The sequence below is a fragment of the Janthinobacterium sp. EB271-G4-3-2 genome (assembly GCF_020858035.1).
GTDB classification, from domain to species: Bacteria; Pseudomonadota; Gammaproteobacteria; order Burkholderiales; family Burkholderiaceae_D; genus Janthinobacterium; species Janthinobacterium aestuarii.
On sequence record NZ_JACYMG010000002.1, the window covers coordinates 508413 to 623755 of the forward strand.

At 62.5% G+C, this 115343-nt stretch carries 103 protein-coding genes, 1 tRNA gene and 1 pseudogene (2 of these 105 cut by a window edge); 39 read left to right on the plus strand and 66 right to left on the minus strand.

Annotation, left to right across the window (positions count from 1 at the left end; genetic code table 11):
- Nucleotides 1–76, minus strand: partial view of a hypothetical protein gene (locus tag IGS55_RS07315; protein ID WP_230515683.1) — the start only. Its footprint begins 227 nt before the window's first position; the window shows 76 of its 303 coding nt (coding positions 1–76); it begins with the start codon at nt 74–76; its stop codon lies off the left edge, out of view.
- A gap of 229 nt (nt 77–305) precedes the next feature.
- Here IGS55_RS07315 and IGS55_RS07320 point away from each other — a divergent pair, with 229 nt between their 5' ends.
- Nucleotides 306–1937, plus strand: coding sequence for an NAD(P)/FAD-dependent oxidoreductase (locus IGS55_RS07320; RefSeq protein WP_230515684.1), 1632 nt, complete (start codon nt 306–308; stop codon nt 1935–1937).
- 76 nt (nt 1938–2013) lie between these two features.
- Here the strand turns inward: IGS55_RS07320 and IGS55_RS07325 are convergent, their stop codons facing one another.
- The 7 genes from IGS55_RS07325 to glnA all read right to left on the minus strand — a co-directional run bounded on the left by IGS55_RS07325 (nt 2014) and on the right by glnA (nt 12453).
- On the minus strand, nt 2014–4830 hold the full coding sequence (locus IGS55_RS07325) for a TonB-dependent receptor plug domain-containing protein (RefSeq protein WP_230515685.1): 2817 nt from the start codon (nt 4828–4830) through the stop codon (nt 2014–2016).
- A gap of 301 nt (nt 4831–5131) precedes the next feature.
- Nucleotides 5132–6505: a GAF domain-containing sensor histidine kinase gene (locus tag IGS55_RS07330; RefSeq protein WP_230515686.1), complete on the minus strand. Its 1374-nt coding sequence runs from the start codon at nt 6503–6505 to the stop codon at nt 5132–5134.
- Between the two features lie 134 nt (nt 6506–6639).
- Nucleotides 6640–7605: a magnesium/cobalt transporter CorA gene (gene corA / locus IGS55_RS07335; protein WP_128140454.1), complete on the minus strand. Its 966-nt coding sequence runs from the start codon at nt 7603–7605 to the stop codon at nt 6640–6642.
- 146 nt (nt 7606–7751) lie between these two features.
- A complete protein-coding gene (gene ntrC, locus IGS55_RS07340) occupies nt 7752–9239 on the minus strand; it encodes a nitrogen regulation protein NR(I) (RefSeq protein ID WP_230515687.1) in 1488 nt (495 codons plus the stop codon).
- A gap of 48 nt (nt 9240–9287) precedes the next feature.
- Nucleotides 9288–10376, minus strand: coding sequence for a nitrogen regulation protein NR(II) (gene glnL, locus IGS55_RS07345; protein WP_034760227.1), 1089 nt, complete (start codon nt 10374–10376; stop codon nt 9288–9290).
- A 5-nt stretch (nt 10377–10381) separates the two neighbouring features.
- Nucleotides 10382–10891, minus strand: a complete 510-nt coding sequence (locus IGS55_RS07350) for a DUF4124 domain-containing protein (RefSeq protein WP_442908147.1) — start codon at nt 10889–10891, stop codon at nt 10382–10384.
- A gap of 146 nt (nt 10892–11037) precedes the next feature.
- Nucleotides 11038–12453, minus strand: coding sequence for a type I glutamate--ammonia ligase (gene glnA, locus IGS55_RS07355; RefSeq protein WP_029496182.1), 1416 nt, complete (start codon nt 12451–12453; stop codon nt 11038–11040).
- A gap of 385 nt (nt 12454–12838) precedes the next feature.
- On the opposite strand from glnA, the gene IGS55_RS07360 reads away from it, so the two are divergent.
- The 3 genes from IGS55_RS07360 to IGS55_RS07370 all read left to right on the plus strand — a co-directional run bounded on the left by IGS55_RS07360 (nt 12839) and on the right by IGS55_RS07370 (nt 14089).
- Complete coding sequence (locus tag IGS55_RS07360; RefSeq protein WP_230515688.1) at nt 12839–13300, plus strand: rhodanese-like domain-containing protein; 462 nt, start codon at nt 12839–12841, stop codon at nt 13298–13300.
- A gap of 157 nt (nt 13301–13457) precedes the next feature.
- Nucleotides 13458–13808 carry a type II toxin-antitoxin system RelE/ParE family toxin gene (locus IGS55_RS07365; RefSeq protein ID WP_230515689.1) on the plus strand — a complete coding sequence of 117 codons (351 nt, stop codon included), beginning with the start codon at nt 13458–13460 and terminating at the stop codon, nt 13806–13808.
- A complete protein-coding gene (locus tag IGS55_RS07370; protein ID WP_230515690.1) occupies nt 13805–14089 on the plus strand; it encodes a helix-turn-helix domain-containing protein in 285 nt (94 codons plus the stop codon). Before IGS55_RS07365 ends, IGS55_RS07370 begins: the two co-directional genes overlap by 4 nt.
- A 13-nt stretch (nt 14090–14102) precedes the next feature.
- Here IGS55_RS07370 and IGS55_RS07375 read toward each other — a convergent pair whose 3' ends face one another.
- The gene (locus tag IGS55_RS07375; RefSeq protein ID WP_230515691.1) at nt 14103–15449 is read right to left on the minus strand and encodes a TAXI family TRAP transporter solute-binding subunit; all 1347 of its coding nucleotides are present in this window, start codon (nt 15447–15449) and stop codon (nt 14103–14105) included.
- Nucleotides 15450–15579: 130 nt separating this feature from the next.
- Here IGS55_RS07375 and IGS55_RS07380 point away from each other — a divergent pair, with 130 nt between their 5' ends.
- Nucleotides 15580–16185 (plus strand): glutathione S-transferase family protein, encoded by a 606-nt coding sequence (locus IGS55_RS07380; protein WP_230515692.1) that lies wholly within the window; start codon nt 15580–15582, stop codon nt 16183–16185.
- 51 nt (nt 16186–16236) lie between these two features.
- On the opposite strand, the gene IGS55_RS07385 is transcribed toward IGS55_RS07380, so the two are convergent.
- The 6 genes from IGS55_RS07385 to IGS55_RS07410 form a co-directional block, all read right to left on the minus strand.
- Nucleotides 16237–19365, minus strand: a complete 3129-nt coding sequence (locus IGS55_RS07385) for a transglycosylase domain-containing protein (protein WP_230515693.1) — start codon at nt 19363–19365, stop codon at nt 16237–16239.
- Between the two features lie 364 nt (nt 19366–19729).
- Entirely contained in the window at nt 19730–20515 is a 786-nt protein-coding gene (locus IGS55_RS07390) for a competence/damage-inducible protein A (protein ID WP_230515694.1), read from the minus strand.
- Between the two features lie 31 nt (nt 20516–20546).
- The gene (locus IGS55_RS07395) at nt 20547–21374 is read right to left on the minus strand and encodes an EI24 domain-containing protein (RefSeq protein ID WP_230515695.1); all 828 of its coding nucleotides are present in this window, start codon (nt 21372–21374) and stop codon (nt 20547–20549) included.
- Nucleotides 21374–22414 (minus strand): sterol desaturase family protein, encoded by a 1041-nt coding sequence (locus IGS55_RS07400; RefSeq protein ID WP_268991802.1) that lies wholly within the window; start codon nt 22412–22414, stop codon nt 21374–21376. Before IGS55_RS07400 ends, IGS55_RS07395 begins: the two co-directional genes overlap by 1 nt.
- Nucleotides 22411–23253, minus strand: a complete 843-nt coding sequence (locus tag IGS55_RS07405) for a polysaccharide deacetylase family protein (protein ID WP_442908148.1) — start codon at nt 23251–23253, stop codon at nt 22411–22413. Before IGS55_RS07405 ends, IGS55_RS07400 begins: the two co-directional genes overlap by 4 nt.
- Nucleotides 23254–23264: 11 nt before the next feature.
- The gene (locus IGS55_RS07410; protein ID WP_058049179.1) at nt 23265–24236 is read right to left on the minus strand and encodes a YVTN family beta-propeller repeat protein; all 972 of its coding nucleotides are present in this window, start codon (nt 24234–24236) and stop codon (nt 23265–23267) included.
- 197 nt (nt 24237–24433) lie between these two features.
- Here IGS55_RS07410 and IGS55_RS07415 point away from each other — a divergent pair, with 197 nt between their 5' ends.
- The 3 genes from IGS55_RS07415 to IGS55_RS07425 all read left to right on the plus strand — a co-directional run bounded on the left by IGS55_RS07415 (nt 24434) and on the right by IGS55_RS07425 (nt 25753).
- The gene (locus IGS55_RS07415; protein ID WP_034760263.1) at nt 24434–24790 is read left to right on the plus strand and encodes an FKBP-type peptidyl-prolyl cis-trans isomerase; all 357 of its coding nucleotides are present in this window, start codon (nt 24434–24436) and stop codon (nt 24788–24790) included.
- A gap of 199 nt (nt 24791–24989) precedes the next feature.
- The gene (locus IGS55_RS07420; RefSeq protein ID WP_034760268.1) at nt 24990–25244 is read left to right on the plus strand and encodes an acyl-CoA-binding protein; all 255 of its coding nucleotides are present in this window, start codon (nt 24990–24992) and stop codon (nt 25242–25244) included.
- Between the two features lie 47 nt (nt 25245–25291).
- Entirely contained in the window at nt 25292–25753 is a 462-nt protein-coding gene (locus IGS55_RS07425; RefSeq protein ID WP_230515696.1) for a GNAT family N-acetyltransferase, read from the plus strand.
- A 91-nt stretch (nt 25754–25844) separates the two neighbouring features.
- Here the strand turns inward: IGS55_RS07425 and proX are convergent, their stop codons facing one another.
- From proX to IGS55_RS07445, 4 genes are all read right to left on the minus strand, one after another.
- Complete coding sequence (proX, locus tag IGS55_RS07430; protein WP_230515697.1) at nt 25845–26903, minus strand: glycine betaine/L-proline ABC transporter substrate-binding protein ProX; 1059 nt, start codon at nt 26901–26903, stop codon at nt 25845–25847.
- Between the two features lie 12 nt (nt 26904–26915).
- Nucleotides 26916–28019 carry a glycine betaine/L-proline ABC transporter permease ProW gene (gene proW, locus IGS55_RS07435; RefSeq protein ID WP_230515698.1) on the minus strand — a complete coding sequence of 368 codons (1104 nt, stop codon included), beginning with the start codon at nt 28017–28019 and terminating at the stop codon, nt 26916–26918.
- Complete coding sequence (gene proV / locus IGS55_RS07440) at nt 28016–29248, minus strand: glycine betaine/L-proline ABC transporter ATP-binding protein ProV (RefSeq protein ID WP_035828675.1); 1233 nt, start codon at nt 29246–29248, stop codon at nt 28016–28018. Before proV ends, proW begins: the two co-directional genes overlap by 4 nt.
- Nucleotides 29249–29831: 583 nt before the next feature.
- Nucleotides 29832–30116, minus strand: a complete 285-nt coding sequence (locus tag IGS55_RS07445; protein ID WP_070303356.1) for a polyhydroxyalkanoic acid system family protein — start codon at nt 30114–30116, stop codon at nt 29832–29834.
- A gap of 200 nt (nt 30117–30316) precedes the next feature.
- Between IGS55_RS07445 and IGS55_RS07450 the strand changes: the two genes are divergently transcribed.
- The 4 genes from IGS55_RS07450 (at nt 30317) to IGS55_RS07465 (ending at nt 34259) form a co-directional block, all read left to right on the plus strand.
- Complete coding sequence (locus IGS55_RS07450; protein ID WP_230515699.1) at nt 30317–31714, plus strand: hypothetical protein; 1398 nt, start codon at nt 30317–30319, stop codon at nt 31712–31714.
- Between the two features lie 96 nt (nt 31715–31810).
- Nucleotides 31811–32098, plus strand: a complete 288-nt coding sequence (locus IGS55_RS07455) for a protealysin inhibitor emfourin (protein WP_230515700.1) — start codon at nt 31811–31813, stop codon at nt 32096–32098.
- A gap of 342 nt (nt 32099–32440) precedes the next feature.
- Nucleotides 32441–32764 carry a ferredoxin FdxA gene (gene fdxA, locus IGS55_RS07460; protein ID WP_010395176.1) on the plus strand — a complete coding sequence of 108 codons (324 nt, stop codon included), beginning with the start codon at nt 32441–32443 and terminating at the stop codon, nt 32762–32764.
- Nucleotides 32765–33038: 274 nt separating this feature from the next.
- Complete coding sequence (locus IGS55_RS07465; protein WP_230515701.1) at nt 33039–34259, plus strand: polyhydroxyalkanoate depolymerase; 1221 nt, start codon at nt 33039–33041, stop codon at nt 34257–34259.
- Between the two features lie 96 nt (nt 34260–34355).
- Here IGS55_RS07465 and IGS55_RS07470 read toward each other — a convergent pair whose 3' ends face one another.
- The gene (locus IGS55_RS07470; protein WP_230515702.1) at nt 34356–35096 is read right to left on the minus strand and encodes a substrate-binding periplasmic protein; all 741 of its coding nucleotides are present in this window, start codon (nt 35094–35096) and stop codon (nt 34356–34358) included.
- Between the two features lie 43 nt (nt 35097–35139).
- Between IGS55_RS07470 and IGS55_RS07475 the strand changes: the two genes are divergently transcribed.
- From IGS55_RS07475 to nth, 3 genes are read left to right on the plus strand one after another with little or no spacing between them, the layout of a single operon-like run.
- Complete coding sequence (locus tag IGS55_RS07475; RefSeq protein WP_230515775.1) at nt 35140–35505, plus strand: hypothetical protein; 366 nt, start codon at nt 35140–35142, stop codon at nt 35503–35505.
- On the plus strand, nt 35459–36190 hold the full coding sequence (gene rsxB, locus IGS55_RS07480; protein WP_230515703.1) for an electron transport complex subunit RsxB: 732 nt from the start codon (nt 35459–35461) through the stop codon (nt 36188–36190). Before IGS55_RS07475 ends, rsxB begins: the two co-directional genes overlap by 47 nt.
- Entirely contained in the window at nt 36187–36834 is a 648-nt protein-coding gene (gene nth / locus IGS55_RS07485; RefSeq protein WP_230515704.1) for an endonuclease III, read from the plus strand. Before rsxB ends, nth begins: the two co-directional genes overlap by 4 nt.
- Before the next feature lie 125 nt (nt 36835–36959).
- Here the strand turns inward: nth and proB are convergent, their stop codons facing one another.
- From proB to rplU, 5 genes are all read right to left on the minus strand, one after another.
- Nucleotides 36960–38078: a glutamate 5-kinase gene (gene proB, locus IGS55_RS07490; RefSeq protein WP_230515705.1), complete on the minus strand. Its 1119-nt coding sequence runs from the start codon at nt 38076–38078 to the stop codon at nt 36960–36962.
- A 27-nt stretch (nt 38079–38105) separates the two neighbouring features.
- On the minus strand, nt 38106–38516 hold the full coding sequence (locus IGS55_RS07495) for a hypothetical protein (RefSeq protein ID WP_230515706.1): 411 nt from the start codon (nt 38514–38516) through the stop codon (nt 38106–38108).
- A 12-nt stretch (nt 38517–38528) separates the two neighbouring features.
- Nucleotides 38529–39638 carry a GTPase ObgE gene (gene obgE / locus IGS55_RS07500; protein ID WP_034754647.1) on the minus strand — a complete coding sequence of 370 codons (1110 nt, stop codon included), beginning with the start codon at nt 39636–39638 and terminating at the stop codon, nt 38529–38531.
- Nucleotides 39639–39751: 113 nt separating this feature from the next.
- The gene (gene rpmA / locus IGS55_RS07505; protein WP_070219281.1) at nt 39752–40024 is read right to left on the minus strand and encodes a 50S ribosomal protein L27; all 273 of its coding nucleotides are present in this window, start codon (nt 40022–40024) and stop codon (nt 39752–39754) included.
- Between the two features lie 40 nt (nt 40025–40064).
- Entirely contained in the window at nt 40065–40376 is a 312-nt protein-coding gene (rplU, locus tag IGS55_RS07510) for a 50S ribosomal protein L21 (RefSeq protein WP_034754730.1), read from the minus strand.
- A 304-nt stretch (nt 40377–40680) separates the two neighbouring features.
- Here rplU and ispB point away from each other — a divergent pair, with 304 nt between their 5' ends.
- Entirely contained in the window at nt 40681–41670 is a 990-nt protein-coding gene (gene ispB / locus IGS55_RS07515) for an octaprenyl diphosphate synthase (RefSeq protein WP_034754644.1), read from the plus strand.
- A gap of 49 nt (nt 41671–41719) precedes the next feature.
- On the opposite strand, the gene arsC is transcribed toward ispB, so the two are convergent.
- Together arsC and IGS55_RS07525 are read right to left on the minus strand one after the other, a co-directional pair.
- The gene (gene arsC, locus IGS55_RS07520) at nt 41720–42142 is read right to left on the minus strand and encodes an arsenate reductase (glutaredoxin) (RefSeq protein ID WP_230515708.1); all 423 of its coding nucleotides are present in this window, start codon (nt 42140–42142) and stop codon (nt 41720–41722) included.
- Entirely contained in the window at nt 42139–42510 is a 372-nt protein-coding gene (locus IGS55_RS07525) for an ArsR/SmtB family transcription factor (protein ID WP_230515709.1), read from the minus strand. The genes arsC and IGS55_RS07525 overlap by 4 nt, the downstream gene beginning before the upstream one ends.
- Nucleotides 42511–42630: 120 nt before the next feature.
- Here IGS55_RS07525 and IGS55_RS07530 point away from each other — a divergent pair, with 120 nt between their 5' ends.
- The 3 genes from IGS55_RS07530 to IGS55_RS07540 all read left to right on the plus strand — a co-directional run bounded on the left by IGS55_RS07530 (nt 42631) and on the right by IGS55_RS07540 (nt 46396).
- On the plus strand, nt 42631–44724 hold the full coding sequence (locus tag IGS55_RS07530; protein WP_230515710.1) for an AsmA family protein: 2094 nt from the start codon (nt 42631–42633) through the stop codon (nt 44722–44724).
- A gap of 72 nt (nt 44725–44796) precedes the next feature.
- Nucleotides 44797–44873: transfer RNA gene (locus IGS55_RS07535), tRNA-Pro, on the plus strand.
- Nucleotides 44874–45001: 128 nt separating this feature from the next.
- Nucleotides 45002–46396 (plus strand): GntP family permease, encoded by a 1395-nt coding sequence (locus IGS55_RS07540; RefSeq protein ID WP_230515711.1) that lies wholly within the window; start codon nt 45002–45004, stop codon nt 46394–46396.
- Nucleotides 46397–46409: 13 nt separating this feature from the next.
- On the opposite strand, the gene IGS55_RS07545 is transcribed toward IGS55_RS07540, so the two are convergent.
- The 4 genes from IGS55_RS07545 to IGS55_RS07560 form a co-directional block, all read right to left on the minus strand.
- Nucleotides 46410–47813, minus strand: a complete 1404-nt coding sequence (locus IGS55_RS07545; RefSeq protein WP_230515712.1) for a sodium:solute symporter family protein — start codon at nt 47811–47813, stop codon at nt 46410–46412.
- A gap of 131 nt (nt 47814–47944) precedes the next feature.
- The gene (pcaD, locus tag IGS55_RS07550) at nt 47945–48748 is read right to left on the minus strand and encodes a 3-oxoadipate enol-lactonase (protein WP_230515713.1); all 804 of its coding nucleotides are present in this window, start codon (nt 48746–48748) and stop codon (nt 47945–47947) included.
- Between the two features lie 11 nt (nt 48749–48759).
- Nucleotides 48760–49050 (minus strand): muconolactone Delta-isomerase, encoded by a 291-nt coding sequence (gene catC / locus IGS55_RS07555; RefSeq protein ID WP_230515714.1) that lies wholly within the window; start codon nt 49048–49050, stop codon nt 48760–48762.
- 8 nt (nt 49051–49058) lie between these two features.
- Entirely contained in the window at nt 49059–50168 is a 1110-nt protein-coding gene (locus tag IGS55_RS07560; protein ID WP_230515715.1) for a muconate/chloromuconate family cycloisomerase, read from the minus strand.
- A gap of 102 nt (nt 50169–50270) precedes the next feature.
- Here IGS55_RS07560 and IGS55_RS07565 point away from each other — a divergent pair, with 102 nt between their 5' ends.
- Entirely contained in the window at nt 50271–51185 is a 915-nt protein-coding gene (locus IGS55_RS07565) for a LysR family transcriptional regulator (protein WP_046685653.1), read from the plus strand.
- Between the two features lie 3 nt (nt 51186–51188).
- Here IGS55_RS07565 and IGS55_RS07570 read toward each other — a convergent pair whose 3' ends face one another.
- Together IGS55_RS07570 and IGS55_RS07575 are read right to left on the minus strand one after the other, a co-directional pair.
- Nucleotides 51189–51581, minus strand: coding sequence for a hypothetical protein (locus IGS55_RS07570; protein WP_230515716.1), 393 nt, complete (start codon nt 51579–51581; stop codon nt 51189–51191).
- 75 nt (nt 51582–51656) lie between these two features.
- Nucleotides 51657–52793 (minus strand): YncE family protein, encoded by a 1137-nt coding sequence (locus IGS55_RS07575; RefSeq protein ID WP_230515717.1) that lies wholly within the window; start codon nt 52791–52793, stop codon nt 51657–51659.
- Here IGS55_RS07575 and IGS55_RS07580 point away from each other — a divergent pair.
- From IGS55_RS07580 to IGS55_RS07590, 3 genes are all read left to right on the plus strand, one after another.
- Complete coding sequence (locus IGS55_RS07580) at nt 52792–52947, plus strand: hypothetical protein (protein ID WP_230515718.1); 156 nt, start codon at nt 52792–52794, stop codon at nt 52945–52947. The genes IGS55_RS07575 and IGS55_RS07580 overlap by 2 nt on opposite strands.
- A gap of 135 nt (nt 52948–53082) precedes the next feature.
- Entirely contained in the window at nt 53083–53385 is a 303-nt protein-coding gene (locus IGS55_RS07585; RefSeq protein ID WP_230515719.1) for a hypothetical protein, read from the plus strand.
- Nucleotides 53382–54779: a hypothetical protein gene (locus IGS55_RS07590; RefSeq protein WP_230515720.1), complete on the plus strand. Its 1398-nt coding sequence runs from the start codon at nt 53382–53384 to the stop codon at nt 54777–54779. Before IGS55_RS07585 ends, IGS55_RS07590 begins: the two co-directional genes overlap by 4 nt.
- Here the strand turns inward: IGS55_RS07590 and IGS55_RS07595 are convergent.
- From IGS55_RS07595 to IGS55_RS07655, 13 genes are all read right to left on the minus strand, one after another.
- Nucleotides 54751–56085, minus strand: a complete 1335-nt coding sequence (locus tag IGS55_RS07595; RefSeq protein WP_230515721.1) for a PepSY-associated TM helix domain-containing protein — start codon at nt 56083–56085, stop codon at nt 54751–54753. The two genes, IGS55_RS07590 and IGS55_RS07595, sit on opposite strands and share 29 nt — an antisense overlap.
- 8 nt (nt 56086–56093) lie before the next feature.
- Nucleotides 56094–58217, minus strand: a complete 2124-nt coding sequence (locus IGS55_RS07600; RefSeq protein WP_230515722.1) for a TonB-dependent receptor family protein — start codon at nt 58215–58217, stop codon at nt 56094–56096.
- A gap of 77 nt (nt 58218–58294) precedes the next feature.
- Nucleotides 58295–58696 carry a DUF2946 domain-containing protein gene (locus IGS55_RS07605; protein WP_230537172.1) on the minus strand — a complete coding sequence of 134 codons (402 nt, stop codon included), beginning with the start codon at nt 58694–58696 and terminating at the stop codon, nt 58295–58297.
- 53 nt (nt 58697–58749) lie between these two features.
- The gene (locus tag IGS55_RS07610; protein ID WP_230515724.1) at nt 58750–59346 is read right to left on the minus strand and encodes a PqiC family protein; all 597 of its coding nucleotides are present in this window, start codon (nt 59344–59346) and stop codon (nt 58750–58752) included.
- A complete protein-coding gene (locus IGS55_RS07615; protein WP_230515725.1) occupies nt 59343–60974 on the minus strand; it encodes a PqiB family protein in 1632 nt (543 codons plus the stop codon). The genes IGS55_RS07610 and IGS55_RS07615 overlap by 4 nt, the downstream gene beginning before the upstream one ends.
- Nucleotides 60967–62259 (minus strand): paraquat-inducible protein A, encoded by a 1293-nt coding sequence (locus tag IGS55_RS07620; RefSeq protein WP_442908149.1) that lies wholly within the window; start codon nt 62257–62259, stop codon nt 60967–60969. Before IGS55_RS07620 ends, IGS55_RS07615 begins: the two co-directional genes overlap by 8 nt.
- Nucleotides 62260–62387: 128 nt before the next feature.
- Entirely contained in the window at nt 62388–63737 is a 1350-nt protein-coding gene (locus IGS55_RS07625; RefSeq protein WP_230515727.1) for an amidase, read from the minus strand.
- Nucleotides 63738–63741: 4 nt separating this feature from the next.
- The gene (locus IGS55_RS07630; RefSeq protein WP_230515728.1) at nt 63742–64419 is read right to left on the minus strand and encodes a DUF2848 domain-containing protein; all 678 of its coding nucleotides are present in this window, start codon (nt 64417–64419) and stop codon (nt 63742–63744) included.
- Nucleotides 64420–64428: 9 nt separating this feature from the next.
- A complete protein-coding gene (locus tag IGS55_RS07635) occupies nt 64429–65757 on the minus strand; it encodes an MFS transporter (protein ID WP_230515729.1) in 1329 nt (442 codons plus the stop codon).
- Nucleotides 65758–65865: 108 nt separating this feature from the next.
- On the minus strand, nt 65866–66537 hold the full coding sequence (locus IGS55_RS07640) for a DUF4286 family protein (RefSeq protein ID WP_230515730.1): 672 nt from the start codon (nt 66535–66537) through the stop codon (nt 65866–65868).
- 168 nt (nt 66538–66705) lie between these two features.
- Nucleotides 66706–67620 carry a LysR family transcriptional regulator gene (locus IGS55_RS07645; protein ID WP_070303404.1) on the minus strand — a complete coding sequence of 305 codons (915 nt, stop codon included), beginning with the start codon at nt 67618–67620 and terminating at the stop codon, nt 66706–66708.
- 56 nt (nt 67621–67676) lie between these two features.
- A complete protein-coding gene (locus IGS55_RS07650; protein ID WP_230515731.1) occupies nt 67677–68912 on the minus strand; it encodes a M20/M25/M40 family metallo-hydrolase in 1236 nt (411 codons plus the stop codon).
- Nucleotides 68909–70141 (minus strand): urate hydroxylase PuuD, encoded by a 1233-nt coding sequence (locus tag IGS55_RS07655; protein WP_230515732.1) that lies wholly within the window; start codon nt 70139–70141, stop codon nt 68909–68911. Before IGS55_RS07655 ends, IGS55_RS07650 begins: the two co-directional genes overlap by 4 nt.
- Nucleotides 70142–70272: 131 nt before the next feature.
- Here IGS55_RS07655 and IGS55_RS07660 point away from each other — a divergent pair, with 131 nt between their 5' ends.
- Entirely contained in the window at nt 70273–71211 is a 939-nt protein-coding gene (locus tag IGS55_RS07660) for a LysR family transcriptional regulator (RefSeq protein ID WP_034754583.1), read from the plus strand.
- Between the two features lie 72 nt (nt 71212–71283).
- Entirely contained in the window at nt 71284–73038 is a 1755-nt protein-coding gene (locus IGS55_RS07665; protein ID WP_230515733.1) for an allantoate amidohydrolase, read from the plus strand.
- A gap of 2 nt (nt 73039–73040) precedes the next feature.
- On the opposite strand, the gene IGS55_RS07670 is transcribed toward IGS55_RS07665, so the two are convergent.
- The 7 genes from IGS55_RS07670 to IGS55_RS07700 form a co-directional block, all read right to left on the minus strand.
- Complete coding sequence (locus IGS55_RS07670; protein WP_230515734.1) at nt 73041–74276, minus strand: Zn-dependent hydrolase; 1236 nt, start codon at nt 74274–74276, stop codon at nt 73041–73043.
- A gap of 10 nt (nt 74277–74286) precedes the next feature.
- The gene (gene hydA / locus IGS55_RS07675; RefSeq protein ID WP_230515735.1) at nt 74287–75678 is read right to left on the minus strand and encodes a dihydropyrimidinase; all 1392 of its coding nucleotides are present in this window, start codon (nt 75676–75678) and stop codon (nt 74287–74289) included.
- 17 nt (nt 75679–75695) lie between these two features.
- The gene (locus tag IGS55_RS07680) at nt 75696–77180 is read right to left on the minus strand and encodes an NCS1 family nucleobase:cation symporter-1 (protein ID WP_230515736.1); all 1485 of its coding nucleotides are present in this window, start codon (nt 77178–77180) and stop codon (nt 75696–75698) included.
- Nucleotides 77181–77302: 122 nt separating this feature from the next.
- Complete coding sequence (preA, locus tag IGS55_RS07685) at nt 77303–78583, minus strand: NAD-dependent dihydropyrimidine dehydrogenase subunit PreA (protein WP_230515737.1); 1281 nt, start codon at nt 78581–78583, stop codon at nt 77303–77305.
- Entirely contained in the window at nt 78583–79950 is a 1368-nt protein-coding gene (locus IGS55_RS07690) for an NAD(P)-dependent oxidoreductase (RefSeq protein ID WP_230515738.1), read from the minus strand. Before IGS55_RS07690 ends, preA begins: the two co-directional genes overlap by 1 nt.
- Before the next feature lie 46 nt (nt 79951–79996).
- Nucleotides 79997–81502: a CoA-acylating methylmalonate-semialdehyde dehydrogenase gene (locus tag IGS55_RS07695; protein WP_230515772.1), complete on the minus strand. Its 1506-nt coding sequence runs from the start codon at nt 81500–81502 to the stop codon at nt 79997–79999.
- A gap of 75 nt (nt 81503–81577) precedes the next feature.
- On the minus strand, nt 81578–82894 hold the full coding sequence (locus IGS55_RS07700; protein ID WP_230515739.1) for an aspartate aminotransferase family protein: 1317 nt from the start codon (nt 82892–82894) through the stop codon (nt 81578–81580).
- A gap of 199 nt (nt 82895–83093) precedes the next feature.
- On the opposite strand from IGS55_RS07700, the gene IGS55_RS07705 reads away from it, so the two are divergent.
- Entirely contained in the window at nt 83094–84551 is a 1458-nt protein-coding gene (locus IGS55_RS07705; RefSeq protein ID WP_230515740.1) for an aminotransferase-like domain-containing protein, read from the plus strand.
- Nucleotides 84552–84561: 10 nt separating this feature from the next.
- Nucleotides 84562–85245 (plus strand): TetR/AcrR family transcriptional regulator, encoded by a 684-nt coding sequence (locus IGS55_RS07710; protein ID WP_230515741.1) that lies wholly within the window; start codon nt 84562–84564, stop codon nt 85243–85245.
- A gap of 27 nt (nt 85246–85272) precedes the next feature.
- On the opposite strand, the gene IGS55_RS07715 is transcribed toward IGS55_RS07710, so the two are convergent.
- Nucleotides 85273–86208, minus strand: a complete 936-nt coding sequence (locus IGS55_RS07715) for a choice-of-anchor A family protein (RefSeq protein ID WP_230515742.1) — start codon at nt 86206–86208, stop codon at nt 85273–85275.
- Between the two features lie 310 nt (nt 86209–86518).
- Here IGS55_RS07715 and IGS55_RS07720 point away from each other — a divergent pair, with 310 nt between their 5' ends.
- The 4 genes from IGS55_RS07720 (at nt 86519) to IGS55_RS07735 (ending at nt 89171) form a co-directional block, all read left to right on the plus strand.
- Entirely contained in the window at nt 86519–87001 is a 483-nt protein-coding gene (locus IGS55_RS07720) for a hypothetical protein (RefSeq protein ID WP_230515743.1), read from the plus strand.
- A 142-nt stretch (nt 87002–87143) separates the two neighbouring features.
- Nucleotides 87144–87413 (plus strand): hypothetical protein, encoded by a 270-nt coding sequence (locus IGS55_RS07725; RefSeq protein WP_034754563.1) that lies wholly within the window; start codon nt 87144–87146, stop codon nt 87411–87413.
- Between the two features lie 160 nt (nt 87414–87573).
- Nucleotides 87574–87996 (plus strand): VOC family protein, encoded by a 423-nt coding sequence (locus IGS55_RS07730; protein ID WP_230515744.1) that lies wholly within the window; start codon nt 87574–87576, stop codon nt 87994–87996.
- A gap of 11 nt (nt 87997–88007) precedes the next feature.
- Nucleotides 88008–89171: a dipeptidase gene (locus tag IGS55_RS07735; protein ID WP_230515745.1), complete on the plus strand. Its 1164-nt coding sequence runs from the start codon at nt 88008–88010 to the stop codon at nt 89169–89171.
- Here IGS55_RS07735 and IGS55_RS07740 read toward each other — a convergent pair.
- The 7 genes from IGS55_RS07740 to xapA form a co-directional block, all read right to left on the minus strand.
- The gene (locus IGS55_RS07740) at nt 89168–90385 is read right to left on the minus strand and encodes a nucleoside deaminase (RefSeq protein ID WP_230515773.1); all 1218 of its coding nucleotides are present in this window, start codon (nt 90383–90385) and stop codon (nt 89168–89170) included. The genes IGS55_RS07735 and IGS55_RS07740 overlap by 4 nt on opposite strands.
- Nucleotides 90386–90389: 4 nt before the next feature.
- Nucleotides 90390–90797, minus strand: coding sequence for a cytidine deaminase (locus IGS55_RS07745; protein ID WP_034754695.1), 408 nt, complete (start codon nt 90795–90797; stop codon nt 90390–90392).
- Between the two features lie 106 nt (nt 90798–90903).
- On the minus strand, nt 90904–92226 hold the full coding sequence (gene deoA / locus IGS55_RS07750; RefSeq protein ID WP_230515746.1) for a thymidine phosphorylase: 1323 nt from the start codon (nt 92224–92226) through the stop codon (nt 90904–90906).
- A gap of 76 nt (nt 92227–92302) precedes the next feature.
- Nucleotides 92303–94684 carry an aldehyde dehydrogenase family protein gene (locus tag IGS55_RS07755; RefSeq protein WP_369123268.1) on the minus strand — a complete coding sequence of 794 codons (2382 nt, stop codon included), beginning with the start codon at nt 94682–94684 and terminating at the stop codon, nt 92303–92305.
- Nucleotides 94685–94696: 12 nt separating this feature from the next.
- Complete coding sequence (deoC, locus tag IGS55_RS07760) at nt 94697–95656, minus strand: deoxyribose-phosphate aldolase (protein WP_230515747.1); 960 nt, start codon at nt 95654–95656, stop codon at nt 94697–94699.
- Nucleotides 95653–96846 carry a phosphopentomutase gene (locus IGS55_RS07765; RefSeq protein ID WP_139090108.1) on the minus strand — a complete coding sequence of 398 codons (1194 nt, stop codon included), beginning with the start codon at nt 96844–96846 and terminating at the stop codon, nt 95653–95655. Before IGS55_RS07765 ends, deoC begins: the two co-directional genes overlap by 4 nt.
- A 120-nt stretch (nt 96847–96966) precedes the next feature.
- Nucleotides 96967–97806, minus strand: coding sequence for a xanthosine phosphorylase (gene xapA, locus IGS55_RS07770; protein WP_070303423.1), 840 nt, complete (start codon nt 97804–97806; stop codon nt 96967–96969).
- Between the two features lie 367 nt (nt 97807–98173).
- On the opposite strand from xapA, the gene IGS55_RS07775 reads away from it, so the two are divergent.
- The 7 genes from IGS55_RS07775 (at nt 98174) to IGS55_RS07805 (ending at nt 106299) form a co-directional block, all read left to right on the plus strand.
- Nucleotides 98174–99331: a PfkB family carbohydrate kinase gene (locus IGS55_RS07775; protein WP_230515748.1), complete on the plus strand. Its 1158-nt coding sequence runs from the start codon at nt 98174–98176 to the stop codon at nt 99329–99331.
- Between the two features lies 1 nt (nt 99332).
- Complete coding sequence (locus IGS55_RS07780; protein ID WP_128140504.1) at nt 99333–100262, plus strand: pseudouridine-5'-phosphate glycosidase; 930 nt, start codon at nt 99333–99335, stop codon at nt 100260–100262.
- A gap of 85 nt (nt 100263–100347) precedes the next feature.
- Entirely contained in the window at nt 100348–101250 is a 903-nt protein-coding gene (locus IGS55_RS07785; protein ID WP_230515749.1) for a LysR family transcriptional regulator, read from the plus strand.
- A gap of 390 nt (nt 101251–101640) precedes the next feature.
- Nucleotides 101641–102636: a BMP family lipoprotein gene (locus tag IGS55_RS07790; protein ID WP_034754523.1), complete on the plus strand. Its 996-nt coding sequence runs from the start codon at nt 101641–101643 to the stop codon at nt 102634–102636.
- 81 nt (nt 102637–102717) lie between these two features.
- Nucleotides 102718–104247: an ABC transporter ATP-binding protein gene (locus tag IGS55_RS07795; RefSeq protein WP_230515750.1), complete on the plus strand. Its 1530-nt coding sequence runs from the start codon at nt 102718–102720 to the stop codon at nt 104245–104247.
- Entirely contained in the window at nt 104244–105323 is a 1080-nt protein-coding gene (locus IGS55_RS07800; protein WP_046685488.1) for an ABC transporter permease, read from the plus strand. The genes IGS55_RS07795 and IGS55_RS07800 overlap by 4 nt, the downstream gene beginning before the upstream one ends.
- Before the next feature lie 4 nt (nt 105324–105327).
- Nucleotides 105328–106299 (plus strand): ABC transporter permease, encoded by a 972-nt coding sequence (locus IGS55_RS07805; protein ID WP_230515751.1) that lies wholly within the window; start codon nt 105328–105330, stop codon nt 106297–106299.
- A gap of 513 nt (nt 106300–106812) precedes the next feature.
- Here the strand turns inward: IGS55_RS07805 and IGS55_RS07810 are convergent.
- A pseudogene (locus IGS55_RS07810) lies at nt 106813–107397 on the minus strand (NUDIX domain-containing protein); the annotation flags it as partial.
- Nucleotides 107398–107472: 75 nt separating this feature from the next.
- Between IGS55_RS07810 and IGS55_RS07815 the strand changes: the two are divergent.
- Nucleotides 107473–108237 carry a DeoR/GlpR family DNA-binding transcription regulator gene (locus IGS55_RS07815; RefSeq protein WP_219330086.1) on the plus strand — a complete coding sequence of 255 codons (765 nt, stop codon included), beginning with the start codon at nt 107473–107475 and terminating at the stop codon, nt 108235–108237.
- A 40-nt stretch (nt 108238–108277) separates the two neighbouring features.
- On the opposite strand, the gene IGS55_RS07820 is transcribed toward IGS55_RS07815, so the two are convergent.
- From IGS55_RS07820 to IGS55_RS07835, 4 genes are all read right to left on the minus strand, one after another.
- Nucleotides 108278–109348, minus strand: coding sequence for a S1/P1 nuclease (locus IGS55_RS07820; protein WP_230515752.1), 1071 nt, complete (start codon nt 109346–109348; stop codon nt 108278–108280).
- Between the two features lie 8 nt (nt 109349–109356).
- Nucleotides 109357–110586, minus strand: a complete 1230-nt coding sequence (locus IGS55_RS07825) for a phospholipase D-like domain-containing protein (protein WP_230515753.1) — start codon at nt 110584–110586, stop codon at nt 109357–109359.
- A gap of 18 nt (nt 110587–110604) precedes the next feature.
- Nucleotides 110605–112302: a bifunctional metallophosphatase/5'-nucleotidase gene (locus tag IGS55_RS07830; protein ID WP_230515754.1), complete on the minus strand. Its 1698-nt coding sequence runs from the start codon at nt 112300–112302 to the stop codon at nt 110605–110607.
- Between the two features lie 113 nt (nt 112303–112415).
- Nucleotides 112416–115343, minus strand: partial view of a TonB-dependent receptor gene (locus tag IGS55_RS07835; RefSeq protein WP_230515755.1) — the 3' portion only. 483 nt of this gene lie beyond the right edge of the window; the window shows 2928 of its 3411 coding nt (coding positions 484–3411); the start codon falls outside the window, past its right edge — the gene reads right to left on this strand; it ends in the stop codon at nt 112416–112418.

Consider the following 115343-nt stretch of genomic DNA (forward strand, 5'->3'; position numbering starts at 1 on the left):
TTTTCTTTACCAGCATGCGTGTGGGGAAAAGTATAGACAAGCCTGTTGTTTCGCCATATTTTGGTGCATGCGCCATGCCTGTGTCCGCGTACGTCGCAGTTGGCTCTTGACGAAAAACGCAACCTCGTGCACATCAACAACAACGGTAGCTGCGTTGCCCGTATCTTGCTCGCCATGCTGCGGGTAAAATACGGCCTGCAGCATGCCAGGCGGTCTGATTGAGTCAGCCGGCGCTGCTATTTTGCGGCAGCTGTGCCGCACGCTACCCCATGGGGCCTAAATAGCCCCCAACCTAGGAATTGACTATGTTACGACTCAACGAAGTAAAACTCCCCCTCGAACACGACGAAGCGGCCCTGCCCGCCGCCATCCTGGCGCGCCTGGGCATCGATGCCGCCGATTTGCTCGGCTTTACCGTCTTCAAGCGCAGCTATGACGCGCGCAAGCGCAGTGCCGTGGTGTTGATTTACTCGCTGCACGTGGACGTCAGGAATGAAGCGGCCGTGCTGGCGCGCCTGGGCCACGATATCCATTTGATGCCCGCGCCCGATACCGACTATAAATTCGTCGCCGGCGGCGAACAGCTGGCCGGCCACAGCAATGAACCGCGCCCCATCGTCATCGGCACGGGCCCGTGCGGCCTGTTCGTGGCGCTGATCCTGGCACAGATGGGCTTGCGCCCCCTCATCCTGGAACGGGGCAAGCAGGTGCGCGAGCGCACGGTCGACACCTTCGGCTTCTGGCGCAAGCGCGAGCTGAACCCGGAGTCGAACGTGCAGTTCGGCGAAGGCGGCGCCGGCACCTTCTCGGACGGCAAGCTGTACAGCCAGATCAAGGATCCCAAGCACTACGGCCGCAAGGTGCTGACGGAATTCGTCAAGGCGGGCGCGCCCGAAGAAATCATGTATGTGAGCAAGCCGCACATCGGCACCTTCCGCCTGGTCAAGATGGTGGAAGAGATGCGCGCGAATATCGAACGGCTGGGCGGCGAATACCGCTTCAGCAGCAAGGTGGTCGATCTCGACATCGAGCCAGGCAGCGATGGCGGCCAGGTGCGCGGCGTGGTGCTGGACAATGGCGAAACCATCGCCAGCAACCACGTCGTGCTGGCCATCGGCCACAGCGCGCGCGACACCTTCGAGATGCTGCACCGCCGCGGCGTGTACATCGAAGCGAAACCGTTCTCGATCGGCTTCCGCGTGGAACACCCGCAATCGCTGATCGACAGCTGCCGCTTCGGCCCCAGCGCCGGCCACCCGATCCTGGGCGCGGCCGACTACAAGCTCGTGCATCACGCCAGCAATGGCCGCTCCGTCTACAGCTTCTGCATGTGCCCGGGCGGCACGGTGGTGGCGGCCGCCTCGGAACCGGGCCGCCTGGTGACAAACGGCATGAGCCAGTACTCGCGCAACGAGCGCAACGCCAACAGCGCCATCGTCGTCGGCATCACGCCAGCCGACTATCCTGGCGACCCGCTGGCCGGCATCGCCCTGCAGCGCGAGCTGGAAGAGCGCGCGTTTGCCTTGGGCGGCGGCAACTACGATGCCCCAGGACAATTGGTCGGCGACTTTGTGGCCGGCCGCGCCTCGACGGAATTTGGCAGCGTAGTGCCGTCGTACAAGCCGGCCGTGCACCTGACCGACCTGGCGCCGTCCTTGCCCGAGTACGCGATCACGGCCCTGCGCGAAGCGTTTCCGGCGTTCAACAAGCAGATCAAGGGCTACTACAAGGCCGACGCCGTGCTGACGGGCGTGGAAACGCGCACCTCGTCACCGATCCGCATCAAACGCCGCGACGACGACTTGCAAAGCCTGAACACGCGGGGGCTGTTCCCCGCCGGCGAAGGCGCCGGCTATGCGGGCGGCATCCTGTCGGCGGCCGTCGACGGCATCAAGGTGGCCGAGGCGGTGGCCCTGTCGATGGCGGCGCGCCGCTAAGCCTCGTCCTCTTCCTACGGCGGGACGGAAAAAAACCGGCACTCAGTGCCGGTTTTTTGATGCCTGCGTACCTTTCTTAAAACTTGTACGAGGCATTCAGGTAGCCCGTACGGCCGCGCGGATCGTAGTAGCGATCGTCATAGCCAAATTGCTGGCCGCGGTTCGCGCCGGCCGTCGATGGCACGAATGGCGGGCTCTTGTCGGTCAGGTTCAGCACGCCGGCGGTGAGGACCCAGCTCTTGCTTGGGGTCCATACCGTTTGCCAGTCGAGGGTCGAATAGAAACCCACCTGCATGCGGATCTTTTCCTGGCCCGTCACGGCGCCCGACGCGTCCAGCACGTCAACCGACGTTTCCTGGTCCTTGTAGCCGGACAGGAAATTGACGGTCAGCGAGTTGGACCAATTGCCCGTTTTCAGGGTGTTCGTCCACTGGCCGCGCGTGCGGAACGTCACCGAACCCAGATCGGCGAAATTGCCCAGCGCCGAATAATACTTGCCATCGCGTTCCAGCTGCACATCCTCGCGCAGCATTTGCGTCGCGTTCAGCTGCGACGTGAACAGGCCGATGCCGGAGCGGTAACGGGCGCTGACATCGATATCGACACCGGTGGCAAACGACTTGCCCAAGTTCTGGTTGTCAGCCAGGAAGGCCAGGTAGGTAGTCCCCGTGCCTACGTCCTTGTTGACGCCCCAGGATTTCGGGAAGTTGGCCGGATTGGCAAATACCAGCTGTTCGGTCAGTTGGCCGAAGGAATCGCGGATCTGCACATGCCACAGGTCGGCGCCCAGGGTGATGGCGCTGATCGGCTCGTAACGGAAGCCGATGGTCGCCTGTTTCGATTTCTCAGGCTGCAATTCGCGGTTGCCGCCGGCCAGCTGGTCGTACTGGCGATTGCCTGGCTGGCATTGCGCATTGAGACGCGTGGCGATCGCCTGCAAAGCTGGCGAGCACGTGTACTTGTCGCTGGTGACGCCATAGCCGCGCTGCAAGGCGTTGACTTGCGGCACTGTCGGCGCATGGAAGCCATTACCGACCGAACCGCGGATCAACAAGGTGGGTGCCGGCGTCCACTTGAAGCTGGCCTTGGCCGTGGTCGCACCACCAAAGTCCGAGAATTCATCGAAACGCAAGGCGGCGCCCAGCTCCAGCTCTTTCAGCACAGGGGCGATGACTTCGCCAAAAATGCCCTTCGACGTACGGCTGGCGCTGTACGGCTGGCTGCTGGCCGCGTCGCCGAAACGCTGGTCGCATTCCAGCCCTGTCGTGCCGCCGCACAAGGTGCCCTTCACGGGGTCAGCCAGTATGCCTTGCGCAAACGGACTTGGCTTGGCGGAGAATTCCTCGCGGTTGATGTTCACCCCCATACCCAGCATCATCGCGCCGCCAGGCAGTCGCCGCAGTTCCGTCGAGCCATTCAGGTTAATCGTCTGCAGGCGCGAAGTGCCGCCGTCCCAGTAACCGGAGTACGCGGCCGACTTGATGGCTTCCTGTGCCGCAGGGGACTGCTTGCCCGGGCCGACGAAAGGATCGAGCAAGCCGCTCGACGTGAGGTTATTGACAGCAATGGCGCCAGGATAGCCGGAAATACTGCCTTTTACGCGGCTTTCGGAGAAGTTATAGGCAGCGTTATAGTCCCAGCCCGCGAGAATGCCGCGCGTGCCGACCACCACACTGGCAAAATCTGCCGTATCTTTCGAGGTACGCTGGCCCATGTCGAACAAGCGGTAGAATGCCGTGCTATCGCCGGTGATACCCGCTGGTACCAAATACTTGTCATGCAGCGGCGTGCCCGCATCGACGGCGATCGCGCCAGGTACGGGAGCGATGCGCGAAGTCTGTTTGGTGCGTGACAGCAATACGTCCGCATACACTTCCTGGCCGGCGATCTTGAAGGTGCCCGACGCCATGAAGTTGTCGCGCTTGCGCTCCGGATAGATTTCCAGGTCTTTGGTGAAGTCATAGCCGCAATAGTCATCGGCCAGGCCGCTGCCATCGTTATACGGTTCGATCACGCGGAACGTCTTTTCCGGGCAGGAACCGTTGGCCTTCTGGTAAGGGCTGATCAGCTGGCCATTGTCATCGGTGGCATTGGCAGGAATCGGGCTGGCCGAAAACTGCTGCTTCTGATAGCGTTTGCCATTGGCCGAGAATTGCACCTTGCCCGTGCTGGCGAACTTGCGGTCGACGGAAGCGAGCTTGTCGCGCTCGTCGTGGCCAAAGGTCAGCACCACGTTGTAGCCATCTTCGTCCAGGTTGCCAAAGCCCTTGGTAGCGCTGATGCGTTTCTCACGCGCACCGTTTTTGGGTGCGGAATAACCGATGGTCACATCACCGATCGTCGTATCGTGCTTGGTAATGAAGTTAACCACCCCGGCGATGGCATCGGCACCGTACAGGGCGGAGGCGCCATCGGTCAGCAATTCCACGCGTTCAATTGCCGAGATAGGGATTGAGTTCAAGTCGAAACCGGCGGCGAAACCCGTCAACGTCTGGCCGCCGAACTGGGCCAGGCGTTTACCGTTCAGCAAGACGAGCGTACGCGTCTCACCCACGTTATGCACGGAGATCCCGGAGAAGCCGAAGGTGCTGCCGCCAACCGAGGAGCTTTCGCTGGTGGCACCCTGGGCGGAAGAGAGCTTCTTGACCAGATCGGTGACCGAGGTGGCGCCCGATGTGCGGATGGCTTCAGCGGTCAGGACGGTGACCGGCAAGGCGCCTTCGGCCGCGATACGTTTGATCGACGAGCCGGTAACTTCGACGCGCTGGATTTGCGCATCGGCGCCCTGCGCATCTTGTGCGATCGCGGACTGCGAAACAACGGACATGGCGGCAACGACACCACCGGCGCAGACGATGCGAACAGCACGAGATATGACGGTTTCTTTAAGCATGGTGAACCCTTTTTCATTTGTACGGTTATATATGACTCCGGATTTGCTACCCGGATTGCACTCGTTCATCTAAAGGAAACGTCTCGCACGGCACCCGGTCAGGCACCGTGAAGTTCGCTGGGACACTTGTACAGAAATGGCACTAGGCGACTAAAAGTCAACTAGACAACTACATAGAATCACGGCAAGAATATGAGTGTCAACAGAACTCAGCATGCGTATGACGTACATACAACATGTGAAAAACGGAGGCGGCTTGGATAGGGCGGCCTCTCCCGGCTAGCCGGGAGGCCGCGCGGTGTCAGCTGGCCAGCGGCAGCCTGATTTGTATATGACAGCCAGGAGTGCAGTCGATGGCGCACACCTGGCCGCCCAGTTGCTGCACGATGGTGTAGACGATGTGCATGCCCAGGCCGGAGCCGCCCTGGCCACGCTTGGTGGTGAAAAACGGTTCAAACATATGTTCGCGCACGGCGGGCGCCAGGCCGATGCCGTCGTCGGAAAAGTCCAGCAGCAGCCAGCGCGCCGCCGCGTCATCGCCGTCCGTCTCGATGCGCGCGCGTATCGTGATGCGGCCCGGGCCACCCTGCGGATAGCCGTGGCGGGCGCTGTTCATCAGCAGGTTCGAGAGGATTTGCGACAGCTTGCCGGCCGCCAGGCGCACCTGGCAATCGGGCGCGATATCGAGTTCCACGCCCAGCGCCGCCTTGCGCAGTTCCGGGCTGTGCGCCGACACCAGGCCGTGCACGTAGTCGTGCAGCGCCAGGTCGGCCACATATTCGCTGACCTGGTCCACGGCCAGCTGCTTGAAATTGCCGATCAGGTCGGCGGCGCGCGCCAGGTTGCGCTCGATCAGGGCCGCCGCGCCTTTCAGGGATTCGGCGATGTCGATCAGTTCGGCGCGGCTGACCTTGGCGCCGCCCAGCAGCTGCACCAGCTGGTCGGCATAGCTGCCCATGCTCGAGGCCGCCGTCAGCGCCACGCCGATCGGTGTGTTGACTTCATGCGAGACACCGGCCACGAGCGAACCGAGGGCCGCCATCTGTTCCTGCTCGATCAGGTTCGCCTGCGCCGCCACCAGCGACTCGGTGCGCACGCGCACGATTTCTTCCAGCTGCCGGGTGCGCTCCTGGTGCTGCAGCTCGGCCGCGCCGCGCGCCGAGAAGATCGACAGCAGCAGCAAGGCCAGCAAGCGCTTGTTTTCATCAATGGGACGCGTGTCGATGGCCGACAGGATGCCCAGGGTCTTGCCATCGGTATCGATCAGCGGCATGCCGACATAGCTTTCCGCATGCATGTCGACCAGGAGGCTATCAAGTGGAAAGCGACGCTGGATATCGCTGCCGTGAAAACACATGCTCTGGCAGGTCACGTCCTGGCAAGGCGTGTGCTGCAGGCTGTATTCGATATTCGGCTGGTAGCCGTCACCGCCCCACAGGGCCAGGGTGCGGATGCCTTCGCTGCCATCGTCCATGCGCACCAGCCGCCCGGCGATCACATAGTGCACGTCGAGCGCTTCGGCCAGGTCCTTGACGAGGATGCGCAGGAAGTCGTCGCCACGGGCGTGCGCCGTCGAGGCGGTGATCGAGCGCAGAGCCGCCTCCGCCAGGGTGCGACGCTGCTCGGGATCGAACAGGGGTTCTTGCGAATTCACATCAAACAACGGAATACTCATGAATGCTCCTGCGCAGCACGGAAAGCGCAGGCACAGCTGCCGGCGCGGCGATCCTCAGCAAAGGCCCGGGTGAACGGACTTGCCGCGATTGTACCCCCGGCTATTGCTTAATAATACAGATACACGGGAATTTTTTATAGCCAGCCGGAGCGCTTGAACAAGTAATACATATAACCGCAGACACAGCTCATCACTGCCACGGCGGCCGGATAGCCATACTGCCAATCCAGTTCCGGCATGAACTTGAAGTTCATGCCCCAGATGCCGGCAAACGCCGTGAACACGGCGAAAATAGCGGCCCAGGCCGCCAACTGCTTGTTCACTTCGCTCTCATCGATGGCCACCATCGACAGATTCACCTGGATGGCCGTGCTGATCGTGTCGCGGATGGTGTCGAGCGTACCGTTGATGCGCGCCAGATGGTCGTGCACGTCGCGGAAATACTCCTGGGTATCGTGGCACAGCGGCGGCACCCTCCCGCCGTGCAGCTTGCCCACCGCTTCCATCAGGGGCGCGACTACATGGCGCAAGACCATGACCTTGCGTTTCAATTGATACAGCCGTTCGATATTGTCGCGCTCGGTGCCACGGTCGAAGATGCGGTCCTCGATCAATTCCAGCTCCGATTCGAGCGCGTCGAGCACGGGAAAGTAACGGTCGACGACGGCGTCCATCAGCGCGTACAGCACGAAGGCCGAACCCTGGCGCAGCAGATGCGGCTCGCGCTCGGCACGCGCACGCACACCAAGGAAACCTTGCGAGCTGTTGCTGCGCGACGAGAGCACGTAATTGGCGCCGACAAAAATGTCGACTTCGCCCAGCACCAGCTCGTTCTCGACCATTTCCACGGTTTTCACAACGGCAAACAGGGAGTCGCCATATTCCTCGATCTTCGGCCGCTGGTGACCGCGCTGCGCATCCTCGACGGCCAGCTCGTGCAGGCAAAACTCGTGCTGCATCTGTTTCAGCTCGTCCGGCGTGGCGTCGAGCAGGGCGACCCAGACGAAGCAATCGGGGCGCTCGACGTAATCGCTGATATCGTCGATCGGCAAGTCGGCCAGTTTTTTGCCATCCTGGTAGGCCACGCAGTTAATCAGCATACAGTTCCACAATGAAAGTTAAGACCGGACGAAACAGTCCGGCAGGCGTCAGCTTACCTTATCGACTGCACTTGTTGTGGGTGTTGTGGCGTGCGAGGAACGCCAGGAGGGGAAGCGGACGGGGCGGAGCCCCGTCCAGACAGGAATCAGTCGTCTTTGGCGCCGTCGATGCCCAGCTCCGAGATCTTGCGGGTGATGGTGTTGCGGCCGATGCCCAGGCGCACGGCGGCATCGTTCTTGCGCCCGTGCGTATGCTTGAGCGCCGTCTTGATCAGGGCCGACTCGAACTGCCGTCCCAGCACGGCCATGACTTCCTGCTGCCCCGCGCCCAGCATGCCGGCCGCCTGCAGCTCCAGCAAGCCGATCCAGCCCGGCGGTGCGCCGTTGGCGGGCGCGGCAGCTTCGAAGACCTGGCCGCCATGCGGGTGGGCAACGGCTGCCGGCGCAGCCTCTCCCGCCGCCGTGGCCACGCCATCGCCCTGCCCCTGCGTCAATTCCAGCGGCAAATCCTTGATTTCCACCGTCTGGCCCGGCGCCATGACGGTGATCCAGTTGCACAGGTTTTCCAGCTGGCGCACATTGCCGGGCAAATCGAGGCCGCTCAAGAACTGCATCGTCGGCTCGCTCATGCGCTTGGCTTCCACGCCCAGCTGGCGCGCGCTTTGCACCAGAAAGTGGCGCACCAGGATGGGGATATCCTCGCGCCGCTCCCGCAAACTGGGCAGGCGCAGGCGGATCACGTTCAGGCGGTGATACAAGTCTTCGCGGAACAGGCCGTCGCGCACGCGCTGCTCAAGGTTCTGGTGCGTGGCCGTAATGACGCGCACGTTCGCCTTCATGGGCTGATGCCCGCCGACGCGATAGAAATGGCCGTCGGAAAGCACGCGCAGCAAACGCGTCTGCAGGTCGAACGGCATGTCGCCGATTTCATCGAGGAACAAAGTGCCGTTCTCGGCCTGCTCGAAGCGGCCCCGGCGCGTCGTCTGCGCGCCCGTGAACGCCCCCCGTTCGTGGCCGAACAGTTCGGACTCGAGCAGATCCTTCGGGATCGCCGCCGTATTGAGGGCAATGAACGGCTGCGCCGCGCGCGGACTGTGCTTGTGCAGCGCGCGCGCCACGAGTTCCTTGCCGGAACCGGATTCGCCCGTGATCAGCACCGTCACGTTCGATTGCGACAGGCGGCCGATGGCGCGGAAGACTTCCTGCATGGCCGGCGCCTGGCCGAGGATTTCCGGCGTTTCCGACGGGCCCGATTCGACGCTCGTCTCGCGCAGGCTCTCTTCGAGCGCGCGGCGGATCAGCTCGACAGCCTTGTCGATGTCGAAAGGCTTGGCCAGGTATTCGAAGGCGCCGCCCTGGAAAGCCGCGACGGCCGAGTCGAGGTCGGAAAAGGCCGTGATGATGATGACTGGCAAGCCGGGAAAGCGCGACTTGACCGTCTGCAGCAATTCCAGGCCGGACGCGCCCGGCATGCGGATATCGGACACGAGCACTTGCGGCGTGTCAAATTCCAGCGCGGCGATGGCGTCGCGCGCATTGGCAAAACTCTTGGTGGCGAGATTTTCCCGCGCCAGGGCTTTTTCCAGCACCCAGCGGATTGATTCGTCGTCGTCAACTATCCAGATTGGCTTCATTAGTGTGTGCGTCCCGCAATGGATTTCATGGGTGGGATACCTCCTCGCTTATGGCAAGGGTAGAACGATCCTGAAATCGGTGTATCCAGGCCGGCTTTCGCACTCGATCACGCCCAGGTGCTGTTGCACGAAGGTTTGCGCCAAGGTCAGCCCCAGCCCGCTGCCGCCTTCCCTGCCCGACACCAGCGGGTAGAAAATCCGGTCGCGGATCTGGGGTGCGATGCCCGGTCCATTGTCAATGATATGCAAGTCTAATGCCAGGTTGTAGCGGACCTTGGCCAGGGTCACCTGGCGCGCCACGCGCGTCTTGAAAATGAGCTCCGCATCGCCTGCCTCGATGCGTTCGGCCAGCGCTTGCGCCGCGTTGTGCGCGATGTTGAGCACGGTCTGTATCAGTTGCTCCTTGTCGCCGCGAAACTCGGGAATCGAGGCATCGTAATCGCGCGAAATGGTCAGACCACTGGGAAATTCGGCCAGGATCAGGCTGCGCACGCGCTCGCACACTTCGTGGATATTCACGTCGCCCACGATATGCGGGCGGCGGTGCGGCGCCAGCAGGCGGTCGACCAGGGTTTGCAGGCGGTCCGCTTCCTTGATGATCACCTGCGTGTATTCGCGCAGTTCGCTCAGGTGCAGGGCCGGCAATTCCAGCTCCAGCAGCTGGGCCGCGCCGCGGATGCCGCCCAGCGGGTTCTTGATTTCATGCGCCAGGTTGCGGATCAGCTCCTTGTTGACCTGGCTCTGGTCGAGGATGCGCTCCTCGCGGTCGAGTTTGAGCTGCTGCACGTTTTCGCGCAGCTCGATCAGCACGCCGTCGCGCGGCGCGTCGAGCGCGCTGATGATGCTGTGCACGCGCAGCGGCTCGCGCCCCAGGCGCTCCAGAGTCAGGTCCTGGCGCAAGTCGGAAAATTTATGTTCGAGCGCCTGCGCGCAAATGCCGGCCAGCTCGTCGGGATTCAAGAACAGCGCCGTCAGCTTTTGCCGCGACAGGGCTTTCAATGAACTTTCCAGCAGGTTTTCCGCCGCCGCGTTGGCATAGCTGATGCGGCCGTCGCCGTCGAGCAGGATCACGGCCGAAGCGAGCAAATCGAGGCCGGCCAGGTGGGCCGGGCGACTGGAATGGTTGTCTAGTGTCATGTGCTTTACCGAATATTCGCGATCTCGCGTTTCAGGGCGTCTATATTTTGCTGCGTGCGGCTGATGTTGTCCTTCAACTGCGCCACTCGTTCCTGGTATTTCGCGTAATTGCGCTCATTGCCCTGGCGCTCGGGCTGGCCGCCGTTGAACTCCAGGCGCTGCGCCGCCAGTTTCTGCTCTTCGCTGCGCAATTCGTCCTGCAGGATCTGGCGCCGGTCCAGGTCGCGCGCGCGCTGCTCGGCGCCATCGACCTTGGGAAACGCGCCGGCGGCGGGCGCCGCCGTGGCCGCCGCCTGCGTGGCGGGCCGCGCAGGCGCGCCGGCCAGCGGCGCCGTCTTGCGTGGCGGCTCCGTCATGGCGCCAGGCAAATCGAGCAGCTGGCAATGCGCGCCAGCCCGCTTGTCCGTGTACGTCTTGTGTCCTTGCGCATCGGCGCATACATACAGCTGCCCGTGCGCCTGTGCTGCCGCGCCCAGCAATCCTGCCATCAGCGCCATTCTGTAATGCTTGGTCAATCTCCACTCCTGTCGGCGCGTGCCGCATCGTTCCTGGGCCGACTATACAACAACGCACTATGGCGCCATAACAAAAAACGCGGGCAAGACCATCGCCTCACCCGCGTTTTTTTATTCACTACCGGCACATTGCCGGCGTGGCGCCATTACAGCGAGTAGTACATATCGAACTCGGCAGGATGCGTGGTCATGCGCATGCGCTGCACGTCCTGCATTTTCAGTTCCAGGTAAGCATCGATCATCGAATCGCTGAATACGCCGCCACGGGTCAGGAACTCGCGGTCCTTGTCCAGTGCGTCCAGGGCTTCTTCCAGCGAAGCGCACACGGTAGGGATCAGTGCGTCTTCTTCCGGCGGCAGATGGTACAGATCTTTCGAGGCGGCTTCGCCCGGATGGATCTTGTTGGCAACGCCGTCCAGGCCAGCCATCAGCAGTGCGGCGAAGCACAGGTACGGGTTCGCCAGTGGATCCGGGAAGCGCGCTTCGACGCGGCGGCCTTTTGGATTGGCCACGTGCGGGATACGGATCGAGGCGGAACGGTTTTTCGCCGAGTACGCCAGTTTCACTGGAGCTTCGTAGCCTGGTACCAGACGCTTGTACGAGTTGGTGCCCGGGTTGGTGATCGCGTTCAGTGCCTTGGCGTGCTTGATGATGCCGCCGATGTAGTACAGGGCGAAATCGGACAGGCCGGCATAGCCGTCGCCAGCGAACAGGTTTTTGCCATCTTTCCATACGGATTGATGCACGTGCATGCCCGAACCGTTGTCGCCAACGATAGGTTTCGGCATGAAGGTGGCGGTCTTGCCATAGCTGTGCGCCACGTTCCACACCACGTATTTCAGGTTTTGCGTCCAGTCGGCGCGCTCGACCAGGGTCGAGAACTTGGTGCCGATTTCATTCTGGCCGGCGCCGGCCACTTCGTGATGATGTACCTCAACCGGGATGCCCAGCGATTCCAGAATCAGGCACATTTCCGAACGCATGTCCTGGAAGCTGTCCACTGGTGGCACCGGGAAATAGCCGCCCTTGACGGTAGGACGGTGGCCGCTGTTGCCGCCTTCGATGTCCTTGCCGGTCGACCACGAACCTTCGTCCGAACCGATCTTGACGAAGCAGCCCGACATGTCGATCTTCCAGCGCACGCTGTCGAAGATGAAGAATTCCGGTTCAGGGCCGAAGTAGGCGGTGTCGCCCATGCCCGACGATTTCAGGTAGGCTTCAGCGCGTTTCGCGATCGAGCGCGGGTCGCGGTCGTAGCCCTTGCCGTCCGACGGTTCGATCACGTCGCACTGCATGAACAGGGTCGTTTCTTCCATGAACGGGTCGATATTGGCCGTGTTTGGATCCGGCAGCAAGATCATGTCGGACGCTTCAATGCCTTTCCAGCCAGCGATCGAAGAACCGTCAAAGGCGTGGCCCGACTCGAATTTGTCCATGTCGAAGTGCGACACGGGAACCGTTACGTGCTGCTCTTTACCACGGGTATCAGCAAAGCGGAAATCAACGAATTTGACTTCGTTTTCTTCTACCATCTTCAAGACTTCTGCGGCTGTCATTGCCATGCGTATCTCCTAAATGAATGTGGGGTGAGCCGACCTTAATGCGTCTGGGCTGATGAAGCGAAGCAAACATTGCGTGCCACCAAAACTCATAAGGATCATAGCAGATTCCATGCCAGCTTCTGGTGGGATGTCGCCGCCCAAGTCAAAACCCGTGCATCCCAGTGAAAGTTTTCCTGTCCGCGATTTTCCTGCTGCGTTTGCGTCAAATCAAGAATGCACTAAGCAAGTGCAAAAAACGAATAACGCACCATTATCGTGCACTTTTCTCCGATTCTTGAAAAATGCTTTGTTATGGTGCATGCGCCGTGCACCGTGGTTTCCCGTTTGCGGGGCGCGGACGGCGCACTATAATCGACCATACCTACCCACTTTCATCGAGGACGCCATGACCACCGCCGCCGACATCCTGACCACCGCCCGCAGCCGGGCCAATGAAGGTACGCCGTATGCCGGCGCCGTCACGCCGCAGGAAGCCTACGAGCTGCTGCAGCGCGATGCGGCCGTCAAGCTCATCGATGTGCGCACGAATGCCGAGCGCGACTGGGTGGGACGGGTCGACATCGCCGATACCCAGCATGGTGCGGTGCAGTGGGCGACCTACCCCGGTGGCGTGCCGAATCCCGACTTCCTCGCGCAACTGGCCGCCCAGGCCAGCAAGGATGAAGTACTGCTGTTCCTGTGCCGCTCCGGCGTGCGCTCGCGCCACGCGGCCAAACTGGCGACCGAACACGGCTACCTGAACTGCTACGACATCCTCGAAGGCTTCGAAGGCGACAAGGACGCCGACGGTCACCGCAAGCAGATCGGCGGCTGGTGCAAGGCGGGGCTGCCGTGGCTGGGCGCCTGACGCTGGCCGCCTGACTATCTGAACCGTGTTTGATCTGGCGGGCCACGCGATGGCCCGCCATCGGCTACAACCATCCATGCGCGCCCGTTTTCTTCCATTGCGGCGCAAATTCTCCTTGAAATAATGTACCTTATATAGTACAACGTAGAGGCGCGTCATGAATGCTTCCGGCTTGCGGCAGATTACCCTGCTGTTCTACGCGAATGGCAATGGCGGCGAACCCGTGCGCGACTGGCTCAAGTCCTTGCCGCTTGAAGAGCGCCATGTGATCGGGCAAGACTTGATGCATGCGCAATGGCGCTGGCCCGTGGGCATGCCCCTGTGCCGGCATCTCGGGCACGGCTTGTCGGAAGTGCGCAGCAGCTTGCCCGGCAACCGCATTGCGCGCGTGCTGATCTGCCATCATGGCGATTGCCTGGTGGCGCTGCACGGCTTTATCAAGAAAACCCGGACGACGCCGGAAGACGACCTGGCGCTGGCCCGCAAACGCTACAAGGAACTGACATGAACGCCACAGCCCCCCATCTCGGCAGCAGCCTCGACGACTTCCTCAAGGAAGAAGGCATCTTTGAGCAAACGCAAACCCGCGCCATCAAGGAAGTGATCGCCTGGCAACTGACGCAGGCGATGCAGGCGCAATCGCTGTCGAAGACGCGCATGGCGGACCTGTTGCAGACGAGCCGCTCGCAGCTCGACCGCCTGCTCGACCCCAGCAGCGACGTGACGCTCTCCACGCTGGAGCGGGCCGCCGCGCTGCTTGGACGCAAGCTGTCGGTCACCCTCGTTTAAGCGACTTAAGCGCTCAGGCCGCCTCGCCTGCCTCGGGATGCTCGCCCATCAGGGTCAATATGCGCTTGCGCACGAAATTGATATGGCTGCGCAAGCCATACAGGCCATCGGCAAACGACAGGGGAATCGAGATCTGGTTGACCATGTCCTCGATCTGGTCCAGCCGCTTCAATTGCTCCGCATACACTTGCGCGCGCTGCTCTGGCGGCACGTCTTCCAGCGCCTGCTCGACCGTGCGCAGCTGGCCATACCAGCGGTACACGCGCGAGCGGATGCGCCATACATACAAGGGCGGCACGACGCGCGACAGGGGCAGGATCAAGGCGCCCAAGGCCACCACCAGCACCCACATACGGTCAAAGAAATTGGCCAGCCAAAAACTCATATAGCGCTGCAGCACGGGCGCGCCATCCTTGTAGAATTTCAGCGCTTCCGGTGCCACGGGAATTTCCGTGTAGCGCGCGGACGGGAACTGCCCCTGCTGCTGGAACCAGCCCGTGCCGCCATGGATGCGGGCCGCCGCCTGCACGAACAGGTCGACGAGGGCCGGATGCAAATCTTCGCGCGCGACCAAAGTGGCCGTTGGCGCGATCAGATGATAATCCTGCGCGGGAATGTTCTGCCCCAGGTCGACTATGCCGCGCGGCAAGACGACATGCGTGAGGAAAGGCAAACGCCGCGTGTACGCCTCCGCCTGCGAAAAATCAAACAGCTTGATGCCCGGCGTTTGCAACAGCATCTGGATCAGCGGCGCTTCCGGGGCCGAGCTGAACACGAGTCCGTCGATGCGCCCTTCCAGCAGCTCCACCGTGGCAGGCGTGTTTTGCAAGTCGCTCACCGTCAGCTCGTTCGCCTCCACGCCATTAACGGACAGCAACTGCCGGAACAGGCCGGGCACGCCCGTGCCTTCCGGTCCCAGGTTGATCTTCATGCCCTTCAATTGCGCCAGCTCCGCCACCGCCTTGTCTTCGCGCATAAAGAGCCAGACAGGTTCCGTAAACAGGCTGCCCAGGGAAATCAGGCCGTGGCGCTCGGCATCCTCGTGCTCCGTCGAGCCGCTTTGCACGAAGGCGATATCGGTCTTGCCGCCATTTAAGCGCTGCAGGTTGTCCTGCGAACCCAGCGACGGCTGCAAGGTCACCTTGATGCCGTGCTTGGCCAGGGTGACCACATATTTTTTGCCGAACTCTTCATACGCGCTATTGTCCTGCCCCGTCGACAGGCTTACCTGGCGCGGCGGCGCCGGGTCGACCAACCAGTAAGCGAGCGCGCAAAACGCGCCGACCAGCAGCAAGGTGGGACCGGCGGTGGCGAGGAAATCGCGCACGGAAAAGCGGCTGAACGCGAGGATTTTGGACATGTGGTGGCGCATAGGTTTCATGGGTGGCTACGATGCCAAGAAAAGCTCAACTATGCAAGGCACTTTCACATGCGCGGCGTGGCCAAATCCGCTACAGTGGCAGATCAACCACCTGCCTCTGGAGCCCCGCATGCTGAAAATTCTTGGAAAAGCCGCCTCGATCAATGTCCGCAAAGTCCTGTGGACGTGCGAGGAACTCGACCTGCCGTACGAGCGCGAAGACTGGGGGAGCGGCTTTCGCAGCACCGACGACCCGGCTTTCCTCGCCTTGAACCCGAACGCCATGGTACCCGTGCTGCTCGATGGCGACCTGGTGCTGTGGGAATCGAACACGATTTGCCGCTACCTGTGCTCCCAGGCGGGCCGCGACGACTTGCTCCCAAGCACGCCCCGCGCCCGCGCGGAAGTGGAAAAATGGATGGACTGGCAAATGGGCGACCTGAACAACAGCTGGCGCTACGCCTTCATGTCGCTGGTACGCCAGAGCCCGACGCACCAGGATGCGGCGCAGCTGGCGGCCGGTATCGCCGGCTGGAACAAGATGATGGGCGTGCTGGAACAGCAGCTGCAGCGCACGGGTGCCTTCGTCTGCGGCGAGCAATTTACCTTGGCCGATATCGTGCTGGGCCTGTCCGTCAAGCGCTGGCTGATGGCTCCCATGCAACGCCCCGGGTATCCGGCCATCGCCGCCTACCATGCGCGCCTGGCGGACAAGACGGCCGTGTTTGCCGGCTAAAAAAAACGCCGGCGCGAACGCCGGCGTTTTGCCACAACCGCCTGCCAGCGGCTAATTCGTACACTGCTTGGCCACGCCTTCGGCCGGCGCAGGCGCTTCGATCAGCGGCATCAGACTCGGCGCCAGGGACACCAGCAGTTGCACGGGCAAGGCGCTTGTGAAATCGTAGTTTTTCGATTCCGGTCCCCGCACATACGCCGTCATGCTGCCGTAGAAGCGCTCGCCGATATTGAACACGAACGTGGCCGAACGGTTCACGTAGCGCGATTCGATCAGGCGGCCGCCGGCGCCATACACGTCGAAACGCTGGTCGCCCGTACCCGTCTTGCCGCCCATCGGGATCGGCACGCCGTCGGCGCCGACAAATGCCGTCTTCGCCCGTTTCGCCGTGCCGTCCGACACCACTTCGCGGATGGCCTTGGCCACCGCTTTCGCCACGTCCGGCGACAGCACTTGCTCCGCTTCCACCTTGCTGCCCCGCTTGACCAAGGTGTCGTAAGGAGTGTTGGCCGCGAAATGCATGGAATCGATGCGCACGCTCGGTTTGCGCACGCCGTCGTTGATGATGATGCCCATCAACTCGGCCAGCGCGGCGGGACGGTCGGCCGACGCGCCCAGAGTGGTCGCATACGACGGCACGAGCGAGTCGAACGGGTAGCCCATCTTCTTCCACTGGCGGTGGATTTCCAGGAACCCTTCCACTTCCAGCAAGTTGGCGATGCGGCGGTCCTGCGCATGCTTGCGGTGCGTATTGAACAGCCATTTATACACTTCCTGGCGTTCCTTCTCGCTGGCCGCCACCATCTGCGACAGGGTGGAACCTTCGTGCTGGCGCAGGTACGCCACCATCCACAGTTCCAGCGGATGCACATTGGCCAGGTAGCCACGGTCGGCCAGCGACCAGTTTTCCATCGCGTACTGCTGGTACATCTTGGCCACGCGCTCGGGCGGCACTTCGTTTTGCGATGGCAGGTTGGCGTTGAGGAAATCGCCGAATTCCGCCACGGTCCCCTTCGGATTGACGGTGCGGAAGATATTGGCCAGGCGCACTGGGGTCGGGCGGATGCTGGCCAGCAGGATCTTTTCCTGCTCGTCAACGCTCTTACCGCGGTACTTCTGGTAGAAGCGGTGCAGGAATTCGCGCCCTTCCTTGTCGGCAAAACGGCTCAGGTACTGGGCCCGGCGCGGATCGTCCGCGTCCGCCAGCAGCGAGGCCGAGGAGTCGGGGCGCGAAAACATGTAGTAGCGGGCCACGTCGCGCATCAGGCGCACGAACACCAGGTTGGTCGACTGGCGCAGCGCCTGCTGCACCGTCATGATGCGGCTGTCGTCGAGCTTGGAGAAGTTGCCGAAATGGTGCAAGCCGCCGCCCGTGAAGAAGCCTTCACCCGGATTGCCCGAATATTTGCGTTCCATGGCGGCCGCCAGCATGGCAGGCAGGTTGCGCGCCTCGCCGAGCGCCAACGGTTTCAGATAGGCAATCGCCCACTGCGACAGCATGTCCTTCGGATCGACGGCGATCTTGCCCAGCTCGGCGGGGCCCATGCCGCTGTAGCGCTGGTGCAGCTGGTCGATGATGTCCATATACGTGACCAGGGTGCGCAGCTTGGCCGTGGAACCCAAGTCCAGCTTGGCGCCCTCGTTGATGTCGAGCGGCTGGTCATAGTTATCGGTCTGCACGCGCAGCAAGTTGGCCTGGTCGCCCTTTTGCAGCAAGGTAAAGCTGTAGACCACATTGGCGGGGTCGCCATTGCCCAGCATGCCCTTGCCCGTCAGGCCGGCCGCTTTCGCCACTTCCGGGTCGCGCAGCTCGCGCAAGACCTTGGTGACGGCGTTTTGCGCCTGCGCGTCAAGCGTGCTGACCACTTTCAGGTCGAGGCGGTCGAGGTTGTACAGGCGCGGATCGCCGAGCATGCCGGCCAGGTGGTTGCGCACGGCATTCGAGGCCTTGCGCGTGACGAACGAGGTCGACGCTTCCGATTGCACGCCCGAGGCCGTCGACGGACGCAGCTTCTCGGCGATGGCCGCATCGCGCAGTTGCGGCGAAATCACGCCCGCTTGCGCCAGCAGGCGCAGATGGCTGTTGGTCAATTCTTCCAGGTCGGCGCCGCCGGCCACCAGGTAATGCGAAGGACGGCGCTGGGCGATCAGCAAACTCAGCGCCTGCTTGTAGGCCAGCGCGCTGCCCGGCTGGTCCATCTTACCCTTGAGCAAAGTTTTCACTTCGGCAAATGGACGGCCATACCAGACCCACATGCCGTCGCCGATGCCGTTGACTTCGCCAAAGCCGCTCTTTGCCGACAGCGGCACGGTGTTCAGGTAATTGACGACGATCCTGCGCCGCGCTTCCATGGTGTTTTCGCCACCCTGGTACGAGCGCAGGCTGGCCGAAATCATCTGCAGCAGCTTGTCCTGCATGGAACTGGTGCGCCCGTCTTCCGAATGCCGGTATTTTTCGATCTGCGTGGCCAGGGTGCTGCCGCCGCCACTGCGGTGGCCGCCGAACAGGTTCAGCGCCTTGTCGAGGACAGCCTTGCTCAGGCGGTCCCATTCCACGGCCGGATTGCGCTCGGGCGTGCCCGGGTCGAGCAACTCGCGGTTTTCAATAAACAGCAGGCTTTGCACGAGCGCGGGCGGCGCTTCGGCAAAACCGTCGAACATGCGCTCGGGATAGCTGGCCGAAAACAGGGGGGCGGCGCGGCAATCGAGGATGGATAGTCCCGCGCGGTTTTTCTCGTGATACGTGGCAAAGATGCCCCGGTCGACCAGTTGCACCATTTTCGGCGACATGCGCGCCTGCGCCGTCACTTCATAATCGCGCGCGTTGAGCTTGGTAATGAAATCAGGCAGGCTGGCATAGCCAAGACGCTCGTCGTAGGGCCCATGCTGCGGATAGCGGATGGCGCCCGCCGGTGCAGGACCAGGCTCGACCTTGAACGCCAGTTGGCGGTCCAGGCGCGTGAAGAATTCCGCCTGCAGGGCCGAGGTGCGCACTTCGCGCATGACGAACCACGCCACGCCGGCGATCAGCGCCAGCACGATGATGGCAAAGATCGGCCAGATGCGCGAACGGCGCTTCTTCGGAGGACTCGCCGGCGGCGGCGCCTCGGCGCCCGTGTCGGGGAGTGGATCAGAAGGGGGCCGCTCTTGCGCGGCCAGATTGACGCCTGTGTCTTTCATGGGATGCTGGGGTAAGGTTGGATTTGGACGGCGCGGGAAATGCGGTAGCGATACCGCTCCGCGCGGGATAAGACGAGGGCCAGCCAGGGCCGGTCACAACAAAGCTTGCTTAACATGATGTCCATACCGGTGAATCAAAAAAACACGCTACTGCACAGGCAGGCGACCCCGCGTTCGACACGCAAGGCCCCTGTTCACCATTCCACCACATCGGCATGAAAACGACTGACGAGCGCACACAAAAATCTTGCTTCATTGAAGATTTTCGCAAAAAAACAACGTCTTGGAACGTACGCTTGCGTACATAGATGCAAAGCGGGCTGAACGCCAGCGAAAAAGCCGCCGGCGCCGGGCTGGCCGCATCTCAGATGGTGGTGTATTCCGCCTGCAAGGTATCGAGCGCGGCGCACATCTGCGCAAAGGCGACCGCGGCCTGCGCGGGCTCGCCCTTGACGCCCAGTTCGATATGCCGGCGCGTCTGCGCATCGCCCACGCTCGGCAGGCTGAACACCTTAATCAGCGGAAACTCCGCTTCCAGGCGCACCATCAGCGGCGTGAGCAAGGATTCGGCCGTTTCATACACGAGCAAGGCGTGTTCCGCATGCGGCACCTGATTGAACAGGTGCGGGTAATGCGTGTCGAGCACCCATTCGATCATGGGCCAGGACATGACGGGAAAGCCGGGCACGAAATAATGCTCGCGCACGGCAAAGCCGGCAATCTTGTTGTACGGATTCGGAATCAGCTCGGCGCCTTCGACAAATTCCGCCATTTTCAAGCGGTGCAGGTTTTCCGGCGAGTTCAAATCGGCCGGCACGCCCGCCTCTTCGCCCATTTCCGTGATCCGTTGCTGGATATTGAGCTTGCCCTGCGGATGCAGCACCAGCGGCAAGCCCAGCGCATCGGCCGCCGCCTGGCGCGTGTGGTCGTCCGGCGTGGCGCCGATGCCGCCAAAGCTGAAGACGATGTCGCCGCTGGCAAAGCTGCGTTTGAGCAAGGCGACCAGGCGGGCCGGCTCGTCGCCCACGTATTCCGCCCAGCTCAGCTGCAATCCCCGCGCCTTGAGCATGCTTACCACTTTCGGGAAATGCTGGTCCGTGCGCTTGCCCGACAGGATTTCGTCGCCGATGATGATCAATCCGATAGCCATGAAGCTTCCTCGTAGAATTCGATAAAAATACTCAAGCGTCCGCCGGCGCCACGTCGGTCATGCCGCGTACGCCCCGCAAACGCGACAGTGCTTCCAGGCAGTAATACTGGAACCACAGACCCGTAAAGATAAAGATCAGCACATACAGCCAGATGGCGAACGCCGCCAGGAAGGGGAAGAACACCACCGACATCACACCGCCCATCCACAGCATGCCAGGCACGGCACCGGCCGCGCCCGATACCATGCCGATGGCCAGCAAGGGCCAGCGCTGCGTGCGCATGATGGCGTGGCGCTCTTCCGCGCTGGCGTAATCGGCCATGGCGTCATACGCCATCACGCGATACGTCAGCCAGCCCCACAGCACGGCTTGCCCCACCAGCGCGGCAGGCGGAAACGCGTACAGGGGCAGCATGATGACCCAGGCGATGATGAACAGCAAGAACGTGGCCAGCGAAGTGGCGACGCTGCCGAGCAGGCTGCCGCCATGCTTCTTGTCCAGTTGCGGAAAGTGCCGCCCGCCCACATGGCGGCCGATGGCCGGCATGGCGAACAGGCCCATGAAGATCAGCGCCGTCAAGATCATCAGCGGCAGCAGCATGAACATGGCGATCAGCGGTACGATCACGGCTTTCAGCATGCCCAGGCCGAAGGTGGACAGCACCTGCCCGCTGGTGCGGAAGAAATCGTATTGCGTAAACAGCGCATGCAGGCTGTCGATCAGCGGCTGCAAGCCCACATACAGCAATCCCCCCCACAGTATCAGCGAGAGGATGAAGGGCGCCACGCTCAGCAGCAATATCCTGCCGTGCAATTGCGACAGCAAGGCGCGGCCATACGAATTCAACACATTACGCATCAACGGCGTCCTTTTCGTTTGATTCTTGCAAATTCCACCATGCGGCGCAGGCCCAGCCATTGCTGCTGCCAGAAGCCGCGGCCATAGTCGCGTCCCGGCCGGCCCATGCCCTTGCTGTCGATACGGGCCAGCTGGTCGCGCACGCCCGTGCGCGCATAGCCGGCCGAGAAATTCGCGGTGCCCAGCAGCATATCCCAAATCGGCAAGACCACGCCGAAGTTGCAGCCGCCCATGCTGCCCTTGCCTTTCGACTCGTGTCCCACGCCGATCGCATGGTGCGTGCGGTGGAAACGGGGCGAAATCAACAGCCGCTCGCCGATGCAGCCGAAGTGTATCCTCACATTCGCATGCTGCAAGCTTTGCAGAATGCGGGAAACCGACACCAGCAGCACGTACTGGCCCGGCGGCACGCCGATGCCGAGCGCCACCAAGGCCATCACCACGTCGCGCAAGAAGTCGTCGAGCAAGTGGTTGCGGTCATCGCTCCACAAGTTCATGTTTTGCTGGCTGTGATGCAGGCTGTGCAAGCCCCACCACCAGCCGAAATGGTGCGAGGCCCGGTGGTAGCAATAGTCGACGAAGTCCAGTATCACAAAATAAATGATAAAACTGAGCAAGGGACTGATGCCGGGCAATAGCGATTCCAGGTTGAATGGATGAATATTATCGAAACGCAAGGCACCCGCCAGCGCATCCATCAGCGGATCGAGCGTGAAAAAGACGACGACAGAAAACAGGCCGATCCGGTGCAGCACGGTGTAGATGAAATCGTTCCAGCGGGCGCGCGGGTCCGTGATCTTTTGCGCGGGAATCAGGGCTTCGAGCGGGCGCAGCACGAGAAACAGCAGCACCAGTTCGCACAGGCCGATCAGCAGCCACTCCGTGCCCTCGAACGCTTCTTCCGTGAATTCACCAAAGCCCAGGTGATACACGAGGGGATTGACCACCGTCTGAAACAGCCAGCCTTGCGCCACGCCAAAGGCGTCGACCACGGTGTCGATCACCGGGGTGACGAAGCCGAGGATATCGGTGGCGATCATGGCTGCCCCTTCTTCTGCGCGTAGGCAGGATGCTCGCGCAGGGTGGCAAAACAGAACCCCTTGTCTTGCAAGCCAGAAATCAAAGCGTCCAGGTTGGCGGGCGCCCACGCATCCTTGCGCGACCAGATGCCCATGTGCGAAATGAAAATGTCGCCGCTGCGCAAGTTCGCCAGCGCTTTTTTCAGCAGCATGGCGTTCGGATATTTGTCGCTGGACAGCTCATCGCCGGAATACCCCGCTGGCGCCCAGCCCGCATGCTGATAGCCGCAGGCGCTGCCGGCCGCCAGGGTGCGCGGCGACGTGTAGCCGCCCGGCGCGCGCCAGAACGGATCGAGCTTGTGGCCGGTCAGTTCCTGGAAGCGCGTATCGACGCGGCGCAATTCCTCGCAGAACTGCTTGTCGGTGAAGGAAGCGAGCTTGCCGCCGTCCTTGCCGAACTGTGGCTTGACCTGGATCAAGCCGTTGGCCAGATCCTTCTTCCAGTACACGTGGTCAAAAGTATGCGTGCCAAATGCATGGCCTTCGGCGACCCTGGCTTTCCAGTACGGCGCCCACGATGGATCAAGTGAATAGTCGCCGCGCGTGGTCTTTTCATTGGCCAGGAAAAACGTGGCTTTGATATGCCGCTTGTTCAGCACGTCGGCAATCAGTTGCGCTTGCGACTGGCTGCCCGTGTCGAAGGTCATGTAGATCGTGCCCTTGCAGGCGGCCGGGGCAGAAGATGCGGCTGGGGCCGTTGCTGCCGGTGCCGGTGCGGCGGCATGCGCCGGGGACAGCATGGCGCTGGCGCACAGCAGCATGGCGGACACGCGGCCCGCAGGAATCAGGTGTTTCATCATCACACCCGCCATCACATGCGCGGCGAGTGGGTGGCGAAATACACGCCATGGGGCGAGCGGCCCACCGGTATCGTCTTGATGACCTTGCGCGTGGTCAGGTCGATCACGGCCACTTTCTTGATCCAGCGCAGGGTCACCCACATGGTCTTGCCATCGGGCGTGATTTCCATGCAGTCCGGGCCACCCGGCACATTGATGGTGCCCACGTTTTCCAGCGTCTTCTGGTCGATGATGTTGATGGTGTTCGACACGCGGTTCGAGACGAACGTCATGCGGTTGTCACCGAGCGCGCGGAAATTATGCGTGCCGGCGCCCGCCTTGATGCGCTTGACGGTCTTTTGCGTGCGCCAGTCGATCACTTCCACGTAATCGCTGCCCATGATACCGACCAGCAAATGCTTGCCATCGGGCGTCATCGTGATGCCGGCCGGCGCGGGGCCGACAGGCATCGTCCATTTGACGGTTTGCGTAGCCAGGTCGATGGCGCTGACCTGGTTGCTGCCCTGCTGCGTGATGAAGGCCATGGTGCTGTCGGCCGTGAACGCCATGTGGCTGGGCAGTTTCGGCAGCGGGATGCGCTTGGCCAGGGTCAGGTTCTTGCCGTCGTAGCGGTACAGGTCGATACGGTCCAGGCGCAGCGAATTCGAAATGAACCACTTCTGGTCCGGCGAAAAGCCGATCTGGTAAGGGTCGAGGATGTTGCTGATGCGGCGCTGGATCTGGCCCGAGACAGGATCGAGGAAAATGAGCTCGTTGCCGACGGAACTGGCGACGATCAGCGACTTGCCATCCGGCGTCTCCATCAGATGGTGCGGTTCCTTGCCGACGGCAAAGGTAGACAGGGGAGCATAGGTTTTTTGGTCCAGCAGTTGCACCGTAGCATCACGGGAATTGAGCACCACCACCACTTCGGCTTGCGCCGTCGATATTGCGGAAACCAGGCACAGCGAGGAAAAAACAAGGCGGCGTAGACTGCGGAACATGGAAGAAATCACTGTTAAATACAAAACACGCATTTTACGTGGAACACTGTATTTATTGTGTGAAATCCCCCCTTAAATACAACCGACAGCCACACATCGGCGTAATTTCTGGTTTTCCCTTGCGCCGGGCCTGGAATGGCGCTTTGCAACTCATTGCTCTACAATCTGAAGCTTTCATCGCCTACACAAGGATTATCATGACCACCACCACTACCGCTTCCGGCCTGCAATACATCGATACCGTCGTTGGCGAAGGCGCTGAAGCGCAAGCCGGCAACAATGTTGTCGTGCATTACACGGGCTGGCTGCAAAACGACGACGGCAGCGCCGGTTCGAAATTTGACTCGAGCAAGGACCGCAACGATCCATTCGAATTCCCGCTGGGCGCAGGCCGCGTCATCCAGGGTTGGGACGAAGGCGTGCAAGGCATGAAAGTGGGCGGCAAGCGCCAGCTGATCATTCCTGCGGCACTGGGCTATGGCGCACGCGGCGCCGGCGGCGTGATTCCACCGAACGCCACCCTGATTTTCGACGTCGAACTGCTGGGCGTATAAGAAGCTGAAGGCTGCGCTGCAACGACCGCGCCAGACGCCGCCCCTGTTCACTCAGCGGCGGCGTTTTTGTTTTGAGTGTGTCCTCTAATGCACGGCGCGCTTTTTTCACTATGATGTCAGACACTGCAGCACGCACGGTGGCCACTCCGCCGGGCCTGCCGCACTTTTCCAGCGATTCCATCAGCACACAGGAGCCATCATGAGTTTACAAGAGCAATTCGAACAAGCGCAGCTCGATTCCAAGACCCTGTCCGAGCGTCCGGACAATATGACCTTGTTGAAAATCTACGCCTTGTTCAAGCAAGCGTCGAGCGGCGACGCCACGGGCGAGCGTCCCGGCATGACCGACTTCGTCAACCGCGCCAAGTTCGACGCCTGGGCGGCCCTGGCCGGCACCTCGAAGGAAGATGCGCAGCAACAATACATCGACCTGATCGAAGACTTGAAGGACTGATCATCCCCCTGCCCCGGCACAGCCCGGGGCAATGTTATTATTTCCGCATGACACCATCACCGATTTCCCTGGCCCATGCCGCCGACCTGCCCCGTTTGTTCGACGTCTGGCACCTGTCCGTACGCGCCACCCACGATTTCCTCGCCGACAGCGATATCGCCTTCCTGATGCCCTTCGTGCGCGATGAGCTGGCCAGGGTGACGGCCGAACGCCTGCTGCACGTGCTGCGCACCGATGACGGCGTCGCCTATGCCTTCCTGTGCGTCGAGCACGCCAAGATCGAGATGCTGTTCGTACATCCCGACCAGCGCGGCAGCGGCGCCGGCCGCGCGCTCGTGCGTTACGCCATCGCGCCCCTGGGCGCCACGGCCGTCGATGTCAACGAACACAACACGCAAGCGCATGGCTTTTACCGCCACCTGGGCTTTATCGGGAAAAGCCGTTCCGAACGCGACCCGTTCGGCAAGCCTTTCCCCATTTTGCACCTGAAACTGGCCGAAAACGGCTAAAAACTCACCAAAAACCACCAAAACAGGCCGTTAACGCAAAAGTGGCTACCAAAATGGTAGCCACTCTTTCATGTTGAAACGGCGCTAGAACTTACTTTTTCGCCGCCGCCAGCGCTTGCGCGATCCAGCCGTCAAACTTTTGCTGGTGGAACTTGATCCAGCCAGCCGTATGGCGCGCGATATCGGCTTGCGTGTTTTCGCCGCGGCGCATGCGCTCGTTCTGAGCATTGATGTCGGCCACGGGTAGTTGCATCACTTCGAACAGCTTGGCTGCGGCCGGGTTTTTCTCGGCCCAGGCCTTGTTCGACACGATGCGCGCCGTGTTGACGGCAAAGCCGTAATCGCTGCCATTGTCCAGACGCGTGTTCACTTTCTCCGGATTGGCCGAGAACGGCACTTTCAGCCAGACCACGTCCTTGCCCGGCACCAGCACGCCACTGACCCAGTACGGCGTCCACGTGTAGTACAGGATCGATTCGCCACGCTTGTAGCGGCCCAGGGTGTCGGCGATCAGCGCCGCATAGCTGCCCTGCACGTGCGTCACCGTCTCGCGCAATTTGTACGCATCCATGTGATTCTCGATCAGCGCTTCGCAGCCCCAGCCGGGGTTGCAGCCCGTCAAGTCGGCCTTGCCGTCGCCGTCGTGATCGAACAGCTTGGCCAGGTTCGGGTCACGCAACTGGTCGATATTCGTGATGTTGTACTTCTCCGCCGTCGCCTTATCGATCAGATAACCTTGCGCGGCAGGACCGGCGTATTGGCCCGTACGCAGCAGCTTGGCGTCGCCGCCCGCATTGTTATAGAAATCCTTGTGCATCGGGTCCCAGTGCACGGCCATGAAGGTGGCGTCGCCGTTGGCGATCGCGATATGCGCGGTCGGATATTCCACTTCCTTGATCGGCTGCACTTCGTAGCCGAGCTTTTCCAGCGCCTTGTCGACCAGCATGGTCTGGAAGGTTTCTTCCGCGATCGAGCTTTGCAGCGCCTGCACCTTGATGCCCTTGCCGGGCAGCGCATCGGCGGGCGCGGCCGGCGTCTGCGCCATGGCCAGGCTCGTGGTCAGGGCCATGGCGGCGATCGCCAGGGCGGAAAACAACTGGAACTTGCGTTGCGATTTTTGCGTCTCTTTGAAATGTGCGATTTGATGCATGTAAATCCTTTCTTATTGTGCGTTGGCCAGCGTAGCTTGCTGTGCAACATTATTTTTCTCCGTGTTGCCGCGCACCAGGCGCAGCACGAAACCGGCGGGACCCGTCTGGTACCAGTGGCGCACGCCGCGGCGTGGCTGGCCCATCGCTTGCGTCAAGCGGTCCAGGGTGATGGCCAGCAGCACGATACCGAGGCCACCGACGGTTGCCAGGCCCATGTCCAGGCGGCCGATGCCGCGCAATACCATCTGGCCCAAACCACCGACGGCGATCATCGAGGCGATCACGACCATCGACAGCGACAGCATCAGCGACTGGTTGATACCGGCCATGATCGATGGCATGGCCAGCGGGAATTGCACGCGGGTCAGCAACTGCCACGGCGAGGCGCCATACGCGCGGGCCGCTTCGATCAGGTCGGGACGCACCTGGCGGATGCCGAGATTGGTCAAACGCACGAGCGGCGGCAGGGCAAAGATGATCGTCACGATCACGCCTGGCGCATTACCGATACCAAACAGCATTACCACCGGTACCAGATAGACAAACGCAGGCGTCGTCTGCATGGCGTCGAGCAAGGGACGCAGGATATTCTGTGCGCGGTCGCTGCTGGCAAGGAAAATACCGAGCGGCAAACCGATGGCCAGGCAGAAGGCCAGCGACGTCAACACCAGCGACAAGGTCGTCATGGCTTCCGGCCAGATGCCCAGCATCGATACGACCAGCAGCGCCAGCACGGTGCCGATGGCCAAGGTGCGGCTGGTAAATTGCCACGCCAGCAAGCCGATGATGGCGATGACCGTCAGCGACGGGGCCGCCAGGAGCACGCCTTCCACGCCGGACAGCACGCTGTCGATCGGCGCGCGCACGGCCTGGAAGAAAGGACGGAAATGCGCGACGACCCAGCCCAGGCCCTGGTTGATCCAGTTTTCCAGCGGCAGCGAGCCGTCGAAGATTTGCGTCAGGTGAAAACCGGAGGCCGCGTGTTCCGGCTGCACGGCCGGCCCGGCCGCGTCCAGCCAGGACGTGTCGCCCGGCGGCGTCAGCGCCCAGGGATTGATTTGGGCGGCCGGCTGTTCAACAACAGCTTCTACTGTGGAAACGGTGCTTGGATTCATGCTTGTCCTTTCTGTTGTTGTTCGGCAATGGCTGGCGTATCGCGGTCGAGGAACTTCAGCAAGGTCGTCTTGCTGATGGCGCCGCGGAAGCTGCCGTCATCGGCCACCACCGGGACGGCGTAAGGCAGCTGCGCCACCTGGCCGAACAGGCCGGCGACTGGCTCGTCTGCATTGATGGTCTGCACGTCGGGCAGATACGCATGCGCCAGGCCCAGCGGTCCCACATGGCCGTCGAGCGCACTGCGCAGCGAATCGGCCGACACGACGCCGAGGAACTTGCGCTGCGGATTGACGACATAGGCAAACGCGCGATCCTGCTCTTCCAGCATCGACAGCGCGGCGCGCGAGCCGCGGCTCGGCGACTCGGACACGACGATCTGGCTCTTGCGGGCAATATCGCTGGCCTTGAACACGGCCGCCGCATCGACGCCGCGCACGAAGTTGCGCACGTAATCGTTGGCCGGTTTGCGCAGGATTTCTTCCGGCGTGCCCACTTGCACCACGTGGCCGTCTTTCATGATGGCAACGCGGTCGCCGATGCGCATGGCTTCATCGAGGTCATGCGAAATGAAGACGATGGTGCGGCGCTTGATTTGCTGCAAGCGCAGCAGTTCCGATTGCATCTCCGTACGAATAATCGGATCGAGCGCGGAAAACGCTTCATCCATCAGCAAAATCGATGGATCGCAAGCCAGCGCACGGGCCAGGCCCACGCGTTGCTGCATGCCGCCCGACAATTCGTCGGGATAGCTGGCGCCGTAGCCGTCCAGGCCCACTTGCTCCAGCGCTTGCTGGGCCAGCGCATGGCGCTCGGCCTTGGGCATACCGGCCAGCTCCATGCCGAAGGCAGTGTTGTCGAGCACGGTAATTTGCGGCAACAGCGCGAACGACTGGAACACCATGCTGATGTCCTTGCGGCGCAGGGCACGTAGCTGGGCGTCCGGCAAGGTATTGATGTCGTTGCCGTCGATCAGGATGCGGCCGGCCGTCGGCTCGATCAAACGGTTCAGCATGCGCACCAGGGTCGACTTGCCCGAACCGGACAGGCCCATGATGACGAAGATCTCGCCCGCTTCAATGGTAAAGGTGGCGTCGAAAACGCCGATGGTGCAATCGGTCTTGGCCAGGATGTCCTGCTTGCTGGCGCCTTGATGAACGAGTTCAAGTGCTTCTTCTGGCTTGTCGCCGAACACTTTGAACACATGGTCGATAATGATTTGTTTTGCCACGATGTGGTTCTCCCTCGATTTGACGAATGGAATGAAACCCAGCAAGCCTGCCAGCTTGCGGCGGGAATCAACAAACCCTGTTGCGTCGGCTACGCCACGGCGCACAAGCGCACGGGAGCGACAGAAAACAGGGGGTGACACGCGTGTGACCAGCGGATGGCCAAAGCCGGTGCCGGGGTGCCGTGTGCGTGCTAAAAGAGGCTGTGGTTCAGGACTTTTAACAACGCTAGCGCCATGCAAATACATGGCACCAAATGTATTTGACCGAAAAAAAATCGACCAAGCTACTTTTAACTGGATGCGGGTGTAAAACCCGAAGAATTATTCACCACTGAGCGAGTGGGGAGTACTGCGAAGCAGAAGGTGAAACGCGGTGTAGCTGTTGTAAATATGACTCAAGTATAACGCAAAAAGCCGCCAAAGTCCAATGGCTTTCCAAATAGAAATGTGCTAGCAATGTTCGCTAGCGTACAGTCAGACGTAAAAAAGGCGAAAAGCGACGTGTTTTCGTCGTCTTTTCGCCTTCCGCCGCGGCGCCATTTTTACCACCAAACTTGGCGCCAGACAAGCGGGGCAAACGCCATCAAGCTGGCTCGGCAAACACCTTGCGCATCTTCTCGGCGATCTTGCCTTCAATCGTGGAAGCAAAGGCGCTGAGCATGAAGCCCAGCTTGATTTGCAGTTGCGCCTGCTCTTTTTCCAGGGTCAGCGAACCATCGACGCCGCTGCGCTCGAAGCGCAGCACATCGCCATCCCAGGCGCACGCCAAATCATATTCCTGGGCCAGCTTGTCGGCCACTTGCTGCGCCGCTTCGCGCGCCTTTGCTGCCGTCAGCTTATGTTGCTGAACTATATTTATATCCGCCATCAAACGATCCTTTTATTATAAAAACGGGTGCCATACGGCCAGCATCATACCAGCCGCCATGCGGCGGGCGCGGCCGAAGCTGGCGCTGGACGGCTAAAAAAGCCCGCTCTTCCCGCGCATCGCTTGCGCCGTATCAAACCGGATACGCCGAAGCGGGATGACTATTCCAGTTCCAGCTGCGCGTGTCTTGGAGAACTACCATGGACCAGAAAGTCATCGTGCCGGTCGAAGCCGTACTGACCAAATGCGTGTCCCTGCCCGTCGGCTATGTCCCCACCCCCTCGGCGCCGTACCGCCAGCACCGCAAGAATGCGCAACTGACCTTGCAGCCGGGGCCGCCCCGCCTGACCGAGGCCACGGTGCGCAACGTAGCCGCCGTGCCCGTCGGTTCGCGCGTGCTGATCTGGAAGCAGGACCCGTCCGTCAGCGAACTGGGCACGCGCAAGACCTTCCTGCCCGGCCTGATCCTGCAAGGCCCGCGCGACGCGCGCGTCACGTTTGGCGAACCGGGCATCGCGCAGGTCAGTCCGAATGCCTTCGGCGACTTCATCGTCTCGCCCAACACCGACCAGTTCGACGCCGTGCACACGTTTGCCATCGTGCGCATGACATTGACCATGTACCAGCGCGCGCTGGCCAGCAACGACACGGCGCCGCCCCTGCCCTGGCAATGGAATAGCGCCAGCAACACGGCACCGCTGCGCGTGTTCCCGCACGGCTTGCCCAATGTCATGAATGCCTATTACAGCCGCAGCGACAAGGCGCTCAAGTTCGGCGACTTCATTCCCAGCGGCGCCACCGAGCGCGTCTACACCTGCCGCTCGCTCGACATCGTCTCGCATGAAACAGGACACGCCGTGCTTGATGGCCTCAAGCCCAACTGGCTGCTCAGCAACAACCCACCGCAAACGGGCGGCTTGCACGAATCGTTCGGCGACCTGACGGCCATCTTCCTGGCCCTGTCGCAGCTGGACCAGGTGGAAGCCGTGATCGCGCAAACGAAATCCGACCTGCACGACAAGACCTTCCTGGCCGACCTGGCGGAACAGTTCGGCCTGGCCCTGGGCCGTCCTAACGGCTTGCGCAATGCCGACAACGACATCAAATTGTCGGAAGCGGGCACGGAAGTGCACGCCATCTCGCAAGTGTTTACAGGCGCCATCTACGACATCCTGGCCGACATCTTTGCCCACGAACGCCAGCCCCAGCTGGAGGACGACGCGGCCGTGCTGCACCGCTGCGGCGACTACCTGCGCAGCCTGGTCCTGCGCGCCCTCGTGGCATCGCCCGACCAGGCCGCCACCTATGCCGACGTGGCCGGCCACATGCTGACGATCGCCGAGGCCGATGGCAACGGCGCCTACCTGGACTTCATCCGCAACAGCTTTACCGTGCGCGAAGTGCTCAAGGCCAATGCCATGACGGAGGATGGGCAAATGACGTTCGCCCCCGCTGTCGTCGACGAAGACGACGCCGTGCAAGACAGGCGCGCCTGCTGCGGTACCATGAACCATGCGGAATACAGCGAGTCGGATCAATTGCTCGAAGCGGAGCGCGAAGCCCTGGCCGCCTGGTGCCGCAGTTACGGCCCCAAATAGACAGCACTGCAGCGCACCAGCGCGCCCTATCCAGGCCTGCCGGAACAGCGGCAGGCCGTGGCGCGTCCCACCACCACCCCAACAGCAAGGAGCAGCATGAAAATTTCAGCCCGCAGCAGCGGCGGCTTTGCCGGCCTGAGCGAACAATATGAGATCGATACGCAAGCCCATCCGGCTGGCCCCGGGCTGGAAGCGGCACTGGCCAGCAGCGGCTTTTTCACGCACGCACAGGCGGAGGGCGAACAGCTGGGCGCTGATATTCCCCGCTGGCAGATCACGGTCGATGCGCCCACCGCGCGCCGCACCATCACGTTTGCCGAGGATGGCAGTGCTGAAAATGCACGTTGGCAGCAATTGCTGACGCAAATACGCGCCAGCGCCTGACTATTCCGGCACTTGTGGCACTTATTTTTACCGATCTTGATTTGGGTAAAACAAAAACACCACACGGCAAGTCAGCATGCCGCCCGCCGGGCCCCCTGCCGCATCGGGCGACTGTCGCTTTCTTGCCGCGTTCTTCATCGCAACGTCCCGGATAGTCGCTGAATTACCCGCCCTGCGCGGCAACGTCACTGCCAAAAAATGAATTTGCTTATATGTATTGTATATAAGCGGGATTTGTGAGAAATAGCGAATTGCCTTAAAATACAATGCTTTGCTTTAGTATGCGCCGCCGAGGTTCCTGCAGGCGCGACAGCACCTCCCCCAAAAATTGATAGGACTGTTATGACCCACGTTGTCACCGAATCCTGCATCGCCTGTCGCTATACCGACTGCGTCGATGTCTGCCCGGTAGATTGTTTCCGGGAAGGCCCGAACTTCCTGGCAATCGATCCGGACGAATGTATTGACTGCGCCGTCTGCGTGGCAGAGTGCCCGGTGAACGCGATTTTCGCGGAAGAAGACGTGCCGGGCGACCAGCAAGCGTTCATCAAGATCAACGTCGATCTGGCGCGTAACTGGCCTTCGATCACCAAGACGAAAGCTGCCTTGCCGGAAGCCGAGCAATACAAGGACGTCAAGGACAAGCTCGACATGCTGGTGCGCTAAGCGCACGGCAGCTGCGGCGGCGGTTCTTGCGGGGGAGACTCTTCCCCCAGGGGCGTAGCGGCAAAAAACAGACAAAAAGCAGCGGAAACGCTGCTTTTTTTGCTTTTAAAGCATAGTTGCAGGTCTATTCATGCAAGTGTGGCGCGCTGTCACAACTATGCGCAAACAGTGGACCTATGCGCGGTAAAGCACATTTTGTCCTCAACAAATATCGTAAAATTGGATTATGATATTTGAGCCGATATTGGCGCTTGGAATCAAACAAGGACTCTATATGCTTTACCAACTGCACGAACTGCAACGCTCTTTCCTCACTCCGGTGATGCAATGGGCAGACATGTCCTCCAAGTTATTTACCAACCCGGTTTCACCACTGGCCCACACCCCGTTTTCGCAACGCATCGCAGCCGGCTACGAGCTGATGTACCGCCTTGGCAAAGACTACGAAAAACCGCAATTCGACATCCAATCCGTTCTCGTCAAAGGCGAGAGCGTCGACATCCGCGAACACGTTGTCGTGACAAAACCGTTTTGCCGCCTGATTCACTTCAAAAAAGAAACCACTGGCTTGCAACAGCCCAAAGTTTTGCTGGTTGCCCCCCTGTCCGGTCACCACTCGACCCTGCTGCGCGATACCGTGCGCGGCTTGCTGGCCGAGCACGATGTCTACATCACCGACTGGACGGACGCGCGCATGGTACCGCTGACGGAAGGCCCGTTCCACCTGGACGACTACATTTATTATGTGCAGGAATTCATCCGTCTGCTGGCGCCTGACTTGCACGTGATTTCCGTCTGTCAACCGACCGTGCCCGTGCTGGCCGCCATCTCGCTGATGGCGACGGCCAAAGATCCGCACATGCCGAAAACCATGACGATGATGGGCGGCCCGATCGATCCGCGCCGCTCGCCCACGCAAGTGAACAACCTGGCGACGGAAAAGAAATTCTCGTGGTTTGAAAACACCGTGATCTACGCGGTGCCGCCGAACTATCCGGGCTTTGGCCGCAAGGTCTATCCGGGCTTCCTGCAGCACGCCGGTTTCATCGCCATGAATCCGGGCCGCCACGCGCAAAGCCACCGCGAGTTCTACATGCACCTGGTGACGGGCGACGACGAGCCGGCGGAAGGCCATCGCCAGTTCTACAACGAGTACAACGCCGTGCTGGACATGCCGGCCGAGTACTACCTGGAAACGATTAAAACGGTTTTCCAGGAATTCAGCCTGCCGAGGGGCACATGGAAAGTGGGCGGCCAGCTGGTGCGTCCGCAAGACATCACGAACGTGGCGCTGTTCACGGTAGAAGGCGAGCTGGATGACATTTCCGGCGCCGGCCAGACGCAGGCGGCGCATGACTTGTGCTCCGGCATTCCTGCCGAGATGCAGCAAGACTTCGTGGCGCCGAAATGCGGCCACTACGGCATCTTCTCGGGCCGCCGCTGGCGCGAAATCATTTGCCCGAAAATCGGCGAATTCATTCAGAAACACGGCTGATACACGGCATCTCCATCAAAACGCCACGCCAGTTCACACTGGCGTGGCGTTTTCTTTTATGCACGTGCAACAGCGGCGCCACACGTCAGTGGGAGGTCAGGGGGACGATGGGGCCGTGGCCAGGCTCTGGTCGAGCCGCTTCCAGTAATCGCGTTCGAGGCGGGCCGTGTCGACATCGCGCGCCGCCTCGTTGAAGCGCTTTTGCCACAGCGCGCCTTGGGCATCGCGCTGGAAGCACACGTGCACGGGGCGCTCCTTGAAGACGGACTCGATGATGCCGATGCGTTCCCGTTCAGCCTTGCTGAAGTTGCGCCCCATCAGCAAATGCTGCAGGACATGGCGCTCGATGACGATCACGCGGTAGCGCTTGATCAACAGCTTCTTCAGATTCGTCGCGTCGTTCAAGCCCTCTTCCGTCTTCAGCTCGCCACGCGCCACCATGCCATCGAACTGTTCTCCATTCGCATAGCCGGCCACGGTGCCGATGCGCAGCTTGCCCAGATCGGCCAGGCTGGCGCCGGGCGCGCCATCCTCCTTCAAATAGGCCAGCACACCCTGCGTGGTACCAACCGGAACAGAAAAGTGGCAGAGCTTTTCCCGTTCCGGCGTGCGCCAGACGGCCAGCAGCCCGGCGTAGCGGGGACTGGCCAGGCCAAACTGCATGGCGCGCTTCCAGGGGAAATATTCATACTTGACCGCATAACCGAGGCGCTCGAAGATGGCGCTGACCATGGCGCCCGACATGCCGTCGGCAGGCAGGCTGCGGGAAATGAAGGGCGGCCAGTCCTCCGCCGCGAAGCGGACGATGCGCGAGCTCGCAGCGCCCTGCGCCGCCATGGAGGTAGCCGCCTGCCCATGTGCAAGGGCAAGCGAAGCGTGCATGAACAAACAGAAGGGCAAACCAACTGTCCGGAGGAAACGCATGTTTGGCTCCTATGGCCTGGCGCGCATTGCAATGCTGGTGCGGCAACAGGACTGGCGGTCGGCTTTTTTTATTACTGACTTGATAAATCATGCTCCCACAAAAGAAAGAAATTGCAAAGTTGTTTATTTGCACTTTGACATTCCCGTGGGAAATAAAATACGATTGCGGCGCGGCAGCAACAGGCCACCTTGGCACACCTTATCCCCTGTCACGAAACAGGTTTTTACTTGTGCGCGCGCCAGATGGCCGATAATGGCGTTTTACCGTATCGAAGATGACCGTGCCGCATCCCGCCTCTCCCTCACTTGCCGACCAGATTGAAGACTTGCTGCCGCAAACGCAATGCACCAAATGCGGCTACAACGGCTGCCGCCCGTATGCGGAAGCGATAGCCGCCGGCAGCGCCGACATCAACCAGTGCCCACCGGGCGGCGTGCAAGGCATCGCGCGCCTGGCCGGCTTGCTGGGCAAAAAAGTTATTCCGCTCAATCCCGTCAACGGCCTCGAACGTCCGCGATCTGTCGCCTATATCGACGAATCGCTGTGTATCGGCTGTACCCTGTGCATCCAGGCCTGCCCCGTGGACGCCATCGTCGGCGCCGCCAAGCAGATGCATACGGTGGTCACTAGCCTGTGTACGGGCTGCGACCTGTGCGTGGCGCCCTGCCCCGTCGACTGCATCGTCATGTACCCGGTCAGCGGCGATGCCACGGGCTGGGATGCCTGGAGCCAGGCAGAGGCCGACGACGCGCGCGCGCGCCACGATTTCCGCACGCAGCGCCTGCGCCGCGAAGCCGAGGCCAACGACGCGCGCCTGGCCGCCAAGGCCGTCGCCAAGATGCAGGAAGTGACACAGGAAGCGCCCGTCACGCCAGATGAACAGGCAGAAAAGGAGCGCAAGCGCGCCATCATTGCCGCCGCCATGGAGCGCGCGCGCGCCAAGGCCGCTGCCGCCAGCACGGATACCGCCCCGCCAGCCCCCAACACGCCGAAAAAAGACGCATGAACGCCGCCAAACGCCTGGAAATCTTTACGCGCTTTCGCGCCGCCAATCCTTCCCCGAAAACGGAACTCGAATACACGACGCCGTTCGAGCTGCTGATCGCCGTGCTGCTGTCGGCGCAGGCGACGGACGTGTCCGTCAACAAGGCGACCCGCTTGCTGTATCCGGTCGCCAATACGCCGGCCCAGATACTGGCCCTGGGCGTCGACGAGCTGGCCAGCTACATCCGCACCATCGGCCTGTTCCGCACCAAGGCGAAGAACGTCATCGCCACCTGCCAGATCCTGCTCGATCAGCACGGCGGCGAAGTGCCGCGCGACCGCGCCTCGCTGGAAGCCTTGCCCGGCGTGGGCCGCAAGACGGCCAATGTGGTCATGAACACGGCGTTTGGCGAACCGACGATGGCCGTCGACACGCACATCTTCCGCGTCTCGAACCGCACCGGCATCGCGCCGGGCAAGAATGTCGATATCGTCGAGCAAAAGTTATTGAAGTTCGTACCGAAAGAATTCCTGCACGACGCCCACCACTGGCTGATCCTGCACGGCCGCTACACATGCACGGCGCGCAAGCCGCAATGCTGGAACTGCATGATAGCCGACCTGTGCGACTACAAGGACAAGTCGCCGATGCCGGCCGTGGTGTAAGCAACGGCCCGAATAGGGCCGATGGAGTCGCTGCGTAGGTCGGATTAGGCGCAAGGCGCCGTAATCCGACGACCTTGTTGGCCGGTGGTGGCGTCGGATTACGCGGCGTTCGCCGCTAATCCGACCTACAGCAACACCATATTATCGCGGTGAATCAGCTCATGGCCTTCCATGTAGCCGAGGATGGACTCGATCTCGGTGGACGGCTTGCGCATGATGCGGCGCGCTTCGCCGCTCGTGTAGTTCGACAGGCCGCGCGCCACGGGCACGCCGTCCACGTCGACGCAGGTGATCACGGCGCCGCGGCCGAATTCGCCATTCACGCCCGTCACGCCGATCGGCAACAGCGACTTGCCTTCCTGGCGCAGCTTTTGCACGGCGCCCGCATCGAGCACGACGGCGCCGGCCGTATGCAGATGATCGGCCATCCACTGCTTGCGCGCCGTCAATTGCCCCGTTTGCGCCAGCAACTGCGTGCCGATCGCTTCGCCCTGGGCCAGGCGGCTGAGCACGTCGCTGTCGCGGCCCCAGGCGATGATCGTGTGGGCGCCGGACTTGGCGGCGCGCTTGGCGGCGAGGATTTTCGTCAGCATGCCGCCACGCCCCAGGCTGCTGCCGGCGCCGCCGGCCATCGCTTCGAGGGCCGGATCGCCGGCGATGCCTTGCGTAATCAGGTAAGCGTTCGGGTCCTTGCGCGGGTCGGCCGAGAACAGGCCGTGCTGGTCCGTCAGGATGACCAGCGCATCGGCTTCGATCAGGTTGGCAACCAGGGCGCCCAAGGTATCGTTGTCGCCGAACTTGATTTCATCGGTGACGACCGTGTCGTTTTCATTGATGATCGGCACCACGCCCAGGCGCAGCAAGGTCGTCAGGGTGGAGCGGGCATTGAGGTAGCGTTCGCGGTCGGCCAGGTCGGCATGCGTGAGCAGCACTTGCGCCGTGCCGAGGCTGTGGGCGCGAAAGCTGCTTTCATAGATTTGCGCCAGGCCCATCTGGCCGACGGCGGCGCATGCCTGCAATTCGTGGATATCGGTGGGACGCTGATCGAAACCAAGACGCAGCATGCCTTCGGCGATGGCGCCGGAGCTCACGAGCACGACTTCCTTGCCCAGGGCGCGCAAGCCGGAAATCTGCGCGGCCCAGCGCGCGATGGCGGCATGGTCGAGCCCGCGACCATCGTTGGTGACCAGCGAGGAGCCGACTTTGATGATGATGCGGGTAGCTTTTTGAATCACGGAATCCATGGGGCGGCGCTCTTCACTTAATAGACGTCAGCGCGCAGGACGCAGCAGCAGCAAGGCCAGCCCCGCCGTCAGCTCCATTGCGCACATGAACAACACAAAACCCTGGGGCAAGCCGAAGCTGATGGCCGCGAACAGACGGCCGGCGGGCTGCGCCAGGAGCAACATTGCTGTGATATCGCCGAGGACAGGCGGTTCGCCCTGCCGTGCCGCGAACAGCGCCAGGAGCGCGGTAGCGCCCCAGACACCGACATGCGTAGCGTAGAACTGGCTGTAGCCATTGACGCCATTGAGGAAGATGCCCATGCCGGCCGCCATTGCATCGGCGAACAGCAGGCAGGCGATCGCGCTCAGCCCGTAAGCATACGCGATCAGATGCAATACACGGCGCTGCCACGCTTGCTTGCGTGCGGGCGCGGCAGCGGCCATCTGTACCGACATCAGGGTAAAGCCTTAGTCGAGGATCTTGAAACGCGGATCATCCGGGTCGATCGACGAGATACCACGTGCTTCTTCGGTCATCTGCGTTTCTTCGGCACGGCTTTCGCTGTGTTTCTTCTCTTCCAGATGCTGGTAAATCGCATTCACCAGTTCCGGGCAACCCTGATGGTTCAGCGCGGATATCTCGAAGACAGGACCCTTCCACGCGAAACGCTTGAGGAAGTCCTTGACGATCTTCTTGCGCTCTTCTTCCGGCACCATGTCGAGCTTGTTCAACACCAGCCAGCGCGGCTTGTCGACCAGCGACTCGTCGTACTTCTTCAATTCCTTGACCAGCGCCTTGGCTTCCTTGACAGGATCGACGTTGGTTTCAAACGGCGCCAGGTCAACGATGTGCAACAGCAGACCCGTACGCTGCAAGTGGCGCAGGAATTGATGGCCCAGGCCCGCGCCTTCGGAAGCGCCTTCGATCAAGCCGGGAATATCGGCGATCACAAAGCTCTTCTCGTGCGACACGCGCACCACGCCCAAGTTCGGGTGCAGGGTGGTAAATGGGTAATCGGCAATTTTCGGACGCGCGTTCGAGACGGCCGAAATGAAGGTCGACTTGCCGGCGTTCGGCATGCCCAGCAGGCCAACGTCAGCCAGTACTTTCAGTTCCAGGCGCAGTTCGCGGCGTTCGCCTTCCTTGCCCTCGCCTTTTTGGCGCGGTGCGCGGTTGGTCGAGGACTTGAAGTGGATATTGCCCCAGCCGCCTTCGCCGCCCTTGGCCAGCATTTCGGTCTGGCCGTGTTCGGTCAGATCAGCCAGGATTTCGCCGCTCGCGTTGTCGATGATCAAGGTGCCGACCGGCATGCGCAGGTGGATATCATCGGCGCCCTTGCCATAGCAATCTGCGCCACGGCCAGGCTCGCCATTGCGAGCCTTGTGCATTTTGGAGAAGCGGAAATCGACGAGCGTGTTGATATTGCGGTCGGCGACTGCCCAAATGGTGCCGCCCTTGCCGCCATCGCCGCCATCGGGACCGCCGAAAGGCCGGAATTTTTCACGGCAGAAAGAGGCGCAGCCGTTGCCGCCATCGCCCGCGATGACTTCGATTTTTGCTTCGTCGATAAACTTCATAATTTGGCCGCCATAAAACTAAAAAGGCTCTACCTTGGGCAGAGCCTTTCGATTGAAGGCTTGCGCCTTACATCATGCGATCATTGCAGAGCGAACTGGCGCTCCGCAGTGAATTACGCTGGTACTGCTTCGTTTGGTACAACGGTCACGAATTGCTTCGAGCCGGCACCTTTGACAACGAACTTCACTTTGCCCGCGATCAGCGCGAACAACGTGTGGTCCTTGCCCATGCCTACGCCTTCGCCGGCGCGCACTGGGGTGCCGCGTTGACGAATGATGATGCCGCCAGCATTGATAGCTTGGCCGCCGTAGACTTTAACGCCCAGACGCTTTGATTCTGAATCACGGCCGTTTCGCGTTGTGCCGCCGCCTTTTTTATGTGCCATTTAAGACTCCTTGATAGCTGATTAATTCAAACAGCGGCGATTAGCCGTTGATCGAAACGATTTGGATTTCGGTAAAATTCTGGCGATGGCCTTGATGCTTCTGGTAGTGCTTACGACGACGCATCTTGAAAATTTTGACCTTATCATGGCGACCATGCGCCACAACCGTAACCAGTACCGTTGCACCTTCGACCAATGGAGCACCAAACTTGATGCTGTCGCCCGCGCCTACTGCGAGAACTTGATCGATGGTGATTTCGGAACCAATGTCTGCCGGTATCTGTTCTACTTTAAGTTTTTCGCCAGCGACAACTTTGTATTGTTTGCCACCGGTTTTTATGACCGCGTACATGATTTGAAACCTCATCAAATGTTGAAAGAATTTGTCCCATTGCCGTGCAAAGCAAGCCGTACACAACAGGGGGAACCAGCGATTATACACGGACTGAGAAATTGCGTCAAAAACTATTCACAAAGGCCGATGATCGTGGTATGTCGACAACCCGGCCATCATGTCAGGCTTGCGCCAGGCGGACAACAAAACGCGCGCCAGTGCCAACCAGATCAATCAATTGCCCTACAGCCATAGGCAAACGTCACGCACGCGCAAGCCTTGTCGTATAATCGCGGCACCCACAATCTAATGCAGGTTCGCCTTGTCTGACGCTAACAAACACGTTAACCAAAACACCATCGTGCAAACGATTGCCGCCGATATGGACGCAGTCAATACGGTGATCCGCCAAAAGTTGCACTCCGATGTGATTCTGATCAACCAGATCGCTGAATACATCATCAGCGCAGGCGGCAAACGCATCCGTCCCGTGCTGATTTTGCTGGTGGCTAATGCCCACGCCTATCGCGGCACGGCGCACCATGAACTGGCCGCCGTGGTCGAATTCATCCACACGGCCACCCTGCTGCACGACGACGTCGTCGATGAATCGTCGATGCGCCGCGGACGCCAGACGGCCAATGCCCTGTTCGGCAATGCCGCGTCGGTGCTGGTGGGCGACTTCCTGCACTCGCGCTCGTTCCAGCTGATGGTGTCGCTCAATAATATGCGCGTCATGCAAATCCTCTCGGACGCCACCAACGTGATCGCCGAAGGCGAAGTGCTGCAGTTGCTGAACATGCACGATCCGGACGTGACACAAGAAAGCTATTTGAACGTCATCCGCTCGAAGACGGCCAAGCTGTTCGAAGCGTCGGCGCAACTGGGCGCCCTGATCGCCGGCGCCAGCGAAGACGATATCGAAGCGGCCGCCGAGTACGGCCGTTCGCTGGGCACGGCTTTCCAGCTGATCGACGACGTGCTTGACTATGCGGGCGACGCCGCCGAAATCGGCAAGAACGTGGGCGACGACCTGCGCGAAGGCAAACCGACCATGCCGCTGATCTGGCTGATGGAAAACGGCACGCCGGAACAGCGCGAACTGGTACGCAGCTGCATCGAGCAAGGCGACGAACAGCATTTCGACACCGTCCTGACGGCCATCACCAGCAGCGGCGCCCTCGACTACACGCGCAAGCAGGCGGAAATCGCCGGCCAGCGCGCCGCCGACGCCATCGCCGGCTGGCCGGACAGCGTCTACAAGCAATCGATGCTGCAACTGTGCTCGTTTGCCGTGGACCGCAATCACTGATCGCGTTTTATTATATGCAATACAAAACGGCGCCACTGGCGCCGTTTTTTTATTTCACCGGCTTGCCGTCGGCGCCGACCACGGCCTGGCCATCTTCCTTGGCAAATGCGCCTTGCTGCGGCAGCGGCAGGATTTCCAGCACTTTTTCCGACGGCCGGCACAGGCGCACGCCCAGTTCCGTGACGACGATGGGACGGTTGATCAAAATAGGATGGGCTTGCATGGCGTCCAGCAGGGCAGCATCGCTGAGCTCAGGATTGACCAGGCCCAGCTCGTCGTACAGGGCGCCCTTGTCGCGCATGACGGCGCGCACGGACAGACCCGCGCGCGCGATCAGGTCGACCAGCTCCTCGCGCGTCGGCGGATGCTTGACGTAATCGATGATGACGGGCTCTACGCCCGTGTTGCGGATCAGGGCCAGGGTATTGCGCGACGTGCCGCACGCCGTGTTGTGATAAATCGTGATCGTCATGTCGTGATGTCCTTCAATAAATGTGGTTCGCTGACGCAGCAAGGCGCGCCAGCACAGCAGTTCTCGGTCAAAAAGGCCAGCAAGCCGTTCATGCCCGCATAGTTGGCGGCGTAGATGATGGAGCGGCCCGCCTTGCTCGCCGTCACCAGATTGGCGTGCGCCAGTTCTTTCAGGTGAAACGACAGCGACGAGGGCGCAATGGCCAGCGCTTCGGCGATTTTCGTCGCGGCCATGCCTCCCGGTCCCGCTTGCACCAGCAGGCGGAACACGGCCAGCCGCGATTCCTGCGCCAGCGCGGCCAGGGCTGCGATGGCGGCCGTGCTCGTCAGTGGCTCGGCTTGCACCGTAATTGATTTTTCATTTTCCATATTTCAATAATAGTCGAATTATTGAATCATTTCAAGCGAGGTGTCTTACGTAACCCAGCGCACCGACTGTCATGGCCTATCAGTCTACCTTGATGAAAAAATCATTGCGATTGGCTTACCATGACACGCTCAACCCCGCTCAAAATCCTCGGCTGGAGCCTGGCCGCCCTGCTCGCCCTCATCACCATTGTGGTCATCTTCGTGCTGACCTTCGACTGGAACCGCGCCCGCCCCTACATCAACGAGAAGGTGTCGGAAAGCACGGGCCGCAGCTTCGTCATCGGCGGCGACCTGCAGGTGAAATGGCAGCAGGGGCTGAAGACGGAGCCGGGCTGGCGCCGCTACGTGCCGCGCCCCGTCATCAGCGCGCAGGACGTGCGCATGAGCAACCCGGACTGGGCGACGGCCGGCCCGCAACTGGCCAGCGCGAAACGCATCGACGTGGCCATCCATCCCTTGCCCCTGTTGCAGCACAGAGTGGTGCTGACGGACCTGGCGCTCGAGGCACCCAGTATTGCCCTGCAACGGCGCGCCGATGGCAGCAACAGCTGGACCCTGAAAAACAACGGCCCTTCGGCATGGGACGTGGAAATCCAGCGCATGGCCTTCGGCGACGGCGTCATCCGCTATCTGGACGAGGGCATCACCCTCGACGTGCACGCCAAGGTCAGCTCGACGGCGCCCGACGCCACGCCCGGCGATGCGCCAGGCAATGCGCCCGTGCAGAAATACGGCATCGCCTTCACCCTGGGCGGCAGCTACCGCAAGGCGCCCGTGACAGGCGGCGGCAAGGCGGGCGCCGTGCTGTCATTGACCGACAACCACACCGTGTATCCCGTGCAGGCGCATGCCGTGCTGGGCAAGAACAAGGCCAGCATCGATGGCACGCTGACGGACCCGCGCTCGCTGTCCGGCATCGATTTGCAGCTGAGCCTGGCCGGCGCCAGCATGGCCGACCTGTACCCGCTGACGGGCGTGCTGCTGCCGGAAACGCCGGACTACGCGACCAAGGGTCGCCTGCTGGGCAAGAAGGACGGTGCCAGCTGGAACTGGACCTACCAGAATTTCAAAGGCACGGTGGGCCAGAGCGACCTGGCCGGCACCCTGCAATATCTGCCGCGCCGGCCCCGGCCCCTGCTGCGCGGCGAAGTGACGTCGCAGCAGCTGCGCCTGGAAGACCTGGGCCCCACCATCGGTGCCGAAAGCAATGCGCGCAAACAGGCGCGCGGCAAGGCACCCGTGCAGCCCGGGAATAAAGCGTTGCCCGTGGAACAGTTCAATACGGCCAAATGGGATGCACTCGACGCCGACGTGAAATTCACGGGCAAGAAACTGGTGCGCACGCACGATATCCCGCTCAACGATATCGTCGCCAACATCCGCATGCAAGACAAGGTGCTGAGTTTGACGCCGCTCAATTTCGGCATGGCCGGCGGCAACATCACCTCGAACATCACGCTCGACGGCCGTCAAAAGACCATCGCCGCGCAAGCCAAGGTGGCGGCGCGCCACCTCAAGATACGCGAGCTGTTCCCCAAGCTGCAATCGATGCAAGCGAGCTTCGGCGAAGTGTATGGCGACGCGGCACTGACGGGCCACGGCAATTCCGTCTCGGCCATGCTGGCCAGCGCGAATGGCGAACTGGCAGCCACCGTCAGCGAAGGCTCCGTCAGCCAGTTCATGCTGGAACTGGCGGGCCTGAACCTGGCCAACGCCGTCTTCGTGAAAATCTTCGGCGACAAGCAAGTCCACCTGAACTGCCTGGCCAGCGATTTCGCCGTGACGAATGGCCAGGCCGACGTGCGCCGCTTCGTGCTCGATACGGACACGGCCGTGGTGAACATCACGGGTAACGTCAACCTGGCCACCGAAACCCTGGATCTCGACGTGCGCCCCCGTACCAAGGGCGCCCGCATCATCACCCTGCGCACGCCGCTGTACGCAAAAGGCACGTTCAAGAACCCGGACGTGGGCCCGCAAAAAGGCCCGCTGGCATTGAAAGCCGGCGCCGCCGTTGCCCTGGCCACCGCCGTCACGCCGCTGGCCGCCCTGCTGCCGCTGGTCAACGTCGACAAAGCCCCCGACACGGACTGCGCCGCCGTCATGGCGCAAGCCAACGCCACGCGCAAGGCCCCGACTTCGCCCGCGACGAATGCGCCAGCGAAAAAAGTCAGCGAAGCGGACATCAAGAAGGCGCAGCAGGAAAAGAAATAAGCAGGCTTGCAACAAACAAGCTTGATGCAGCCGCTTGAAACCCGCCCCGCCATCTGCTGTAATGAAGAAAAGCGGGGTGTGGCTCAGCCTGGTAGAGCGCTGCGTTCGGGACGCAGAGGCCGGAGGTTCGAATCCTCTCACCCCGACCAGCCGTTTCCCCTTGCTGTGCCGGCTGAAGCTGCGGGTACCTTGACCCACGCGTTGGTGCGTTGCCGGGAAGTATGATATTAATTGCATCATTAATATCCTGCTCACTTCTCGCGCAAGGGCCTCACCGATGTCTTTCCTGATAGTTCTGGCCGCATTGGCCTTCCTCATGCTGGCTGCCTACCGGGGCTACAGCGTGATCCTGTTTGCGCCCGTCGCCGCGCTCGGCGCCGTGCTGCTGACCGATCCGTCGGCCGTGCCGGCCGTCTTCAGCGGCATCTTCATGGAAAAGATGGTGGGATTTATCAAGCTGTATTTCCCCGTCTTTTTGCTCGGCGCCGTGTTCGGCAAGCTGATCGAGCTGTCCGGCTTTTCCCAGTCCATCGTCGTGGCGGCCATCCGCTATATCGGCAGTGCGCGCGCGAATGCCGTCATCGTCGCCGTGTGCGCCGCCCTGACCTATGGCGGCGTGTCGCTGTTCGTGGTGGTGTTTGCCGTGTATCCTTTCGCGGCCGAGCTGTACCGCCAGAGCAATATCCCCAAGCGGCTGATGCCGGGCGCCATTGCCCTGGGCGCGTTCTCGTTCACCATGGACACCTTACCGGGCACGCCGCAAATCCAGAACATCATCCCGACCACCTTTTTCAACACGACCGGCTGGGCCGCGCCGTGGCTGGGCACCATCGGCGCCGTGCTGACGGTGATCATGGGACTGGCTTTCCTCGAATGGCGCCGCCGCTCCGTCATGGCGACGGGCGAAGGCTATGGGGCCGAGGCCGACAAGGCCACGGCCGGCGTGGGCGACCTGCCCCATCCGCTGCTGTCGGTGGCGCCTTTGGTGCTGGTGGGCGTGGCCAACTTCGCGCTGACCAAACTGATTCCCCAATGGTACGGCGCCAGTTACGTGCTCACCGCCGAGGCCCTGCCGGGCTTGCATGCGCCCGTGTCGACGTCGATCGGCGCCGTGACCGGTATCTGGGCCGTGGAAGGCGCCTTGCTGCTGGGAATTTTGCTCGTCTGCGCGACGGCCTTCGGGCGCATCCGCGCCGCGTTTGCCGAAGGCACCAAGGCGGCCGTGGGCGGCGCCTTGCTGGCGGCCATGAATACGGCGTCCGAGTATGGTTTCGGCGGCGTCATCGCCGCCCTGCCCGGTTTTCTTGCCGTCAGCAATACCTTGCGCAGCGTGCCCGATCCGCTCGTCAACGCGGCCGTGTCCGTCACGACCCTGGCCGGCATCACGGGCTCGGCCTCGGGCGGCATGAGTATCGCGCTGGCCGCCATGTCGGACAGTTTTATCCAGGCCGCGCAGCAGGCACATATTCCGCTCGAAGTCATGCACCGCGTGGTGGCCATGGCCAGCGGCGGCATGGATACCCTGCCGCACAATGGCGCCGTGATCACCCTGCTGGCCGTCACGGGCCTCACGCACCGCCAGTCCTACCGCGACATTTTCGGCATCACCGTCATCAAGACGGTGGCCGTGTTCCTCGTCATTGCCATCTATTACATGACGGGACTGGTCTGAGGGTTGGGGTAGGCTACAGCCGCGACGACGATGCCGGCTTCGCCAACGCTTGCGCCGGCTTGAACAGATGGCTGATGCCCATGGTCAGCATCGGGCCGGCCAGCGCCAGGTAGGAACTGTCCACGCCATACGGATTGCCCGCCAGGAACCAGCCGATGGTGGCGATCACCGAGACGATCACGCCGACAAAGGCGCCGCGCGGCGTGCCGAATTTCGGCGCATAGAAGGCCATCAGCACTAGCACGGCCAGGGTGGCGCGCAGGGCCTTGCCCAGGAAGGCGATCATCAGCAGTTTTTCCGCATACAGCGCCAGCACCAGCGGCAGCAGGCCGGCCACGACGATGGCGATGCGCAGGAACATCAGCGATTTCGCGTCGTTCTTCGCTTTGTTGTACCAGGGATCATAAAAATCCTTCATGGCCAGGGTGGCCGATGCCAGGGTGGTGGCGGAAATGCCGCCGAACAGGGCACCGGCCAGGCCCACGATCATGATGCTGGCGGAAAACGCCGGCATGTGGGCGATCATCGTGGGAAACGCGTCGATCGACTTCATGCCCGGATACAGCACGGCGCTGCACATGCCGATCAGGGCCGCCATCAGGCCGAACGGGATCATCAGCGACGACACGTAATAGCAGGCGCGCTTGGCCACGGCCGGATTGTCCGTGCTGACCAGGGCCTGGATCACATATTGCGTGGCGAAAATGGAACCGATGCCGCCGATCATCCAGGCGATGATCTGGCCCCAGCCGATCTCGACCCAGTTGAACATCTTGGCCGGCAATTGCGCCTGCAGCGCGCCGATGCCGCCCGTTGCTTCCAGCGCATACGCGAGCGCCAGGATCACGCCCAGGTATTTGACGATGGAATGGGCAAAGTTGGTGTACACGACCGAACGCATGCCGCCCAGGCTGACATAGATGACGGTGATGGCGCCCACCAGCAAGATGGCCACCGTTTTGTTGATGTGCAACACGGCCGCCAGCACGGCGCCGCCGCTCGCATACAGGGCCACGGCAACGATGCTCAGCGCGACGATGGTGAGGATGGACGCCGCATAGCGCACGGGCTCGCCATACGTTTGCGCGAGGATGCCGGAAATCGTCGACTGCCCGCTTTCCTTGTATTTTTTCACCAGCACGATGGCCAGCAGGAAAAAGCCCAGCGACAACGCCACCAGATTCCAGGCCGCGGAAATGCCCAGTTCATAGCCCTTCTGGGCCGTGCCGATGCTGACGGAACTGCCGATGAATTCCGACAGCAGCAAGGCGCCGATCAGGAAGGCGGGATAATTGCGCCCGCCCGCCGTCATGCCCTCGGCGCTGTTGGCATGCTTGCGCACGCTATAGGTAATGTACGACATGAGGGCGAAATAGCCCACCGTGACCGCAGCGATAATGATCAATCTGTTTTCCATCCGTCTACTCCAAGTCTGCTTTTCTTATTATTATTTTTCAAGAAAGCTTCCCCTGCCGCATGCCGGACCAGCCGGCGGTGGTGCTCAGGGGAAAACCACATTCCCGCCATACCGATACGGTACAGCAAGCCTCACAATAAAAATGTCCGCAACTGCGCCGTAAACATGTCCGCCGCCTCGATGTTCGAGATATGCGAGGCGGGCAGGCTTGCCAGGCGGGCGCCCGCGATCTGCTGCTGCAGCCAGCGCCCGTCGTCGATGGTGGTCACGGGATCGTGCTCGCCCGCGATGATCAAGGTCGGCACGGCGATCGCGCCGACGCCATCGTGCAAGTCCGTCTGGGCCAGCACGTCGCAACAGGCCGCGTAACCGCCCGCATCCTGGCCGTGCAAGATGCCGGTCAGGCGCGCCACCGTGTCCGCTTCGCGTTCGATAAACTGCGGCGTGAACCAGCGCGTGGCGGCGCTCTCGGCCACCGCGGCCATGCCGTCGCGGCGCACTTGCTCCGCCCGTAACTGCCACGGCGCCGCGCCGCCGATGCGCGCCGCCGTATTGGCCAGCACGAGGCGCGTCAAGCGCCGCGGCCGGTGTATGCCCAGCCACTGGCCCGTCAAGCCGCCCATGGAAATGCCGCAGAAGGCGGCACGCTCCACATCGAGGTGGTCGAGCAGCGCCGCCACGTCCAGCCCCAGCCGGTCGATGCCGAACGGCGCGCCGCCGCTGGCCGACCGGCCATGGCCGCGCGTATCGTAGCGCACGACAAAAAAGTCGCCGGCCAGCGCGGCCGCCTGCGCATCCCACATGGACAGGTCCGTGCCGAGGGAATTCGACAGAACCAGGCAAGGCTTGCCGCGCTCGCCATCCGTGCGGTAATGCAAGCCGATACCATCCACGTCGCACGTTTTCCCGATCGTGTCGTTGCCTATCTGCGTCATGGCATGCCTCCTCAGGAATCGCCGTCGCGCACCGACGAGGGATGGCGGCACAGCGGCATCACGTCGATCTGCATGTAGGGGAACAGCGGCAGGGAGGTCAGCAAATTATGCAGCTCGTCCACGCTGTCCACGTCGAAGACGCTGACGTTCGCGTACTGGCCGGCGATACGCCACAGGTGGCGCCACTTGCCCTCGTGCTGCAGGCGCTGCGCCAGTTCCTTTTCCGTCTGTTTCAGTTGCGCCGCCTGCTCGGCGGGCATGCTCAATGGCAGGTTCACGTTCATACGTACATGGAATAACATGGTTTCTCCTATTGACGCTGCATGGATCGCAGCTTGTCCATATCGATCTCGACGCCCAGGCCCGGGCCTGTCGGCACCTGCAGCATGAAGTCGCGGTACACGAGCGGCTCGCGCAAGACCTCCTGCGTCAGCAGCAAAGGCCCGAACAGCTCCGTGCCCCAGGCCAGTTCCGCGAACGTGGAGCAGACGTGGGCCGTGGCGGCCGTGCCGACGCCGCCTTCGAGCATGGTGCCGCCGTACAGGCCCACCCCCGCCAGGCGCGCCACGGTGGCCACTTCCAGCGCCGGCAGCAAGCCGCCCGACTGGGTGATCTTCACCGCGTACACGTCGGCCGCGTCGGCCTGCGCCAGCGCCAGCGCGTCGGCGGGACCGTGCAAGGCTTCGTCGGCCATGATGGCCACGTCGAAGCGCTGCTTCAGGCGCGCCAGCGCGGCGCGGTTGCCGGCCTTGACCGGTTGCTCGATCAGGTCGACGCCGCCCGCTTCCAGTGCGGCGATGCCGCGCACGGCGTCCGTCTCGCTCCAGGCCTGGTTGACGTCGACGCGCACGCTGGCGCGTTCGCCCAGCGCCCGCTTGATCTCCAGCACGTGGGCTACGTCATCCATCACGTCGCGCAAGCCGATCTTCAGCTTGAAGATGCGGTGGCGGCGCAGTTCCAGCATGTTTTCCCCTTCGGCGATATCGCGCGCCGTGTCGCCGCTGGCCAGCACCCAGGCCACGGGCAGCGCATCGCGCACGCGGCCGCCCAGCAATTCCGACAGCGGCACGTTCAGGCGGCGCGCCTGGGCGTCCAGCAGGGCCGTCTCGATCGCGCACTTGGCGAAGCGGTTGCCCTGGATGACCTTGCGCACCCTGGCCATGGCCTTGGCCACTGCACTCGCTTCCATGCCGACCAGCAGCGGCGCGATATAGGTATCGATATTCGTCTTGATGCTTTCCGGGCTTTCGCCGCCGTAGCCCAGGCCGCCGATGGTGGTCGCTTCGCCCCAGCCCGTGATGCCGTCGGCGCAGCGCAGCCGCACCAGCACCAGGGTTTGCGTATTCATGGTGGCGACCGACATGCGGTGCGGGCGGATGGTAGGCACATCGACCAGGTAGGTCTCGATATTTTGAATCATATTTATTCCGTATAATTCTGTGGAGTGGTGACACGATATTCCCCAAATATCCCCACGTCCAACACCGAGTTGGTATCAAACCTATACCTGAAAGGTATGAAGATGGAATTACGGCACTTGCGCTACTTCGTTGCGGTCGCGGAGGAAAGGAACTTCACGCGGGCCGCCGCGCGCCTGCATATCGCGCAGCCGCCGTTGAGCCGGCAGATGCAGCAGCTGGAAGAAACCTTGGGCGTGGCGCTGATCGAAAAAGGGTCGCGGCCGCTGCGGCTGACGGAAGCGGGCGAGTTTTTCCTCGCCCATGCGCGGCCCCTGCTCGACCAGGTGCGGGACCTGCAGGCGATGACGCAGCGCGTGGGCAAGCTGGAACGCACGCTGTCGATCGGCTTCGTCGCCTCGACCCTGTATGGAGAATTGCCCGATATCGTGCACCGTTTTTGCGAGCGCCATCCCGAGGTCGACGTGACCCTGCATGAAATGACGACGGTGCAGCAGCTCAAGGCCCTGAAGGAAGGCCGCATCGACGTGGGTTTCGGGCGTTTGAAAAGCGAAGACCCCAGCATCCGCCGCATTCTGCTGCGCGAGGAGCGGCTGGTGGTGGCCCTGCCGCCCGGCCACCGGCTGGCCAAGGGCGAAGGCGGATTGCGCCTCACTGACCTGATCCACGAAACCCTGCTCGTGTATCCGAAAGCGCCCCGCCCCAGCTTTGCCGACCAGGTGCTGGCCATGTTCAGCGAAGGCAATGTCACGCCCGGCCCCGTCACGGAAGTGCGCGAGCTGCAGATTTCCATGGGACTGGTGGCGGCCGGCCAGGGCATTTCCATCGTGCCGGAAAGCGTGCAGGCCATGCATCACCGGAACGTCGTGTACCGCAAGCTGGACGACAAGCATGCGTTCTCGCCCATCTTATTCAGCATGCGGCATAGGGACCGCTCGCCGGAACTGGAAAACATCCTCGCCGCCGTGTACTCGATCTACGATGAACACGGCATCGCCCACGTCAAGGAAAGCCTGTAGCCCTCACTTTGACAGCGGCGCGTCGGCCAGCAATTCCGGGCGCAGCGCGCGGATGCGCAATTCCGTGAAATAGCCGCCCGCCTCGTTGTAGCGCAGGTAGTGGCGGCCGCAGTTCAGGCAGCGGGCCACCTGGCTCAGGTTCGCCGGATAGTAGCGCGGCGCGATGGGCGCATCGATGCTGTCATAGCGCGTGCCGTGCGGGTGGTACTCGGCAAACGTCGGCTCCTCGTACGGGTCTTCGCGCAGGGTGCCGACTTCTTCAAAGCGGTCCAGCTCCAGCGAGGTAGGCAGGCGCTGCCAGGCGTCGAGCGGGACGGCGCAGCAGCTGCATTTTTTGGTAATCGTGGCAGAAGCGATGGCCAGCGCGGACAAGGCGGGGAAATCGATGAATATCATGTTCAGCCATTGCAAATGGTGCGGCCTGTGGCAACGAGCCTGGCGGCGCCTTTCCATTCTAGCGGAATGCGTCTTTCAATGCCCCATGAAGTCATTCCACTTCGGCAGCAGCACGATGCTGTTCGGATTGAGCCCCTTGTTTTTCAGGGTGTCGACACTGCCCGCCACCGCCTCTTTTTTCATGTCGATGACGGTGATGCTGCCATCGCTCATGCCCGGCAGATTGAGCAGCGCGTTCTGCACGAAGGCATAGCGGCCATCCCTGGTAAACGCCACGTGGTGCGCGCCTTCGGCAGCGGGTATCGATTTCAATAGCCGTGGCTTGCCGATGCCGCCCGTCAGGTCGAAGATATGCAGGTGGCCCGGCTTGGCCGTCGTCAGGTACAGGCGCGTGGCGCCCTTGTTGAAATACAGTTCCAGCGGCACGCCCGCCTTTTGCTCGGCAAAGTCATGCACCTGCGCCGTGTCGAAATCCTTCGTTGTCGGATTCCACGTGGCCGTCCACACGGTGCCGCCGTACATATTGGCGACGTAGGCGACGGGTGGATTGCTGCCCGGGACGAACAGCACTTCGACCGGCGCTTCGCCCGACGGCGACGGTTTTTTCGACAGTTTGTGCGTGCCCAGCACCTTGCCCGTGCTCGTTTCCAGCACGCTGATCACTTCACCCGCGTCGCCCAGGTCCGTGGGGCGGATGGTGCTCGTCAACAGGGTGCGGTCGATGCCGTCGTGGACGGCCAGGCCATGCGGATAAGGCGCGGGCAGTTTGACGGTGCGCCCCGGCTTGTCGTGCACGGCGTCGCCTTCCAGCATCGCCTGCGATCCCATGCAGCTCAAGTACCAGCGCTTGTGGTCATCCGAAAAGACGATGTCCTCTCCCACCTGGCAAGTCGGCACCTCGACCACCTTGATCGGCAAGTCCTTGTGGCGCATGTCCATCACGCGCAGCTGCGTCTTGCCCAGCGCCGTGATGTAGGCCTTGCTCATGTCGTGGTTGTAGAAAATATGGTGCGCCACCAGGTCCGGCGGCAGGGCAATGTCGCGCACGATCTTGCCGAAGTTTTTCGACTCGGGATCGACGTCGATGATAGCGATGCCCTCCTTGCGCGAGGGCGGCGCGACGGGGCTTTTCAGCGACTTCAATGACTCGGGCGCCTTGCTCTCGTAATTGACCATGGCGAGGATTTCGGCCGACGCAGGCAACGCCGCCATGCATGCCGCCGCCAATGCCAACATCGCTTTTTTATTTGTCATCATCTCCCCTGCCTTTTCCAAGTGTGGTCGGATCCGCGCCGATCATTCTACGGCCGCACTTTTTCAAACTGGCGTTTTTTTTCAGATGGCCAATGATGGAAATCTTTCCTAAAATTTAAGCATGAAAAAAACTCCATTTAACCTTCCCCTCGCCGGCCTGGGCCTGGCCCTTTTCCTGTTGTGCATATCGGCGCAAAGCCAGTCGCAGAGCGGCCCGGCGGCTAGTGGGCCGTTGCCGCAACAGCGTATGGCACTGGCCATCGCGCAGCGAAAAATCGCCCCCAAGCCGCCGACGGTACGGGTCAAACAACACGAGACAATCACGCTCGATTGGACTACCGACGAAATAGTCAATATCCACTTGCATGGCTACGACCAGCTGCTGACGGTCAAGCCGGGCGAGACAAAAGCCATGCGCATCGACGCTGCGCTGCAGGGACGCTTCCCCGTTTCCGCACACGGCTATGGCGCGCAAACGGAGGGCAAGGGCAAGCAGCACAAGCATCACCGCGAGACGCCCCTGATGTACCTGGAAGTGCTGCCGCGATGATGCGGCGCGCCGCCGCTGCCGGCTTGCTGGTCGCGCCATGCCTCGTCCATGCACACGGTTTCGGCCAGCGCTACGATCTGCCCTTGCCGCTATGGCTGTACTTGATCGGTGCAGGACTGACCGTGGCGCTGTCGTTTGCCTTCCTGGCCCTGCGGCGCCGCGAGGATGCGGCGCCCTACATGGGAGACTATGCTCGCCTGCTCCTGCGGCGCATCCCCGGCGCGGGCGCCATCACCGTCGCACTGCGCCTGCTGGTACTGACCCTGTACCTGCTGGTCATCGTGGCAGGCCTGGTGGGCGTGCAGAACCCCGTGAAAAATATCGCGCCCGCCATGGTGTGGGCCATCTGGTGGGTGGGCATGGCTTACGTGTCGGCGCTGCTTGGCGACCTGTGGGCGCTGGTCAATCCGCTCGACAGCGTGGCGCGCGCGGCGCAGCAACTGTTTCCCCGCTGGCGCGCACCGCTGGCCTGGCCGCGCTGGCTCGACAGCTGGCCGGCGGCGGCCCTGTTCTTCTGTTTTATCTGGATGGAGCTGAACTGGGAAGGCAGCGAGCAGCCGGCCAGCCTGGCCTGGACCATGCTGCTGTATTCGGCCTGCACGTGGGCGGGCATGGCGCTGTTCGGCCGCGCCGCCTGGCTGCGCAATGCGGAAGTGTTCAGCGTCGTCTTCGGCCTGCTGGCGCGCTTCGCGCCCGTGACATTCCGCGACGGCGCCTGCTACGTGCGTCCGTACGCGGCGGGCTTGCTGACGGTGGAACCCGTGCGTCCCGCCTGCCTGGTGCTGGTGATCCTGATGCTGGCCTCCGTCAGTTTCGACGGCATGATGGAAACGCAAACGTGGTACGACATCGTCGACGCCGTCCTCGCCGTGGCGCCGGGCACGCTGGCATGGATCACCACGGCCGCCCTGCTGCTGATGCAGGCCTTGTTCCTGCTGGTGTTCCTGCTGTTTTGCGCGCTGATCGCCCGCTGCGGCGCCTGCGACAGCCAGCCGGCCCGGCCACTGCTGCGCGTGGCCGGGCACTTCGTGCTGACCCTGGTGCCGATCGCCATCGCCTACCATTTCGCCCACTACCTCTCCTTTCTGGCGATGGCGGGCCAGTACCTGATACCGCTGGCGTCGGACCCGCTGGGCCTGGGCTGGGACCTGTTCGGCACGCAACTGTACTTCATCCGCCTTGGCATCGTCGACGCCAAGGTGGTGTGGTACGTGTCGCTGTTCGCCATCGTCGCCGGCCATGTGGCGGCCGTCTGGCTGGCCCACGTCTGCGCGCGGCGCCTGTACGCCAGCCGCCGCGCGGCCCTGCGCAGCCAGTATCCGATGCTGGCCCTGATGATCGCCTACACCTTGCTCAGTCTCTGGATCATCGCGCAGCCCATCGTCGGCGGCTAACCCGTGCCAGAACCAGCTCCAGCAGCAGCAACATGCCGCCGGAAACGAGCAGCAGCGGCATCAGCGCGCACATGGCGGCTGCCGCCAGCCAGGCCAGCGCGGAAGGCGAGCTCCAGGCGCCCGGCAGCAGCTTGGGCAAACCCAGCGAGCCTGGCAAGCGGCGCTTGCAAAACATCACCCAGCCCGACACCAGCGAGAACAGCACGCTGGCGCCAAAGACCAGCAGCAAGGCCTGGTTCCACCAGCCGAATTCGCCGCGGTGAAACGGGATGCCGATGGCGGTGGCCTTGCCGAACGCCGTCTGCGCCTCCCAGCCCGCGTAATACAGGGGCTTGCCGCTGTAGGCGTCGAATTGCAGGTCGAAGCGCAAGGTGGGCTGGCTGCGGTCGGCCATGGTGGCGCGCCACACATCGTCCTGGCCGGCCGGCGCCGTCAGCTGCACGGCGATGGCGGGCGCATGGCTGCGCGCCACCCGCCACGCATCCTGCCAGTCGAGCGGAGCGCCCGCCTCGGTCGAATGCAAGCCGCGCGGCACAGGCGGCGGCGCCTGGCCGCTGACGTCGCGCAGCGCGCGGATGCGCGCGCCCGCCTGCTGGCTCCACGTCAGCCCCGTCGTCAGGATCACGCAGCTGACGATGCCGAGCGCCACGCCGAGAAAAGCATGCCACTGGCGCCAGCCATTGCGGCCCCGCGCGCCCCGCTTCGGCAAACCCGATTGCGCGCCGCGCGGCCACCACAACACCACGCCCGTCACCAGCATCACCATCAGCCAGCTGGCGGCCAGCTCGATCATCCAGCGCCAGCCATCGTTCTGCAGCAGGCGCGAATGCAGCTTTTTCGCCCAGTTGCCGAAACGCTCGCTGCTGGCCAGGCTGCCCAGCACGCGCGCATCATAGGGGTTCACATACACGACGATGGCTTGCGCGGGCAGGCCGAACTTCGGTTTGGCCGGCGCGGCATGCCCGCCATGGCCCGCATGTTCATCGTGCGCGCCACCGGGCGGCGCGAACGCCACCTGCACCGCATCGTCCTGCTGAAACGGCGGCACCACGTGCCGCACCGTCCAGCCACGCGGCGCGGCCCGCTCCGCTGCCGCCACGGCCGCGTCCAGCGGCAGCATGGACGCTTGCGGCGCCACATGATCGAGGTGCTGGTACAGCCTTGCCTCGATCTGCGGCGTAAACACATACAAAATGCCCGTCAGCGTGGCCACCAGCGCGAAGGGCGAGGCGATCAGCGCGGCCCAGAAATGGATGCGCCAGTACAGGCTTTTGCGGCGCGCGATGAGAAAGGTGAAATCGTCCATGGCCATCCTCACAGTGCGTTATAGGTATAGGACAGGCCCAGCATCACGCTGCGCGGCGCGCCGGGCGTGTACTGGTTCTGCGTATTGGCCGCGTAGCTGCCCGTGCCCGAGTAACTGCTGCTGGCCGAATCGGCATAGCGCTTGTCGGCGAGGTTGCGCACCTGCGCCCACGCTTCGAGCCCGCGCGCGATCTGGTAGCTGGCGCGCAGGTTGAGCAATGCGTGGCCCTTGTACTCCACCGTGTTGGCGTTGTTCATCCAGTAGCGACCCTGGTGCACGGCTTCGAGCCCGATACGCGCGCCCGCCACGGGCTTGTAGCCGATCTCGATCGAGGTGATGTCGCGCGGCGCCTGCGGCATGGCGCGGCCGCTGTAATCGAGGCTGGAGGATACCTGGTAGCGCAGGTAGCGGTGGCGCGCGATGGCCGTGGCGAAGCGCGCGTCGAACGGGCCGCTGTCGTAGTTCAGGCCCAGTTCCAGCCCTTCGCTGCGCGTGCGCCCCGCATTGCGGTTTTCGCTATTCCCCGGCGACACGGTATAGCTGACGATGGTGTCGCGCCCATCCAGCCGGTACAGGGCCGTATCGAGTTTCAGGCGGCCCTGCAAAAAAGCCCAGCGCAAGCCCAGCTCATAGTTGTTGTAGACGGACGGCTGCAAGTTGGCGATGCCCGTCTTGCCATACAGCTGGCTTACTTCGGGCGGCGTGAAGCCCTGGCTGACGTTTGCATACGCGCTGCCCGCATGGCCGATGGCGTAGGTGGCGCCCAGCTTCGGACTCACATGCGAAAAGCTGCGCGACTCGTCGGGCGCGCCGTAACTGGCGCTGCCGCCTGGCGCCAGCTTGTTATGGTAGTCGTAGCGGATGGCGTCCGAACGCCCGCCCAGCACCACGCGCGTGCCGGCCAGCGGAGAAAATTCCCACTGTGCGAAGACGGCCGTGTTCAGAATGTCCGTCTGGTAGTCGCGCACGCCCTGAGGATTGGACGCATTGGCCAGCGAGTAGCGCAGGTAGCGGCCCGTGGCCGCATCGCGCACGATGGACAGGTTATCGCTGACAAAGGGATTGTCGCTCTTGTCGACATACACGCCGGCGACGAGGCGCGAGCGCAGCCACGCGAATTCCTGCTGGTGCTTCACGTCCAGGCCCAGCGAATCGACGTGGTTGTTGTTGATGACGCCCTTGCACAACAGGCCCGCGCAGCCGCCGATGGAATACGCGGGAAGCTGCCCATGGTCGTTCTTGCGCGTAAACACGGTGACGGTGCTCGTGCCATTGGACGTCGTCTGCCCTTCCCACGCCAGATTCATGCGCGTGGTCCTGTCCTTGCGGTAGCTAAACGTGTTCAGGCTCTTGCCGGGATTGCGGCGGTAGTCGTTCTCGAACAGGCTGCCCGTCATGGCCGCATCGAGATCCGTATGGACGATGGTGGCGCGCAGCTGCGACGTGGGGCTGAGCGCATAGTCGGCGCGCAGCGAGAACGAATCCTTGTCGCCATAGCTGTACTCTTGCCAGTTGTCGCGCGAACGGCGCGAGCTGTAATGGGAAAACCGCAGTCCCAGCTGCCCCCAGGTATCGCTGGCGGCCGTGTCGTAGCGGGTGAATCCGCCCACGCTGTCGCGCCGTACGCCCACGCTTGCCGTCGGTGCCGCGCTGGCGCCGGCCGTGAGGAAATTGACGGCGCCGCCGATGGCATTGCTGCCGTACAGCGAGGAAGCGGCACCCTTCACCACTTCCACGCCGCTGGCTCCCGCCATGTTCATCTCGTTGAGAGAATTGTGGTTGAAGACGCCCAGCGGACGGATGGGAATGCCGTCTTCCAGGTACTGGTAGACGGCATTCGTGCCGATGGGCTGGCGGATGCTCATGCCGTGCTGCTCATTGCCCAGGTCATTCCAGTACACGCCGGCGATGCGGTTGAGGATATCGCCCATGGTCTTGGGCTTGTCGCGTTCCAGGGTTTTGGCATTGACGACACCGATCGCTTGCGGCGTTTCGGACAGCCACGATTGCGCGCGCGAGCCGGAAACGACGACCGTGTCGATGGCGTGGTCGGTTTGGTCAGGTTGCTGCGCCTGCGCGCAGGGGTAAGCCACGGTGATGGCGACAGCCAACACCAACAGTTTCTTGTTCATGTGATTCTCGTCTAAGTGTGCGGATGCGGCACGTCACACCGCAAGGTGGACGGCGCCAGCATTGAAAATGCAAAAACTCAGGCGAGAGCGGGCGGCGCGCGCGATTGCGCCGTGGACCAGATAAACAGCGGTGCGGGAGACTGGTAGTACAGGGACGGGAAAATGGCCGTGCCGCTGGCCACAAACAGCGGCAGCACGGGGCTGGCCGGCGGCAGGCCGACGGAACCCGCATGCGTGGAACAGAAGGCGCAATGCTCCATCTGCATGGCCTTGCCGCCGGATTTTTCATCGGCGGCGCCGCCATCGACCTGCACAAGCTGGACAAAACGGATACCGGCCACCGAGCAGATTTCCGCCCAGCCGGAGCCGGATTCCTGTTTGGCATTGGCGACGGCCTGGGAAATCGATGGCGCGAGCGCCGCCAGCAGGATCGCGAAACAGGCGATCCAGGCGGCAAAGCGGCGCGTGAACAAGGTCATTCCCATGGCCGCATTTTACCAGCGGCCGCCGGGACTGGGTAGCGGAAAGCGGCTCAGGCGGCCGGGCAGGCGGCGTTGCCACTGTCAAACGCGCGCACCACGCTTGCCGTATCGGCGGCGATGCGGTTCACGGCGCGGCGGTGGCCGAGCACCAGTTCATCGTAGCCGCCCCCCACCTTTTCATTGGCGATGGTGCGGCAGGTGACCACCTTGTTGCTGGCCAGCTGGCGCACGCTCCACACGGCGTCGATCAGCGCATACTGTCCCATCACCGACTCGAAACGCTGCACATTGGTGCTGATGCGGTACACGGGCAGCTTGTCCGGGTATGGCGTGCGGAACACATCGATGGCGCCCAGGTCGTTCGTCACGGCCGTGGACAGGGCCTGGCCGATCTCGCCGGCCAGCGGCCCCGCCCAGCGCTGCTGCTCCAGCAATTCGATGCGGCCCGACGGCGCCGTCACGACGAACTGGTTGCGGCTCACCTGCTGCGGCACGCTGACGGCCAGCACCTCGACATAGTATTTGACGGGCTTGGCCGGCTGCGCGTCGGCGCCGCCGCTCAGCGTATAGAAATGTTCGGGCTGGGGCGTGGAGCAGGCGCCCAGCAGGCTGGCCGCCAGCAGCGCGGAAAAAATCGGTTTCATCATTTTTTTTCATCTCCTTTTTTACCGCGGATCAGGGACTCGGGATGACGTTCCAGGTAATCCGACAGCGCGTTCAGCGATTGCAGGGTTTGCGTCAATTGCTGCAAGGCCTGGCGCACGTCCGACTGCAGCGGCGAATCCTTTTGCAGCACCTGTTCGGCCGAACCAAAAGTCTGCTTCGCCGCCGTCAGCGTATCGCGCATTTCCGGCACCACCTGGCCATCGAGCTGCTTGAACAGGGTATTGGCCTGCTTGATGGTGGCGTTCAGGTTATTGCCGATCTCCGCGTACGGCACCTGATCGAGCTTGCGGGCGATGCTGGCGATCTGCGTCTGCAATTCATCGAGGGTATTCGGTACGGTCGGCACTTCCAGCGGGTACCTGTTCGGATCGAGCGCCACCTTCGGCGCTTTCGGGAAGAAGTCGAGCGCGATGTACAGCTGGCTGGTCAGCAGGTTGCCCGTGCGTAGCTGGGCGCGCAAGCCACGGCTGACCATGCGTTCGAGCAGCTGGTGGCCGGCCGAGCCTTCCTCATCGTCGACGGCGGCCTTGAAGCGCATGCCCAGGCGGGCCGGGTACAGGTTGACGGTGACGGGCATGCGGAAGTTCTTCTTCACGGGATCGAACTCGATGCCCACCGAACGCACTTCGCCCAGCACGATGCCGCGGAAGTCCACCGTGGCGCCAGGCTGCAAGCCGCGCAGGGACTGGTCGAAATAGAACACGGTGGTGATCGCCTCGCCATCGGGCTCGCGCATGGCGCTGGCCTCATCGGCCGCCAGGCGGTAGTTGGTGCCGGCCGGCGCCGGTTCCACGGGCTTGCGGCCGTTTTCCGCCTCGAAGGCGATGCCGCCCACCAGCATGGCGGCCAGCGATTGCGTATTCAGTTTGAAGCCGTTCGAATCGAGGCGCACGTCGACGCCGCTGGCATGCCACCAGCGCGCATCCTTGCCGACAAACTGGTCGTAAGGCGCATTGACGAAGACCGACATGGTGATGCCGTTGCCATCCTTGTCCAGCGCGAAGCTGACCACCTTGCCCACGCGCAGGCGGTGGAAGAACAGGGGCGAACCCACGTCGACGGAGCCGAGGCTGTCCGCATGCAGCGTGTACAGCTTGCCCTTCTGGTCTCCCGCCACGGCGGGCGGGCTTTCCATGCCGGTGAAGCTCTCCTTTTTGGCTTCCGACTTGCCCGTGTCGACGCCGATGTAGGCGCCCGACAGCAAGGTGCCCAGCCCCGTCACGCCGCTGGCGCCGATCTGCGGGCGCACCACCCAGAAGCGCGAATCGGCGGTGGCGAAGCGGCGCGCTTCCTTGCTCATGTCGATCGTCACCAGCACCTTGCTCAAGTCCTCGCCCAGGGTAATGGCGCGCACCTGGCCGATATCGACATCCTTGTATTTGACCTTGGTCTTGCCCGGCTCCAGGCCTTCGGCGCTCTTGAAGCTGACCGTCACCGTGGGTCCCTGGTCGAGGATGGACTTGGCGGCCAGGCCGGCGCCGATCAGCGCGGCCAGCAGCGGAATGAGCCACACCAGCGACGGCAGCCAGCGGCTGGCCGGGTCCACATCGGGTTCGGGCAAAGGCCGTGCGCCGGTTTCGGCAAGGTCGCCCGTTTCTTTGTCAGCCATGCTGTTCTCCAATCACTGTATTGTTTCCGGTATTTTCTGCGCTGCTGCGTTTTTCATCCTCGGCCGCCTTGTCGTCCACGGGGTCCCAGATCAGGCGCGGGTCGAACTGCATCGCCGCCAGCATGGTCAGCACCACCACGGCGCCAAAGGCCAGCGCGCCGGGTCCGGCCGTGATCACGGCCAGCGACTTGAAGCGCACCAGCGCCACCGTCAGGGTGACGACAAAGATGTCGAGCATGGACCAGCGGCCGATGAATTCGACCATGCGGTACAAAATGGTGCGCTGGCGCGGCCGCCAGCGCGAACGCCGCTGCGCGGTAAATGCCAGCAGCGCCAGCACGCCCAGTTTCAGCATCGGCACGACCACGCTGGCGATGAAAATGATGATGGCCAGGCCCTTCGAGCCGCTGGTCCAGAACAGCACCACGCCGCTCATGATGGTGTCGTCCTGCGCACCGAACAGCGATTGCGTCACCATCACGGGCAGCAGGTTGGCGGGAATGTAGAGAATCATGGCGGCGATCAGCAAGGCCCAGGTGCGGTTGATGCTGTCCGGTTTGCGCACGTGCAGGGCCGTGCCGCAGCGCACGCACGCCAGGTGCTTGCCCCTGCCCAGAGGCGGCGCCACCAGGCCGCACGCATGGCAGGGCAGCACCTTCTCGCCCGGTGCAAAGGCCTTGTAGCGGATGCCGGGCAGCGCCTGGCGGGTCAGGTCGTCGCCCAGGTTCCACAGGGCCTTGGGGTCGAACGAGACGACGATGGCCAGCATCAGGGTCAGCGCGCCAAACGCGAACAGCCCCGGTTGCGGCAGCACCGTGGCCAGGCTGGTCATCTTGACGACGGTGATCAGGATCCCTATCATCAGCACCTCCGTCATGCCCCATTCGCGCGCCGTCTGCACGGCGCGCAGCACGCGGTTAAAGCCCGGCACCTTGACGCCGCCGCGCAAGCCCAGCGCCACATACAGCAGGGAACCGAGTTCGATGGCGGGAAAGAGGATGGTAAACAGGAAGACCATCGTCGCCACGATGTGCATCTGCTCGTACCACAGCACGCGGATGGAACCGAGCAAGGTGGCGCTGGACGTCAGGCCATTGACGTCGAGTTCGACGATGGGGAAAAACTGGGCGATCAGGAAGACGAAGGCGGCGCCCAGGGTCAGCGCCACTACCTTGGTCAATTCGGCCGATGCGCCCCGCGCGTGGGCGCCCCGGTACAGCACCGAGCGGCAACGGATGCAGCGCGCCTTTTCGCGGGGACGCAGCGGACGTTTGCGGTACAGCACGCCGCAGTCATGACAGCTAATCAGGTCGTATCGGTGCACAGTATGAAGTTTGCCGGCGCCCGAAGCGCGACTTTCCCATGTTAATGCCAGCCATCATGACAGAGTTGGCATTTTCCTGCACTACGGCACTATTCTTTTTTACTCCCGCGCAACAGCGCCTCCACGGCGCGGCCGATTTGCAGCACTTGACCGTCCGCGCCGGCCAGGCCGCAAATGCCCAGCCCCACGGGCAGCTCGCCTTCCGCATGGCACGGCAAGGACAGCGCGCAGCCGTCGAGGAAGTTGATCACGCTGGCGTTGCGCAGCACCAGCCCATTCGTGGCAAAGAAGGTGGCGTCATCCGATTCCAATGGCGCGACCTGCGGCGCGACGATGGCTACGCTGGGCATCAGCCAGGCGTCGTATGGCGCCAGGCGCTGCTTCGCGATGGCGATCAGGCGCGCACGCGCATCGAGCAAATCGATGTAGTCCGCCGCACCCTGCTGCTGGCCGCGGCGGATGCGCGCCGCCACGCGCTGGTCGTACTGCGCGCCCTTCTCTTCCAGCAGCTCCCTGTGCCAGTGCCAGGCTTCCGCCGCCACCAGCCCGCCGCCGCCATTGATACCCGGCAGTTCCAGCAATTCAGGGAAATCGAACGGCTCCACCAGGGCGCCCGCTTGCCGCAGCTTGTCCAGCGCCGCATCGAAAGCCTGCTGCACCTGCGGCTCCACGTGCGTACCGACGTAGTCAAGGGTAAAACCGAAGCGCAAGCCTTTCAATGCCGATGCCTGCGCGCCGATGTCATGGCCCGACAGCGCCGCATACAGAATGGCGCAGCAGTCGACGCTGTGGGCGATCGGGCCGGCAGAATCGAGGGAGCGCGACAGGGGCACCGTGCCGGCCAGCGGCACCGAAGCGGCCGTCGGCTTGAAACCGATCAAGCCGCAAAAGGCGGACGGGATGCGGATCGAGCCGCCCGTGTCCGTGCCCAGCGCGCCGGCCGCCATGTCCAGCGCCACCGTCACGGCGCCGCCCGAGGTGGAGCCGCCCGCCACTCTTTCGCCGTCCAGCGGATTGCGCGGCGTGCCGTAATGGGGATTCAAGCCCAGGCCGGAAAACGCGAATTCGCTCATGTTGGTGCGCCCAAGCAGAACGGCGCCGGCCGCGCGCAGGCGCGCCACGGCGCCCGCATCGGCCACGGCAGGCGGTGCATCGGCCAGCGCCAGCGAGGCGGCGCTGCTGGTTTGCCCCCTGACGTCGAACAGGTCCTTGATCGAGATGGGCACGCCGGCCAGCGGCGAGGCAACGATGCCGGCGGCGCGCGCCGCATCGCTGGCCCGCGCCTCCATCAGCGCCTGTTCGCCATCCAGGCTGACATAGGCATGGCCGCCCTGCGCCCGGTGCGCTTCGGCGCGCGCCAGCATCTGCTCTGTCAGCGCCACGCTGGTGATGCGGCCGGCGGCCAGGTCGGCCGCCAGTTCTCGGATGGTCTTGGTCATTGTTTTATCCTTCCACGGGCAGGGTTTGCACGGCATAGCGGTGCTGCAGGCAGCGCTGCAAGGCTGGATCATACAGCTCCAGCTCGAAAGCGTCGCCATGGCCCATCTCGCCGATGATCGGTTGCGTGCCGCAGAACATGGCGCTGCCCACGGGCAGGCTGGCCTGCCCCGTGTAGCGCTGAATCAGGTCTTCCGGCGACAGCATGCGCGTCACGGGGCCATCCTGGTACAGGGCCGGCACGCCGGCACGCTCGCGCCAGGAGCGCATCTGCAGCTGGTCCCAGTGGCCGGCTACGTCGGCATAGCGCCACAGAGTGTCGCCCACGGGCTTGCCGCACATCTGCTTCGATACCGTCACGCCATAGCTTTCCACCTTGCGGTCCGTATGATCGGAGCCGATGCCCACCAGCAGGCCGTATTCCGTGGAAAACAGCACGAATTCCGCTTCGCCGGACGAATCGCCGCCCGGCACTTCGATGGCGGCGTCACTCGATAGCAATGCCGCCGAGACCCTGTAAAACGTGGGCACGCTTTTCGGGCGCGCCACGCCGATGGCTTCCAGTTCGGCGATATGGTGTTCCACCATCGCCATGTCGCGGCCCGTCCAGCCGGCGATGATCAGGTGATCGATGTCGAAGGTAACGGGGCCGTGGCCAGCCAGTTGAAAACGCAATGTCGTCATGATTTTCCCTTATTCTTCCAATGGGCCGCGGCCCGTTTCGCGCGCCGCAAAAACGGCGGCGCCGGTGATCAGCAAGGCCGCCGCCACGTACAGCGAGACGGCCACGGTGCTGTTGTACGAACGGTACAGGCTGGCGATGACGAGCGGTGCGAAGCCGCCGCCGATGACGCCGGCCAGGGTGTAGGCCAGCGAGGAACCCGCATAGCGCACCTTGGTGGGGAACTGTTCGATGACGAAGGCCGCTTGCGGGCCGTACATGATGGCGTGGATGACCAGGCCCACGACGACGGCCGTGACGATGGCGGCCGGGTTGGCCGTGTCTAACAAGGTGAAGAAGGCAAATGCCCATACGAGGCCCAGGATGGCGCCCAGCGCATACACGGGGCGGCGGCCGATCTTGTCCGACAGCGCGCCAAAGACGGGCACCGCCAGCGCATTGCAGGCCGTGCCGACCATGATGGCGGTCAGCGCCAGGGTCGACGACAGGTGCAGCACCGTCGTCACATACGTCAGGGTGAACACCACCACCAGCGCATACAGCACGTCCGAGCCGATGCGCACGCCGCCGGCGATCAGCAGACGGCGCCAGTACACGCGCAGCACGTCGCCGATCGGCGCTTCCGCCTTCGCATCCTGCTGGTCGAGTTCCTTGAACAGCGGGGTTTCCTCGATGCCGCTGCGTATCCACATGCCGAACGCCACCAGCAGCAGGCTGGCGATGAACGGCATGCGCCAGCCCCAGTCCATGAACGCTTCATGCGGCAGCAGGTACGTGATCAGGCCGATGCAACCGGTCGCCAGCAAGGTGCCGAACGACGGTCCCACCTGCGTCCACGACGCGTTGCGGCCCCGCTTGTCCGGCGCCCCGTGTTCGACGGAGATCAGCACGGCGCCCGCCCATTCGCCACCGAGCGCAATGCCCTGCACGAAGCGCAGCGCCACCAGCAGGATGGGGCTCCAGATGCCGGCCGTCGCATACGTCGGCAAGAGGCCCATCAAGCCCGTCGTCACGCCCATCAGCATCAGGGTCACCACCAGCACCCAGCGCCGTCCCAGCTTGTCGCCCAAATGGCCGAAGATCACGCCGCCGATGGGGCGCGAAATATAGCCGACCGCATATGTGGAAAAGGCCAGGATGGTGCCCGTCAGCGGATCGAAGGAAGGGAAGAACAGGTGGTTGAAAATCAGCGCGGCCATGGTGTTGTAGACGGTGAAGTCATACCATTCCAGGGTCGTGCCAACCATGCTGGCCGTGGCCAGGCGGCCCGTCTTGGCCGTCGTGGCCTTCTCGCCCGGTGCCTGGGCTGCCGGATGCGCGGCGTTCGTATATGTGGTCATTGCCTACCTCTCTCGTCAGTTTTATTGCAGGCCCGGCGCAGGATGCTTTGCCCTGCGCCGTGGCCCGTGTCTCGTGTTATCGGTGCCGGCAAGATGCGCGCGGCCATGTCAGACAGCGCGCAGGTCCGCCTCGCGCAATTGCCAGGACAGTTGCAGGATGGCAGCCTGTTCCGCATCGAGTCCCAGCGCCGCGCTGGCGGCATCGGCGGCCGCCACGGCGGCGCTTTCGGACGATGCGTCGATCAGGAAGATCGGATCGAGCACGCGGCCCTCCGTCCGTTCCTCCGGCAGGGGGCCGGACAGATTGGCGTCGGGCGTGAGCAAGCGCGTGGCAATGACGCCGTCGATCTGCAGCAGCGTCGTTCCCAGCGTGGCCAAGCCGGCCACGGCTTGCGCGTCCTGGCCGATAGCTGGCGCGCCCAGACGCAACACGGCCAGCCAGGCGCCCGTGCCCATGCCCGTTTCCGCCTCGATGGCACATACACGGCGCATCGGGTCGACCATGCGCTGCAAGTTCGTCAGCGACCATGGCGTCTGCTGGCCGAAGGCCTTGAAGTAGTCGGGCGTCTGGAAGGCGCCCAGCGACACGGTGCGGTACAGGCCCAGGTATTTGCGCGGACCGCGCACGCTCTGGTAGCGCGTGCCGCTGACGAAGCCGGGAATGCGCACGCGCTCTTCCACGTGTTCGCGATCGTACCAGCGGTTGAAATCGCGTTCGTGCTCCGGGTCGGCGCTGGTCCAGACAAACAGGATGCCTGGCAAGGTGGGGGACGTCGTCATGATGGTTCCGTTCTGCGTTATGGGTGGTATGCCAACCCAGAATAGGTGGCACGCCATCACTTGGCAAACGGGTTATTCTGAACGCGACTGATAAGTTTTTCTTGTGGGTGAGGTCAACAATGTTGCCGGATTACGCGCCGGGAGGCTAATCCGACCTACGCCACCGCGTCAAGCTCCGTACTCCTCCGCGAGCCCCACGCTAAACCGTGCCGCCTCCTCGCACGCCAGCATGGCCACCAACTGGATCGCTTCCGTGGTGATGTCTTCGCTGTAGCTGATGACGATGCGCTGCGGCGCCAGGCTGCTGGTGCAGGGAATCAGGGCGATGTGGCCCTGCTCGATTTCCTCGCGCAGGGGCGCCAGCGGCAGCACGGCGATGCCGAAGCCCGCTTTGACCAGGCGCACGATGGCGGAGATCGAGCTGACGCAATGGACGCGCCCCAGCTGCACGCCCTCGTCCTGGCACAGCGCTTTCAATGCTGAATGCGGCTGCGAGCCGCGGTTCATGGTGATGATCGGATGCTGCGCCAGTTGCGCCACCGTGAACGGCACGCCCGTATCGGGCCAGTCGGCGGCCCTGCCGGCCCAGCCCATGGCGATGGCGCCGCTGCCCGTGCTGCGGATATGGTCGCCCGTCAGCATGTCCGTCTGCAGCGCGATATCGAGCTCGCCCTGCTGCAGCTGTTCGTGCAGGCGGCGCGTCGATTCCGACGTCAGCTGAATCTCGATACCCGGATAGCGCTCCTGCACGCGCTGCAGGAACGGAATCAGCCAGGTATGCACGATGGTTTCGATGACGCCGATGCGCACTTCGCCCGTGATCAGCGCGGGCGAGGAATTGGCCGCGTACATGTCGCGGCACAGTTCCAGCATGCGCTCGGCGTACACGAGCAGATTGCGCCCGGCAAAAGTCAGGCGGATTTCACGCGCGTCGCGGTCGAACAGACGCGTGCCGAAGTCCTGCTCCAGCGAGGCGATGCGGTTCGAGATGGCCGCCTGCGTGATGTGCAGCTTGTCGGCCGCCGTGCGAAAGCTGCCCAGCCGCGCAGCCCAGACAAACGCTTCGAGAAAACGGGTATTCAATGGGGCTCTTCTTCACAGGTTGAGTGTCCGCCCCATTGTAAGCCAAAGCGCCCGGTCTATTTCTCGCCCAGGAAGTCGAGCAAGGTCAAGGCGACGATCTTGCTAGCCTTGCGCAAATCGTCGAGCGCCAGACGCTCGTCGGCCTTCTTCGCGTTCGACTCGGGCACCGTGCGCGGGCCGGCGCCATACAGCACGGCAGGAATGCCCCGCTCGCCATACAGGCGCGCATCCGCATACAGCGGCGTGCCGACGGCGGGAATGGTCTCGCCCAGAATCGCTTGCGCGTTTTTCTGCAGGCTGCCGACCAGCTGTTCGGAACCGGGCAAGGGCCGCAGCGCGTGCGACAGCAGCAGGCGGCGGATCTCGATACGGATGCCCGGCTCGCCGCGCACGGCGTCCTCGATCAGCGCGCGCACCTGCGCCTCCACCGCCACCGGGTCTTCTTCGGGAATCATGCGGCGGTCCATCTTCATGACGACCTTGCCCGGTACCACATTGGTATTCGTGCCGCCGTCAATGCGGCCCACCAGCATGGTGGGCGAGTCGATGCCGGCGACTTTCGATTTGATCTTTTTCAGCTCCGGCAGCTGGCCATAGATCGCATTGAGGATCTTGTTGGCCGCCTGCAGCGCGTCGTGCCCCGTCTCCGGCATCGAGCCGTGGCCCGACTTGCCGTGCACGGTGATTTCCAGCTGCAGGCAGGCGTTGTGCGCCGTGACGATGCCGTAGCTGAAACCGGCGGCGATGACGAAATCGGGCTGCGTCAGCTGCTGTTCCAGCAGCCAGCCCGGCCCCAGCAAGCCGCCGAATTCCTCGTCATACGTGAAATGCAGTTCCAGCTGGCCTTTGAGCGGAATGCCCAGCACCTCCAGGGCGCGCGCGGCAAACACATAGGTGGCGAAGTCGCCTTTCGACACGGCCGTCGCGCGGCCATAGATATAGCCGCCGTCGATCTGCCCGCCGTACGGCGGATACGTCCAGTTGTCGCCGGGCGGCACCACGTCGCCATGCGCATTCAGGGCCACGGTCGGCCCGCCTGCGCCGTATGGCCGGCGCACGATCAGGTTGGTGATGCTCTGCATGCCATACGCCTCGACCTGGTCCGCCGGCACGGCGTGCTTTTCCGCGTTCCAGCCATACGCCTGCAGCAGTTGCGCCACCAGATCCGCATGGGGCGCGTTATTACCGGGCGGCGTATCCGTCGGCTGCTGCACCACCTTCTGTAAAAATGCGACTTCCTCGTCGAAGTGTTCGTCGATCCAGGCCGTGATTTTTTCTGCGTGCGTAGTCATTTTGCTCCTTGCATGGTCTGTTGCAGCCAGGCGCCAAGCTCGCTGCGCTCGGCCTCCGTCATATTCGTCAGGTTCCCGATCGGCATGGCTTTCAGCTCGATGGCCTGCTTGTAGATTTGCGCCGCGTGCTGGCGTATTTCCGTTTCATTATCGAGCATCATGCCGGCCGGCGCCGTGGCGAAGCCGGGCTGCGTGGGCTGGGCCGAATGACAGGTGGCACAACGCTGGGTGATGATGGCATGCACGGCCTTGAACTGCGCGGCCGGGTCCACCGCGGCCACGGTGGCTACCGGCGCTGGCGCCTTCGGTGCGATGGCGACGGCCACGGCCACCAGCAAGGCCACGCCGAGAGCCGGATAACGCCACTCGACACGCCCCTTGTGGCGCAGGTTGAAGAAGTGGCGAATGAAGACGCCGGCCGCCATGATCAGCGCCAGCACCAGCCACGCGTGGTCGTTCCGGTAGGTCATCGCGTAGTGGTTGCTGATCATGATGAACAGCACGGGCAAGGTAAAATAATTGTTATGCACGCTGCGCTGTTTGGCCTTCAAGCCGTGCTTGGGATCGGGCAGTTTGCCGGCCGCCATGGCCTCGACCATCTTGCGCTGGCCGGGAATGATCAGCATCAGCACATTGGCCACCATGATGGTGCCGATCATGGCGCCCACGTGGATGTAGGCGGCGCGCCCGCTGAGCAAATGCGTGAGCACATAGGCGGCGCCGACGATCAGCGCGAACACCGTCACGCCGAACCACAGTTCAAATTGCGCCAGCTTCGAGCGGCACAGCAAATCGTACACGGTCCAGCCGATGACGAGGGTGGCGATGCCGATGCCGACGGCCTGGCCGCTGGAGATGTCCGCCACGGCCTTGTCGATCATCATGGCCTGGGCATTGAAATAATAGGCGATGGTCAGCAGCGCGAAACCGGACAGCCACGTGGAATACGCTTCCCACTTGAACCAGTGCAGTTCCTTCGGCAGTTCGGCCGGCGCCACCAGGTATTTTTGCGGGTTGTAGAAGCCGCCGCCATGCACGGCCCACAATTCCCCCGACACGCCCTTCTTCGCCAGTTCGGAGCCGGGCGCGGGCGGACGTATGGAATTGTCGAGCCAGACGAAATAGAAGGAAGCACCGATCCAGGCGATGCCCGTGATGACGTGCAGCCAGCGGACGATCAGGTTCAGCCACTCAAGGCCGTACGGGATCAGGTAGGCAAATACTTCCATAAATTTCCTCTAGTCAGACCGAACCAATATTCGTGCCAATCTACACAAGATAAACGGATTTACCGCCCATCACATGAAAAATATCGTATATTTGACATATTCAAATCGATATACAACAGAGCCGCCGCCACATGTCCAGCCTGCCGCAACACCTCGACCTGCACCTGATCCGCATCCTCTACCTGCTGCTGGTGGAAAAGAATGTCTCGCGCGTGGCATTGAAGCTCAATCAGCCGCAGCCCTCGATTTCCGCCTCCTTGCGCAAGCTGCGCGAACTCACAGGCGACCCGCTGCTGGTGCGCGGCGCGCGCGGCATGGTGCCGACCCAGCATGGCGAAAGCCTGCTCAATCCAGCCAAGCGCATCCTCGACCAGACGGAAAGCCTGTTCGTCAAGAAGACGCCGTTCGTGGCGCAGGAAGAGGCGCGCACCTTCCATATCGCCGCACCCGACTACCTGGACAGCCAGTTCCTGCCCAACGTGGTGGCCCTGCTGCGCCGCGGCTCGCCGAAAAGCCGCGTCGTGCTGCATAGCCTGGGGCCGGGCATCGACCATATCCGCCAGCTGTCCGATGGTGGCCTGGACCTGGTCATCGCCAACTGGGACGAGCCGCCCGCGCACCTGCACATCTCGAAGCTGTTCGAGGACCCCATCATCTGCGCCATGCATGCGGAAAACGCCTATGCGCGGCGCACGGCCAGCGACGCGATGACCCTCGACGATTATCTGAGCCTGCCCCATGTGGCGCCGTCGCAGATGATGCCCGGCTACCACGGCGTGATCGATTCCTTCCTCGAACGGCAAAACCTGCAGCGCAACGTGGTGGTGGAATCCGCGTATTTCGGGTTGATTCCCTACATGCTGACGCAGACGGACCTGGTGCTCACCACGGGCCGGCAATTCATGCGCTTCTATGAAAAGACCCTGCCGCTGAAAACGTACACTGTGCCCCTGAAATTCCCGCCGATGCGCTTTTACCAGCTGTGGCACCAGCGCGTGCACCAGGCGCCCGAGCACAAATGGTTGCGCGACCAGGTCAGCGCGGCGGCCAAGGCGCTGGTGCAGCGATAGCCGCTATCAGCGCGCGCATATAATGGACGCAGAACGGGGCGCTATCATCACCGCTTGCATGATCGGAAAACCATGACCACCCTTTCAGACCTGAACGCCGGCAGCCAGGCCGATTTTATCGCGCACCTGCATGGCATCTACGAACATTCGCCCTGGATCGCCCAGCGCGCGGCCGCCGCCCGGCCGTTTGCCAGCCTGACGGCCCTCAAGACGGAGCTGCAGCGCGTGCTGGCGCAAGCCTCGCCCGAAGAGCAGCTGGGGCTGATACGCGCCCACCCGGAGCTGGCCGGCAAGGCCGCCATCGCCGGGCAGCTGACGGCGGAATCGACGCGCGAACAGGCCAAGTCCGGCCTGAACCTGTGCAGCGCCGACGAATTCGCCACCCTGCAGCGCCTCAATAGCGACTACAACGCCAAGTTCGGCTTTCCCTTCATCCTGGCCGTCAAGGGCCCGACGGGCGAAGGCTTGACGCGCCAGGACATCATCACAACGTTTGCGCGGCGCCTGAAAAACCGCCGCGCCGACGAACTGGCCGAATCGCTGCGGCAGATCAAGCGCATCGCCGAGCTGCGGCTGAACGAGCTGTTCGACGTGCGCCTGGAGTTCGGCCCGGCCATCATGCAGCAGGCGGAAACCCTGGCCGGCTGGAGCGACAGCGATTACAACCTGACCTGCGCTTACCTGACGCCGGCGCACCAGAAAACGGCCGCACAACTGGCCGACTGGATGCGGAACGCGGGCATGCAGGTGCACATCGACGCCGTCGGCAATGTCGTCGGCCGCTATCTGTCCGATATCCCCGGCGCGAAGACCCTGATGACGGGATCGCACTACGACACGGTGCGCAATGGCGGCAAGTACGACGGCCGGCTTGGCATCGTGCTGCCGATCGCCGTCGTGCGCCACCTGCATGAACGGGGTGAAAAACTGCCGTTTCATTTCGAGGTCGTCGGCTTCGCCGAAGAAGAAGGCGTGCGCTTCAAGAGCACGTTTTTGGGCAGCACGGCCATCACGGGCAAGTTCGACGTATCGCTGCTGGAACAGCTTGACGCGGACGGCGTGAGCATGCGCGACGCACTGGCCGCCGCCGGCCACGAGGCGGGCGCCATCGGCGCCATCGCGCGCGACCCGGCCGGCTTGCTCGGCTATGTGGAAGTGCATATCGAGCAAGGACCCGTGCTGCTCGAGCGCGACCTGCCGCTGGGGATCGTCACGGCGATTGCCGGCAGCTCGCGCTACCTGGTCAATCTTGGCGGCGTGGCCAGCCACGCGGGCACCACGCCCATGACCATGCGCAAGGACGCGGCCAGCGCGGCCGCCGAAATCATCCTGCTGGTGGAACAGCGCTGCAGCCAGGGCGACGCGCTGGTGGGTACCGTGGGCCAGCTGCACGTGCCCAACGGCTCCGTCAACGTGATCGCGGGTGCCTGCACCCTGTCGCTCGATATCCGTGCAGCCGTTGACGCCGTGCGCCAGAGCGCCGTCGACGATATTCTCGATGGCATTGCCGCCATCTGCGCGCGGCGCCAGATCGACTACCAGCTGGAACTGCTGCTGTCGGCGCGTGCGGCGCCGTGCGCACCGTGGCTGATGGCGCAGCTGGCGCAAGCCGTGGAATCGGTCGGCATCGAACCGTATGCGCTGCTGTCGGGCGCCGGCCACGACGCCATGGCCATGGCCGCCATCACCGACGTGGCCATGCTGTTTACCCGCTGCGGCAATGGCGGCATCAGCCACAACCCGCTGGAAACCATGACGGCGGACGACGCCGACATCGCGGCGCGCGCGCTGCTGGCGTTTTTGCGCGGCTTCCAGCCGAAGCCATAAGGTTATACCGCCACGGCCCGCTCCAGCATCGCGTGCAGCAGCACGTTGCAGCCCGCTTCCAGGTGCTCGGGCTTGGCGTCCTCGATTTCATTGTGGCTGATGCCATCCTTGCACGGCACGAAGATCATGCCGGCCGGCGCCAGCCGAGCCGCATAGATGGCGTCGTGGCCGGCGCCGGAGACCACATCCATCACGGAGTAGCCGAGTTTTTCAGTGGCGTTGCGCACGGCGCCCACGCAGTCGGGGTGGAACGGGCATGGCGGGTAGTAGGACACCCTTTCCAGCGAAATGCCCAGGCCCGTCCTGTCGCGCGTGGCGTCGATGAAGGCCGTGATCTCGCCATGCATGGTGTTGAGCAGTTCGTCGTTCACATTGCGCAGGTCGATGCTGAATTTGACTTCGCCGGGGATCACGTTGCGGCTGTTCGGGAACACCTGCACCATGCCCACCGTGCCGCGCCCATATGGCGGGTAGCGGTTGGCAATCGCCACCACTTCCTGCATGATGGTGGTGGCCACCTGCAGCGCATCCTTGCGCAAGCCCATGGGCGTGGGACCCGCATGCGCTTCCATGCCCGTCACCACGCAGTCGTACCACGACAGGCCCATCACGGCAGGCACCACGCCAATCACCTTGTCCGCGTCTTCCAGCACGGGGCCCTGTTCGATATGCGTTTCAAAGTAGGTGCCAATCGGATGGTCGCCCGGCACCTGCTCGCCCTTGTATCCGATGCGCGCCAGCTCCTCGCCCACGGTTTTGCCTTCCGTGTCCTTGGCCGCATACGCGGTCTCCAGCGAGAAGGCGCCGCAAAATACGCCGGAACCCATCATCACGGGCACGAAGCGCGAGCCTTCCTCGTTGGTCCAGAACGCCACTTCGATGGGCGCCCGCGTCTTGATGTGTAAATCGTTCAGGGTGCGCACCACTTCCAGGCCGGCCAGCACGCCGTAGTTGCCATCGAACTTGCCGCCAGTCGGTTGCGTGTCGATATGGCTGCCCGTCATCACGGGCGGCAAAGTGTTGTCGGTGCCGTCGCGGCGCATGAAGACATTGCCGATCTGGTCGATCGTGATGCTCATGCCCGCTTCACGGCCCCAGCCCACCACGAGGTCGCGTCCCTGCTTGTCCAGGTCCGTCAGGGCCAGGCGCTTGACACCGCCCTTCGCTGTCGCGCCGATCTGCGCCAGTTCCATCAGGGCCGCCCACAAGCGTTCGCCATTGATACGCAATGCATCCATCGTCAACTCCTTATGCGGTGGTGGCGGAAAAGGCGGGACGCTCGATATAGCGCCCGGCCCCTTCGACAGCCATCAGTTCGCCCTGGTGGAACACCACCTTGCCGGCGGCAATCGTGGTGCGGGGGATGCCGCGCACGGTGCGCCCTTCGAAGACGTTAAAGCCTCCCCTGGCGAACTGCGTGGCGGCGGAAATGGTGCGCGTGCCCTGTGGGTCCCACAGCACGATGTCGGCGTCGCTGCCGACGGCGATGAGGCCCTTGCGCGGATACATATTGAAGATCTGCGCCGCATTGGTCGATGACACCTTGACGAATTCGGAAGGCGTCAGCATGCCGGAATTGACGCCAGCGTCCCACACGACGGCCATGCGTTCCTCGACGCCGCCGCAGCCGTTCGGGATACGCGTAAAGTCGTCCTTGCCGGCCGCCTTCTGCTCGGCACAGAAGGTGCAGTGGTCGGTGGCCGTCGTGTGCAGGTTGCCACTTTGCAGACCATGCCACAGGGCCGATTGATGGTGCTTGCCGCGGAATGGCGGGCTCATGACATGGCCGGCCACATAGTCGAAATCATCGTTCTGGTAGACGCTGTCGTCGATCACCAGGTGGCCCGCCAGCGCCTCGCCATACACGCGCTGGCCGTTGGCGCGCGCGCGCGTGATGGCGTCGAGCGACTCGGCGCACGAGACGTGCACGATGTATACGGGAGTATTGAGGACATTGGCAATCGCGATGGCGCGGTTGGCCGCCTCCGCTTCCACGGCCGGTGGGCGCGACAGCGGATGCGCCTGCGGTCCGGTGATCCCCTTCTTGAGCAAGGCTTGCTGCAATTGAAAAACCAGCTCGCCATTTTCCGCATGCACGGTGGGCAGCGCGCCCAGTTCCAGCGAGCGGGTAAAGCTTTTCACCAGGGTTTCATCGTCGGCCATGATGGCGTTTTTATAGGCCATGAAATGCTTGAAGCTGTTTACGCCATGCTCGCGCACGAGGGTGCCCATCTCCGCATGTACCTGCTCGCTCCACCAGGTGATCGCCACGTGGAAGGTGTAGTCGCCGGCCGCTTTGGCCGACCACTCGCGCCACTGGTGATAGGCCTCGATCAAGGATTGCTTCGGCGCGGGGATGACGAAATCCATGATGGTGGTGGTGCCGCCCGCCAGTCCCGCCGCCGTGCCCGTGAAAAAATCGTCGGACGTCACGGTGCCCATGAAGGGTAGATTCATGTGCGTGTGCGTGTCGATCCCGCCCGGCATCACGTACAGGCCGCCCGCGTCGATCACGGTAGCATCTGCCGGCACCGGCAGGTTCTCGCCGACGGCGGCGATGGTGCTGCCCTCGATCAGCACATCGGCGCGAAACGCGCGGTCGGCGTTGACGACGGTACCGCCACGTATCAGTGTAGTCATCTTGTCTCCTTCAGTGATTACGACTGCGGCGCCTGCTGCATGTGCGCCACGGCCTTGCCCTTCATCATGACGCCGTACACGACGGCGGCGATGGCCACGCCCACGAACCAGGCGTAGGTGTAGATGGTTTTGAATCCTTCGGCCACGTCGGGAAACGCCGCGGGAAAGGCCGCGTTCAAAAAGCCCGGGATGTTCGGCAGCACGGCGATGACAAAGGCGATCAGCGCCGCCATGTTCCAGCCATTGCCGTACGAGTAGACGCCGTCGTCGCGGTACAGCTGCCTGACGTCGAGCTGCGTCTTGCGCACAAAATAATAGTCGACGATGAGGATGCCGGCGATGGGACCCAGCAGGGCCGAGTAGCCGATCAGCCACGTGAAGATATAGCCCTGCGTCGACTCGAGCACTTTCCACGGCATCATGACGATGGCGATGAAGGCCGTGATGTAGCCGCCCATCTTGTACGAAACCTGCTTCGGCGCCAGCGATGAAAAGTCGTACGCCGGGCCCACCAGGTTGGCCGCCAGGTTGACGCTGACCGTGTCGATCAAAAGGATGATCAGGGCGATCAGCACGGCGGCGCCCGTCATGCGGCTGGCCAGGTCGACGGGGTCCCAGATGGCCTTGCCGTACATGACGACGGAACCTGCCGTGACGATGACGGCCAGCATGGCCAGGAGGCCCATGGGCACGGGCAAGCCGATCGACTGGCCGATCACCTGGTCGCGCTGCGTCTTGGCAAAGCGCGTGAAGTCGGGGATGTTCAATGCCAAGGTGGCCCAGAAACCCACCATGGCCGTCAGCGATGGCCAGAAGACGCTCCAGAACTGGCCCGCCTTTTTGCCGCCGGGGATGAACTGCGAGGGCTGGTCCAGCAGGCTGGCCACGCCGCCCGCCTTGCTGTGCACCCAGTACAGCAGCACGAAGCAGATGAGGATTTTCAGCGGCGCCGTATAGGTTTCGAGCTTGCGGATCGATTCCATGCCATGCAGGATGTAATAGAACTGGATGGCCCAGAAAGCCAGGAAGCACAGCAACTGGCTGCCGTTGATGCCCAGGCCCGCGATCTTCTCGCCGCCCAGTTCATGGCCCACCAGCACGCCCATCAGGGTGTAGATCATCTGCCCGCCGAACCAGGTCTGGATGCCGTACCAGCCGCAGGCGACGATGGCGCGCATCAGGGCCGGCAGGCGCGCGCCCATGGTGCCGAACGAGGCGCGCGCCAGCACCGCATACGGGATGCCGTATTTGGTGCCCGCATGGCCGATCAGCAGCATGGGCAGGAGCACGATGGCGTTGGCGAGAAATACCGTGAGCACAGCCTGGTAACCGGACATGCCGCTGTCGATCAGGCTGGCCGACAGGGTGTAGGCGGGAATGCACATCACCATGCCCACCCACAGCGCGGCGAAGTGATACCAGCGCCAGGTGCGCTGCGCCGCCGTGGTGGGCGCCAGGTCTTCATTCCAGAGTTGCGTGTTGCCTGAATAGTCGTGGTTCACAGGTATGCTCCATCGGTTGGGAGGGGATCGGTTTTATAGAAACGGCGCGACCTTTAAGTCGATCTAGCTTACCGCAAAGGCCGGCCGCTGTTTACAAATAAAACGCACGCAATAACCGTGCCCTATGCCGACTCCGCCAATGCCCGAGGGTTGCGCGGATCCTGCGTCCAGTTCATGTACGGCTTGCCTGTTGTCTGCGGCACCATCGTGATGCAGCCCTGCACCGGACAGGTGATTTCGCACAGGTTGCAGCCCACGCATTCGTCCTTGATCACCTCATACGTGCGCGTGCCGGCGGCGTCGATCAGTTGCGCAATCGACTGGTGCGACGTGTCTTCGCAAGCCACGTAGCACTTGCCGCATTTGATGCAGTCGTCCTGGTTGATCTGCGCGATGACCTGGTAATTCATGTCCAGGTATTTCCAATCCGTCGTGTTGGCCACGGCCTTGCCGGAAAAGTCGCTGATGCGCTCATAGCCCTTCTCATCCATCCAGCGCGACAGGCCATCCTTCATCTCTTCGACGATACGGAAACCATGCAGCATGGCGGCCGTGCACACCTGCACGCAGCCGGCGCCCAGGGCGATGAACTCGGCCGCGTCGCGCCAGTTGCCGATGCCGCCGATACCGGAAATGGGCAAGCCGCGCGTCTGCGGATCGCGGGCGATTTCCGCCACCATGTTCAGGGCGATCGGTTTGACGGCAGAGCCGCAATAGCCGCCGTGCGTACTGGCGCCGCCCACGATGGGCAAGGCCACCATGCGGTCCAGGTCCAGCGAGGTGATCGAATTGATGGTGTTGATCAGCGAGACGGCGTCCGCGCCGCCCGCCTTGGCCGCGCGCGCCGGCATGCGCACGTCCGTGATGTTGGGCGTGAGCTTGACGATGACGGGTAATTTGCTGTGCTTCTTGCACCAGGCGGTGACCATCTGCACATACTCGGGCACCTGCCCCACGGCCGCGCCCATGCCCCGCTCCGGCATGCCGTGCGGGCAGCCGAAATTGAGTTCGATGCCGTCCGCCCCTGTCGCCTCGACCTTGGGCAGAATGTCGGCCCAGTAGTGTTCTTCGCAGGGCAGCATCAGCGAGACGATCATGGCGCGGTCGGGCCAGTCCTTTTTCACCTGCGTGATTTCGCGCAGATTGATTTCCAAAGAGCGGTCGGTGATCAGCTCGATGTTGTTGAAGCCCACCACTTCGCGGTTCTTGCCGTACAGGGCGGAATAACGCGACGAGACGTTGACGGCGGCCGGGTCTTCTCCCAGGGTTTTCCACACGACGCCGCCCCACCCCGCTTCGAAGGCGCGCACCACGTTGTAGGCCTTGTCGGTCGGCGGTGCGGACGCCAGCCAGAAGGGATTCGGCGCCTTGATGCCGCAAAATTCGATGCTGAGATCAGCCATTATGCAGCCTCCACTTTATTGAACAGATCGGAATGGATGGCCAGTGCGGCCAGCTTGCCATGCTGGACGGCTTGCACCGTCAAGTCCTGCCCCGGCGCCACGCAATCGCCGCCCGCGTAGATCCCCGGCAGCACCGTGCGAAAGCCCGCATCGACGGCGATCTTGTCGCCTTCGCGCTGCAGCAACGATGCCATCGGGTCAATCAGCACCTCGGTGTCGAGGCTCTGGCCGATGGCCTTGAAGATGGCGTCGGCCGCCACGTCGAACGTTTCCCCCGTGCCCGCCAGGCGCGTGCCCTGCATCTGCGTTTTCTCGAAGCGCATGCCCGACACCTTGCCGGCAGCGTCAAGCAGCACTTGCTGCGGCTGGGCCCACGTCAGCATGCGCACCTGGTTCGCCTTGGCGATCTCCTGTTCATGGTGGGTCGCCGTCATGGCGTCGAAACCGCGCCGGTAGACGAGAGTGACTTCCTCGGCGCCCAAGCGCTGGATTTGCACGGCCATGTCGATGGCCGTATTGCCGGCGCCAATCACAACCGCCCGTTTCGGCACGGGCAGCGCGGCCAGGTCGTCCGCCTGGCGCAGCGCGGCGATGTAATCGACGGCGGCCAGCAAGCCCGGCGCATCCTCGCCCGTCAAGCCCAGCTTGCGGCTGGCGCCCAGGCCCAGCCCCAGGAAGACGGCGTCGTACTGCGCGTGCAAGTCGCGCAGCTGCACGTTCTCGCCCAGCGCCTGGCGACATCGGATCTCGATACCGCCGATGTCCAGCAGGAAGTCGATTTCCTTTTGCGCGAAATCGTCCGTCAGCTTGTATTTGGCGATGCCGTATTCATTGAGGCCACCGGCCTTGTCTTCCTTTTCAAAGATCACCACGTCGTGGCCCAGCATGGCCAGGCGGTGCGCACACGACAGGCCGGCAGGGCCCGCGCCGACAATGGCGACCGTCTTGCACGTGGCGGCCGCCCGCTTGAACGGGTGCTGTGCAAAATGCATGTGGTCGACGGCGTAGCGCTGCAAGAGGCCGATCTTGACGGGCTGGCCTTCGGCGTCGTGGTTGCGCACGCAGACGTCTTCGCACAGGATTTCCGTGGGACAGACGCGGGCGCAGCTGCCGCCCAGGATATTCTGTTTCAGGATGCCGGCGGCGGCGCCGTTGATGTTCTTGTCGTGGATATTGCGGATGAAGCTGGCCACGTCGATTTCCGACGGACAGATGCGGCTGCACGGCGCGTCGTAGCAATACAGGCAGCGGGCGCTTTCGATGGCCGCCTGGCGTGCCGTGAGCGGCGGCGCCAGGTCCGTGAAATGGCCCGCCAGTTCTTCATTGGGCAGGGCGGGATGGGGCAAATAGTTCAAAGACTCGATCATCGCGTATTCCTCTTGTTATGTGCGGCCGGCTTGTGATTTGAAACCCTTACTTCATCTGGGGAAAAGCAAATTCCACACCAGCGCTTGCCGTGTTCGGCCAGCGCTGCATCACGGCCTTGTGGCGCGTGTAGAAACGCACGCCTTCGGGCCCATACGCGTGGTGGTCGCCGAACATGCTGCGCTTCCAGCCGCCGAAACTGTTGAAGGCCATCGGCACGGGCAAGGGGATATTGACGCCCACCATGCCGACCTGGATCTGGCGCACGAATTCGCGCGCCACGCCGCCATCGCGCGTGTAAATGGCCACGCCGTTGCCATACTCGTTGGCGTTGATCAGCTCCACCGCGTGCACCACGTCTGGACAGCGCAGCACGCACAGCACGGGGCCGAAAATCTCTTCCTTGTAGATATTCATGTCGCGCGTGACGTGATCGAACAAGGTGCCGCCGACAAAGAAGCCGTTCTCGCGTCCCGGCACCACGTGGTTGCGGCCATCGACGACCAGGGTCGCGCCCTGCTCCACGCCCGAGGCGATCAGTTTTTCGATGCGCTGCTTGGCCGCCAGGGACACGACGGGGCCCATTTCCGCACCATCTTCCATGCCGTCGCGCACTTTCAGTGCGGCCGTGCGCGTTGCCAGTGCGTTGATCAATTTGTCGCCCGCGTCGCCCACGGCCACCACCACGGAGATGGCCATGCAACGTTCGCCCGCCGAACCGTAGGCCGCACCGATCAACGCATCGACCGTCATGTCCATGTCCGCGTCGGGCATCACCACCATGTGATTCTTCGCGCCACCCAAGGCTTGTACGCGCTTGCCGCTGGCGCTGCCGCGCGCATAGATGTATTCGGCAATCGGCGTGGAGCCGACAAAGCTGATCGCCTGTACGACAGGGTGATCAAGCAGGGCGTCGACCGTCACTTTATCTCCCTGCACCACGTTGAAGACGCCGTCGGGCAAGCCCGCTTCTTTCAGCAATTTCGCATGCAGCAGGGACGCCGACGGATCGCGCTCGGACGGTTTCAAGACGAAGGTATTGCCGCAGGCGATGGCGACGGGGAACATCCACATCGGCACCATCACGGGGAAATTGAATGGCGTGATGCCGGCCACCACGCCGAGTGCCTGGCGCATGGACCAGGCGTCGATGCCGCGCGAAATCTGGTCCGTGAATTCGCCTTTCAGCAGCTGCGGAATACCGACGGCAAATTCCACCATCTCGATGCCGCGCGCCACTTCGCCCTGCGCATCGGCAAAGGTCTTGCCATGCTCGCGCGTGAGCATGGCGGCAAATTCGTCCGTGTGCTGCTGGCACAGCTGCAGGTAGCGGAACAGGACACGCGCACGCGTCAATGGCGGCGTGGCCGACCACGAGGGAAAGGCGGCGGCCGCCGCCTGCACGGCCGCGTCGACGTCTTCCACGGTGCCCAGCGCGACCCGGGCGACGGGTTCGCCCAGGGCGGGGTTGTAGACGTCGCCGTAGCGGCCGCTTTGGGTGTCGACCTGGGCGCCGTTGATGTAATGGGTGATGGTGTCGAGCTGTGTGTTAATTTGGTTCACGTTATTTCCTCTCTTTACCCCAAGGGCAAATTCTGGGGTCAGACCCGGCGGGTCTGACCCCGGGGCTTAATCAAGGTTCTTCAGCACCTTGGCCAGCTTGCCGAACAACTCGTCGACATGCTGTTTTTCCAGCACCAGCGGTGGCGACAGGGCGATGATGTCGCCCGTCGTGCGTATCAGCACGCCGTCGGCGAAGGCCTGCTTGAAGGCGTTGAAGGCGCGCGTGCCGGGTTTGCCGGCGATGGGATCGAGTTCGATGCCGGCGATCAGGCCGATGCTGCGCAAGTCGATCACGTGCGGCAAGCCTTTCAGGGAATGCACGGCGTCGCTCCAATACGCCTGCATGTTTTTCGCGTGGCCCAGGATGTCCTGCTCCTCGAACACTTGCAGGGTCGCCAGCGAGGCGGCGCAGGCCAGCGGGTGGCCGGAATACGTGTAGCCGTGGAATAGTTCGATGCCGGCTGGCGCGTCCATGAAGGCGTCGTGGATGTATTTTTTGCTGAACACGGCGCCCATCGGCACCATGCCGTTGGTCAGGCCCTTGGCCGTCGTCATCAGGTCCGGCTCGACGTCGAAATAATCAGCCGCGAACGGTGTCGTCATGCGGCCGAAGCCCGTGATCACTTCATCGAAAATCAACAGGATGCCGTGCTTGGTGCACAGCTCGCGCAAGCGTTTCAGATAGCCTTTCGGCGGGATCAGCACGCCCGTGGAACCGGCAACCGGTTCCACGATGACAGCGGCGATCGTCGACGCGTCGTGCAGCGCGACGATGCGTTCCAGTTCATCGGCCAGATGGGTGCCATATTCGGGCTCGCCCACCGTGTAGGCATTCTTGTCGAGGTTATGCGTGTGCGGCAGGTGGTCCACGCCGGGCAGCAGGGGGCCGAAGGTCTTGCGGTTGCCGCCGATGCCGCCCACGGAAATGCCGCCAAAGCCCACGCCGTGATAACCGCGTTCGCGGCCGATCAATCGGGTGCGCGCGCCCTCGCCGCGCGCCCTGTGGTAGGCCAGCGCGATCTTCAACGCCGTGTCGACGGCCTCGGAACCGGAGTTGGTGTAGAAGACGTGGCCGAATTTATGCCCCGTGTAGTCCATCAGTTTTTCCGCCAGCTCGAAGGCAGCCGGATGGCCCATCTGGAAGGTGGGCGCGAAGTCGAGCTGGCCCACCATCTCGCGGATGGCGCCAACGATTTTTGGCTGCGCATGGCCGCACGGCACGCACCACAGGCCGGCCGTCCCATCGAGAATGGCGTTGCCATCGACATCCTTGTAGTACATGCCATCGGCCGACACCAGCAGGCGCGGGTTGGCCTTGAAATCACGGTTGTTCGTAAACGGCATCCAGAATGCCGACATCGATTCCGGCCTTGTTTCGTTCATGACCTTCTCCTTGGGATGGGCTGGCGCGGAGCCAGGATCGTTTTTGACGATGCGTAAAATAATTTACCAGTTGGCAAAAAGCTGATGTAATAATAGACAGGCCATCCCCAATGGCACAGATACACAAACGGCAAAGTATCCCAACCGTACAGGTCGGAAAAACACTACAGTTTTGTGCAAGGCAGCATAAGGAGCCACCGTGAAGCACAGCGACAGCACAGACGATGCCCCCGAGCAAGCAAGCGGCTGGCCCGTGCTGGACATCGACCGCCAGAAGAAGGGCGGCCTCGTCGAGCAGATCGTCATCGCCATCAGCGTCATGGTGGGCAGCCGCGCCCTGCGCATCGGCACACGCATGCCGTCCGTGCGCCAGTTCGCCCGCTGCAATGGCGTGTCGACGTTTACCGTCGTCGAATCGTACGACCGACTGGTCAACCTCGGCTTGCTGTCGTCGCGGCGCGGCTCCGGCTATTTCGTCGCGCGCCACGATATCGCCGCTACGCCACAGAGCACCGTACACGCGAGTCCGACCGCCATCGACGCCCTCACGCCGGACCTGTATTCGGGCGTGTCCGATGCCCTGCCCGTGGGCGCGGGTTGGCTGCCGCCCGAAATGTATGGCGAGGCGACCGTGCTCGATGCCGTGCGCCAGGCCATGCGCATTCCAGCCAGCCGGCTGCGCGGCTATGGCCACCCGCTCGGCTTTCCTTCGCTGCGCCAGCACCTCGCAAGCAGCCTGTCGGAAGAGCTGTTCCAGGTCGAGACCGACCAGGTCTTGCTGACGCATGGCGCCACGCATGCCTTCGATCTGATCCTGCGCAGCCTGACCAAGCCGGGCGACACGGTGCTGGTGGAAGACCCCGGCTACAGCAATCTGCAGTCGCTGATCCGCCACCACGGCTGCATCCCCGTGGGCATTGCGCGCGGCGAGGCGGGTCTCGACCTCGATGCGCTGGCCAGCGAAGCCGCGCGCACGCAGCCGAAACTCATGTTCGTCAACACGGTGCTGCAAAATCCGCTGGGCACTTCGCTGAGCCAGGCGCAAACGCACCGTCTGCTGGCGCTGGCCGAGCAATTCGATTTCTGGCTGGTGGAAGACGATATCTACCGCGAGCTGGCGGCACGCGGCGAAGCGTCGCTGGCGGCGATGGATGGCTTGCGCCGCGTGATCCGCGTGGGCAGTTTTTCCAAGACCCTGTCGCCCGTGCTGCGCGTGGGGTCGATTTGCGCCTCGCCGTCGCTGGTGGCGGAACTGGTGCGCGTGAAAATGCTGGCAGGGTTGACGACGTCGGAAATCAACGAGCGCGCCGTCTACCACGCCATCTCCGCGCGGCCCTACAAGCGCATGGTCGAACGGCTCGTGGCGCAGCTCGATGCGGCCCGCGAGCGCAGCATCGACTGCCTGGCGCAGGCGGGCATGGCGCCCGTGGCGCGGCCCCGCGGCGGCATGTTCGTCAGCGCCGGCTGGCCCGACGTGCAAACGCCGGAATGGAATGGCAAGGTCATCGCCGACATGGCCTTGAAGGCGGGCATCCTGCTGTCGCCGAACGAATTTTTCATGCTGCGCGCGCCCGAGACGGTGTGGTTCCGCTTCAACGTGGCCTACACCGATACCCCCGTGCTGCAGGCATTCCTGCAATCGATACGCCCACGCTAAAGAACCCGCCATGGCCAGCGACAAATCCCCTGCCCTTCTCGTGAAAAATGCCGGCGGCCGGCGCCTGCAAAACCGCGACCGCCTGGAAGCGGACATCCTCGAGCAAGCCGTGCGCGCGTTCGCGGAAAGCGGCTATGAAGGCGCGTCGATCGCCACCATCGCCGAGCGGGCCGGCCTGTCGAAGCAAAACCTCATGTATTACTTCCCCTCCAAGCAGCTGCTGTACCAGCGCGTGCTCGACGATGTGCTCGACGACTGGCTGGCGCGCATGGACATGCTGGCCAATGCACACGACGAGCCGCGCGACGTGCTGCGCGCCTACATCGGCGCCAAGCTGCGTTTTTCGCGCGAGCAGCCATGGGCTTCGCGCGTGTATGCGCTGGAAGTAATCAATGGCGCGCCCCTGTACGGCGCGCAGATACGAGAAAGAGTCGTGCCCCTGCTGCGCAAGGATATCGCCGTCTTCGAAGCGTGGATCGCGGCCGGCAGGATCGCGCCCGTCAATGCCACGCACCTGATGTTCGCCATCTGGGCCATGACGCAATCGTATGCGGATTTTTCGGCGCAGATGGCCCTGGTGCTGGAACGCAAGCAGCTCACGCGCAAGGATTACGAGGATGCGGAAATCCTGATCGCGCACATGGTGCTGGCGGCCGTGTCCATGCCGCCGGCAGGCGAAAAAAAACCGCCTTGAAAGGCGGTTTCCCGAACAGCGCGAACGTTACGCTGCCGTCTTGCTCTTGCGGCGGCGCGCCATGAAGCCAACCAGGCCCAGGCCTGCCAGCAGCATCGCATAGGTTTCCGGTTCCGGCACGGCCGAGACATAACCGGCCACGTTGGTGGCGTTGAAAGAATGGCTGGCGTTGACCTGGATGTTCGAAACCCAGTTACCCACGACCACGTCGCCATTGATCTGGCCGTTGCCACCGGTCATGGTCGCCAGCGGCGCCAGGACGCTGCCGTACAGGCCCACGCCGTTCAGGGTGATCGTCTGCGCTTCATAGAAGTTGTACAGCACATTGTATTTGCTGAAATCACCGTAGCCGCCGGACAGGTTCACGTTCGTGCCGCTGATATTGAGGATCAGGGTGTCGTTCGTGTGCAAGTTGCTGAACTTGAAGTTGTTCACCGAGCCCAGCGCCGCGGAAGTCAGATCGAACACTTGCACATTGCCCGTGCCGCCCTTCAGGGTCATGCCGCCGTAGGCCACGGAGCTGCTGCCCGTGGACGCCACGTTCGCCAGCGAGGTCGAGGTGTTTTTCAGCTGGGCCGAGGTCGAGTCAAACGAGACGGGCGACGCCGTCGTCTTGGTCGCCGTGTTCAGGCCCACGCTGCTCGTCGTCGTGCTGCCGCCGACAAAATAATTGCCATTCTTGATAGAACCGGAGCTGTAGTTCAGGTTGCCGCCAACGACCAGCGCATAGCCGGTATTACCGTGCGTGACGTAGGCGTCCTTGTTCTTGTCATTGACCGAATAATTCGATGCCGTCAGATTGCCGGCCACCAGCACGCCGCCTTCGACATCGCTGCCGGACGCGCTGAAGTTGCTCAGGGAATATAAATTGGCGCCACCGATGCCCAAATCGAGAACACCGGCTTGCGCGGCGCTGGCGGCAAACACGGTCGACAGGACGAGTACGAATGATGATTTAGGCATGATTGACATTTTATTTCCAAAAAGAAAATTAACTTGACGCCAGAATATCATATCCATCGACTTTGATATGTCGCAAACCAACAACTTTTATAACAATAATGCAAACATAGTTGCACAATGAGAATCATTCTCCTATCGCTGCCCGGAGAACGCCCACGCCGTCCCGATGACGCTTTGAACAGACGGGTAAACAGCCGCCTGTTCTGCACTTTCAATATTGCTTAGAAGCGCAGCCAACTTGATGATACGATCGCGGCAGCGCCAGAGCAGGCCGGCCCACAGAGTACGAAATCATAAGGATGAAGCACGCATGAAACGATTGTCCCTAGGCGCACTGATGCTGGCATATGCCTGCGGCGCGCACGCCGATGTGTTTGACATGATCGACAACCAGCCGCTCAGCGAAACCTGGCTCAACGCGGGTTTTTATTCGTATCACTTTCAGCGCGACAAGAACCTGAACGACAGCAATCCGGGCCTGGGCGCCGAATACCGCTTTTCCACGGTCGCGTCGGTCACGGCTGGCCGCTTCTACAATAGCGACCGCGCCTACTCGAACTACCTGGGCGTGTACTACCAGCCGATCAAGGTGGGCCCGCTGCGCGTGGGCGCCGTCGTTGGCGGCTTCAGCGGTTATCCGAAGATGCGCGATGGCGGCTGGTTCCCGGCCCTCGTTCCCACCATCAGCTATGAATACCAACGTGTGGGCGTGAATATCGCCATCGTGCCGTCCTACAAGGACCGCCTGTATGGCGCCCTCAGTTTCCAGCTGAAACTCAAGGTATTCGACTAACCGCTTGTCCCGTTTTGTCGCAGTTCGGTCCGCCATTCCTGCCATTCGTCGCATACGCGATGCGCGGCAGCAAGGTTTTTCCTATAGTGGCTTCATTGCCAGCATGCATACGGCAGCGGCACCCACACGACAGGAGAACGGCATGAAAGACATCAATTCGGCACCGGGCAGCACTTCCTTCAGCGCTTTCTGGAACGAGCTGTGCGCTTACACGCGCCAGGGCATGGCAGCCTTGCGCGCCATGCCCTGGCCCATGCTGCTGGTATGCTGCCTGGGCCTGGCGTTCCTGATCACCATCTTGCCGCTGGCCATCATGCTGTTTGCCCTCGTCATGCTGCTGAAATGGGCAAGCAACGGCGACGATGCCGGCGCAGACGAAAAAGTACCGGGCTCGCAGCAGTCGCCGCAATAAAAATTTGTATCGTGGCAAGAGTGCAATGATTGTTCTATGGCACTATGGATGGGCGCGGCACTGACGGGCGTCAAGCCCATCCCGATGGATGGGTTTGATACGGAACGCCACGCAGGATCCATGATCGAAGCTACTCCCCCACAGCCATAGGAGTTTTCTGATGACCACGACAGCAAAAGCGACAGCAGCGACGACCATTCCCTGCCTGCGCTACCGCGATGCGCCCGCCGCCATCGAATGGCTGTGCAAGGCGCTCGGTTTTGAAAAACAATTGATCGTGCCTGACGGCAACGGTGGCGTCGCCCATGCCCAACTGAGCTTTGGCAATGGCATGGTCATGGTGGCGCCGGCCGTCGACAGCGGCTATGGCCGCCTGATGAAACTGCCCGGCGACGTCGGCGGCGCCAACACGCAAAGCTGCTACCTGGTCGTCAGCGATGCCGATGCCGTCTACCGCAGCGCGCGCGAAGCGGGCGCCGAAATCGTGCTCGACATCAAGGATGAAGATTACGGCGGACGGGGCTTTACCTGCCGCGACCCGGAAGGCCATATCTGGAGCCTGGGCACCTACGATCCATGGTAAAACGGAGAACAATGATTATCAGTACCCTCACCGCCGCCAGCCTTGCGCTGATCGGCGGCTTTCTGTCCGCTCCCGTCCTCGTCGACGAACATTTCAACCGCGTCCATCCCCCGTCCGGCAAGGCGCCATCGGCAGCCACTACGGCCCTGCACGAGAGCCTGTGGATCGCCGACCTGCACGCCGACAGCCTGCTGTGGCAACGCAATCTGAACCGCGACAGTCAGCGCGGGCATGTCGACTTCCCCCGCCTGCAGCGGGCCAACGTGGCGCTGCAAGCGTTTTCCGTCGTCACCAAGACGCCGCGCAAGATGAATATCGAACGCAATGGCAGCGACACGGACAACATCACGGCGCTGGTGGTGGCGCAGGGCTTGCCGCCCGCCACCTGGAACAGCCTGCTGGCGCGCGCCACCTACCAGGCCGGCGAGCTGCGCCAGCAAGCGGCCAAGAGCCAGGGCAAGGTCAGGGTTATCGGCAGCCGCGCCCAGTTGCGCAGCTTCATCGCCGCGCGCGAAAAAGACCCCGCCCTGCTGGCCGGCTGGCTGACCCTGGAAGGCGCGCATGCGCTGGAAGGAAAACTGGACAACCTCGACACCCTGTACCAGGCCGGCTACCGCATGGCCGCGCCCACGCATTTCTTCGACACGGAACTATCCGGCTCCCAGCACGGTTTGAAGAAAGGCGGCCTGACGCCGCTGGGCAAGCAATGGCTGCGCGCCATGGAGCAGCGCAAGATGATCGTCGACCTGGCGCACGCTTCGCCGGCCACCATCGACGACGTGTTGACGATGGCGAAACGCCCCGTGATGGTGTCGCACACGGGCGTGCGCGGCACTTGCGCCAACGGCCGCAACCTCAGCGACGCACAGTTGAAACGCATCGCCGCCCAGGGTGGCCTGGTGGGCATCGGCTTCTGGAATACGGCCGTCTGCGGCAAGGACGTGGCGTCCATCGCGCGCGCCATCAAGTACACGGTAAAACTGATCGGCGCCGAACATGTGGCCTATGGCTCGGACTTCGACGGCGCCGTCACCACGGCCATCGATGCGGCCGGCTTGCCGCGCTTGACGCAGGCGCTGCTCGACGCTGGCCTGTCGGAAGCGCAGATCCGCAGAGTGGCCGGTGAAAACGTGCGCGATTTCTTGCTGAAAAACCTGCCCGACGATGACGCCTAGGCCAGTGCGCTGATCAACGCCTGGTGCGCCACCTGGCGCGGCCGGATGCGTATCAGCTTGCGGTACAGGGGCGGCATCGACTCGCACAGCGCCAACAGCGCGTCTTCCTCCATGGCCGGGCGCACGTACTGGAATTGCGCGGGATTATTCTCCGGCAGCGCCCCTTCCATGGTGGAGCCGTAGGCGCCCAGGGTCATGAAACTGGCGGCGCCGTCGTCCGGGCCGATGGCCAGCACGAAGGTGCCGTGCTTGGGGTGACCCAGATAGCTCTTGATGTCTTCCTGCAGCGCAGGATCGGCGCTCGCCATCAACTCGAAGCGCAGCTGCGCGTACTGGCGCGTGCACTCCATGAACGGCGTGCGGATGACCGATTGCGACAATTTTCCCGGCATGCACAGCAGCAGGTTGCCGAAGGAATCGAGCAAGGCCGCAGCGTCGCCCTGGCCGCCATCGCGTAGATCCTGCTCCATGGCCGCCTGCAGAAATGGCGCCAGCCCAGCATCGGGTGCATGCGGCTCGCAGCGGTAAGTGAGGGCGTCAGGATAGCGGCGGCGCAAGGCGCGCACCACGGCATGCTCGGACGGCAAGGTGGCCGGATCGCGCAGATGCACGTCGTCGCCCGCGTTCAGCAGCTGCATCACCTGCGACGATGTCGACTCGAACACGAGCGAGCACAGTGCCTGCGTCGCCTCGTGGATGCTCTTGCCGATGAAAAAGGATTTGGGCGCGGCACCGGACGACAGCCGCGCATATTCGGTCGCGCCGCGCACGGCCGGATAGCAAAAGCTGCGTCCCGCCTGCCCCCGCAATGGCGCCGGCAAGGCCGTGAACGCGGCGCTGCCATCGTAATTGATGCCCGCCTTGACGTCGGGCGCGGCCACCACCACGTTGAAACCGGCCGCCAGAATCGCCCCCGTGCACATGCAGCACGGGTCGAGCGAGGTGACGATGGTCAGCTCACCCGGCGGCGGCAAGGGCACGCCCTTGGCGCGCTCGGCGAAGTACCAGTCCACCAGCTGGCGCTCGCCATGCGCCGTGGGGTCGAATACCAGCCCCTGGCGCACGACGTTGTTGTGCATCGATTGCAGCACGTTGCCGGCGCCATCGAGCAGCACGCCGCCCACGCCGAACGTGCCCTGCGTCTTCGCCGCCATGGCTTCGGCCGCGGCAATCGCCACGGCGGCCTGGATGTCTATCGTCTTGTTCAAGCGGATCCTGTTACTTCATGTCCAGGTCGGAATTGCCGAAGCCGTGCGGCAGCAGCCAGCCGGCCGTCACTTCCATGACATCGTTTTTCAGGTTCGTCAGGATCACCGGCAAGTCGGCGCCGCCCATCTCGAAGATCACCTGGCGGCAGGCGCCGCATGGCGAGATCGGTTCAGCCGTGTCGCCCGTGACGGCCAGTTTGGCGAAGTCGCCCGGTTTGCAGCCATGCGCGATGGCGCTGAAAAACGCCGTGCGCTCGGCGCAGTTGCACAGGCCATAGGCGGCGTTTTCCACGTTACAGCCACGGAAGACGCGGCCATCCTTGCACAGCAGCGCCGCGCCCACCTTAAAACGCGAGTATGGCGCATAAGCCAGTTCACGGCCGGCATTGGCTTCGGCGATCAGTTCTTGGTTGTTCATTTTTTCTGTTATACCTTTGAAATCATTAAGGCCGGGGTCAGCCCCTCAACACCGCTGACACATAGCTCAGCGCCATCGCAAACGGGGGTCTGACCCCAGTTTTCAACTACGGACGAATGGTACGATAAATCACGGGATTGGCCGCCAGCGCCACTGCGCTGATGTCATACGCTTCCTGGATTTCCCTGACGGCTTGCTGCGCCGCCGCTGCCGTGCGCGCGTGCACCATGGCCAGCGGCTGGCCGACAGCCACCTGCTCGCCCAAGCCCACGAGGTCCGTCAGGCCGACGGCGAAATCGATGCTGTCGCTCGGACGGCGGCGGCCACCGCCCAATGCCACCACGGCCAGGCCGATGGCGCGGCAATCGCGCACGTTGGCGTAGCCGGCGGTGAGCGCCGGCGCCGGCACGATGAACGGCGCCTGTTCCAGGTGTTTATCAGGATGCTCGACCAGATCGGCCGGGCCGCCCAGGGCCGACACCATGCGCGCAAAGCGCTCGGCCGCTTCGCCCGAATCGAGGGCCGCCATTAATTTCACGCGCGCATCCTCTTCGGTGGCGGCCAGGCCGCCCAGCACCAGCATCTCGGCGCACAGCGTCAGGGTCACTTCGTGCAGGCGCGCGGGACGCGAACGGCCCGTCAGATAATCCATGGCGCCGCGCACTTCCAGCGCATTGCCCGCGTATGGCGCCAGCGACTCGTTCATGTCCGTCAGAATTGCCGACGTCTGCATGCCCGCACCATTGCCAACGGCGACGATGCTCTCGGCCAGCTCCACCGATTTGTCGTACGTCGGCATGAAGGCACCCGTGCCCGCTTTCACGTCCATCACCAGCGCGTCCAGGCCGGCCGACAGTTTCTTCGACAGGATGGAACCGGTGATCATGGCCACCGATTCCACCGTGGCGGTGACGTCGCGGATGCTGTAGAAACGCTTGTCGGCCGGCGCCAGCTGCGCCGTCTGGCCGATGATGGCCACGCCGATCTCCTGCACCACCTTGCGGAACAGTGCATTGTCCGGCACCGTGCAATAGCCGGGAATGGCGTCGAACTTGTCGAGCGTGCCGCCTGTGTGTCCCAGGCCGCGGCCCGAGATCATCGGCACGTAGCCGCCGCATGCGGCGACCATCGGGCCCAGCAGCAGGGAGACGACGTCGCCCACACCGCCCGTCGAATGCTTGTCGACGATGGGGCCCGGCAGGTTCAGCGAGCGCCAGTCCAGCACATGGCCGGAATCGCGCATGGCCAGGGTGAACGCCACGCGCTCGTCCATGTTCATGTCGTTGAAATAGACGGCCATGCCCAGCGCCGCGATCTGGCCTTCGCTGACGCTGCCGTCAGTGATGCCACGCACGAAAAACTGGATTTCCTCGGCGCTCAATACGCCCTTGTCGCGCTTCTTGCGAATGATTTCCTGGGTTAAAAACATGGATTAACTCCGATCATAATAAATTTGGGGTCAGTCCCTACGGTTCTGACCCCAGCTTTGCAACGCTAGTTGCCTATCAAACGCCGTAAGGAATCCACACGTTTTTCACTTGCGACGCATGCGCCAGCACGGCGCGGCCACCGCTTTGGGCGGCGCTGTACCAGTCGCGGCCCTTGGCGCCGCCGACCCAGGTGCGTTTCAGGGTGCCGGCCGACAGGCGCTCGACTTCCGCGCAGCCTTCAGCGGATCCGTCATGGCGCCAGACGGCGTCGATGTCGGCGTGCGTGGCCAGCGTTCGCGCCAGTTCATCGGCGTTGCCGCTGATGATGTTGACGACGCCACCAGGCAAGTCGGACGTGTCGAACACCTGGTACAGGTCCAGCGCGGAGAGCGGATGCGCTTCCGACGGCACCACCACCACGCGGTTGCCCAGCGCAATGGCTGGAGCCACGAGCGAGATGAAGCCGAGCAAAGGCGCTTCGTTCGGGCAGACGATGCCGATCACGCCAACCGCTTCGTTCAGCGCCACGGTGATGCCCTTGGTCGGCGGCTGGTGCGCCAGGCCGTCGTACTTGTCGGCCCAGGCGGCGTAGTAGAACAGGCGTTCGATCGATGCCTGCACTTCCTTCTCGGGATTTTTGTTGCCCGTCATGGCGGCGATGCGGGCGGCGAATTCATCGGCGCGCGCTGCCAGGTTTTCAGCGATGTAATACAGCACTTGCGCGCGGTTGTGCGCCGTGGCGCTGGTCCAGCCGGACGCTTTATGGGCCGCTTCGACGGCGTTGCGGATATCCTTGCGGCTGCCCACGCCCACTTCGGCCAGCAGGGCGCCGTTTGCGCCGAATACGGGCGCGCTGTAGGCGCTGTCGGGGCGCGCCTGCTTGCCGCCGATGTACATCTTGGCCGTGCGGTCGATGGCGAACGGATCGGCTGGCGCCGGCTTTACATTGGCCTTCGCTTTCGCCTCCACCACCGGCAAGGCCGGACGCGCATCTTCGGCCAGGGCCGTCATGTATTCCAGCATGCCTTCGCGGCCGCCTTCGCGGCCGAAGCCCGATTCGCGGTAGCCGCCGAAGCCGCACGCCGCGTCGAACTGGTTCGCGCTGTTGATCCACACCACGCCAGCCTTGATGGCGGGCGCGATGTCGAGGGCCAGGCTGATCGACTCCGTCCACACGCTGGCGGCCAGGCCGTACACCGTGTTGTTCGCCAGTTGCACCGCTTCGGGCGGCGTGCGGAAGCTCATGGCCACCAGCACGGGGCCGAAGATTTCAGCCTGCGCCACGGCGGCCGAGGTCGACGCGCCCGTGATCAGGGTCGGCGGGAACCACGAGCCGTCAGCCGGCAGTTCGCAAGCAGGTTGCCACACGTCGCAGCCTTCGGCGCGGGCCGAATCGACCAGCGCGGCGATGCGCTGGCGCTGCACGGGGTCGATCAGCGCGCCCACGTCCATCGATTTGTCCAGCGGCGAGCCGAGGCGCAGGTTTTCCATGCGCGCGCGTACCTTGTTCAGGAAGCGTTCCTGGACCGATTCCTGCACCAGCAGGCGCGAGCCGGCGCAGCAGACTTGTCCCTGGTTGAACCAGATCGAATCGACCAGGCCTTCCACGGCGCCATCGAGGTCCGCGTCTTCGAAGACGATGAACGGCGACTTGCCGCCCAGCTCCAGCGACAGCTTCTTGCCGCTGCCGGCCGTTGCCTCGCGAATGAGGCGGCCCACTTCGGTCGAACCCGTAAATGCGATCTTGTCGACGCCAGGATGGTTGACGATGGCCGAACCCACGCGGCCGTCGCCGGTGACGATGTTGACGACGCCGGCCGGCACGCCCGCCTGCACGCACAGTTCGGCGAACAGCATGGCGGTCAGCGACGTGAATTCCGCCGGCTTGAAGACGACCGTGTTACCGGCCGCCAGGGCCGGGGCGATTTTCCACGACAGCATCAGCAGGGGGAAATTCCACGGCACGATCTGGCCCACCACGCCCACGGCGCGGTAGTCGGCGAATTCTTCCGACTGCAGCTGCGCCCAGCCGGCGTGATGGTAGAAATGGCGCGCGGCCAGCGGCAGGTCGATATCGCGCGTTTCGCGGATGGTCTTGCCGTTGTCCAGGGTTTCGAGCACGGCGAACAGGCGCGAGTGCTTTTGCAGCAGACGGGCCAGCGCGTACATGACTTTCGCGCGGCCGTGGCCGCCCATGCCCTGCCATACGGGCAGCGCGCGGCGCGCCGCTTCGACGGCGCGTTCCACGTCGGCGTCGGTCGCTTGCGTCAGTTCGGCCAGCTGCGTGCCGTCGGCAGGATTGGTCGAGGCGAACAGTTCCGCCGGCGCGCTCCAGGCATTATCGATGAACAAACCGAATGTGCGCTGGTGGCCATCGAGCCACGCCTGCGCTTCTTTTTGACTTTCGGGAGCAGGGCCGTAGTCCATAGTATTGAGAATCTCGTTAATTGTAGGCATGACGATTGTTCTTTAAGGTTGTGCGTGACGATGATTGGCCGAGTAGCTGCCGGTGACGTAGTGCTCGAGCTGGCGCTCGATGTCGGTCAGCAGGCTGGAAGCGCCGATGCGGAACAGGTGCGGCTGCAGCCATTCGTTGCCCAGTTCTTCCTTCATCAGTGTCAGGTATTGCAGCGCGCTCTTGGCCGAGCTGACGCCGCCGGCCGGCTTGAAGCCCACCTGGAAGCCCGTCTGCTCGTGGTATTCGCGGATCGTGCGCACCATCGTCAGGGCCACGGGAATGGTGGCGTTCACGCCCTCCTTGCCGGTGGAGGTCTTGATGAAATCGGCGCCTGCCATCATGCAGACCCACGACGCCCTGGCCACGTTTTCCATGGTCAGCAAGTCGCCCGTGGCGAGAATTGCCTTCACGTGCGCTTCGCCGCACGCCTTGCGGTAAGCGAGCATTTCGTCGTACAGCACTTGCCAGTTGCCGTTCAGGACGTGCTGGCGCGTGATGACGATATCGATCTCGGAAGCGCCCGCGGCGACCGACAGCTCGATCTCGCGCAGCTTCGTTTCCATGCTCGTCAGGCCGGCCGGGAAACCCGTCGACACGGCGGCGATGGGCAGGCGGCACTGGATGACCTTGACGGCCGGTTGAATCATCTCGTGGTACACGCACACGGCGCCGGTGCTCAAGTCGGTCAAGCCCAGTGCCTCCATCAGGTCGGCGCGCAACGGGCGCATGGCCTTCATGCACAGGCGTTCGACTCTGCCCGGCGTATCGTCGCCGCCCAGGGTGGTCAGGTCGATCATCTGGATGGCTTTCACCAGCCAGGCGGCCTGGTATTCCTTTTTCACGGTACGGCGGTTTGCCAGGCTGGCCGCGCGGCGGTCTGTCGCGGCGCGGTTGACGCGGATCTGGTTGATCCAGCCCAGGTCGAGGCCAACGGCCTCGTTACGCTTGAATTCGGGATGCATGAGTGTCATAACAAGCTGGTTCCATTAGCAAGTGGTGGTACGCCAAGGTGCTTGGCGAGGGTTTGGCCAATATCGGAGAAGGTCTCGGAAATGCCCAGTGCGCGCGGGGCGACGCCGGGGCCGAAGAAGATCATCGGTATGTGTTCGCGGGTGTGGTCGGAGCCGTGCCAGGTCGGGTCGCAGCCATGGTCAGCGGTGATCACGACCAGGTCGCCTTCCTTCAGCTTGGCCATGAATTCCGGCAGGCGCGCATCCATTTCGCGCAGCGCGTCGGCATAGCCCTCGACGTTGCGGCGGTGGCCGAACGCCTGGTCGAAATCGACGAAGTTCACGAAGGTGAGCGACTTGTCCTGCACTTCATCGGCCGTCTTCAGCAGCGCTTCGAACAGCGCCATGTTGTCGACGCCCTTGACGACTCTGGAGATGCCCTGGGTAGCGAAAATGTCGCTGATCTTGCCCAGGCCGACGACTTCGCCGCCCGCATTCTTGACGTGGTCGAGCAGGGTCGGCGCGGGTGGCGCGACGGCGTAGTCGTGGCGGTTGGACGTGCGCGTGTAGTTGCCATTGCTGCCCGTGAACGGACGGGCGATGACGCGGCCGATGTTGTACGGCTCGACCAGCTTGAAGGCCATTTCGCACACTTCGTACAGGCGCTCGAGGCCGAACGATTCTTCGTGCGCGGCGATCTGCATCACCGAGTCGCCCGAGGTATAGATAATCAGCTTGCCGGTGGCGACGTGCTCGTCGCCATGCTTGTTGATGATGTCCGTGCCCGAGGCATGGCAGTCGCCGAGGAAGCCGGGCACGCCGGACATGGCCTTGAGCTTGTCGGTCAGGTCGGCCGGGAACGACGGCGTCGTGCGGGGGAAATATCCCCAGTCGAATTCGACGGGCACGCCGGCGATTTCCCAGTGGCCGCTCTGCGTGTCCTTGCCGGTGGAGCGCTCGCGCGCCGCGCCGTAGGCACCGGTAAAACCGTCGCGCTGGTCGAAGCCCGTGGCCCATTCGCCGCTGGCCAGGTGCGCCGCGGCGCCCAGGCCCAGGCGTTCCATGTTCGGGAGTTTCAAGGTCTTGCCGCTTTTGGCGACAGTGCTGGCAATGTGGCCAAAGGTATTGGCACCTGCGTCGCCATACTTGGCGGCGTCTGGCGTCGCGCCAAGGCCGAAAGAATCAAGCAGGAGGATAAATGCGCGTGACATGATAAGGCTCGCTTTATGGAGTGATGCGAAGATGATGCGAACAGTGTAGGCCGGATTTTCCCGGCCTGCCGCGCGGCAGCGCCGGTGGCCGGCGCGCCGCTACTGCGTCAAGAAAAGGGCTTAGGCTTGCGGTTTGGCGGCCACGGTGGCCAGGAAAGCCAGGATCAGCTTGACCAGGTCTTTCGCGCCGATGGCCGCGTATTTCAGGGTTTGCTCGTGCGACAGGGCGAATGGCGACATGCCTTCGGCCAGGTTGGTGATGACGGACACGCCCACCACTTTCAGGTCGCAATGGCGGGCCGAGACCACTTCCGGTACCACGGACATGCCGACCGTGTCGGCGCCCAGGCGGGCCATCATGCGGATTTCGGCGGCCGTCTCGAAGTTCGGGCCAGGGTAGGCGACGAACACGCCTTCGTGCAGGGTGATGCCGTTCGAGGCGGCCGTGTCCTTGACCAGATTGCGCAGGTCCGCATCGTAGGCGTTGGCCATGCTGAAGAAGCGCGGGCCGAAGCGGTCGTCGTTCGGGCCGACCATCGGCGTGCCTGGCAGCAGGTTGATATGGTCGCTGATGGCCACCAGGCTGCCCGCGTCCACTTCAGGGCGCAGGGAACCGGCGGCGTTGGTGACGAACAGCATTTCGCAGCCCAGCAGTTTCAGGGTGCGGATGGCGCTCGTCATCACGCCCATGCCATAGCCTTCGTAGAAGTGGCCACGGCCCTTCATGCAGACGACGGCGACGCCCGACAGGGTGCCGATCACCAGTTCGCCGGCATGGCCGTGCACGGTGCTGATCGGGAAACCCGGCAATTCGTCAAAGCTGATGCTGACGGCGTCCGTCATCTGCTCGGCCAACACACCCAGGCCGGAGCCGAGGATCATCGCCACGCGCGGCTTGAAATTTTCAGGAGCGCGGGCACGGATGATTTCGGCGGCGTGGAATGGGGTGTTGTTCGACATGGTTATCCTCTGATTGACTAATGGTGATGGGTTGCTGCCTGCGCGACGGTATATGCAAATTATCGCGCCCAGGTATCGGGTATGTATGGGTGTTGCTGGACTATCCAGATGCGTATTGCCTCTATTTGCCGCCACTATGCATCAAACGGAATATGTATGGCAAATACCATTTTTCTTGCCCATTTATACAATTCAAATATAAATGGCCGACATTATAGTCGAGGCTAACCCCAGCCTGCCATCCCCGGAAAATGCATGCATACAAGCTCCATACGAAGGTTTTTTGTGCACACTCGACACGAGCTTGACACCGATAAGACAAATGTTTACAGTTCCAGACAAATGTTTAAACGTCAGCGAAAACCCTGTGACCGATACCAATAAAAAAGACCAGCTGTACATGCTGATCCGCAACAACCCCTTCATCTCGCAGCAAGACCTGGCGAGCGAGCTGGGCTTGTCGCGCTCGGCCGTCGCCGGCCACATCGCCGGATTGATACGCGAGCGCCGCCTGCTGGGACGCGCCTACGTGCTGCCCGACAGCCGTCCCGTGCTGTGCATCGGCGCCGCTAACCTCGACCGCAAGATGCGCACCCTGGCGACCCTGCAGATGGGCACCTCGAATCCCGTGCGCTCGGAAGAAGTATTTGGCGGCGTGGGCCGCAACATCTCGGAAAACCTGGCCCGCTTGTCGATCCCCGTGGCCCTGCTGACGGCGCTGGGCGACGATGCGGCCGGCCACGCCCTGCAGACGCACGCGGAAGACGCGGGCATCGACATGCGCGGCAGCTTACATTTAAGTAACACCAGCAGCGGCACCTACACGGCCGTGCTCGACGAACATGGCGAAATGCTGCTGGCGATGGCCAACATGCAACTGTACGAACAGCTGACCCCCGCCTTTTTGCACAGCCGCCAGCCGCAGCGCGCCGCCGCCGCCCTCACCGTCTGCGACCTGAACCTGGGCCACGACAGCGTGCAGGCCCTGCTGGCCGATGCCCGCCAGGATGGGGCTCACGCGACGCCGCTCGTCATCGTCGCCGTCTCGCAGCCGAAGATGGCGCACTTGCCGCAAGACCTGTCGGGCTTGCACTTGCTGATACTCAACCGTGGCGAACTGGAAACGCGCGTGGCGCGGGCCTTGCCCACGGCAACCGACCTGCGCGCCGCCTGCCGCGAAGTGCAGCGCCAGGGCGCGCGCCAGGTGATCGTCACCTGCGGCGGCGAAGGCGTGTATTTCACCGACGGCGACAACCTGGACGCGCCCATCGTCCACCTGGCCGCGCGCGAAGTGGACGCCGTCGACGTGACGGGCGCCGGCGACGCGTTTTCCGCCGCCGTCTGCTGGTCGCTCTACCACGACAGCAGCGATTTGAAACTGGCATGCCGACGCGGCCTGAAGCTGGCCGCCATGACCCTGGAATCGGCAGCCACCGTCTCGCCCCGGATTTCCGCCGGCGCACTCGACAACATTGACGACGCCGACCTGGCGCCGCCTCCCCCTACCCTCTTTCAACAGGACTGACATGACCCAATTACAGAATTTCCTCTTGTTCTCGCAAGAAGTGCTCGACGCGCGCGCCGCCGGCAAGGCCATCGTGGCGCTGGAATCGACCATTATTTCGCACGGCATGCCCTATCCGCAAAACGTGGAAATGGCGCGCGAAGTGGAACAGATCATCCGTGACGGCGGCGCCGTGCCGGCCACCATCGCCATCATCGGCGGCAAGATCTGTGTGGGCCTGTCGCCCGAACAATTGGAATTGCTGGGCACCTCGCCCGACGCCATGAAAGTCAGCCGCCGCGACTTGCCGTTCGTGCTGTCGCAAGGCAAGCTGGGCGCCACCACGGTGGCCGCCACCATGATCTGTGCGGAACTGGCCGGTATTTCAGTGTTCGTCACGGGCGGCATCGGCGGCGTGCACCGCGGCGCGGAAACGAGCTTCGACATTTCCGCCGACTTGCAGGAACTGGCGCAAACCTCAGTCGCCGTCGTCTGCGCGGGCGTGAAATCCATCCTCGACATCGGCCTGACCCTGGAATACCTGGAAACGCACGGCGTGCCCGTCATCAGCGTGGGCCAGGAAGGTTTTCCCGCCTTCTTTACGCGCGAAAGCGGCTTCAAGGCCGATTTCCGCCTCGATACGGCTGCCGAACAAGCCGCTTTCATCGGCACGAAATGGCAGCTGGGCTTGACAGGCGGCGTAGTCGTCAGCAATCCCGTGCCGGCCGCGCAAGCGATGCCCAAGGAAGAGATCGATGCCATCACCGCGCAAGCGCTGCAGGAAGCGGATGCGGGCGGCGTGAAAGGCAAGCAGGTCACGCCCTTCCTGCTGTCGCGCATCAAGCAGCTGACGGACGGCCGCAGCCTGGCGACGAATATCGCCCTCGTCAAGCACAATGCCAAAGTTGGCACAGCGCTGGCCATTGCCATGCAGGCAGTCGTGGCACGATAATAGGACTGCTGTAAAGAAAGCGCGCGTACCTTCACGGGTCCGCGCGCCGTTCCATCGCCTAGCAACACGCAACGCCAAGGAAAGCATGTCCATCGATCTGAAACAGTTAAAGTATTTTCTTGCCGTCGCCGAGGAGAAAAGCTTCAGCCGCGCCGCCGAGCGCCTGCATATCTCGCAGCCGCCCCTGAGCCAGCAGATCATGAAACTGGAAAGCGAACTGGGCGTGCGCCTGTTTGCACGCACCACGCGCACCTTCGAGCTGACCGTGGCGGGCAAAGCGCTGATGAACGAAGCAGCCGACCTGCTGGCCAAGATGCGCATGACCATCGACACGATCCGCCAGATCGACCGCGGCGAAGTGGGCCGCTTGCGCGTAGGCATCGTCGGCTCGGCCATGTGGGGCCCTATCCCCAGCCTGCTGGAAGAATTCCAGACCAAATTCCCCCGCGTCACCTGGACCATCCATGAATTCGGTCCCACGGTGCAATACGAAGCCTTGCGCGCCAAGCAGATCGACGTGGGCTTCTGGCGCGAACCCAAACTCAACGACGACGACTTGCGTCACGACAATCTACGTCAGGAACTGTGCTTCCGCGAAAACGTCTGCGTGGCCGTCAATGAACACCATCCGCTGGCGAAAAACACGTCCATCGAACTGATCGACATCGCCGAAGAGCCGATGCTGACCCTGAACCTCGACAAATCCGCGTTTCCCCGCTACCTGGTGCAATGCTGCATCAATGCCGGTTTCGAACCCGTGATTTTCCAGGAAGCGAGCGAACCGCAAACCCTGCTGGCCATGGTGGGCGCGGGCCTGGGCGTGACCCTGGTGCCGGAAACGACAAGCCGCATCGGCTGGCCCGGCGTCGTGTTTCTGCCGATCAAGACCAATCCGCCCTCAGCGAATCTGTACATCAGCTACACGACACTCGACGACGCTCCCGTCGTGCGGGCCTTCCTGAATATCATCAATCCCCCGGCCGCCTGATCTGGGGCGGCACCACTATTTATATGCTCCACATATAAATACATAAACAAAAACGTATTTGTCATACATATCTGGCATGATGCATAGTGATTCGGACGCCCATCGCGGCGCCGGTTCCGTGCTTGCCCTGCCCGTCATCTGACGGCGCATCCCAGCCCGCTCCGGCAGCCCCATTCGATGTTGTACCTATAAAAGAGACGGGGCGCGACTGTTGCATGAGCATCACACTGACGACATGAAAGCAGACGAGGTCAGCAATGATCTTGTGCGATACAGTGCAATGTTGATAAGGAATTATCACCTCGTGCATCAAAAACAGGCTAAATCGGCCCCAAATTATATGTTTCACCTATAAAAAATATACAATATCGATCTTCCAGGAGCCAATTCATGAAACTTACACAATTTAGTTTGACGATCGCAGCCGTATTTCTGACTGCTCAAGCGTCCGCGGCTACCCCAAAACTGGGTGTCGTGTATGACGCGGGCGGCAAGTTCGACAAGTCGTTCAACCAATCCGCTTTCGAAGGCGCATCGCGCTTCAAAAAAGACACGGGCATTTCCTTCATCGAAGTGCAGGCATCGAGCGATACGCAAGCCGAGCAAGTCATGCGTGGCCTGGCCCGCAAGAAACTCGACATGATCGCCGCCATCGGCTTTGCGCAAACGCAAGCCGTGCAAAAGGTCGCCAAGGAATTCCCGAACGTAAAATTCGTGCTGATCGATGGCCAGGCCGCCGGCAGCAACGTCAATTCCGTTGTCTTCAAGGAAGAAGAAGGCTCCTACCTGGTGGGCGTGGCGGCAGCCATGGCCAGCAAGAGCAAGAAAGTCGGCTTCATCGGCGGCATCGATATTCCATTGATCCGCAACTTCGCCTGCGGCTACGCGCAAGGCGCGAAGGCCGTCAATCCGAAGATGGAAATCACGCAAAACATGGTCGGCACCACGTCCGGCGCCTGGAATGACCCGGCCAAGGGTGGCGAACTGGCCCGCTCGCAATTCGAGCGCGGCGTCGATGTCGTCTTCGCCGTCGCTGGCGGCAGCGGCATGGGCACCCTGCAAATGGCCAAGGAAAAAGGCAAGCTGGCCATCGGCGTCGATTCGAACCAGAATCATCTGTATCCAGGCAGCATCCTGACCTCGATGGTCAAGCGCGTCGACAACACGGTCTACGACAGCTTCATGCAAGTCAAGAACGGCACCTGGAAGGGCGGCGTCAGCTATAAAGGCTTGAAAGAAGGCGGCGTGGATTGGGCGCTCGACGCAAACAACCGCAAGCTGATTACGCCGGAAATCGAAAAGCGCGTGTTGGGTGCGCGTAAGGACATTATCGATGGCAAGATCAAAGTGATCGATTACCGCGTCGGCAGCAGCTGCCCGGTTTAATTTTTCTCCGTATCTTTTAGCGCGCCGCCGGGGCCAGTCTCCGCGCGGCGCGTTTCCATGAAACTATCCAGTTATGAACCTATGCAGCCAGCAGTAGAATTTCGCAGCATTTCCAAGCATTTTGGACATGTGAAGGCGAACGCCGACGTCAGCTTCTCCATCGCCAAGGGCAGTATCCATGGCCTGGTGGGGGAAAATGGCGCAGGCAAATCGACCTTGATGAGCATCCTGTACGGGTATTACCGTGCCGACGGCGGAGAAATCCTGCTAGACGGGAAAGTACAGCCTATCCGCAACAGCCAGGAAGCGATCAACCTCGGCATCGGCATGGTGCACCAGCATTTCATGCTGGTCGAGAACTTCACCGTCCTCGACAATATCATGCTGGGCACGGAAGGCGGTTTTCGCCTGGCCAGCCACCGCACGGAAGCGGAAGCGAAATTGCGCGAGATTTGCGCGCGCTACCGCCTCGACGTCGACCCGCTGGCGAAGATCGAGGACTTGTCCGTCGGCGCGCAGCAGCGCGTGGAAATCCTCAAGCAGATTTACCGCAGCGCCAATATCCTGATTCTCGACGAGCCGACGGCCGTGCTGACGGCCCAGGAAACGGCCTCGCTGTTTGAAATCCTGCGCCTATTCAAGGAGCAGGGCAAGACCATCATCCTGATCACGCACAAGCTGCAAGAGATCCTGGAAATCACCGACAACGTCACCGTCATGCGCGGCGGCACGGTGGTGGGCGCCGTGGCGACCGCCGGCACCTCGAAAGAGGAACTGGCCAACATGATGGTCGGCCGCCCCATCCAGAGCCACTTGCCCCGTGCACCGTACAATCCGGGCGCCACGGTGCTGGAAGTGGACGGCTTGCAATTGGCCGACGATCAGCAAGTCAAATTGCTGGCCGACATAGGTTTCAACTTGCGCGCCGGCGAAATCGTCGCCATCGCGGGCGTGTCGGGCAATGGCCAGAGCGAACTGCTGGAAATTCTGTCGGGCATGCGCTTGCCGACGTCGGGCAAGCTGCGTTTTCTCGACAAGGACTTGCCGTTTGCCAAGCGCCACGATGCCGACGGCTTGCCGCTGGCCTTCCGCGAGCTGGGCATCGCCCACATTCCGGAAGACCGCTTGCGCGACGGTGTGGTAAAGAATTTCTCCGTCATGCAAAACACCATCCTCGGTTACCAGGATCACCTGAAAAACCGCTGGGGCCTGTTCAACTTCAAGGCCATCGGCGCCCGCTGCGCTGAACTGCTGAAGACTTTCGACGTGCGCCCGGCCAATCCGGACCTGCGCATCGGTTTACTGTCGGGCGGTAACCAGCAAAAGGTGGTGATCGCGCGCGAAGTGCTGGCCAAGCCGAAACTGATGCTGGTGGGCCAGCCCACGCGCGGCGTCGACATCGGCACCATCGAAAGCATCCATACGCAATTGCTGGCCCTGCGCGACGCGGGCGTGGCGATCCTGCTGGTGTCCGTCGAACTGGAAGAAGTGCGGGCGCTGGCCGACCGCATCCTCGTCATGTGCGGCGGACGCATCACCGGCGAACTGAAAATTGAAGAATTCGATACCACCCGCATCGGCTTGTTGATGGGGGGAATGCATAAATCATGAATAACGACTTGCCACGCTGGGCGACAGCCTTTGTCATGCCCATGTTAAACCTGCTGTCGGCCTTGCTGGTCGCGGCCCTGGTGATTTATATGCTGGGCGAAGACCCGGCCGAATCGCTGTCCATCCTCGTCCACAGCGCCATCCTCAATCCGGAAGGCTTGAGCTATACCCTGTTCTACGCCAGCACCTTCATTTTTACGGGCCTGTCCGTGTCCGTGGCGATGCAGGCCGGGCTGTTCAATATCGGTTCCGAAGGCCAGATGTATATCGGCGGCCTGGGCCTGACGGTGGCCATGCTGGCCTTTGACCAGACCCTGCCCGCCTGGCTATTGATACCGGCGGCCATGATCGGTGCGGCCCTGTTCGGCGCGCTGTGGGGCTTTTTGCCCGGCTATCTGCAAGCCAAGCGCGGCAGTCACATCGTCGTCACCACCATCATGTTCAACTTCATCGCAGCCAGCCTGATGAACTTCATTATCGTGAAGTACCTGATTCCACCTGGCGAACAGAACACGGCCAGCCGCGTGTTTGCGGAAAGCGGCGAAATGCCGCGCCTCTCCACCTGGTTCCCATCCTTGGGCGACACGCCGCTGAACATCAGTTTTCTTTTGGCGATCGCCGCGCTGGTGATTTACGGCGTAATGGTGTGGCGCTCGTCGTGGGGCTTCAAGCTGCGCGCCACGGGCCTCAACAAGCATGCGGCACACTATGCGGGCGTGTCGATCAGCAAGATGATCATCATCGTCATGCTGATCTCGGGCGCGCTGGCGGGCCTCGGTTCCGTCAATTCCATCATGGGTTCGACGCATTATCTGTCGCTGAACTTCGTTGGCGGCGCCGGCTTCATCGGCATCGCCATCGCCCTGATGGGCCGCCAGCATCCGGTCGGCATCTTCCTGTCGGCCGTGCTGTTCGGCGCGCTGATCCAGGGTGGCTTCGACTTGTCGCTGGAAAAACCGAATATCCCGACCGAAACCTTCATTTTCATCCAGGGCTTGATCATCCTGTTCTGCGGCGCCATGGAAAACTTCTACGCACCGGCCATTTCCGCCCTGCTCAAGCGCACCAAAGGCTAACACCATGACACTCGACGACTTTCAATTCGCCAGCATCCTGGTATCGACCGTGCGCAATGCGCCCGTCCTGATCTTTGCCGCCATGGCCGGCCTGTTTGCCGAACGCAGCGGCATGATCGACATCGGCCTGGAAGGCAAGATCCTGGCCAGCGCCTTCGCTTCCGCCGCCGTCGCCTACACGACGCAAAACCCGTATTACGGCATGGCTGCCGGCATGCTTGTCTGCGTCGCCCTGGCCCTGCTGCAGGCCTACGTCAGCATCACGCAAAAGGGCAACCAGTTGGTGGCCGGCATGGCGATCAACATCGCCATGAGCGGACTGACCTTCGTGCTGGCGCAATTCTTCTTCCAGCAAGGCGGCCGCACGCCCGACCTCGGTTCGGCGCGTCTGTTCGACGTGGTCTTGCCGGGCACGCAGTACGTGGAGCACATCCCCTTCATCGGCTGGGTATATGCCCACTTGATCGGCGGCCATTCCATCCTCGTCTACGTGGCCTTCCTCTTGATCCCGCTCGTGCACTGGCTGCTGTACCACACACGCTTCGGCCTGCGCCTGCGCGCCTGCGGCGAAAACCCGCATGCGGCCGACTCGGCCGGCGTGAGCGTGGAAGCGACGCGCTACCTGGCCATGCTGCTGGCCGGCATCCTGTGCTCGTTCTCGGGCGCGTATCTGGCCATCGTGCAAAGCGGCTTCTTCCTGCGCGACATGTCGGCCGGCGCCGGCTATCTGGCCCTCACGGCCATGGTGTTCGGCAACTGGCGTCCCGTCTACACCTTCCTCGGCTGTCTGATGTTCGGCTTCTTCGCCGCCATCCAGATCCAGATCGAAGGCGTGGACTTGCCGGTCGTGGGCCGTATCCCCGGCTCGCTGATCCAGATGGTGCCGTACGTCGTCACGGTGATCGTGCTGGCGGGCTTGATGGCCAAATCCATCGCACCAAAAGCGATCGGTATCCCGTTTGTCAAATCGCGTTAGGAGCACCTGAGAAAATACCCATGGCGTCGTTGCCTTGCCTCGTCGTACATTCGTACTGCCTTCGGCAAGACGCCTAGCCCTGGGCATTTTTCAGGCGCTCCCTGAAATGACAAAAAGCGAAGCCCGCAGGCTTCGCTTTTTTTATGCCTGAGCAATCTCGTCCAGCGAGAAAAACACGGCCAGACCCAAGCTGCGCGCCACCGCCACCATCTGGTCTGCCCCAGCCGATGCGCCACCGATGCGCAGCACGGCATCGCAGTGGCTCAGTAAACGCGTCGCATGCGCGTGAAACAGTGCCTCGTAGACGCTGTCGCCCACGTGCGTGGAACCGGCCAGCGCCAGCATGGGCAAGGCCAGCCATTCACCGAGCACGGGCATGTGCCCCTGGGCATATAACGGCAGGCAGACGGCTTGCATGGCAGCCACATTCGCCGCCATCAGGGCGGGATCGTCGCCCGTGCCGGAGCGATACGGGCCGGCAACGAGGATCTGCATGCCTTGTTTGACCGGCATCAGTTGCAGCTGCGCATGCTGCAGCAGCATGATGGTCTTGCCGTCGCAGATGCGGCCATCGGCGACCATCCGCATCGCCTGCGCCAGCGGCAACTCCAGCACTTCGATATCCTCGCCTTCATGGGCGAGACCGCCGCCGTCGCCGATGCGGCTGGCCGGGTCGTATTCGGCGACAAAGAAATGCAGGCGCTCCGTCACGGAACCGGGGCTCATGAAGGCCTGGAATATCTTGTGCACCTGCCCCACCCGGTAACCGGTTTCCTCTTCCACCTCGGCGCGGATGCGCTGCTCGGCGCTGGCCTCTTCCAGCAAGCCGGCCGCTGACTCGATCAGGAAACCATCGTGGCCTTCGCGGTAGGTGGGGAAGCGAAACTGGCGGATCAGGATCACCGTGCGTTTGGCTTTGTTGTAGAGCAGTATGGTGGCGCCATCGCCGCGGTCATAGGTTTCCCGCGTCTGCGTCTGCCACTGGCCATCGCGGCGCAGGTAGTCGAACGTGGTCTTCTGCAATAGGTACCAATCGTGCGACAGGGTTTGCACCTGCTGGATGCGGACCCGTTGCTGTTCAGTATTTTCTTCGCGCATATCGTCTCCTTGTGCTTGCGTTCGACGACTTTATCATGCAAACTCGTGCAACATCAAGAAAATACAAGAAAAAGCATGCTGACACATCAACGCAAACAATACCTGCTGGACTTGCTCCAGCGCGAAGGACAGATCGTCGCCAAGGCCGTCAGCGATAGCCTGGGCTTGTCGGAAGACACGATACGGCGCGACCTGCGCGAACTGGCGAAAGAAGGGCTATTGGAGCGCGTGCACGGCGGCGCCCTGCCCTTGCTGCCAAGTTCGCCCGCGCTGGCGCCGTTTGCGGCCCGCGAACAGATTTCACCGGAAGCCAAGCCCGCCATCGGCCGCGCGGCGGGCGCCATGATACAAACGGGACAAGTGGTGTTTCTCGACGGCGGCACGACCGCCGTGCAACTGGCGCGCCAGCTGCCGCGCGACTTGCGCGCCACCATCGTCACGCACAGTCCGTCGGTTGCCGTCGAACTGGTGAATCATCCTGGCATCGAAGTGCTGATGCTGGGCGGACGCCTGTACAAGCACTCGATCGTCGGCGTCGGCGCAGCCACCGTGGAAGCCATCGGCCGCATCCGCGCCGACCTGTATTTCATGGGCGTATCCAGCCTGCATCCGCAAGCGGGCATCACCACCGGGGATTATGAAGAAGCGTGCGTGAAGCGTGCCCTGAGCGACGCGTCTGCCCGCACCGTCGTGCTGGCCTCGCCGGAAAAGTTCAATACGGCTTCGCCGTTCCAAATCGCGCCCTTGAGCCAGGTCAACGATATCATCGTGCACCGCGACGTGGCAGACGCCCTGGTCGCGCCCTACCGCGAGATGGGAATCGCCATCACCCTGGCATGAAAAAAGCGGCCCGCAGGCCGCTTTCGAATGTCTGACGTCTTTACTGCGGCCAGATGGCCTGCAGCACGGCCGCCAGGTGATAGCCGCTCTCGATCAGCTGCTGCTTCGCCAGCGCCGAGCTGGGCACGGGATAATTGTCCGGCACGTTCAAGTTCCAGACGTTGTAGACCTCGCCCTTGCGGCTCGTCTGCTGCGTGGCCGGACCGGCCACCACATCCGTGAAAGCAATCTTCGACGCCGCCAGCGAGGCATCGGCCCATTGATACGGCCAGGTGGCGGGATCGCCGGTGTTGCCGCTCACCACAGGCGCGCTGGCGATCACGGTGCGCGCGAACTGCTGCGGCGTGCGCGTGCTCAGGCGGCGCATGGCGTAATCGACCACGGTGGTATCCCAATACGAATGCAGGGGCTTGGTGGGCGACTTCGGATACCTGCTTGCCGGCTTGGCCGCGCCATCGTCGGCCGGCAACGGCGCGGGAATCACGGCGTCCGACAGCGCCGTCATCTTCGCATCGTCGAGCAGCAAGTCGTTGCCGCCGCGCGCATTGAAAATGGTGACGTCGTCGATCTGCGCCTGCGTGGCGGGCACGAAAAACTGGCCATCCTTGCCAACAAAAGCATTACCCACATGCAAAGGCTGGTGGATATCGCCGACCAGGTGCGTAATCAGGATCAATGCTTCGCGCTGGCTGAAGCCGTGCGGATTGCTGGCCGCATCCGCCTTGCCTTGCAACACCAGGATCGCCTGTTTCAAGGTTTGCACGATATCGTCGTCGGCCGTGCCCACGCCATGGTCGTGGTAGTGCGCGTTCTGGAACGGCACGTTCGTGTAGTGGTATTCGCCATGCTTGGGGTTGGCCGCCACATAGCTCAGCATTTCCGGCGATTGCGGGCCGCAATACGTGCCCTTTACGCAATCGGGCCAGTTGGCGATCTTTTCCAGGCTTTCGCCAGGCAACAGCAATTTGGCCACTTGCGCCTGGGCAGCGCTACCCTTGAGCAATTGATCGGCGATGGCGCCCACGGCACGGTGGCCGTCGTTGCCCCAGGCCTGAACATTGCCGGAAGCAAAAGCGGCGCCCAGCGCCAGCACACTCAGCAGTTTTTGCATGTTCACCATTATTCCTTGCCTTGCGGCGCGGCCTTGGCCGGCTTCGGATATTGCCTGTTGATGTCGATCGGCTGGGCATACGCCGAGCTCCACGTCTGCTCATGCAGCGCGGCGATGCGCTGCGCCATCTGTTCATTGCGCAGCACCACTTCCAGGTTGCGCGACAGGTCGAAATAGCCGCCCGCCCAGTTGCTCGTGCCGACCCAGGCCAGCTTGCCGTCGATGGTCATGGTCTTGCTGTGGATCACGCGCGCGAAGGGAATAAAACCCGTCGAGGCCGTGGGAATCGTCACGATGCGGATTTCCACGTTCGGTACCAGGGCCAGGCTTTTCAGATAGGCGATGGCCGGTGCTTCCGTGTTCCAGGCGGACACCATCAGCTTGATTTTCACGCCGCGCTGCGCGGCCGCGCGCACGGCGTTGTCGATCACGGCGTAGTACGGCCGCGTGCGGTTCGGGCCGTAGGACAGCGGTGCGTAATCGAGCAGCTGGATGCGCACTTCGCTTTGCGCTTGCGCCAGCAAGGCGGGCAGGCCCGTTTCCGAGTCGCCCACGCCGGCCGGGTTGTAGGCGTTCGGGCTGGCCAGCAGGAAAGCGTTTTGCGCGTAGTTGGCGGGCACAACCTTGCTGTTGAGCACCGTGGCGCGGCTGCCTTGCGACGTCAATGCCTGGGCTTGCCAATCCTGCTCGAAGATGGCTTGCACCTGGCTCACCATGGCGGGCTCCGTGATTCTCAAGCCCGTTTCATGGATGTGCTCGAATGAGCGCCAATCGAAATTCTGGCTGCCGATGTACGCCACCTGGCCATCGACGGCTAGGTACTTCGCATGCACGATGCCGTTGCCCGTGATTTTGTTGAAGTCGATCAGGCGCAAGTCCAGGTTCGGAATCGCCTTGATCTGGGCGATGGTGGCCGCTTCCGACAAGCCCACGCCCTTCTGGTCCAGCAGGAAGCGGATTTTCACGCCGCGCTGGCCGGCGGCCGTCAGACTGGCCAGCACCTTTTCAAAAGCCGTGCCCGGCTTGCTGACGGCATAGAACTGGGCGATGACGATCTCTTTTTTTGCGCCATCGAACAGCTCGCGCCACACGGCGACGGGTTCGCGCAGGTCGGGATTGGCCAGGCTCGTTTCCACGGGCGAGGTGTGCACGAGCTCAAAGCCGGGAATGGTGAAATCGGCGTGGGCCGTGCCCGCGAACAGAGTAGTGACGAGCAGGGAAACAGATAAACGACGCATGGTTATTCCTTGTTAATGTTATTTGACGCGCACGATGCGGCCGGCCGCCGTGGCGCTGCCGGCCGGCTTGCCGGCGCGCGCGCGGGCGATCAGGTAATCGCTGAAGGCGTCGATGTCGCGCACACCCGTATCCAGACGGCGCGTGCCGGCCGCCAGCACGGTAAAGCGGTCGCCGCCGCCGGCCAGGAAACTGTTGGCGGCGACACGGTATTGTTGATTGTCTTCAAGAGGAAGGCCATTCAGCATGATGCTGCCTGGCAGCACGCGTTGGCCTTGCGGCTGCGTGCTGTCCCAGCGGTAAGTAAAACCTTCGGACACCTGCAGCAAGTTGCCCTCTTCCGCTTCGGCGCCCGGCCATTGCTGTTCGAGCAAGGTGCGGATTTGCGCGCCAGACAGACTCACGACGATCAGGGTATTGCCGAACGGGACAACTGCCTGGTTCTGGCCCACGTTCGTCATCAGATCGGCGCCCGCTTCCAGGTCCTTGCGGATGCCGCCATTGTTCATCAGGCCGATTTGCGCTCCGGCAGCGCGCGCGCCGAACAGGGTGCTGTCGGCCACCAGGTCGCCCAGCGCGGAAGCGCCGCTGCCCTTGGTGCTGCGGCCCACGTTCGGCACGGCGATGGCGGCCACGGGGCGCGACAACTCGGCCGCGCTGCGCTGCTTGACCGATTCCAGATAGGCTGCCACGGCCGGGTCCGGCTCATACATGCCTGGCAGCATGACGACGTTTTGCGCGCTGGCATCGATCAGCGCATTCTTGACGGGATCGACCTTAAGCTTGATGCGCGTGAGCATATGCCCCCCCATCTGTGCCTGCGTCACCAGGCGGCCATCGACACGGCACAGATAGCCCTGGTGCGAATGGCCGCTGATGACGAGCTGGATCGCGGGGTCGAGACGTTTCACCACGTCGACCACTTCGCCCTTCAAATGGCTGCAGTCGGGCTGGTCGACGGCTTCCTTCGTCTCGCCGCCCTGGTGCAGCAGCACGACGAACACCCCCACGCCCTGCGCGCGCAACTGCGGCAAGGTGGCGTTGATGGCATCCGCTTCATCGCCGAACTGCAGGCCGGCAATGCCGGCGGCCGTCACGACGGACGGCGTATCTTTCAGCACGGCGCCGATCAGGCCCACCTTGACGCCATGCGCCTCTTCGATGCGGTATGCGGGCAGCAGAGACTTGCCCGTCTGCGTGTCGATGACATTGGCCGCCATATAGGTATAGCTGGCGCCCTTGAAGTCGGGCGTGAACTTGCAGGCCTTGTCGGCGCGCGACGACTCGCAGCCGCCGCGCTGCTGGCGCAGCAATTCCGCCTTGCCCTGGTCAAATTCATGGTTACCGACGGAACTGGCCTTCATGCCCAGCATGTTCATGGCGACGATGCTCGGTTCGTCCGCCCACAGCGCCGACATGGCGGGGCTGGCGCCGACCAGGTCGCCATTGCCGACAAAAATCAGCTGCGCATCTTCGCGTCGCCACGCTGTCAGGGCGCCGGACAAGGTATCGATGCCGCCGGCCTGCACCGTCTTGCGCTCGGCATCGGCGGCGCTCGTGTAGCTGAATTTGCTGCGATCGAGGTTGCCGTGGAAATCGTTCAAAGCGACCAGGTTCACTTCAATCGGGCCGCTCGGCGCAGGCGCCAGGTTGCTGCAGCCAGACAGGATGAGGATCAGGGCCGCGGCAGCGACCGGAGTGCGTAGGAAGTGAGCCATGGAATGATATTTATTAAAAAAGGGGAAAGAGTAATCCATCTGGTCTATAAAAAAAACGGCTGGTGTCGCCACCAGCCGTTTTTAGTTTGCCAAGCTACGGGGCAAGGACGAGATTAGAACTCGTACTTGACCGTTGCTTGCAGCGCCCATTGCGATTCGCCTTTGACTTGACGCGTTTCCAGGCCTTCGGTCACAGGACGGGTGTTGTACACATACTTGCCGTTTTCCATACCGGCATAGTCAACGAAGCTGCGCACTTGGCCACCGGCGCTCTGGAAGCCCACTTCATTGATGCGGCCCCATTTGCGGTTCAGCAGGTTTCCGACGTTCAGGATATCGAAGGTAATGATGCCTTTGTTACCCTTGAAAAAGCCCGGTACTTCCTGGCTCATGCGCACATCGAAGCTGTTGGTCCATGGAGAAAAGCTCTCGTTACGGCCGATCACGCCACCTTTGGCTTTGCGCAGGTCGCCATTGGCGTTGACCACTTTCCAGAACGCTGCCTCGTTGGTGGCGCGCGCTGCTGGCGTCGCACCGGCGAACACCACTTCGCCCGAACCTGGCGCGCTAGGGATGTACATCAGGTCGTTACCGGCCAGTCCGTCACCGTTCAAGTCATTGTTGACGGTCCAGCTGTATGGTTTGCCGCTACGGCCTTCATAGAACAGACCGAAGGTGGTCTTGTATTCGCCGAAGAAACGTTTTTGCCAGTTGACGTTGGCGGTAAAGCGATCCTTGACCAGATAGTTCGAGTTCGACGCGACATTCTCGTTCGGATTGAAGACGGCACGGCCGCCCCAGTTCGAGCTAGAGGTCGACGACGTCAGCGGCGATACTTCAGTGCCATCGGTGTAGGTGTACGACGAGCCCCACGACAGGCCATCACGGGTCGGGCTGCGCACCGACAGGGTCAGCACGTTCGACTCGCCCTTGTCGGTATTTTTAGCCATCAGCACCTGGCCGAAGGAGGCGTTGCTGCCAGCCTTGGTCAAGGCGCTGCAATTGGCGCCGCCGATCAGGGCGCCATTTGCATTCCAGCAAGCCGTATTGTAGGCGTTAGGACCATAGTACATTGGACGGCCATCGCTACCGGTTGCCGTTGGCGCGCCCATGTTCAGCTCTTCGTAGTAAATCGCGCTCTTGGTCTGGAAACGCAGGTATTCCGCGCTGACAATCAAGCCCATCCATGGCAGCTCATGTTCAATGGCCAGGTTGGCTTTCCATACCGATGGTTGCGCCAGGTTCGGGCTCAGGGCATCGACCTTCATTGCCGGGATAACCGCTGGCACGCTCGTTGGCTGCTTGGTTGGATCTGGATTGAAGAATCCATCGGTGGTCGGGCAAGTGCCGGCCGACGAGGCGCAGGTAATGTTCTGGGTTGCCATACCGGTGTTCTGGTAAGGATTACCCAGCCAGACGCTCATCGCCGCACCCTGGAACAAACCGAAGCCGCCGCGAATTTGTGTCGGACGCGCCGATTCCAGCTTGTAGTTGAAGCCAAAACGTGGCTGATACAGGTTTTCGCCGTCGATGGTATGAGAGTTATCGATACCGAAACCGCCGGTCTGACGACCGTTAGGCGTGGTACGAGCGACAGTTGCCTGTGCTGCACGCGCATTGTAGATCGGCTTTTCGCCGATGCGGGTGCCGTCGATGCGCAGGCCGGCGGTCAACGTCAGCTGCTTGTTGACTTCCCAGGTATCTTGCAGGAACAGGCCGATGTTTTTCAGCGAGAACGTCGCCACGGCATCGTCCAGCGTACGGCCTGCTTGTGGCACCTGATAGGTGTACGAGCTAGGACGGCCACGGCTGAAGTTTTCCAGCACGGCTGCCTGCAATTGCGCTGCCGTGGCAGAACCGCAGTTGATGGCGCCGAACGAATAGGCAAACGTGGCGCTGCTGTTAATACAGCCGAAGGTGTAGTTACCGTTGACGTTTTGCAGGAACGCATTATAGATGTCGTTCTTGCTGTAGTCGGAGCCGAACTTGACTTCATGGTCGCCCAGCGACCAGGTACCGGCTGCGTAGAAATCCTTGGTTTTGGTGCCAAGAATGTTACGCTGACGGCTCAGTTCAGTACCAAAGTTCAGGAAGCGGTTGCCGGTAGCCAGGTTCGAAGGTGCGCCAGCTGGCAGCGCGCCGCTGAACTGCAGGCCGATTGCCGGCAGATAAGCGTTGTTGCGCGGTACGCTGTCGTAGTCGCGCGACGACACTTTGACTTCGGTCGAGAAGGTCGGGGTCCACTCGGCGGTCCATTGAGCAACCAGGGTTTCCAGGCTCTTGTTCTGGTCATACCAGTACGAGCTCAGCGACAGACCCGTGCCGGAAAAACCGGTGTAAATCGGCTCGGACTGTTCGGTCTTGGTGTAGCGCAGCATCATGCGCTGGGTGTCGGTCAGATTCCAGTCCAGCTTGAGCAACTTTTCCGTCGCAGTGAATTCGGAACCCGCAGGAACTGCCGAAGTACCGGCATCGATACCATATTTATCCTTGGCAATAGCAATCGCGCTATCGATGGCGCCTTGCGTAATGGCAACGTTGGTCTGTGCGCTGCCGACAGGACCGAATGCTGGCGCGCCGCGCGAGCTGGTGGTTTTTTCGTAGTTGGCAAACAGGAACAGCTTGTCTTCGATCAGCGGGCCGCCCAGGGTAATACCCTTGGTGGTGTCTTTCGATTTTGGCGGTGCGTAGTAAGTGTCGTCGGTGCTGTTGTAACGGTCGCCCGACATGGTGTCGTTACGGAAAGCGTAGTAGACACTGCCCTTGACCTTGTTGGTGCCCGATTTGGTCACCGCGTTGACGTTCGCGCCGGTGTAGCCTTTTTGGGTGACGTCATAGTTGGCAACGTTAACCTGCACCGACTGGATCGCTTCGATCGAAATTGGCTGCTTGCCGGTGGCGGTACCGGACGCTTCCAGGCCGAACGTGTCGTTCACGGCCACGCCGTCAATCGTCATCGAGTTGTAGCGCGAGTTTTGACCGGCAACGGAGATTTCACCGCGCTCTTTGTCGGTTTGCGACAGGCGTGGGTCGGCGCGGGC

What these genes read in the sequence shown, in the direction of transcription:
- deoC (WP_230515747.1), bottom strand. Translation starts at nt 95,656, where the DNA reads ATGACACTCATGCATCCCGAATTCAAGCGTAACGAGGCCGTTGGCCTC.
- IGS55_RS07575 (WP_230515717.1), bottom strand. Translation starts at nt 52,793, where the DNA reads ATGGCGGCGTTGCCTGCGTCGGCCGAAATCCTCGCCATGGTCAATTAC.
- IGS55_RS07590 (WP_230515720.1), top strand. Translation starts at nt 53,382, where the DNA reads ATGATGCGGCGCGCCGCCGCTGCCGGCTTGCTGGTCGCGCCATGCCTC.
- IGS55_RS07600 (WP_230515722.1), bottom strand. Translation starts at nt 58,217, where the DNA reads ATGAACAAGAAACTGTTGGTGTTGGCTGTCGCCATCACCGTGGCTTAC.
- proX (WP_230515697.1), bottom strand. Translation starts at nt 26,903, where the DNA reads ATGCATCAAATCGCACATTTCAAAGAGACGCAAAAATCGCAACGCAAG.
- IGS55_RS07665 (WP_230515733.1), top strand. Translation starts at nt 71,284, where the DNA reads ATGACCACCCTTTCAGACCTGAACGCCGGCAGCCAGGCCGATTTTATC.
- IGS55_RS07735 (WP_230515745.1), top strand. Translation starts at nt 88,008, where the DNA reads ATGATTATCAGTACCCTCACCGCCGCCAGCCTTGCGCTGATCGGCGGC.
- IGS55_RS07465 (WP_230515701.1), top strand. Translation starts at nt 33,039, where the DNA reads ATGCTTTACCAACTGCACGAACTGCAACGCTCTTTCCTCACTCCGGTG.
- IGS55_RS07545 (WP_230515712.1), bottom strand. Translation starts at nt 47,813, where the DNA reads ATGGAAAACAGATTGATCATTATCGCTGCGGTCACGGTGGGCTATTTC.
- glnL (WP_034760227.1), bottom strand. Translation starts at nt 10,376, where the DNA reads ATGACACTAGACAACCATTCCAGTCGCCCGGCCCACCTGGCCGGCCTC.
- nth (WP_230515704.1), top strand. Translation starts at nt 36,187, where the DNA reads ATGAACGCCGCCAAACGCCTGGAAATCTTTACGCGCTTTCGCGCCGCC.
- IGS55_RS07635 (WP_230515729.1), bottom strand. Translation starts at nt 65,757, where the DNA reads ATGACCACATATACGAACGCCGCGCATCCGGCAGCCCAGGCACCGGGC.
- IGS55_RS07380 (WP_230515692.1), top strand. Translation starts at nt 15,580, where the DNA reads ATGCTGAAAATTCTTGGAAAAGCCGCCTCGATCAATGTCCGCAAAGTC.
- IGS55_RS07710 (WP_230515741.1), top strand. Translation starts at nt 84,562, where the DNA reads ATGGCCAGCGACAAATCCCCTGCCCTTCTCGTGAAAAATGCCGGCGGC.
- IGS55_RS07670 (WP_230515734.1), bottom strand. Translation starts at nt 74,276, where the DNA reads ATGGATGCATTGCGTATCAATGGCGAACGCTTGTGGGCGGCCCTGATG.
- IGS55_RS07560 (WP_230515715.1), bottom strand. Translation starts at nt 50,168, where the DNA reads ATGATTCAAAATATCGAGACCTACCTGGTCGATGTGCCTACCATCCGC.
- rplU (WP_034754730.1), bottom strand. Translation starts at nt 40,376, where the DNA reads ATGTACGCGGTCATAAAAACCGGTGGCAAACAATACAAAGTTGTCGCT.
- xapA (WP_070303423.1), bottom strand. Translation starts at nt 97,806, where the DNA reads ATGTCGAACAACACCCCATTCCACGCCGCCGAAATCATCCGTGCCCGC.
- IGS55_RS07410 (WP_058049179.1), bottom strand. Translation starts at nt 24,236, where the DNA reads ATGTTCCGCAGTCTACGCCGCCTTGTTTTTTCCTCGCTGTGCCTGGTT.
- IGS55_RS07745 (WP_034754695.1), bottom strand. Translation starts at nt 90,797, where the DNA reads ATGAACAACCAAGAACTGATCGCCGAAGCCAATGCCGGCCGTGAACTG.
- IGS55_RS07405 (WP_442908148.1), bottom strand. Translation starts at nt 23,253, where the DNA reads ATGATGAAACACCTGATTCCTGCGGGCCGCGTGTCCGCCATGCTGCTG.
- IGS55_RS07320 (WP_230515684.1), top strand. Translation starts at nt 306, where the DNA reads ATGTTACGACTCAACGAAGTAAAACTCCCCCTCGAACACGACGAAGCG.
- ntrC (WP_230515687.1), bottom strand. Translation starts at nt 9,239, where the DNA reads ATGAAGCCAATCTGGATAGTTGACGACGACGAATCAATCCGCTGGGTG.
- IGS55_RS07655 (WP_230515732.1), bottom strand. Translation starts at nt 70,141, where the DNA reads ATGGAAGTATTTGCCTACCTGATCCCGTACGGCCTTGAGTGGCTGAAC.
- glnA (WP_029496182.1), bottom strand. Translation starts at nt 12,453, where the DNA reads ATGGCAATGACAGCCGCAGAAGTCTTGAAGATGGTAGAAGAAAACGAA.
- proB (WP_230515705.1), bottom strand. Translation starts at nt 38,078, where the DNA reads ATGGATTCCGTGATTCAAAAAGCTACCCGCATCATCATCAAAGTCGGC.
- IGS55_RS07330 (WP_230515686.1), bottom strand. Translation starts at nt 6,505, where the DNA reads ATGAGTATTCCGTTGTTTGATGTGAATTCGCAAGAACCCCTGTTCGAT.
- IGS55_RS07425 (WP_230515696.1), top strand. Translation starts at nt 25,292, where the DNA reads ATGACACCATCACCGATTTCCCTGGCCCATGCCGCCGACCTGCCCCGT.
- proW (WP_230515698.1), bottom strand. Translation starts at nt 28,019, where the DNA reads ATGAATCCAAGCACCGTTTCCACAGTAGAAGCTGTTGTTGAACAGCCG.
- IGS55_RS07830 (WP_230515754.1), bottom strand. Translation starts at nt 112,302, where the DNA reads ATGGCTCACTTCCTACGCACTCCGGTCGCTGCCGCGGCCCTGATCCTC.
- IGS55_RS07820 (WP_230515752.1), bottom strand. Translation starts at nt 109,348, where the DNA reads ATGCAAAAACTGCTGAGTGTGCTGGCGCTGGGCGCCGCTTTTGCTTCC.
- IGS55_RS07700 (WP_230515739.1), bottom strand. Translation starts at nt 82,894, where the DNA reads ATGAACGAAACAAGGCCGGAATCGATGTCGGCATTCTGGATGCCGTTT.
- IGS55_RS07525 (WP_230515709.1), bottom strand. Translation starts at nt 42,510, where the DNA reads ATGGAAAATGAAAAATCAATTACGGTGCAAGCCGAGCCACTGACGAGC.
- hydA (WP_230515735.1), bottom strand. Translation starts at nt 75,678, where the DNA reads ATGACTACACTGATACGTGGCGGTACCGTCGTCAACGCCGACCGCGCG.
- IGS55_RS07640 (WP_230515730.1), bottom strand. Translation starts at nt 66,537, where the DNA reads ATGACGACGTCCCCCACCTTGCCAGGCATCCTGTTTGTCTGGACCAGC.
- IGS55_RS07800 (WP_046685488.1), top strand. Translation starts at nt 104,244, where the DNA reads ATGAATAACGACTTGCCACGCTGGGCGACAGCCTTTGTCATGCCCATG.
- IGS55_RS07395 (WP_230515695.1), bottom strand. Translation starts at nt 21,374, where the DNA reads ATGCGTAATGTGTTGAATTCGTATGGCCGCGCCTTGCTGTCGCAATTG.
- IGS55_RS07420 (WP_034760268.1), top strand. Translation starts at nt 24,990, where the DNA reads ATGAGTTTACAAGAGCAATTCGAACAAGCGCAGCTCGATTCCAAGACC.
- IGS55_RS07495 (WP_230515706.1), bottom strand. Translation starts at nt 38,516, where the DNA reads ATGTCGGTACAGATGGCCGCTGCCGCGCCCGCACGCAAGCAAGCGTGG.
- IGS55_RS07755 (WP_369123268.1), bottom strand. Translation starts at nt 94,684, where the DNA reads ATGCCTACAATTAACGAGATTCTCAATACTATGGACTACGGCCCTGCT.
- obgE (WP_034754647.1), bottom strand. Translation starts at nt 39,638, where the DNA reads ATGAAGTTTATCGACGAAGCAAAAATCGAAGTCATCGCGGGCGATGGC.
- IGS55_RS07715 (WP_230515742.1), bottom strand. Translation starts at nt 86,208, where the DNA reads ATGCCTAAATCATCATTCGTACTCGTCCTGTCGACCGTGTTTGCCGCC.
- IGS55_RS07415 (WP_034760263.1), top strand. Translation starts at nt 24,434, where the DNA reads ATGACCACCACCACTACCGCTTCCGGCCTGCAATACATCGATACCGTC.
- IGS55_RS07455 (WP_230515700.1), top strand. Translation starts at nt 31,811, where the DNA reads ATGAAAATTTCAGCCCGCAGCAGCGGCGGCTTTGCCGGCCTGAGCGAA.
- IGS55_RS07815 (WP_219330086.1), top strand. Translation starts at nt 107,473, where the DNA reads ATGCTGACACATCAACGCAAACAATACCTGCTGGACTTGCTCCAGCGC.
- IGS55_RS07690 (WP_230515738.1), bottom strand. Translation starts at nt 79,950, where the DNA reads ATGATCGAGTCTTTGAACTATTTGCCCCATCCCGCCCTGCCCAATGAA.
- IGS55_RS07370 (WP_230515690.1), top strand. Translation starts at nt 13,805, where the DNA reads ATGAACGCCACAGCCCCCCATCTCGGCAGCAGCCTCGACGACTTCCTC.
- IGS55_RS07765 (WP_139090108.1), bottom strand. Translation starts at nt 96,846, where the DNA reads ATGTCACGCGCATTTATCCTCCTGCTTGATTCTTTCGGCCTTGGCGCG.
- arsC (WP_230515708.1), bottom strand. Translation starts at nt 42,142, where the DNA reads ATGACGATCACGATTTATCACAACACGGCGTGCGGCACGTCGCGCAAT.
- IGS55_RS07385 (WP_230515693.1), bottom strand. Translation starts at nt 19,365, where the DNA reads ATGAAAGACACAGGCGTCAATCTGGCCGCGCAAGAGCGGCCCCCTTCT.
- corA (WP_128140454.1), bottom strand. Translation starts at nt 7,605, where the DNA reads ATGCTGATTAACTGCGTGGCCTACCAGGATGGCAAAAAACTGGCCGAC.
- IGS55_RS07585 (WP_230515719.1), top strand. Translation starts at nt 53,083, where the DNA reads ATGGCACTGGCCATCGCGCAGCGAAAAATCGCCCCCAAGCCGCCGACG.
- IGS55_RS07725 (WP_034754563.1), top strand. Translation starts at nt 87,144, where the DNA reads ATGAAAGACATCAATTCGGCACCGGGCAGCACTTCCTTCAGCGCTTTC.
- IGS55_RS07565 (WP_046685653.1), top strand. Translation starts at nt 50,271, where the DNA reads ATGGAATTACGGCACTTGCGCTACTTCGTTGCGGTCGCGGAGGAAAGG.
- IGS55_RS07660 (WP_034754583.1), top strand. Translation starts at nt 70,273, where the DNA reads ATGTCCAGCCTGCCGCAACACCTCGACCTGCACCTGATCCGCATCCTC.
- IGS55_RS07625 (WP_230515727.1), bottom strand. Translation starts at nt 63,737, where the DNA reads ATGACCAAGACCATCCGAGAACTGGCGGCCGACCTGGCCGCCGGCCGC.
- IGS55_RS07720 (WP_230515743.1), top strand. Translation starts at nt 86,519, where the DNA reads ATGAAACGATTGTCCCTAGGCGCACTGATGCTGGCATATGCCTGCGGC.
- IGS55_RS07790 (WP_034754523.1), top strand. Translation starts at nt 101,641, where the DNA reads ATGAAACTTACACAATTTAGTTTGACGATCGCAGCCGTATTTCTGACT.
- IGS55_RS07375 (WP_230515691.1), bottom strand. Translation starts at nt 15,449, where the DNA reads ATGTCCAAAATCCTCGCGTTCAGCCGCTTTTCCGTGCGCGATTTCCTC.
- IGS55_RS07780 (WP_128140504.1), top strand. Translation starts at nt 99,333, where the DNA reads ATGACCCAATTACAGAATTTCCTCTTGTTCTCGCAAGAAGTGCTCGAC.
- IGS55_RS07360 (WP_230515688.1), top strand. Translation starts at nt 12,839, where the DNA reads ATGACCACCGCCGCCGACATCCTGACCACCGCCCGCAGCCGGGCCAAT.
- deoA (WP_230515746.1), bottom strand. Translation starts at nt 92,226, where the DNA reads ATGTTTTTAACCCAGGAAATCATTCGCAAGAAGCGCGACAAGGGCGTA.
- IGS55_RS07450 (WP_230515699.1), top strand. Translation starts at nt 30,317, where the DNA reads ATGGACCAGAAAGTCATCGTGCCGGTCGAAGCCGTACTGACCAAATGC.
- rpmA (WP_070219281.1), bottom strand. Translation starts at nt 40,024, where the DNA reads ATGGCACATAAAAAAGGCGGCGGCACAACGCGAAACGGCCGTGATTCA.
- IGS55_RS07805 (WP_230515751.1), top strand. Translation starts at nt 105,328, where the DNA reads ATGACACTCGACGACTTTCAATTCGCCAGCATCCTGGTATCGACCGTG.
- IGS55_RS07445 (WP_070303356.1), bottom strand. Translation starts at nt 30,116, where the DNA reads ATGGCGGATATAAATATAGTTCAGCAACATAAGCTGACGGCAGCAAAG.
- fdxA (WP_010395176.1), top strand. Translation starts at nt 32,441, where the DNA reads ATGACCCACGTTGTCACCGAATCCTGCATCGCCTGTCGCTATACCGAC.
- IGS55_RS07390 (WP_230515694.1), bottom strand. Translation starts at nt 20,515, where the DNA reads ATGGCTATCGGATTGATCATCATCGGCGACGAAATCCTGTCGGGCAAG.
- IGS55_RS07795 (WP_230515750.1), top strand. Translation starts at nt 102,718, where the DNA reads ATGCAGCCAGCAGTAGAATTTCGCAGCATTTCCAAGCATTTTGGACAT.
- IGS55_RS07540 (WP_230515711.1), top strand. Translation starts at nt 45,002, where the DNA reads ATGTCTTTCCTGATAGTTCTGGCCGCATTGGCCTTCCTCATGCTGGCT.
- preA (WP_230515737.1), bottom strand. Translation starts at nt 78,583, where the DNA reads ATGGCTGATCTCAGCATCGAATTTTGCGGCATCAAGGCGCCGAATCCC.
- IGS55_RS07785 (WP_230515749.1), top strand. Translation starts at nt 100,348, where the DNA reads ATGTCCATCGATCTGAAACAGTTAAAGTATTTTCTTGCCGTCGCCGAG.
- IGS55_RS07530 (WP_230515710.1), top strand. Translation starts at nt 42,631, where the DNA reads ATGACACGCTCAACCCCGCTCAAAATCCTCGGCTGGAGCCTGGCCGCC.
- catC (WP_230515714.1), bottom strand. Translation starts at nt 49,050, where the DNA reads ATGTTATTCCATGTACGTATGAACGTGAACCTGCCATTGAGCATGCCC.
- IGS55_RS07470 (WP_230515702.1), bottom strand. Translation starts at nt 35,096, where the DNA reads ATGGCGGCGCAGGGCGCTGCGAGCTCGCGCATCGTCCGCTTCGCGGCG.
- IGS55_RS07605 (WP_230537172.1), bottom strand. Translation starts at nt 58,696, where the DNA reads ATGACCTTGTTCACGCGCCGCTTTGCCGCCTGGATCGCCTGTTTCGCG.
- IGS55_RS07595 (WP_230515721.1), bottom strand. Translation starts at nt 56,085, where the DNA reads ATGGACGATTTCACCTTTCTCATCGCGCGCCGCAAAAGCCTGTACTGG.
- IGS55_RS07730 (WP_230515744.1), top strand. Translation starts at nt 87,574, where the DNA reads ATGACCACGACAGCAAAAGCGACAGCAGCGACGACCATTCCCTGCCTG.
- IGS55_RS07325 (WP_230515685.1), bottom strand. Translation starts at nt 4,830, where the DNA reads ATGCTTAAAGAAACCGTCATATCTCGTGCTGTTCGCATCGTCTGCGCC.
- IGS55_RS07630 (WP_230515728.1), bottom strand. Translation starts at nt 64,419, where the DNA reads ATGACGACATTGCGTTTTCAACTGGCTGGCCACGGCCCCGTTACCTTC.
- IGS55_RS07400 (WP_268991802.1), bottom strand. Translation starts at nt 22,414, where the DNA reads ATGATCGCCACCGATATCCTCGGCTTCGTCACCCCGGTGATCGACACC.
- IGS55_RS07365 (WP_230515689.1), top strand. Translation starts at nt 13,458, where the DNA reads ATGAATGCTTCCGGCTTGCGGCAGATTACCCTGCTGTTCTACGCGAAT.
- IGS55_RS07650 (WP_230515731.1), bottom strand. Translation starts at nt 68,912, where the DNA reads ATGACTACGCACGCAGAAAAAATCACGGCCTGGATCGACGAACACTTC.
- rsxB (WP_230515703.1), top strand. Translation starts at nt 35,459, where the DNA reads ATGACCGTGCCGCATCCCGCCTCTCCCTCACTTGCCGACCAGATTGAA.
- IGS55_RS07825 (WP_230515753.1), bottom strand. Translation starts at nt 110,586, where the DNA reads ATGCGTCGTTTATCTGTTTCCCTGCTCGTCACTACTCTGTTCGCGGGC.
- pcaD (WP_230515713.1), bottom strand. Translation starts at nt 48,748, where the DNA reads ATGACGCAGATAGGCAACGACACGATCGGGAAAACGTGCGACGTGGAT.
- IGS55_RS07610 (WP_230515724.1), bottom strand. Translation starts at nt 59,346, where the DNA reads ATGATGAAACCGATTTTTTCCGCGCTGCTGGCGGCCAGCCTGCTGGGC.
- IGS55_RS07615 (WP_230515725.1), bottom strand. Translation starts at nt 60,974, where the DNA reads ATGGCTGACAAAGAAACGGGCGACCTTGCCGAAACCGGCGCACGGCCT.
- IGS55_RS07580 (WP_230515718.1), top strand. Translation starts at nt 52,792, where the DNA reads ATGCATGCCGCCGCCAATGCCAACATCGCTTTTTTATTTGTCATCATC.
- IGS55_RS07475 (WP_230515775.1), top strand. Translation starts at nt 35,140, where the DNA reads ATGAACAAACAGAAGGGCAAACCAACTGTCCGGAGGAAACGCATGTTT.
- IGS55_RS07570 (WP_230515716.1), bottom strand. Translation starts at nt 51,581, where the DNA reads ATGATATTCATCGATTTCCCCGCCTTGTCCGCGCTGGCCATCGCTTCT.